The 115,343-nt window shown below is 32.8% G+C and carries 103 protein-coding genes, 2 tRNA genes and 1 pseudogene (1 of these 106 running past the window's edge); 33 read left to right on the forward strand and 73 right to left on the reverse strand.

The features are described from left to right. Positions 1 to 394 precede the first annotated feature (394 nt). Both C8C83_RS18835 and C8C83_RS27420 read right to left on the reverse strand, forming a co-directional pair. Positions 395 to 1,102 carry a response regulator gene (locus C8C83_RS18835; protein ID WP_121331370.1) on the reverse strand — a complete coding sequence of 236 codons (708 nt, stop codon included), beginning with the start codon at positions 1,100 to 1,102 and terminating at the stop codon, positions 395 to 397. Positions 1,103 to 1,382: 280 nt separating this feature from the next. After that, positions 1,383 to 1,577 (reverse strand): hypothetical protein, encoded by a 195-nt coding sequence (locus tag C8C83_RS27420; RefSeq protein WP_233566147.1) that lies wholly within the window; start codon positions 1,575 to 1,577, stop codon positions 1,383 to 1,385. A 1,150-nt stretch (positions 1,578 to 2,727) separates the two neighbouring features. On the opposite strand from C8C83_RS27420, the gene C8C83_RS18850 reads away from it, so the two are divergent. From C8C83_RS18850 to C8C83_RS18860, 3 genes are all read left to right on the forward strand, one after another. After that, complete coding sequence (locus C8C83_RS18850) at positions 2,728 to 5,823, forward strand: SusC/RagA family TonB-linked outer membrane protein (protein WP_121330136.1); 3,096 nt, start codon at positions 2,728 to 2,730, stop codon at positions 5,821 to 5,823. A 17-nt stretch (positions 5,824 to 5,840) separates the two neighbouring features. Further along, the gene (locus C8C83_RS18855) at positions 5,841 to 7,439 is read left to right on the forward strand and encodes a SusD/RagB family nutrient-binding outer membrane lipoprotein (RefSeq protein ID WP_121330137.1); all 1,599 of its coding nucleotides are present in this window, start codon (positions 5,841 to 5,843) and stop codon (positions 7,437 to 7,439) included. Between the two features lie 94 nt (positions 7,440 to 7,533). Beyond that, a complete protein-coding gene (locus C8C83_RS18860; protein ID WP_121330138.1) occupies positions 7,534 to 8,586 on the forward strand; it encodes a sialidase family protein in 1,053 nt (350 codons plus the stop codon). A gap of 104 nt (positions 8,587 to 8,690) precedes the next feature. Here the strand turns inward: C8C83_RS18860 and C8C83_RS18865 are convergent. From C8C83_RS18865 to C8C83_RS18890, 6 genes and pseudogenes are all read right to left on the reverse strand, one after another. Continuing rightward, a tRNA-Tyr gene (locus C8C83_RS18865) sits at positions 8,691 to 8,771 on the reverse strand. 513 nt (positions 8,772 to 9,284) lie between these two features. Continuing rightward, positions 9,285 to 9,365 (reverse strand) — tRNA-Tyr (locus C8C83_RS18870). A 566-nt stretch (positions 9,366 to 9,931) separates the two neighbouring features. Continuing rightward, positions 9,932 to 10,318, reverse strand: a pseudogene (locus C8C83_RS18875) (TlpA disulfide reductase family protein); the annotation flags it as partial. 18 nt (positions 10,319 to 10,336) lie between these two features. Then, positions 10,337 to 11,098 carry a DUF4369 domain-containing protein gene (locus C8C83_RS18880; RefSeq protein ID WP_121330139.1) on the reverse strand — a complete coding sequence of 254 codons (762 nt, stop codon included), beginning with the start codon at positions 11,096 to 11,098 and terminating at the stop codon, positions 10,337 to 10,339. A gap of 258 nt (positions 11,099 to 11,356) precedes the next feature. Then, positions 11,357 to 11,797, reverse strand: coding sequence for a KTSC domain-containing protein (locus C8C83_RS18885; RefSeq protein WP_121330140.1), 441 nt, complete (start codon positions 11,795 to 11,797; stop codon positions 11,357 to 11,359). 378 nt (positions 11,798 to 12,175) lie between these two features. After that, positions 12,176 to 12,427 carry a hypothetical protein gene (locus C8C83_RS18890; RefSeq protein WP_121330141.1) on the reverse strand — a complete coding sequence of 84 codons (252 nt, stop codon included), beginning with the start codon at positions 12,425 to 12,427 and terminating at the stop codon, positions 12,176 to 12,178. Between the two features lie 87 nt (positions 12,428 to 12,514). Between C8C83_RS18890 and C8C83_RS18895 the strand changes: the two genes are divergently transcribed. The 12 genes from C8C83_RS18895 to C8C83_RS18945 all read left to right on the forward strand — a co-directional run bounded on the left by C8C83_RS18895 (position 12,515) and on the right by C8C83_RS18945 (position 24,021). Continuing rightward, positions 12,515 to 13,057, forward strand: a complete 543-nt coding sequence (locus tag C8C83_RS18895; RefSeq protein WP_121330142.1) for a hypothetical protein — start codon at positions 12,515 to 12,517, stop codon at positions 13,055 to 13,057. Continuing rightward, on the forward strand, positions 13,057 to 13,206 hold the full coding sequence (locus C8C83_RS27260) for a hypothetical protein (protein WP_099708336.1): 150 nt from the start codon (positions 13,057 to 13,059) through the stop codon (positions 13,204 to 13,206). The genes C8C83_RS18895 and C8C83_RS27260 overlap by 1 nt, the downstream gene beginning before the upstream one ends. 169 nt (positions 13,207 to 13,375) lie before the next feature. Then, positions 13,376 to 13,603 (forward strand): hypothetical protein, encoded by a 228-nt coding sequence (locus tag C8C83_RS18900; RefSeq protein WP_055091558.1) that lies wholly within the window; start codon positions 13,376 to 13,378, stop codon positions 13,601 to 13,603. Further along, complete coding sequence (locus C8C83_RS18905; protein ID WP_121330143.1) at positions 13,593 to 13,973, forward strand: YchJ family metal-binding protein; 381 nt, start codon at positions 13,593 to 13,595, stop codon at positions 13,971 to 13,973. The genes C8C83_RS18900 and C8C83_RS18905 overlap by 11 nt, the downstream gene beginning before the upstream one ends. Positions 13,974 to 14,079: 106 nt before the next feature. Beyond that, a complete protein-coding gene (locus C8C83_RS18910) occupies positions 14,080 to 15,198 on the forward strand; it encodes a VWA domain-containing protein (RefSeq protein ID WP_121330144.1) in 1,119 nt (372 codons plus the stop codon). Between the two features lie 389 nt (positions 15,199 to 15,587). After that, on the forward strand, positions 15,588 to 17,051 hold the full coding sequence (locus C8C83_RS18915) for an AAA family ATPase (protein WP_132011849.1): 1,464 nt from the start codon (positions 15,588 to 15,590) through the stop codon (positions 17,049 to 17,051). Between the two features lie 321 nt (positions 17,052 to 17,372). Next, positions 17,373 to 17,966, forward strand: coding sequence for a 2OG-Fe(II) oxygenase family protein (locus C8C83_RS18920; RefSeq protein WP_121330145.1), 594 nt, complete (start codon positions 17,373 to 17,375; stop codon positions 17,964 to 17,966). Positions 17,967 to 18,249: 283 nt separating this feature from the next. Beyond that, complete coding sequence (locus C8C83_RS18925; RefSeq protein WP_121330146.1) at positions 18,250 to 18,687, forward strand: MarR family transcriptional regulator; 438 nt, start codon at positions 18,250 to 18,252, stop codon at positions 18,685 to 18,687. Between the two features lie 5 nt (positions 18,688 to 18,692). Next, positions 18,693 to 20,012, forward strand: coding sequence for a serine hydrolase (locus tag C8C83_RS18930; RefSeq protein WP_121331371.1), 1,320 nt, complete (start codon positions 18,693 to 18,695; stop codon positions 20,010 to 20,012). 30 nt (positions 20,013 to 20,042) lie between these two features. Next, positions 20,043 to 20,897 (forward strand): DMT family transporter, encoded by an 855-nt coding sequence (locus C8C83_RS18935; RefSeq protein ID WP_121330147.1) that lies wholly within the window; start codon positions 20,043 to 20,045, stop codon positions 20,895 to 20,897. A gap of 470 nt (positions 20,898 to 21,367) precedes the next feature. Next, positions 21,368 to 22,654 (forward strand): Glu/Leu/Phe/Val dehydrogenase, encoded by a 1,287-nt coding sequence (locus C8C83_RS18940; RefSeq protein WP_233566148.1) that lies wholly within the window; start codon positions 21,368 to 21,370, stop codon positions 22,652 to 22,654. A 143-nt stretch (positions 22,655 to 22,797) separates the two neighbouring features. Next, positions 22,798 to 24,021, forward strand: a complete 1,224-nt coding sequence (locus C8C83_RS18945) for a sterol desaturase family protein (RefSeq protein ID WP_121330148.1) — start codon at positions 22,798 to 22,800, stop codon at positions 24,019 to 24,021. 240 nt (positions 24,022 to 24,261) lie between these two features. Here C8C83_RS18945 and C8C83_RS18950 read toward each other — a convergent pair whose 3' ends face one another. Further along, the gene (locus C8C83_RS18950; RefSeq protein ID WP_121330149.1) at positions 24,262 to 25,860 is read right to left on the reverse strand and encodes a DUF6377 domain-containing protein; all 1,599 of its coding nucleotides are present in this window, start codon (positions 25,858 to 25,860) and stop codon (positions 24,262 to 24,264) included. 472 nt (positions 25,861 to 26,332) lie between these two features. Between C8C83_RS18950 and C8C83_RS18955 the strand changes: the two genes are divergently transcribed. From C8C83_RS18955 to C8C83_RS18980, 6 genes are all read left to right on the forward strand, one after another. Beyond that, a complete protein-coding gene (locus C8C83_RS18955) occupies positions 26,333 to 26,857 on the forward strand; it encodes a DUF5004 domain-containing protein (RefSeq protein ID WP_099708327.1) in 525 nt (174 codons plus the stop codon). Between the two features lie 8 nt (positions 26,858 to 26,865). Next, positions 26,866 to 27,948, forward strand: a complete 1,083-nt coding sequence (locus C8C83_RS18960) for a hypothetical protein (protein ID WP_121330150.1) — start codon at positions 26,866 to 26,868, stop codon at positions 27,946 to 27,948. A 29-nt stretch (positions 27,949 to 27,977) separates the two neighbouring features. Next, positions 27,978 to 30,980: a TonB-dependent receptor gene (locus C8C83_RS18965; RefSeq protein ID WP_132011850.1), complete on the forward strand. Its 3,003-nt coding sequence runs from the start codon at positions 27,978 to 27,980 to the stop codon at positions 30,978 to 30,980. Positions 30,981 to 31,005: 25 nt separating this feature from the next. After that, positions 31,006 to 32,520, forward strand: coding sequence for a RagB/SusD family nutrient uptake outer membrane protein (locus C8C83_RS18970; RefSeq protein WP_132011851.1), 1,515 nt, complete (start codon positions 31,006 to 31,008; stop codon positions 32,518 to 32,520). Positions 32,521 to 32,732: 212 nt separating this feature from the next. After that, positions 32,733 to 33,977, forward strand: a complete 1,245-nt coding sequence (locus C8C83_RS18975) for a glycoside hydrolase family 71/99-like protein (RefSeq protein ID WP_121331373.1) — start codon at positions 32,733 to 32,735, stop codon at positions 33,975 to 33,977. Positions 33,978 to 34,002: 25 nt separating this feature from the next. Then, positions 34,003 to 36,027: a glycoside hydrolase family 97 protein gene (locus C8C83_RS18980; RefSeq protein WP_121330152.1), complete on the forward strand. Its 2,025-nt coding sequence runs from the start codon at positions 34,003 to 34,005 to the stop codon at positions 36,025 to 36,027. A 415-nt stretch (positions 36,028 to 36,442) separates the two neighbouring features. Here C8C83_RS18980 and C8C83_RS18985 read toward each other — a convergent pair whose 3' ends face one another. Beyond that, on the reverse strand, positions 36,443 to 37,360 hold the full coding sequence (locus C8C83_RS18985) for a hypothetical protein (protein ID WP_121331374.1): 918 nt from the start codon (positions 37,358 to 37,360) through the stop codon (positions 36,443 to 36,445). Positions 37,361 to 37,532: 172 nt separating this feature from the next. On the opposite strand from C8C83_RS18985, the gene C8C83_RS18990 reads away from it, so the two are divergent. Both C8C83_RS18990 and C8C83_RS19000 read left to right on the forward strand, forming a co-directional pair. Continuing rightward, complete coding sequence (locus C8C83_RS18990) at positions 37,533 to 37,997, forward strand: MarR family transcriptional regulator (RefSeq protein WP_121330153.1); 465 nt, start codon at positions 37,533 to 37,535, stop codon at positions 37,995 to 37,997. 231 nt (positions 37,998 to 38,228) lie between these two features. Next, on the forward strand, positions 38,229 to 39,647 hold the full coding sequence (locus tag C8C83_RS19000) for an MATE family efflux transporter (RefSeq protein ID WP_121330155.1): 1,419 nt from the start codon (positions 38,229 to 38,231) through the stop codon (positions 39,645 to 39,647). Between the two features lie 231 nt (positions 39,648 to 39,878). On the opposite strand, the gene C8C83_RS19005 is transcribed toward C8C83_RS19000, so the two are convergent. Further along, positions 39,879 to 40,313, reverse strand: coding sequence for a DUF6526 family protein (locus C8C83_RS19005; protein WP_121330156.1), 435 nt, complete (start codon positions 40,311 to 40,313; stop codon positions 39,879 to 39,881). Between the two features lie 314 nt (positions 40,314 to 40,627). After that, on the reverse strand, positions 40,628 to 41,152 hold the full coding sequence (locus tag C8C83_RS19010) for a DNA-deoxyinosine glycosylase (RefSeq protein WP_243653115.1): 525 nt from the start codon (positions 41,150 to 41,152) through the stop codon (positions 40,628 to 40,630). A gap of 152 nt (positions 41,153 to 41,304) precedes the next feature. Here C8C83_RS19010 and C8C83_RS19015 point away from each other — a divergent pair, with 152 nt between their 5' ends. From C8C83_RS19015 to C8C83_RS19025, 3 genes are all read left to right on the forward strand, one after another. After that, on the forward strand, positions 41,305 to 42,330 hold the full coding sequence (locus C8C83_RS19015) for an AraC family transcriptional regulator (RefSeq protein WP_121330157.1): 1,026 nt from the start codon (positions 41,305 to 41,307) through the stop codon (positions 42,328 to 42,330). A 383-nt stretch (positions 42,331 to 42,713) separates the two neighbouring features. Next, positions 42,714 to 43,664 carry a helix-turn-helix domain-containing GNAT family N-acetyltransferase gene (locus C8C83_RS19020; RefSeq protein WP_121330158.1) on the forward strand — a complete coding sequence of 317 codons (951 nt, stop codon included), beginning with the start codon at positions 42,714 to 42,716 and terminating at the stop codon, positions 43,662 to 43,664. A gap of 267 nt (positions 43,665 to 43,931) precedes the next feature. Then, the gene (locus C8C83_RS19025; RefSeq protein WP_121330159.1) at positions 43,932 to 44,255 is read left to right on the forward strand and encodes a cupin domain-containing protein; all 324 of its coding nucleotides are present in this window, start codon (positions 43,932 to 43,934) and stop codon (positions 44,253 to 44,255) included. 82 nt (positions 44,256 to 44,337) lie between these two features. Here C8C83_RS19025 and C8C83_RS19030 read toward each other — a convergent pair whose 3' ends face one another. The 7 genes from C8C83_RS19030 to C8C83_RS19060 all read right to left on the reverse strand — a co-directional run bounded on the left by C8C83_RS19030 (position 44,338) and on the right by C8C83_RS19060 (position 54,022). Further along, the gene (locus C8C83_RS19030) at positions 44,338 to 45,537 is read right to left on the reverse strand and encodes an FAD-dependent oxidoreductase (RefSeq protein WP_121330160.1); all 1,200 of its coding nucleotides are present in this window, start codon (positions 45,535 to 45,537) and stop codon (positions 44,338 to 44,340) included. Beyond that, positions 45,534 to 46,022: a low affinity iron permease family protein gene (locus C8C83_RS19035; RefSeq protein WP_121330161.1), complete on the reverse strand. Its 489-nt coding sequence runs from the start codon at positions 46,020 to 46,022 to the stop codon at positions 45,534 to 45,536. The genes C8C83_RS19030 and C8C83_RS19035 overlap by 4 nt, the downstream gene beginning before the upstream one ends. 6 nt (positions 46,023 to 46,028) lie before the next feature. After that, positions 46,029 to 48,848 carry an AsmA family protein gene (locus tag C8C83_RS19040; protein ID WP_121330162.1) on the reverse strand — a complete coding sequence of 940 codons (2,820 nt, stop codon included), beginning with the start codon at positions 48,846 to 48,848 and terminating at the stop codon, positions 46,029 to 46,031. An 86-nt stretch (positions 48,849 to 48,934) separates the two neighbouring features. Then, complete coding sequence (locus tag C8C83_RS19045; RefSeq protein WP_121330163.1) at positions 48,935 to 49,765, reverse strand: MlaD family protein; 831 nt, start codon at positions 49,763 to 49,765, stop codon at positions 48,935 to 48,937. 31 nt (positions 49,766 to 49,796) lie between these two features. Beyond that, entirely contained in the window at positions 49,797 to 50,576 is a 780-nt protein-coding gene (locus C8C83_RS19050; protein ID WP_121330164.1) for an ATP-binding cassette domain-containing protein, read from the reverse strand. Positions 50,577 to 50,578: 2 nt separating this feature from the next. After that, positions 50,579 to 51,337, reverse strand: a complete 759-nt coding sequence (locus C8C83_RS19055; protein ID WP_121330165.1) for an ABC transporter permease — start codon at positions 51,335 to 51,337, stop codon at positions 50,579 to 50,581. A gap of 408 nt (positions 51,338 to 51,745) precedes the next feature. Further along, complete coding sequence (locus C8C83_RS19060) at positions 51,746 to 54,022, reverse strand: glycosyltransferase (protein ID WP_121330166.1); 2,277 nt, start codon at positions 54,020 to 54,022, stop codon at positions 51,746 to 51,748. 350 nt (positions 54,023 to 54,372) lie between these two features. On the opposite strand from C8C83_RS19060, the gene C8C83_RS19065 reads away from it, so the two are divergent. Then, positions 54,373 to 54,534 (forward strand): DUF1328 family protein, encoded by a 162-nt coding sequence (locus C8C83_RS19065; RefSeq protein WP_099708306.1) that lies wholly within the window; start codon positions 54,373 to 54,375, stop codon positions 54,532 to 54,534. Positions 54,535 to 54,653: 119 nt separating this feature from the next. On the opposite strand, the gene C8C83_RS19070 is transcribed toward C8C83_RS19065, so the two are convergent. The 15 genes from C8C83_RS19070 to C8C83_RS19140 all read right to left on the reverse strand — a co-directional run bounded on the left by C8C83_RS19070 (position 54,654) and on the right by C8C83_RS19140 (position 68,250). Continuing rightward, positions 54,654 to 55,121 carry a DUF1440 domain-containing protein gene (locus C8C83_RS19070; RefSeq protein ID WP_121330167.1) on the reverse strand — a complete coding sequence of 156 codons (468 nt, stop codon included), beginning with the start codon at positions 55,119 to 55,121 and terminating at the stop codon, positions 54,654 to 54,656. 8 nt (positions 55,122 to 55,129) lie between these two features. Next, on the reverse strand, positions 55,130 to 55,639 hold the full coding sequence (locus C8C83_RS19075; RefSeq protein WP_121330168.1) for a DinB family protein: 510 nt from the start codon (positions 55,637 to 55,639) through the stop codon (positions 55,130 to 55,132). Between the two features lie 25 nt (positions 55,640 to 55,664). Continuing rightward, complete coding sequence (locus C8C83_RS19080) at positions 55,665 to 56,042, reverse strand: VOC family protein (RefSeq protein WP_121330169.1); 378 nt, start codon at positions 56,040 to 56,042, stop codon at positions 55,665 to 55,667. Positions 56,043 to 56,129: 87 nt separating this feature from the next. Further along, entirely contained in the window at positions 56,130 to 56,339 is a 210-nt protein-coding gene (locus C8C83_RS19085) for a hypothetical protein (protein WP_121330170.1), read from the reverse strand. A gap of 12 nt (positions 56,340 to 56,351) precedes the next feature. Then, complete coding sequence (locus C8C83_RS19090) at positions 56,352 to 56,732, reverse strand: DoxX family protein (protein WP_121330171.1); 381 nt, start codon at positions 56,730 to 56,732, stop codon at positions 56,352 to 56,354. Positions 56,733 to 57,162: 430 nt separating this feature from the next. Next, positions 57,163 to 57,900 (reverse strand): GNAT family N-acetyltransferase, encoded by a 738-nt coding sequence (locus tag C8C83_RS19095; protein WP_121330172.1) that lies wholly within the window; start codon positions 57,898 to 57,900, stop codon positions 57,163 to 57,165. Positions 57,901 to 57,972: 72 nt separating this feature from the next. Then, on the reverse strand, positions 57,973 to 58,578 hold the full coding sequence (locus tag C8C83_RS19100) for a Crp/Fnr family transcriptional regulator (protein WP_121330173.1): 606 nt from the start codon (positions 58,576 to 58,578) through the stop codon (positions 57,973 to 57,975). 211 nt (positions 58,579 to 58,789) lie between these two features. Then, positions 58,790 to 59,242 carry a hypothetical protein gene (locus tag C8C83_RS19105; RefSeq protein WP_132011852.1) on the reverse strand — a complete coding sequence of 151 codons (453 nt, stop codon included), beginning with the start codon at positions 59,240 to 59,242 and terminating at the stop codon, positions 58,790 to 58,792. Between the two features lie 399 nt (positions 59,243 to 59,641). Beyond that, complete coding sequence (locus C8C83_RS19110; RefSeq protein ID WP_121331375.1) at positions 59,642 to 61,060, reverse strand: TolC family protein; 1,419 nt, start codon at positions 61,058 to 61,060, stop codon at positions 59,642 to 59,644. A gap of 131 nt (positions 61,061 to 61,191) precedes the next feature. After that, positions 61,192 to 64,353, reverse strand: a complete 3,162-nt coding sequence (locus tag C8C83_RS19115; protein WP_121330174.1) for an efflux RND transporter permease subunit — start codon at positions 64,351 to 64,353, stop codon at positions 61,192 to 61,194. A gap of 11 nt (positions 64,354 to 64,364) precedes the next feature. Further along, positions 64,365 to 65,588, reverse strand: coding sequence for an efflux RND transporter periplasmic adaptor subunit (locus tag C8C83_RS19120; protein WP_121330175.1), 1,224 nt, complete (start codon positions 65,586 to 65,588; stop codon positions 64,365 to 64,367). 243 nt (positions 65,589 to 65,831) lie between these two features. Next, entirely contained in the window at positions 65,832 to 66,425 is a 594-nt protein-coding gene (locus C8C83_RS19125; protein WP_121330176.1) for a TetR/AcrR family transcriptional regulator, read from the reverse strand. A gap of 322 nt (positions 66,426 to 66,747) precedes the next feature. Next, positions 66,748 to 67,047 carry a type II toxin-antitoxin system RelE/ParE family toxin gene (locus C8C83_RS19130; RefSeq protein ID WP_121330177.1) on the reverse strand — a complete coding sequence of 100 codons (300 nt, stop codon included), beginning with the start codon at positions 67,045 to 67,047 and terminating at the stop codon, positions 66,748 to 66,750. Further along, a complete protein-coding gene (locus C8C83_RS19135; protein ID WP_121330178.1) occupies positions 67,037 to 67,264 on the reverse strand; it encodes a DUF2683 family protein in 228 nt (75 codons plus the stop codon). Before C8C83_RS19135 ends, C8C83_RS19130 begins: the two co-directional genes overlap by 11 nt. Before the next feature lie 56 nt (positions 67,265 to 67,320). Continuing rightward, complete coding sequence (locus C8C83_RS19140; protein WP_121330179.1) at positions 67,321 to 68,250, reverse strand: 2-dehydropantoate 2-reductase; 930 nt, start codon at positions 68,248 to 68,250, stop codon at positions 67,321 to 67,323. Positions 68,251 to 68,350: 100 nt separating this feature from the next. Between C8C83_RS19140 and C8C83_RS19145 the strand changes: the two genes are divergently transcribed. Continuing rightward, entirely contained in the window at positions 68,351 to 69,187 is an 837-nt protein-coding gene (locus tag C8C83_RS19145; RefSeq protein ID WP_121330180.1) for a helix-turn-helix domain-containing protein, read from the forward strand. Positions 69,188 to 69,349: 162 nt separating this feature from the next. Here the strand turns inward: C8C83_RS19145 and C8C83_RS19150 are convergent, their stop codons facing one another. The 7 genes from C8C83_RS19150 to C8C83_RS19180 form a co-directional block, all read right to left on the reverse strand. Further along, a complete protein-coding gene (locus C8C83_RS19150; RefSeq protein ID WP_121330181.1) occupies positions 69,350 to 69,802 on the reverse strand; it encodes a GNAT family N-acetyltransferase in 453 nt (150 codons plus the stop codon). A gap of 555 nt (positions 69,803 to 70,357) precedes the next feature. After that, complete coding sequence (locus C8C83_RS19155) at positions 70,358 to 70,918, reverse strand: hypothetical protein (protein WP_121330182.1); 561 nt, start codon at positions 70,916 to 70,918, stop codon at positions 70,358 to 70,360. 73 nt (positions 70,919 to 70,991) lie between these two features. Beyond that, positions 70,992 to 74,102 (reverse strand): CusA/CzcA family heavy metal efflux RND transporter, encoded by a 3,111-nt coding sequence (locus tag C8C83_RS19160; RefSeq protein WP_132011853.1) that lies wholly within the window; start codon positions 74,100 to 74,102, stop codon positions 70,992 to 70,994. Between the two features lie 34 nt (positions 74,103 to 74,136). After that, the gene (locus C8C83_RS19165) at positions 74,137 to 75,225 is read right to left on the reverse strand and encodes an efflux RND transporter periplasmic adaptor subunit (protein ID WP_121330183.1); all 1,089 of its coding nucleotides are present in this window, start codon (positions 75,223 to 75,225) and stop codon (positions 74,137 to 74,139) included. Between the two features lie 32 nt (positions 75,226 to 75,257). Then, positions 75,258 to 76,544: a TolC family protein gene (locus C8C83_RS19170; RefSeq protein ID WP_158598173.1), complete on the reverse strand. Its 1,287-nt coding sequence runs from the start codon at positions 76,542 to 76,544 to the stop codon at positions 75,258 to 75,260. Between the two features lie 98 nt (positions 76,545 to 76,642). Further along, complete coding sequence (locus C8C83_RS19175; RefSeq protein ID WP_121330185.1) at positions 76,643 to 78,001, reverse strand: HAMP domain-containing sensor histidine kinase; 1,359 nt, start codon at positions 77,999 to 78,001, stop codon at positions 76,643 to 76,645. Then, positions 77,998 to 78,675 carry a response regulator transcription factor gene (locus C8C83_RS19180; RefSeq protein ID WP_121330186.1) on the reverse strand — a complete coding sequence of 226 codons (678 nt, stop codon included), beginning with the start codon at positions 78,673 to 78,675 and terminating at the stop codon, positions 77,998 to 78,000. The genes C8C83_RS19175 and C8C83_RS19180 overlap by 4 nt, the downstream gene beginning before the upstream one ends. Before the next feature lie 306 nt (positions 78,676 to 78,981). Between C8C83_RS19180 and C8C83_RS19185 the strand changes: the two genes are divergently transcribed. Continuing rightward, positions 78,982 to 79,995, forward strand: a complete 1,014-nt coding sequence (locus tag C8C83_RS19185) for a zinc-binding alcohol dehydrogenase family protein (protein WP_121330187.1) — start codon at positions 78,982 to 78,984, stop codon at positions 79,993 to 79,995. Positions 79,996 to 80,058: 63 nt separating this feature from the next. On the opposite strand, the gene C8C83_RS19190 is transcribed toward C8C83_RS19185, so the two are convergent. The 11 genes from C8C83_RS19190 to C8C83_RS19240 all read right to left on the reverse strand — a co-directional run bounded on the left by C8C83_RS19190 (position 80,059) and on the right by C8C83_RS19240 (position 89,931). Beyond that, positions 80,059 to 80,403 carry a cupin domain-containing protein gene (locus C8C83_RS19190; RefSeq protein WP_121330188.1) on the reverse strand — a complete coding sequence of 115 codons (345 nt, stop codon included), beginning with the start codon at positions 80,401 to 80,403 and terminating at the stop codon, positions 80,059 to 80,061. A gap of 11 nt (positions 80,404 to 80,414) precedes the next feature. Continuing rightward, the gene (locus C8C83_RS19195) at positions 80,415 to 80,846 is read right to left on the reverse strand and encodes a DoxX family protein (protein ID WP_121330189.1); all 432 of its coding nucleotides are present in this window, start codon (positions 80,844 to 80,846) and stop codon (positions 80,415 to 80,417) included. 87 nt (positions 80,847 to 80,933) lie between these two features. Further along, positions 80,934 to 81,728, reverse strand: a complete 795-nt coding sequence (locus C8C83_RS19200; RefSeq protein ID WP_121330190.1) for an AraC family transcriptional regulator — start codon at positions 81,726 to 81,728, stop codon at positions 80,934 to 80,936. A gap of 271 nt (positions 81,729 to 81,999) precedes the next feature. Then, complete coding sequence (locus C8C83_RS19205; RefSeq protein ID WP_121330191.1) at positions 82,000 to 82,500, reverse strand: SRPBCC domain-containing protein; 501 nt, start codon at positions 82,498 to 82,500, stop codon at positions 82,000 to 82,002. Beyond that, the gene (locus tag C8C83_RS19210; RefSeq protein WP_121330192.1) at positions 82,497 to 82,817 is read right to left on the reverse strand and encodes a metalloregulator ArsR/SmtB family transcription factor; all 321 of its coding nucleotides are present in this window, start codon (positions 82,815 to 82,817) and stop codon (positions 82,497 to 82,499) included. The genes C8C83_RS19205 and C8C83_RS19210 overlap by 4 nt, the downstream gene beginning before the upstream one ends. A gap of 626 nt (positions 82,818 to 83,443) precedes the next feature. Continuing rightward, positions 83,444 to 84,559, reverse strand: a complete 1,116-nt coding sequence (locus C8C83_RS19215) for a GNAT family N-acetyltransferase (protein ID WP_121330194.1) — start codon at positions 84,557 to 84,559, stop codon at positions 83,444 to 83,446. Next, the gene (locus tag C8C83_RS19220; RefSeq protein ID WP_121330195.1) at positions 84,556 to 85,551 is read right to left on the reverse strand and encodes a polysaccharide deacetylase family protein; all 996 of its coding nucleotides are present in this window, start codon (positions 85,549 to 85,551) and stop codon (positions 84,556 to 84,558) included. The genes C8C83_RS19215 and C8C83_RS19220 overlap by 4 nt, the downstream gene beginning before the upstream one ends. A gap of 131 nt (positions 85,552 to 85,682) precedes the next feature. Continuing rightward, the gene (locus C8C83_RS19225; protein WP_121330196.1) at positions 85,683 to 86,243 is read right to left on the reverse strand and encodes a T9SS type B sorting domain-containing protein; all 561 of its coding nucleotides are present in this window, start codon (positions 86,241 to 86,243) and stop codon (positions 85,683 to 85,685) included. After that, positions 86,240 to 88,483 (reverse strand): hypothetical protein, encoded by a 2,244-nt coding sequence (locus C8C83_RS19230; RefSeq protein ID WP_121330197.1) that lies wholly within the window; start codon positions 88,481 to 88,483, stop codon positions 86,240 to 86,242. Before C8C83_RS19230 ends, C8C83_RS19225 begins: the two co-directional genes overlap by 4 nt. A 388-nt stretch (positions 88,484 to 88,871) precedes the next feature. After that, positions 88,872 to 89,372, reverse strand: a complete 501-nt coding sequence (locus tag C8C83_RS19235) for a hypothetical protein (RefSeq protein WP_121330198.1) — start codon at positions 89,370 to 89,372, stop codon at positions 88,872 to 88,874. Positions 89,373 to 89,403: 31 nt separating this feature from the next. Further along, complete coding sequence (locus C8C83_RS19240; protein ID WP_121330199.1) at positions 89,404 to 89,931, reverse strand: DUF1877 family protein; 528 nt, start codon at positions 89,929 to 89,931, stop codon at positions 89,404 to 89,406. A 289-nt stretch (positions 89,932 to 90,220) separates the two neighbouring features. Between C8C83_RS19240 and C8C83_RS19245 the strand changes: the two genes are divergently transcribed. Further along, on the forward strand, positions 90,221 to 90,454 hold the full coding sequence (locus tag C8C83_RS19245; protein ID WP_121330200.1) for a hypothetical protein: 234 nt from the start codon (positions 90,221 to 90,223) through the stop codon (positions 90,452 to 90,454). Between the two features lie 49 nt (positions 90,455 to 90,503). On the opposite strand, the gene C8C83_RS27265 is transcribed toward C8C83_RS19245, so the two are convergent. From C8C83_RS27265 to C8C83_RS19310, 14 genes are all read right to left on the reverse strand, one after another. Further along, the gene (locus C8C83_RS27265) at positions 90,504 to 90,650 is read right to left on the reverse strand and encodes a hypothetical protein (protein ID WP_165877248.1); all 147 of its coding nucleotides are present in this window, start codon (positions 90,648 to 90,650) and stop codon (positions 90,504 to 90,506) included. 199 nt (positions 90,651 to 90,849) lie between these two features. Continuing rightward, complete coding sequence (locus tag C8C83_RS19250; RefSeq protein WP_121330201.1) at positions 90,850 to 91,305, reverse strand: hypothetical protein; 456 nt, start codon at positions 91,303 to 91,305, stop codon at positions 90,850 to 90,852. Between the two features lie 42 nt (positions 91,306 to 91,347). Beyond that, positions 91,348 to 91,833, reverse strand: coding sequence for a hypothetical protein (locus C8C83_RS19255; RefSeq protein ID WP_132011854.1), 486 nt, complete (start codon positions 91,831 to 91,833; stop codon positions 91,348 to 91,350). Next, positions 91,808 to 92,098 (reverse strand): hypothetical protein, encoded by a 291-nt coding sequence (locus tag C8C83_RS19260; protein WP_132011855.1) that lies wholly within the window; start codon positions 92,096 to 92,098, stop codon positions 91,808 to 91,810. Before C8C83_RS19260 ends, C8C83_RS19255 begins: the two co-directional genes overlap by 26 nt. Before the next feature lie 261 nt (positions 92,099 to 92,359). Continuing rightward, the gene (locus C8C83_RS19265) at positions 92,360 to 92,830 is read right to left on the reverse strand and encodes a hypothetical protein (RefSeq protein WP_132011856.1); all 471 of its coding nucleotides are present in this window, start codon (positions 92,828 to 92,830) and stop codon (positions 92,360 to 92,362) included. 365 nt (positions 92,831 to 93,195) lie between these two features. Continuing rightward, positions 93,196 to 93,516: a hypothetical protein gene (locus C8C83_RS19270; RefSeq protein ID WP_121330205.1), complete on the reverse strand. Its 321-nt coding sequence runs from the start codon at positions 93,514 to 93,516 to the stop codon at positions 93,196 to 93,198. A 15-nt stretch (positions 93,517 to 93,531) separates the two neighbouring features. Further along, positions 93,532 to 93,789 carry a hypothetical protein gene (locus C8C83_RS19275; RefSeq protein WP_132011857.1) on the reverse strand — a complete coding sequence of 86 codons (258 nt, stop codon included), beginning with the start codon at positions 93,787 to 93,789 and terminating at the stop codon, positions 93,532 to 93,534. Between the two features lie 73 nt (positions 93,790 to 93,862). After that, positions 93,863 to 94,336 (reverse strand): hypothetical protein, encoded by a 474-nt coding sequence (locus C8C83_RS19280; protein WP_121330207.1) that lies wholly within the window; start codon positions 94,334 to 94,336, stop codon positions 93,863 to 93,865. A gap of 16 nt (positions 94,337 to 94,352) precedes the next feature. Continuing rightward, entirely contained in the window at positions 94,353 to 95,204 is an 852-nt protein-coding gene (locus tag C8C83_RS19285) for a hypothetical protein (RefSeq protein WP_121330208.1), read from the reverse strand. 172 nt (positions 95,205 to 95,376) lie between these two features. Then, entirely contained in the window at positions 95,377 to 95,847 is a 471-nt protein-coding gene (locus tag C8C83_RS19290) for a hypothetical protein (protein ID WP_132011858.1), read from the reverse strand. A gap of 4 nt (positions 95,848 to 95,851) precedes the next feature. Next, positions 95,852 to 97,672 carry a hypothetical protein gene (locus tag C8C83_RS19295; RefSeq protein WP_121330210.1) on the reverse strand — a complete coding sequence of 607 codons (1,821 nt, stop codon included), beginning with the start codon at positions 97,670 to 97,672 and terminating at the stop codon, positions 95,852 to 95,854. Positions 97,673 to 98,280: 608 nt separating this feature from the next. Next, positions 98,281 to 99,369, reverse strand: a complete 1,089-nt coding sequence (locus C8C83_RS19300) for an efflux RND transporter periplasmic adaptor subunit (RefSeq protein WP_121330211.1) — start codon at positions 99,367 to 99,369, stop codon at positions 98,281 to 98,283. Beyond that, the gene (locus C8C83_RS19305; protein ID WP_121330212.1) at positions 99,359 to 102,643 is read right to left on the reverse strand and encodes an efflux RND transporter permease subunit; all 3,285 of its coding nucleotides are present in this window, start codon (positions 102,641 to 102,643) and stop codon (positions 99,359 to 99,361) included. Before C8C83_RS19305 ends, C8C83_RS19300 begins: the two co-directional genes overlap by 11 nt. Before the next feature lie 12 nt (positions 102,644 to 102,655). After that, positions 102,656 to 104,041, reverse strand: coding sequence for a TolC family protein (locus tag C8C83_RS19310; protein WP_121330213.1), 1,386 nt, complete (start codon positions 104,039 to 104,041; stop codon positions 102,656 to 102,658). A 163-nt stretch (positions 104,042 to 104,204) separates the two neighbouring features. Between C8C83_RS19310 and C8C83_RS19315 the strand changes: the two genes are divergently transcribed. The 3 genes from C8C83_RS19315 to C8C83_RS19325 all read left to right on the forward strand — a co-directional run bounded on the left by C8C83_RS19315 (position 104,205) and on the right by C8C83_RS19325 (position 106,492). Continuing rightward, positions 104,205 to 105,245: a histidine kinase gene (locus C8C83_RS19315; RefSeq protein WP_121330214.1), complete on the forward strand. Its 1,041-nt coding sequence runs from the start codon at positions 104,205 to 104,207 to the stop codon at positions 105,243 to 105,245. Then, positions 105,242 to 105,940: a response regulator transcription factor gene (locus tag C8C83_RS19320; RefSeq protein ID WP_121330215.1), complete on the forward strand. Its 699-nt coding sequence runs from the start codon at positions 105,242 to 105,244 to the stop codon at positions 105,938 to 105,940. Before C8C83_RS19315 ends, C8C83_RS19320 begins: the two co-directional genes overlap by 4 nt. 78 nt (positions 105,941 to 106,018) lie before the next feature. Continuing rightward, on the forward strand, positions 106,019 to 106,492 hold the full coding sequence (locus tag C8C83_RS19325; protein ID WP_121330216.1) for a PepSY-like domain-containing protein: 474 nt from the start codon (positions 106,019 to 106,021) through the stop codon (positions 106,490 to 106,492). A gap of 497 nt (positions 106,493 to 106,989) precedes the next feature. On the opposite strand, the gene C8C83_RS19330 is transcribed toward C8C83_RS19325, so the two are convergent. The 7 genes from C8C83_RS19330 to C8C83_RS19360 all read right to left on the reverse strand — a co-directional run. Further along, positions 106,990 to 107,754 (reverse strand): SDR family oxidoreductase, encoded by a 765-nt coding sequence (locus C8C83_RS19330; RefSeq protein WP_121330217.1) that lies wholly within the window; start codon positions 107,752 to 107,754, stop codon positions 106,990 to 106,992. Positions 107,755 to 107,851: 97 nt separating this feature from the next. Then, positions 107,852 to 108,580, reverse strand: coding sequence for an SDR family NAD(P)-dependent oxidoreductase (locus C8C83_RS19335; RefSeq protein WP_121330218.1), 729 nt, complete (start codon positions 108,578 to 108,580; stop codon positions 107,852 to 107,854). Positions 108,581 to 108,756: 176 nt separating this feature from the next. Next, on the reverse strand, positions 108,757 to 109,680 hold the full coding sequence (locus C8C83_RS19340; protein ID WP_121330219.1) for an AraC family transcriptional regulator: 924 nt from the start codon (positions 109,678 to 109,680) through the stop codon (positions 108,757 to 108,759). A 344-nt stretch (positions 109,681 to 110,024) separates the two neighbouring features. Then, positions 110,025 to 110,585 carry a 2'-5' RNA ligase family protein gene (locus C8C83_RS19345; protein ID WP_121330220.1) on the reverse strand — a complete coding sequence of 187 codons (561 nt, stop codon included), beginning with the start codon at positions 110,583 to 110,585 and terminating at the stop codon, positions 110,025 to 110,027. Between the two features lie 296 nt (positions 110,586 to 110,881). After that, positions 110,882 to 113,143 (reverse strand): CocE/NonD family hydrolase, encoded by a 2,262-nt coding sequence (locus C8C83_RS19350; protein ID WP_132011859.1) that lies wholly within the window; start codon positions 113,141 to 113,143, stop codon positions 110,882 to 110,884. A 321-nt stretch (positions 113,144 to 113,464) separates the two neighbouring features. Then, the gene (locus tag C8C83_RS19355) at positions 113,465 to 113,779 is read right to left on the reverse strand and encodes a hypothetical protein (RefSeq protein ID WP_121330223.1); all 315 of its coding nucleotides are present in this window, start codon (positions 113,777 to 113,779) and stop codon (positions 113,465 to 113,467) included. Positions 113,780 to 114,993: 1,214 nt separating this feature from the next. Next, positions 114,994 to 115,343, reverse strand: the 3' portion of a protein-coding gene (locus C8C83_RS19360; protein ID WP_233566154.1) for an alpha/beta hydrolase. Its footprint extends 610 nt past the window's final position; 350 of the gene's 960 nt are visible here — the last part of the coding sequence; its start codon lies off the right edge, out of view; it ends in the stop codon at positions 114,994 to 114,996.

Raw genomic sequence — 115,343 nt, forward strand, 5'->3', positions numbered from 1 at the left:
CATGTGGTTTATTTTGGTTAGTTACCAATGTTGAAATGCAGTCATTTATGGCTGCATTTTTTTTGCTTTATGTTGAGATGAATGTGTTTGTCGCTTTTGATTGAGATATGGGACACGGATTTGACTGATTCGCTAAAGCGAAAACGCGGATTTGCACGGATTTTTTTTTAGTAGGTTTTTTTGTTTGTGTGTGTCAGGCTGCGCGTAGTTTTGGATTGCGAAATTGCACGCTGATTTGACGGATTCGCTAAAGCGAAAACGCGGATTTGCACGGATTTTTTCTAGTGCGTTTTGTTGTTTGTGTGCGTCAGGCTGCGCGAAGGCGAAGCTCGCAAAGTAGCTCAATAGAAATTGGCGACTTTCTACTTTATTCAGAGTGGCAAACTTTCTAAATCTAAGAATTCAAAATCCTCTGCTTTACATGATCGATATAAGATCTTCCAATGACATATCTAAGTCCTTCAATTTCAATGCTGTTTCCTTCAACGGCATCAATTTTATCAATTGCTATAGTGTAGGAGCGGTGTATTCTTAAAAAATTTCTTTCGGGTAATAAATCTGTAAAGTCAGATAATGTGCTGTGTATTATGTATTTACCGGTTAGCGTATTTATTTTTAAATAATCTTTAAGGCTTTCAATGACCAAAATTTCATTAAAGAAAATCTTCTTCATTCTTTTTTTATCAATTTTAACAAAGATAAAAGGGCTTTCCGGGCTGCTTTCCTGAGGAATATTATTTTTATTTTCAAGTCTTTTGCTAATCTTACTCAGCGTTTTCATCAACCTTGGGAACTCAATAGGTTTTACCAGGTAATCTAAAACATCTAATTCATAAGTTTCTATAGCAAATTGGCTATAGGCACTTGTAATAATAAGGATTGGAGGATTTTCCAGGCTTTTAATAAAATTGATTCCGTCAAGAACAGGCATATTAATATCAAGAAAAACGACATCAACTTTATTGTTTTTTAAAAAAATTAAACCTTCTATTGGATTGCTAAAAGTATCTATTACTTCAAAATTTTCAATTGGCTCTAAATAATTTTTAATAACATTAATTGCTAATGGCTCATCATCTATAATCAAACAATTTATCTTCATTTCCATTTTGTTTTTTTGCAAATAATTTAACAGGTTAAATTAAGGACTTGATAAGGTTACTATAAGTGACTTTAATCACGTGCTTTACAACAAAAATATTCTTTTTATTTTTAAAAGTTAACTTATGGTCATCTTTATTATAACCTAGTCCTAATCTTTTTTTTACATCCTCTATACCTATACCATTTGACTTGTTAAAATTGTCTTTATGAGGTGTAATTTCTTGTGTTGGGTTTGAAATAGGGAATTCAAAAAATCACCTTTGACCTTAAAATTAATATCAATGATCACTTTTCAAGTGTTTTTTGTTTACGCCATTTTTAAATGCATTTTCAATAAAAGTCAATAAGATTATAAGAGCTAATTCCTTATCATGAATATCGCCGGAAATAGACCTATTTATTTCTAATAGGTTCCCATTTCTGATTTGCTCCAAGTCAGGATAATTTTGAATAAATAGTATTTCGTTTTCCAAAGGTTGTCTTTTATTTTTTGCATCATATAGCACATTAACTCAGAAAGTTTAAGGACAATTTTTGGTGTTTTGTTTATCTATTGTCAGAGAATAAATATTGTTTGGCGTATTAAAGAAAGTATAAGGAGAAATTTGAGATTTCAGGAAAAGCAATTCTGTTTCTAATTACGATTTTTAAAGATGTGTTACTCTTTTTTGTTCTTTTAAAAAAATCGAAAGTTGTCTTAATTGCAGTCACAAAAGTGATTACATAAAGCTCACCCATCATCATGTAATGGTATCCATATGGTTTGTTAGAATTTAAATTAGTAATAATGATGTGTTTTGTGAATTTTTTTGATGTTTATCGTTGTTTGTGTGTTGTTTGTCTAAATTATTTTTAATGAAAAAACTAATTTATTTAAGTTTATACTAAGGTTATGTTGTAGGTGAATAATCTTGTGATATTTTATAAATTAAAATATAGTCATGCTAACGAAAAAACAATATGGGATTATTACCAAGTTTTTTTTGAAGAACCTAAGAGCAAGGTAGAGTTAACGTTATCACAACATAAAATAGAAGTTTAAACGCCAATAGATTTATTAAATACAATTTTCTGTACGCCAATGTTCCACACCCTAGTTGCCCCTGTAACCTATAGTGATAAAAGAGGTCAGTTTAGAAAAGAGGATGATCAAATTGTTACAACAAAAGATTATACCAAATACTTGACCTTATCACTATAGGATACTTTTAGAGCCGAAAATCCATTACAAACTTTATTAGCGCCAGACAAAGTTTCAGACATTATAAATTTCTTCATCAGTTCACTATCGTTCGGGTTTTCTTCGTAGAAATTATTCAGACAACAAAAAGGTAAACCATTGATCTTAAAATAAGGTCAATGGTTTTTTCTTTTAATAAATAATGAGCTTTTATAGATTGTTTATTAGTCTGTATAATTCATTAATAATTATGAGTTAAAAGGTATTGTAGTGCTAAAAAAAACGTATAAAATTAACAAACACCTTTTCAAATTTGTTATTGGTCGAAATAATATTTTGAAAAAGAATTATAGTTATAGATTTAACAAAGTATTAACCTTAGGTTGATGAATTAAAAGAAAAATAATTAACAAAAACCAAATTATTAACACAAAAACCAAATTATGATGCAAAAAGTATTTAAATTACTGTTTGTGTTTTGTTTATGCAGCTTTCAATTTGCAAAAGCACAAACAACAGTAAAAGGAACGATAACAGATGCTGTGAGCGGAATTCCGATTCCAGGAGCAAATGTAGTTGTCAAAGGAACAAGAACGAGTGCATCGTCAGATTTTGATGGTAAGTACAGTATAAAAGTTCCAAATCAGTCAGCTGTTTTAGTTTTCAGTTATGTTAGCTCTGCTCCAAAAGAGGTAGCTGTAGGAACCCAAACTACTGTTAATGTTGCATTAGGTGCAGCGACACAACAGTTAGGCGAAGTAGTAGTTACTGCTCTTGGTATTAAAAGAGAAAAGAAAGCTATTACGTATTCTGCTCAGAACATTTCAGTAGGTGAGCTTTCAGAAGCAAGATCCTTAAACGTTGCCAACTCGCTTTCAGGTAAAGTTGCCGGTCTTAACTACTCGACTACATCAAATGGAGTAGGAAGTTCATCGAGAATTACATTGAGGGGGAATCGATCTCTAACAGGTAACAACCAGCCAATGTATGTGGTAGATGGTGTGCCAATTAGTAATGGAACAACAACAGGAAATCCTGATATTGACACAGGAGGAACTACACAACCAGATGGTATCTCAAACATTAACCCTGAAGATATTGCTTCGATGACCGTTCTTAAAGGACCATCTGCAGCAGCACTTTACGGAACGAGAGCTAGTAATGGTGTTATCGTTATAACTACAAAATCAGGTAAATCAGGAAAAACATCAGTTTCGTTGTCTTCAAATTTTATGGCTTCTTCTGCGTATGATTTGACAAATTTTCAAAATGAATACGGTCAGGGATCGCAAGGAGTTTACAACCCAACTTCAGTTTCGAGCTGGGGAGGTAAATTAGACGGAAGTCAAGTTTCGGCTTGGCAGCTTGTTCGTAATCCTAACTATAAAGGACCTGCAACTACAGATTACAGTCCGCAGCCAAATAACGTTATGGATTTCTATAAAACAGGTTATAATTTAGCCAATACCTTGACTATTACAGCAGGAAATGAAAAAGCACAAGGTTATTTTTCGTATACTAATACAAAAGCTGAAGGTATTGTTGGAGGAAATCAATTAGACAGACACAATCTTAACTTAAGATTGACAAGCAAAGTTTCGGATAAATTATCATTAGATGTAAAAACAAATTATATCATTCAGGACATTGATAATTTATTAAGAACAGGAGAGGAGTCTATTGGTACATCGGCTTATTTATTGCCTCGTAGTATAAAATTCAACGAGTACAAAAACTATGAATATACAGATGCAGCAGGTCAATTGCAACAAAACTATTTTGTTGACGAAGCTGGTTCTCCAGGTGGAAACCCTTACTGGTCTGCATTACGCGATGATTCACGTAAAGACAAAAGAAACAGATTCATAGGTCTTGCGTCTCTTAAATACGACTTTACAAAAACAATAAGTTTACAAGTTAGAACTGGTTTAGACCAAATGACAAACAAGAATGTTAGAAATAGATATGCTACAGTAGCTTTTAATAACAATCTGGGTTCTTACAGTGAATCTTATGAAACAGTAAGTGAATTCAATACAGATGCTTTACTTTCGTATAATGAAAAATTTGGTGATTTCTCTGTAGGAATCAATGCTGGTGCAAATGCATTACAACAAAATAGTTCTTCATTGAGTTCAGGAGGAGTTTTAAGCAAAAGAAACTTTTTTGCCCTATCAAATGTATCTACAATTCAGTCTGTTTCTACAGCTTCAGAAAAAAGAATTAATTCTATTTACGGTTTTTCACAAATTGGTTTTAGAAATTATTTATTCTTAGATTTAACAGCAAGAAATGATTGGTCATCTACTTTACCGGCTGCAAACAGATCTTTCTTTTATCCTTCTGTTGGTCTTTCAGGAGTAATTTCGGATATGGTTACACTTCCTGAAGTTATAAGTTTTGCTAAATTAAGAGCTTCATATGCAAAAGTAGGTAATGATACAGATCCTTATCAAACAAGTTCAAGATTATCTTATATAGGTGGTAACGGTGGTATGTTGTATGCTCAGACTACAGCAGCAAACCCTAATTTACGTCCTGAAATGTCAAGCTCAGTTGAGTTTGGTGGAGAAGTTAGATTTCTTAAAAATCGTTTAGGATTAGATGTTACATATTTCCAGACTAATACTAAAGATCAGATTTTTTACATCAATACACCAGAATCTTCTTCGACTTCAAGAGCTGTAGTTAATGGTGGAGAAATTCAAAATAAAGGTATCGAGGTAGTTCTTACTGCAACTCCGGTTCAATCAGAGTTTTTCTCTTGGGATGTTGGAGTCAACTTTGCAACTTACAGATCTGAAGTAAAATCTATTTATGGAGGAAGAGAAGAATTAGTTCTTGGTGAAGGACGTTTGGTAAGAAGTAAAGTAATTCAGGGTGGAGAATATGGTGATTTATACATTAAAGGTTTCCAAAGATCTCCTGACGGAAAAATTATTGTAAACAGCGCAGGTATTCCATTGGCAACAAATAGTTTTGATGTTCGTGCCGGAAACTTTAACCCGGATTGGACTGCAGGTTTGAAAAATACCTTTAAATACAAAGATTTCTCTTTAAGTTTCCTTGTTGATTTTAGAATTGGTGGAGAAGTTATTTCATACACTCAGGCAAGAGAGGCAGGTTTAGGAGTTAGTGATGTAACTTTGCCAGGAAGAAATGGCGGAATCGTTGTTGATGGTGTTGTAGCTGGTCCAGGTGGAACTTATACTCAAAATACGGTAAGTATTAATGCAGAACAATACTGGACAGCAATTGGACAAAGAACACCTATTGCAGAACCTTTTATTTATGATGCAACAAACATTAGATTAAGAGAACTTGTTTTTGGTTATTCTTTACCAAAACGTGTGTTATACAATTCAGGTTTTACAAGTATTGACTTTTCATTGGTAGGAAGAAATTTATTCTTCTTTGAGAATAAAGCTAAATATTTTGATCCGGAGGCAGGTGCAGGTACAGGAAACTTGCAAGGTATTGAATCTTTCAACATTCCTTCAACGAGAGATTATGGAGTTAATGTTAAATTTGGATTTTAATTAAAAAAAGAGATATCATGAAATATAGTTTTAAAATAAAAACATTAGGAGTTGCTTTAGCACTGGTTTCTGTTTTGTCAGGTTGTACAAACGACTTTGATAAAATAAACACAGATCCTAATTCACTTACAGAAGATCAGTTAGATCCAACTCTTGCAGGACCTTCTTTTGCATCTGCGCTTTATGCAGGTATTCACAATGGTTCTTACTCATCACCAGGTGTAGATGATCAGGGAACATGGGGTATTGCAACCGGAATTTTATCTTCTACATTTATTCAATATTTAGATTGTGGATACGGTACAGAAAGAAATGCATTTGTTAATGGTTACGAAGGACGTGGATGGACAAGATTTTACACCGTTGCTGTTCCGGCTTTAAACAATGCTTTTAAAGCATCTCAAGGAAATCCTGAGGCTTTGGCAATACTTAAAATCTGGAAAGTTTACATGTACAATCAAATGGTAGATGCTTACGGACCAATTCCATATACAGAAGCAGGTAATAAGAAAGAAAAAGTACCGTATGACAGTGTAGAATTTATTTACGAAGACTTTTTTAAATTATTAGATGAAGCTAGCGCTACATTAAATAATTCTTCCGTAACAACAGTGGCATCATTTCAGCCAAACGACCGTTTGTACGCAGGTAATGTTGCCAATTGGAGAGTATTTGGAAACAGTTTAAGATTACGTTTAGCGTTAAGAATTTCTGATATTGAGCCTGCAAAAGCAAAAACACAAGCTGAAGCTGCTGTAGCTGCAGGTGTTATGCAAACGAATGATCAGGGAGCTTTCTTTAAAGCAAGTAATATTACGCCTAACAATTTAAACATGATTGTAAACGGCTGGGGATATACTATGACAGCTTCTATGGAAAGTATCCTTGTTGGATATAATGATCCAAGATTAGCAAAATGGTTTGCCCCACTTGATCCTAAAGCTACTACTCTGGTTTATCGTGGTCAGCCTGTTGGAGGTTTACAAGATCAATTTGGAACAACTAAATTTTCTGCTTTTAATAATGATGTTTTGGGAAGTGGTTCTGCAGGAAATCTTAGTGAATCTAAGAACATTGAAGTATTTATGGCTTCTGAAAACTATTTCAGTAGAGCAGAAGGCGCTTTGAACGGATGGAACATGGGCGGAAGTGCTCAAAGTTTATATGAAGCAGGTATTAGAGCTTCATTAGCACAATGGGGAATTACAGATGCTGCGGCAATAAACGCTTACATTGCCGGAAATACATTGCCAACTTTACCAAACATCTTAACTGTTTATCCAACTTTAGATTTACTAGATGTACCGGTTAAGTTGCCTGTAGCATGGTCTCCTGCAGTTGCTAATCAACGTACACAAATTGCGGTTCAAAAATACTTAGCTATTTTCCCTGAGTCTTGGGAATCTTGGGCAGATTTACGTCGTAGTGATGCAAAAGTGATCTATCCTGTTCTTAATACAGATAATAATGATGCCGGAGTTGGTAAAAGCTTAATGAAAAGAATTATTTATGTAACAAACGAATATTCTTCAAACAAAGACGCTGTTACAGACGGAATCACAAAACTAAAAGGTCCAGATACCGGAGGAACAAAACTTTGGTGGGATACTAAATAATTAATTTGGTGAGTAAAGACCCCACACATTCTTTACTCAAAAAACGCAAAAGGAGAGGTAACTCTCCTTTTGCTATATATAACAAAATCTGATTATGAATTTTAAAAGTTATTGCTCATTTATTGTACTAATGGCGCTCTTTTTTTCGTGCGTTTCATTAAAAAAAGAACCAAAAGCAATTAATAGTACTCAAAATTATATTGCCGAAAATCCGGTTACAGCTGCGAGCCACGCATCGACATTGGTTGAATTAGAACCTAACACGCTTTTAGCAGCCTGGTTTGGCGGAAAACACGAAGGTGCTAATGACGTAAGTATTTATGTTTCATCGTATAAAGAGAAAAAATGGTCTGCGCCAAAAAAGCTTATCGAACCCTTAATAAAAGAAGGTGATACGTTGCCTTGCTGGAATCCGGTTCTGTTTAAAAGTAAAAGCAAAAACTTATATTTATTCTATAAAGTGGGGAAAAATCCGCGAGAATGGTTTGGTGCTATGATTGTTTCAAAAGATAACGGAAACAGCTGGAGTAATCCTAAATATCTTCCAAAAGGAATATTGGGTCCCATTAGAAATAAGCCAATCGAAACCACTCCCGGAATTATTTTATGCGGAAGTAGTACAGAAAGTATTGCGGATAATAAATGGCGCGTATTTATAGAAACTTACACAGAAGCTACAGATAGTTGGGCCATTGCAGATATTCAGGATAAGAAAAATTTTGATATTATTCAGCCAACTTTTCTCGTTCACTCAGACAAAGAAATTCAGATATTATCCAGAAGCAGACATAATAAATTAATCTCAAGCTGGTCTGAAGATAACGGAAAAACATGGCAACGAACAGACAGTATTAATGTTGTAAACTCAAATTCTGGAGTTGATGCCCTAACTTTGTCTAGTAAATCATTTTTGTTGGTGAATAATCCTCTAAAGATGGGGAAAGATTGGTTCAATGGACGGAATGTTTTAGATGTCGAATATTCAAAAGATGGTCTAAACTGGAAGAAGTTGTTTGATTTGGAAAACCAAAAAGAGGGCGAATTCAGTTATCCCGCGATTATTCAAACCTCAGATCATAAAATTCATGTGTTATATACTTACAATAGAAAATATATTAAACACGTCGCATTTGAACTGAATAAGTAAATCAGTAATACATCAGTTTTGTTGGTGGTAAGTTATTTTTGAGGCAAAAAAAAAATCTAACTTTTGCGCATAAAAAAAGTCCTAATCTTCATTAGGACTTTTAGTGGGGAGAGCAGGATTCGAACCTGCGAAGTTTTCACAGCAGATTTACAGTCTGCCCTCGTTGGCCGCTTGAGTATCTCCCCAATCTCAGCGTTAGTGCGCTTTATTGTTCTAAGCGGTTGCAAAGATAGAAAGGTTTTCTATATTTCCAAATAAAAAATGAAAGCTTAGAAGAAATTAATAATTATGTAGACATTCAGGAAAATAAATATAGATTTTTAGGAATAATTTCTACGTTCTGCTGGTTTAAATAAAAGCCGAAAATTTTTAATGATTATCTTTTAAATTTCGATAAGTTAAAAATGGATCAATGCAAAAAAAAACTATGGAGAAACATAAAATAGATTGTATCGGTTAATCATTTTAACTGCAAAGTTTGCAAAGTTTTGTGTTGATACAGCTTTGCGAACTTTGTGTTTTTAAACATACTATTAGATAAGAATCTTAGCGTACTTTGCTGTAAAATCCATCTTTAGTTTTTAAAGCTCCACAAGTTTTTACATTGATCCCAACTTTTGCTTCTGATATGTTTTTTTTGTAAAAAGAATCTAAATTTAGCGCATAAAAAAAGTCCTAATTTTCATTAGGACTTTTAGTGGGGAGAGCAGGATTCGAACCTGCGAAGTTTTCACAGCAGATTTACAGTCTGCCCTCGTTGGCCGCTTGAGTATCTCCCCGATCTCAGCGTTAGTGCGCTTTGTTGTTCTAAGCGGTTGCAAATATAGGAACGTTTTTCATGTTTACAAACAAAAAATCAACTTAATTTTAAGTTATTTTAAAGTTATTTTTTAATTCATTGGAATTGAATAAAATAAAAAATATTAAATTGAAACTTTTTTTAATTTATTTATAAATATAAGATTATTCTTAGCTGTATATTGCTTGTTTTTGACTTTTAATACTAAGAATTTTAATTCGGAATTGCCGTTTTTCCTCATAAAGCAAAAGAAAAAAGATTAAATAAATTCTGGTTTCCTTAGAAATTTAGATTTAGAAGAAAAAAAGAAACAAGCGTTCGATATAAATTCTTTTCTAAGGGATTTTTAAGACCGTCATTGTATCTTTTTAATAAATACAAGTAAATACGAGTTTCGTTTCTTATAATGAATTTAAAAACGTTTACAGCTTACAAATTTAAATCGCACTTGATTTTAAAGTAATTTTTAAATTATTCATTTGGTATAGAATAAAAACAAAAAAATCTCCACTACGGAGATTTTTTTGTTTTATTCTGAAATTGGTATTATTTAGCTAAAAGCTCTAATATTTTTGCTCTTAATTCAGGACCTCTTAAGTCTTGAGCAACTACTTTTCCAGTAGCATCAAGAATAAAAGTTGCTGGAATAGATTGAACACCGTATTGCGCTGCAATTGGTTCTTCCCAAAACTTCAAGTTAGAAACCTGAGTCCATGTCAAACCATCTTTTGCAATAGCTTCTTTCCAGGGTGCTGCTTCTTTATCAAGAGAAACACCAACAATATTTAAACCTTTTGCATGTAGTTCTTTGTAAATAGCTACAACATTAGGATTTTCCTTTCTACATGGTCCACACCATGAAGCCCAGAAATCTACAATAGTCACTTTACCTAAACTTTCTTTAAGTGAGACTACTTTTCCTTCTGTGTTAGGAGCAGAAAAGTCTGATCTTCATTTAGCGCTACCAACAGGAGAAGCTGACGCACCAACCGCAGGCATTTTTGCTTGACCTATTTTAGTTTTGATTTCTTTTCCAGGAGTTGTGCTTTTTAGAGACTCATCTAATCCATTATAGATAGTTTCGATTTTCTTAACATCAGCAGTTGGATCAGCAAGCATACTTTGAAGAATCAAAGCAGTAATGAATGATTTTGGGTGACCTTCAGCGTAAGAAGTATATTTCTTTTTAGAATTTGCTTGTACTTCTGTTTGAAGTTCCATGTATTGTTTCATCAAACCGTTGATAGTTGCAGTATCTTGAGCTTGTTGAGCAGCTTGCATTTTCTGAGTATTTTTTTTCTGAAAATCAACTAAACTTTTTTGAGTTTTGTTAAGGTCTTCATTAAATTTCACATACTCGTCATTGTTGTAAGTTCCAGAAATTTTAGATTTATGGATACTATCTTTATCAATTGCAACAGTGATTTCTCCTGTTTCTAAGATGAAAGGAAGAGGAGCAGGAGAACCTTGAACAATTAATGCGTGAAATGCTGGTTCAGTTACTTTTCCTTTTATTTCGAATTTTCCATTTTCAACTTTAACGGTATCAAGAGCAACTGTCATTTTTGTTGTTGGATCCTGACCTTGAAGAATGATAGTTTTTCCGTTTTCGATTCCTTTTGCTGTTCCGGTAATTAGATATTCTCCGTCTTTAACTTTGCTGCATGACATAATCGCTACAGAAGCGGTAAGTAAAAAAAGTATTTTTTTCATTTATAAAATAATTAGTTAATTGATTTGTGCAACAAAAGTATCTAAAAATCTAAAACTTAAAGAATTTTGGAACCTAAAATTTTGTTATAGTTTTTTTGATCGTAATCCTCCCGTAATCAGCTTGTTTGTTGGCTTGATTCGATTTTAAACTCTCGTTTATATTATTATTATGAATCTAAATTATCATTTTTTTGATTTTTAGACATAAAAAAAGCACTCTGTTGCCAGAATGCTTGTAAGTATATTATAGTATAAAAACTATTCTTGATTTGTTTTCTTTCTCCAGGTAAAAGAGTTCAAAATGTGTCTTTTTGCGAATCTTCCAGGAGAATCAGCATTTACCATTTTTACGTAAGTAGCTTTAGGAACACTAATGTATTCGTAAACACTTCCGTTAGAGAAATCGATAATTAAACGACCTTCAACAAATTTATAATCAGTAATTGTAGAAGTTGCGATAGTCTCAGTATATTCAGGTAAATTTGCTTTAATCGTTTCAGGATTAATACTTACCAAAAAGTGATAAGCTTCAATAATAGCTTTACTTTTTTCTTCTGCAGCTTTCAAACCAGCGTCATCACCTTGAAATTTATCAGGATGAGATTCTTTCATCGCATTACGATAGATGGTTTTTAAATCTTTTAACTCTGCAGTTTTCTCTACGTTTAGTAACTTACGGTATTCAACTATTTTTTTCATAAATAAAAGGTAACTTCTTGTCTATTAGTTTGAAATGAGTGTTTTTTACTTCAAAACGACAATTTTTTTGCAAAGGTACACTTTTTTTTAACTTTTTACTTTTGATAGAAAAAATATTGCGAAAAAGTTATTTGTTAAATGTTAGAAGTTAGATGGTTTATGTGAAACTAGATGTTTTTTACCGCAATCCCGATAGCTATCGGGAGCAAAGTTTTTTTTGCTTGTAAGGTTTTATAAAACACAAAGTTCGCAAAGCTTTGTATTGATCTAGCTTTGCGAACTTTGTATTTTTTAAACGCTCCGTTAGATAAATTCTTAGCGCGCTTTGCGGTAAAATTCTCATTTCAACTTGAAACAAGGAAAACCTGAAACTAAAGACTATTTATCCTCAGGTTTCTGATTTGCTTTATGAAAGTTTTTTGACTTCTTTGGATATTTATCATAACTAATATCGCTTGGATTTTCAATTACTGATTTTATTGTAATTAATTCACCAATAGTATGATTTGCGTGTGCCATTTTATAATCTAAAAGATATTCACCACAAAAATAATTGTTGTTTTCATCTTTCTCCATGATACCAGTATAAACCCCTTTTTGCATCATTTTTTCTTGTGACCCTTTAGACATGAATTCTTTATTTTAAATTTGAAGGTACAAAGTTAATCAATTTATCTTTGTTTTAGGGAGTCTTGGACAATCTCAGTATATTTGCACATGCAAAAAAACTTCAAGCCACATCCTAATTCGTTCAAAAATACCTTTTGCGTGTTTCATGAAGTACTTCCAAATGAAATCGAAGGTTTAAAGAAACAGTTTGAAAGTAAAGCCGGAAGTACCTATTATTATACAGAAGCCGGAATGTATCGCGTTTCAAATCATTGGGGAAGATTAGCCAATAGCAAATGGCGTTTAGTCGCACGTGATCCTGAAACCGAATCAAAAACAAAAATAGGTTTTGCCGCTTGGAATGAATTTTATCCGGATAATGCCGAAGAGAAGCTTTATTATATAGATGCAGATTTTGAAAAAAATATGGTAACCTATCAACATAAAAAGAATCCGGAATATGATGGTAAATCTGTTTTAAGAACTAGTTTTGAAACCACAAAAAGGATTAAACAAGTCAGAAATCTGCAACAATTAACGTCTTGGGCAAAACATTTTGATTATGATGATATAGATGATTTAAGAAAGCAAATTATAACAGAATTGATTTTTACCGAGAAAACATTAGACGAAATTAAAAGAGAAATATAATGGGACGCAACAACGAAAGAAATATCAAAAAGCACAACGACAAATTGCACAAAGCCCAAAACAAAGTGAAACAGGCTGAAATTGCAAGAAAAGAAAAGCTAAAAGAAATCATTAAAAAGTTCAACGAAGACAAAAAGGAAGAAAAATAAAAATCTTTGCCACGAATTTCACGAATTAACACGAAGTATTTTTTAAAAGTTCTTTGCCACAGATTAAAAAGATTAATACAGATTATTGTTTTTAATTTTGTGTTCAATACAAATTAAAATTAGTGCCAATTCGTGAAATTCGTGGCGAAAAAAAACAATATTTATAGATATGAAATTCGAAGATTTAAAAGTAAGTGTACAGGAAATTATTGATTTAATTGCTGCAAAAAATGATAGAGAAGCAAATAATAAATTGCTTGAAGTAAATGAAACTTTAGATGAAATGCTAGATCATGCAGAAGAAGACGAAGATTTGAGAGAAATCAGCAGATATCAGGTTTTATTGAATCAATTGCACGTTAAGATTAACGGCGAAGAGCAAGTTGATGGAGAATAAAAAATGCTTTTGTGACACCGGTTTGTTGTTTGAGAATTGCTGCGGATTATATCTTGAGGACAACCAAAAAGCACCAACAGCATTGGCTTTGATGCGTTCCAGATATTCGGCTTACGCAACTCATAATGCCGATTATCTTCTGGAAACAACTCATGTTTCGGAAAGACAATATTACTCAAAAGCTGAAATTCTAAAATGGGCGACAAGCAATAAATGGCAAAAACTTGAAATTTTAAGTTTTACTGAAAATACTGTTGAGTTCAAAGCTTATTTTTTAGATTCAAATCAAAAGCCACAAACGCATTATGAATTTTCTACTTTTAAATTTGAAAATAATGCATGGTATTATGTTGATGGAAAGTTTGAATAATTGCTAAATTTATAAGGAATTTCAACGTGTTTTGCTCCAATATTTTAACTAAAAATTAATAAACGTTTCTTTTTTCGTAATTCTAAAATAGCGTAATTTTAGAATTATGAAAAACGAATTTAAAAAAGGTTTTTATTTTAAGTCGTACGAAGCCCCATTTCAGTCTCCGTTTGAAAAACTTTTTGGCATATTTAAAGAGTTAATTACCCATACTTCGGGTGATTTTGATGAAGCTATAGACTGGCTTCGGGAGTTAGATAAAGAATATAAACTGACCGACGAAAACTACACAATCGATGATTTTATCGAAGATTTAAAAAAGAAAGGTTACATAAAAGACGAGGTTAAAGAAGATGGAACAGATGGTTTTGGTATTACGGCTAAAACAGAACGTGCAATCAGACAACAAGCCTTAGATCAGATTTTTGGTAATTTAAAGCGTTCCGGAAGCGGAAATCACAAAACCAAACATGCCGGAAATGGCGATGAACACACAGGAGAATTCCGCGAATTTAATTTTGGAGACGGTTTAGAACGAATTTCGTTAACCGAAAGTTTACGAAATGCACAAATCAATAATGGAGTAGAAAGTTTCATGCTGACCGAAAATGATTTGGTTGTCGAAGAAACGCAATACAAAGCTCAAATGAGTACGGTTTTGATGATCGACATCAGTCATAGTATGATTTTGTATGGCGAAGACAGAATTACTCCGGCTAAAAAAGTTGCAATGGCTTTGGCGGAATTAATTACGACGCGTTATCCGAAAGATACACTTGATATTTTGGTTTTTGGAAACGATGCCTGGACAATTCCAATCAAGGATTTGCCTTATTTACAAGTTGGCCCATATCACACAAATACGGTTGCAGGACTTCAGTTGGCAATGGATATTTTACGTAGAAAACGAAATACCAACAAGCAAATTTTCATGATTACCGACGGAAAGCCAAGTTGCGTTCGTGAACGTGACGGTTCCTATTATATGAACAGCAACGGACTCGACGAATATATCGTTGACAAATGTTATACTCAGGCGCAACAAGCCAGAAAATTACACATTCCGATTACGACTTTTATGATTGCAAACGATCCGTATTTACAACGTTTTGTGAATCATTTTACCGAAGCAAATCAAGGAAAAGCATTTTATACCGGATTAAAAGGTTTGGGCGAAATGATTTTTGAAGATTATGAAACAAATAGGAAGAAACGTGTACGCTAATTTTAAGGTTCTAAGGGACTAAGAATCTAAGTTGCTAAGGTTTTTTTAGACAACGTATAGACCAACGCATATTGTAGAGGCGCACAGCAGTGCGTCTTTCGTAAAGATTCGCGAAAGACCTAACAGGTTTTTAAAACCTGTTAGGTCTGATTAAATCTAATAAAGGTAAAATTTGAAAATAAAATTTTATTGAATAATACGGTTGCGTGAGGGATAGGAGTAAGCTACCGAAGTAGCATGGATAGCCCGACAGTATTTAAGAAAGGGCCTCATGAACACAAAGTAGATTAGGCCCTTTTTTAAATGGTGGCACGCCCAAATTAAAGACACAGTTATGCGTCTCAACAGAAAAAATAATAAAAATAAAAAAAACACATATTTCAATAAAAATGGAAATAAATACTATAAAGACATTAGGACAATTAAAAGCCTCGGGATATAAAAGCATAAGTATCAAGGATGAATTACGAAATAATCTCCGTGAGAAAATTAAATCCGGAAAACCTGTTTTTGAAGGCGTTCATGGTTTCGAAAATACGGTAATTCCAGAATTAGAACGCGCTATTTTATCTCGTCATAACATCAATTTATTAGGACTTCGTGGTCAGGCAAAAACACGTTTAGCGCGTAAAATGGTCGAATTATTAGACGAATATATTCCGTTTGTGACGGGTTCAGAAATTAATGACGATCCGTTAAATCCAATTTCGCGTTTTGCAAAAGATATAATTGCAGAAAAAGGTGATGAAACTCCAATTTCGTGGTTGCATAGAAACGAACGTTTCTTTGAAAAATTAGCAACTCCGGATGTGACGGTTGCGGATTTAATTGGTGATGTTGACCCAATAAAAGCGGCAAATCTAAAATTATCTTATGCAGATGATCGCGTAATTCACTTTGGAATGATCCCGAGAGCGAATCGCTGTATTTTTGTAATTAACGAATTACCTGATTTACAGGCCAGAATTCAGGTTGCGTTGTTTAATATTTTGCAGGAAGGCGATATTCAAATTAGAGGATTCAAATTGAGAATGCCGCTTGATATGCAATTTATATTTACTGCAAATCCAGAAGATTATACGAATAGAGGAAGTATTGTAACGCCATTAAAAGATAGAATTGGTTCTCAAATTTTAACACATTATCCTGAAAGTGTTGCAGTTGCAAGAACAATTACTGAACAAGAAGCAAAGCTTGATGAAACGCAACATAAATTGGTTTATGTGCCAAGTTTAGCCAAAGATATATTAGAACAAATAAGTTTTGAAGCTCGTGATAGTGAATACATCGATAATAAAAGCGGAGTAAGTGCGAGAATGAGTATTACGGCTTTTGAGAATTTAATGAGTACGGCAGAACGAAGAGCTTTGAAAGCTGGAGTTGATAAAACGACTTTGCGTTTGTCTGATTTCATTGGAATTATTCCTGCGATTACCGGAAAAGTAGAATTGGTTTATGAAGGAGAGCAGGAGGGAGCCGCAGCAGTTGCACAGAATTTAATTGGTTCGGCAATCAGAACTTTATTCCCAACACTTTTACCTAAGATCGAAAAACTGGAAAAACAAGGTGAAAAAACAGCTTATTCTGATTTGATCGAATGGTTTTTTGCCGAAAGTGGTTTCGAATTATTAGACGATGCTTCGGATAAAGAATATCAGACTATTTTAGACGAAGTAACGCCATTAGATGTTTTACTGAAAAAATATCAGCCTCAATTAGATAAAAAAGACCAATATTTCATGAAAGAATTTATTCTTTGGGGATTGGTTGAATATAAAAAATTAAGCAAAGATCGTTTTGCACAAGGACATCAATTTAAAGATATGTACGGAAGTTATATTAGTAAACTTTAAGTAATTATAAATTGTGAATTATTAATTATTAATTTTGGCTTGCGTCTTAAGCATTCAACCCGACAGGTTTTAAAATCTGTCGGGTTTGTTATTTTTTGTCATTTCGACGGAGGAGAAATCACACTCGTAACTCGACAAAGATTGGCGATTTTAATTGCGGAATTTCTCGTGTGATTTCTCCTCTGTCGAAATGACAAGATTGCGCAAAAAACGACAAGTTTCAAGCCTGTCATTTTTTATTTATTAGAAATAAACCCATTACCAGTTTTATTTCGTCTACCTTGCTCCGTTGGCTGTATTTGCAGTTTTCCCAAAACAAAAATGGAAAATGGTTTCGAAGATTTGATTGCGAGTTATATTGAGAACAAAGTAGGAATATCGGAGCATTTTTTAAGCGCTGAATTAGCAAATCATTTAAAACAAAACTTAGTTGATTTAAATCAAAAGAGTTTACTGAAAGAAGCAGGAATTGGCAATTCAGAGAAAGTTTCTTATGACGGAGCGATTAGAAGCGATTCTATTTATTGGCTGGACAAAAAAAATAATAATGCATTCGAAAATGAATTCTTTGATCAGATCGATGCTTTTATTATTTATCTAAATGAAAGCTGTTACGCAGGAATTACCGGTTACGAATTCCATTATTCTTTATATGAAAGCGGAGATTTTTATCTGAAACATTTGGATCAGTTTAAAAATAATCCAAGCCGAAAATATTCGATGATTAGTTATCTTAATAGCAATTGGCAGGAAAGTGACGGAGGTGAATTGATGATTCATCAGGAAAACAACAATCAGAAAATTGCGCCTACTCAGGGAAAAACCGTTTTCTTTAAAAGTAATGAATTAGTTCATGAAGTTTTGGTTACCCAAAATACCAGAATGAGTATTACAGGTTGGCTTAAAAGTGATTAGTTTTATTAAAAAAAGTTTTACCGCAAAGCGCGCAAAGTTTTTTTAAATTAAGCAGTTTTACAAAAAAAAACAAAGTTCGCAAAGCTGCTTCAACACAAAGCTTTGCGAACTTTGTGTTTGCTAAGCGCAAACCAAAACAAAAAAACTTTGCGCGCTTTGCGGTAAAATTCTCATTTTAATTAAACCATTTCAAATCTAAAAATAGTAAGGTTGTTTAAAAAAATAATCAATCATTAGAATTTATATTGATATATCAATTATATTTGTATCAAATAAAAAGAGTATGAAATTTGAAAACCCAACCAGAACTGCTTTGTATTCAATTGAAAAAGCCATAAAGGAATATCGAAAACTTGCACAAAAAAATATTAGCAAAGTTGTGGAAGACATTACTGTAGATCAGGGTTTGGTATTAATTATACTAAATGACAATCAGAATATTGCTCAAAACGAATTGGCAAATCTTGTCTTTAAAGATAATGCTTCGATTACCAGAATGATCGAATTAATGGTTAAAAAAGAATATATAACCCGAACAATTCATCCGGAAGATCGCAGAAAATTTAATCTTGAAATCACGGAAAAAGGAATAAAAACACTCGAATTAATACAACCGGTTATTAAAATTAACAGAGAAACGGCGCTTGATGGTTTATCGTTGGAAGAAATTGCATTACTTGATAAAACACTCAATAAAATAATCACTAATTGTTCAAAATAAATAACATGAAATCAAGCTTAACTCTAATTGCATTGTTGGTATTTACTTTTGGATATTCACAAAAAGAACTGAGTACGAAATTAGAACAATACATGGACGCGCAGTTTACTATTAATGATTTTAGCGGTACTGTGTTGATTTCTAAAAAGGATTCGATATTGTTTAAAAAAGCATATGGTTTTGCTGATTACGAATGGAAAGTTAAAAACGTAATAGATTCGAAATTCAGCTTAGCTTCGGTTTCAAAGCAATTTACGGCGGTAGCGATTCTGCAATTAGCCGAGAATAAAAAACTTTCGTTAGACGATTCCCTTAATAAATATTTTGCTAATTTTCCAAAAGGAGACAAGATAACTTTGAAGATGATGTTAAGTCATAATTCAGGTTTGCAAATGGATTTTGACGAATTGTATTTGGCTAAAACAGATCTTAATAAAGATTCGGTTTATACGTATCTGGCAAAGAAACCTTTGTTGTTTGAACCCGGAACAAGTACAGCTTATAGTAATATTGGTTATTATTTATTAGCGCGCATCGTTGAGAAAGTTTCAGGAGAATCTTATTCGGCGTATTTGAAGCAGAATTTATTCAATGAGGCAAAAATGTACAATTCGGGAATTTCGTCAAATGATGCAATCGTCGACAAAATGGCTCAATCGTATTATTTTGAGAATAATAAATTAGTAAAAAATCCATACATCAACTGGAATTTTAATTTTGGACATGACGGCGTTTATTCAACCGTAGAAGATTTAAATTTATGGAATAAAGCACTTTTTGAAAGTCAAACTTTATTATCTGAAGAATCAAAGAAAAAGATGTTTACCTCGTATAATGATCAAAATTTTGGTTTTGGAGTGATTATTAATCCTTTCTATAACCAAAATCATCAGCTTATTGCACATGATGGAGGTTTTCTGGGCGCAATGACTTCGTTTAATAAGTATACAGAAGATAATATTTTTATTACTGTTTTGTCTAATAATCAATCAAGATCTTATTATATCGCTTATGGACTTGCAGGAATTTGTTTTGGTAAAGATGTCGAACTTCCATACAAACATATTCAAACAGTGATTGATACTAAGGTTTACGATCAATATATTGGTGATTATGAAAATATCAAAATCTTAGAGAAAGACAATAAACTATATTATGTAGATTATGATATCGAATTATTGCCGGAATCTCCAACAAAGTTTTTTCGCTCGGATAATCACAATACAACTTTAGAATTTGTTAAAAATAAAAAAGGGAAAATTACACAGATCGAAATAAAAAAAGCCGGAATAAAAGAGGTGAAAACTAAAACCAAAGGAGTTTAAGTATTATTTTTGTGGTCAAAATATAATCCTATGTTATTTCTTGTTCTAAGTATTCTTTGTAGTGTAATTGTTGGTGTAATTTTTAAAATAACCCGAAAATACAATAGCAATCCAACTCAAATTATCACCTTCAATTATGTGTTTGCTTTAGCGCTTTGCTATTTTACTTTTAGTCCCGATTTAACCGAAGTTGATGCGAACGCACCTTGGAATATTTACATTGCAATTGGTGTTTTATTACCCGTGGTTTTTCTGTTTTTGGTAGCTTCTATAAAACATATGGGAATCGTAAAAACGGATGCAGCACAACGATTATCGTTATTTATTCCAATTTTAGCAGCTTGGTTTATCTTTAAGGAAGAGTTTAATTCTTATAAAGTCATTGGGCTTATAATTGGTTTTCTGGCGCTTTTATTCATCTTAAGAAAGCAATCCGAAAACTTAGAAAACAAATGGATTTTTCCTGCTGTAGTTTTATTGGGTTTTGGAATTATTGATATCCTTTTTAAGCAAATTGCATTGTATACGACTTTGCCTTATACTACGTCTTTATTTGTAGTTTTTTGTATTGCATTAGGAATTGCACTTCTAATAAGTGTTTATGAAATTGGAATTAAAAATGTAGAATTACAACCAAAAAACATTCTTTTTGGAGGTTTAGTGGGAATCTTTAATTTTGGAAATATTCTGTTTTATTTAAAAGCTCATAAGGCTTTCGCCGAAAATCCTTCTACTGTTTTTGCCGGAATGAATATGGGAGTTATAATTCTAGGAAGTTTGGTTGGTTTGCTTTTTTTCAAAGAAAAATTGTCTAAAATCAACTTTTTAGGAATCTTTTTGGCTCTAATTTCCATTGTTTTGATTGTTATTTCGCAATTTAATTAATTTTTTTGTGCGTCTAAAGCCTTAATTTACAATCTCTTTTAAATTAAGTTTTTATTATTTGAAAATAAACTCGACTAATTCTATAGAATTTATAAATATATTTATAAATTTGCAATAACAATGAAGAACTATAGTCTATATATCATCCCGTTTATGTGCTGCTCAGAGATATGCTGCATGTCAAACGATGCGATGAAATGGCGTTAATAGAGAAAGTACTTGTTAGTTATTTTTTTTTTTAGCCTTTCATGCACCATGAAAGGCTTTTTTTAGAATTATTAAAAAATTAAAAGATTATGAGATCGAATAGAAACACAAATATTATGATGCAATGCTGTCTGATGAAAATTCCATGTTGGCGAATGCAATAATTAAGGAAAAAATAAGTGCTTTTTTGAAAAGAATCAGAAAGTGTTTTTAACGAGAAAAAATCTAAATCACACGAACCCAAATTAAAAAAGATATATATCATGAGTGCAGAAATTATAAAACAGAATCCCTTTCAATCGATGATTGATCGCTTTAATATCGCGGCGAATATTCTTAATCTTGATGAGTCAATCAGGCAAAAGTTGCAACGTCCGGAAAAACAAATTGTCGTTAATTTTTCTATTACATTAGATAACGGAACAATTCAAAACTTTGAAGGATATCGCGTTATTCACAATACGGCATTAGGACCATCAAAAGGAGGAATTCGTTATGATACGGCAGTAAATCTGGATGAAGTAAAAGCTCTTGCAGCTTGGATGACCTGGAAATCTGCGGTTACAGGAATTCCTTTTGGAGGAGCAAAAGGCGGAATCATTTGTGATCCAAGAACGCTTTCTAAAACAGAATTAGAAAAAATTACAAGAGCTTATACAAAAGCTTTAGCAGATATTTTTGGACCTGAAAAAGATGTTCCTGCGCCTGATATGGGAACTGGTCCTGACGAAATGGGTTGGTTAATGGATGAATTTTCGTTAGTGCACGGCAAGACAATTCATGCCGTAGTTACCGGAAAACATTTGCATTCTGGAGGATCTTTAGGTAGAGTAGAAGCAACTGGAAGAGGCGTAAGTATTATCACATTATTGGCACTTCAAAAATTAAAACTAAGACCGGCAAGATCTACAGTTGCTATTCAGGGATTTGGAAATGTTGGTTTACATTCGGCTTTGTTTTTGTTCGAAAAAGGGCTAAAAGTGGTCGCTGTAAGTGATGTTTCTGAAGCTTTCTATAATCCTGAAGGTTTGAATATTCCGGAACTTATCTTGTATTATAATCTAAATAATAAAAGCATAAAAGGATATCCAAATTCGGTTGCTATAAAACACGAAGATTTATTGCTTTTGGATGTTGATGTCTTAATTCCTGCTGCAAAAGAAGATGTAATTACGCAAAAGAACGCTAACGATATTCGTGCAAAAATTATTGTTGAAGGTGCAAACGGTCCCGTTTCATCTGATGCTGATAAAATATTACATGAAAATAATGTTTTGGTAATTCCGGATATTTTGGCAAATGCGGGCGGAGTTACAGTTTCTTATTTTGAGTGGCTTCAAAATTCGCTTTTAGAATCATGGAGAATTCATCAGATTAATACACGTTTGGAGGATATTCTTGAAAAAGGTTTCGAAACCGTTTTTAGAACTGCACTTAAACATGATGTTACGCCGCGTATTGCCGCTTATATTATCGCTTTGAAAAAAGTAGCCGAAACTCAAGCTGTAAAAGAAGTAGCGCTTGAAGCGCCAAAATACAGACAGAATTAAAATTAAGTTTTTAAAATATAAAGATAATTTTCATTGGTTATTATTCTGATAGAGGGTTGATAATCAATGAAAATGTCTTTTTCTTAGTTTTAGAATGAATCGAATAGGAGTTTTTTATGAATCAAAAAAAGTAATTTTTAAAAATGGAACATATTAATTTTCTTGCCTTTGCAATGCCCGCTTTTTTCCTGTTTTTATTTCTGGAATATACATTGGCACAACGAAAAGAAAGACCTGAAATTTTCAATTATGAAAGTTCTGTTTCAAATATTAGTATTGGTATTGCTGAAAGGTTAATTAACTTATTTATCGCTGCCAGTTTTTATCAGCTATATTATTTTATCTATAATAATTATCGAATTTTTGACATTCCAAGTAATGTTTTTGTTTGGATAGGATTAATACTCGCAACAGATTTTGTTTGGTATTGGTACCACAGATTGGGGCATGAAGTCAATTTTTTCTGGGCAGCACATATTGTACATCATCATAGCGAAGAATTTAATTTTACGGCAGCAGCCAGAATCACCACTTTTCAGGCAATTATCAGAACCGGATTTTGGTGTGTTTTGCCTTTTGTTGGTTTTCATCCTGCAATGGTAATTACGATGTTAATTGTTCATGGTGCATATTCCTTTTTTACACATACACAGCTTATTGGAAGAATAAAATGGCTGGAATATGTTTTTGTAACGCCTTCCGTTCATGGAATTCATCACGCTTCTGATGAGAAATATTTAGACAAAAACTACGGCGATATGTTCACTTTTTGGGATCGTATTTTTGGAACTTTCCAGGAAGAAGAAGAAAGACCAAAATATGGATTAACGCATCCGCTAAAGAGTTACAGTTTCTTATGGCAGCATTTTCATTATTACTTTGAAATTTACGAATTATGGAAACGTTCCAGTGGATTCAAAGCCAGATGGAAAGCTGTTTTTGGAAGTCCGGCACATATGGATCAGGATATTCGTCCAATATTAGAAAAGCGCTTTTTGCAGGATAAAGCAAATCCACATCAAAGGCTTAGATTCCGAAATTATCTTTATATACAATTAGGATTATCGACTTTGGTTTTAACCGTTTTTACCTATTATTTTGATCTGTTGAATGTTCTTGATAAGGTTTTTGTGCTTTCGGTTATTTTGATAACACTTGTTAATTGCGGCGCTCTATTAGAACAACGAAAATGGATGTATTATCTTGAATATGGACGCATTTTTATGATTACAACTTTCTTTTTATATCAGGAAAATATGTTCTCGTTTTTCTTTGTTCCGTTGGCGATTATGATTTTTGTAGAGCAATTATTCTCCCTCGGAAAAAGATATCAAAACGTAATCCTTCAATTAGAAACCTCTGAATAATATTTTTGGCCCGCGGATTATGCGGGTTTAGCGGATTGTCGCAGATTTTTTTATCATTTAAGCTGTGACAAAAAAAGTTAGCCCCGAATTCACGAATTATTGTTACATCTGCGTGTATAAAATTCGTGAATTCGGGGCTAACTTTTTTAACTTTTACTCGGTTCCTAATGTCATACAAATTAATAAAATAAAAAAATCTGCGACAATCCGTTTTATCTGTTCAATCCGTGGGCAAAAAAATTAGATAGTTTTTATCGCCATAATCTTCTCTTCAAAAGTATCTTTAAAATCAGATTTGCTTTTAATTCTTGTTTTATATGTATAAATTGTAGCCACAGAAAGTTCGAGAAATTCGGCCATTTGACTGCTGTCCTGAATTCCTAATCTGTACAAAGCAAAAATGCGAAGTTCAGTGTTTAAAAGTTCTCCTTTTTTGACAATACATTTGTGATCATTCGGGAATAAATGATTGAAATCTGTGACAAATGTTGGAAATAACTTTAGGAAGATTTCATCAAATTGATGAAAGAGATTTTCTCGTTCTTCTTTTACATTATAACGTTTTAAACTCGCAATAACTTCATCTGTTTTCTTGGTGATGATTTTGTGTAAAGTACTTTTCTGAATATGATCTATTTTATTGATGAAAGCCGAAGTTGCCTTGATAAAATACGTAATATATTCTTCCTTAATCGCATTTGCTTCACTTAGACTTATGTTCATTTCCTGAAGTTGCGCGTATGACGAAGCCATTATTTTTCGGGCTTTATTTCTTTCTTTTAATTGTTTGAAAATGATAATCGAGAACAAAACGATAATTATAGTAAGTATCGTCAATAGAATAATGATGCGTTCAAGTTTATCGTTTTTTTCTTTTACGTTATTCAATTGCGCTTTTTCGATAATTGGTAATATCGACGAAATTTCAATTTTGCGATGTCTTGCATTATAAAATGTTGCATCATCCATGGCAATGTTAATATACTCATTTGCCTTGTCGAGATAACCCATTTTAAAGAGTTCGTTGGCAAGATTTCTAAGCGCAACGGTTTCTTTAGTTGCATTTTTAACATCGGCAATTGCGGCGAGTGCCAGATATTGAATGGCTTTTTTGGTGTATCCGCGTTCCGAATAGATATAACCTAAACTAGAAGTTGCTATTCCATAATAATCCGGAGGCAAATCATAATTATTAATCCAATAACTAAAAGCAAATTCGGCGCCACGCCAATCTTGTTGTTTGAGGCGTTTTAAACTTTCGGCAGCCCAATATTCGTTTGTATTTGTGCCAATTAATTCCAGCGCTTTTTTCAGAAAGTGATTTCCTTGTTGTACATAATGAATATTAAAGCGTTGATCTTTATTGTAATCGGCAAGATCATAATAAGCGCGGGCTTTTATGGAATAATATTCGAATTTGTGTTTCTGATCGAGTTTTTGATCGTCAATAACGTTCAAAGTATCAATTGCTTCTTTGAACAATCCGGACGAGAGTAAAACGAAACCTTCTTTAATTCGGCTTTTAGCCAAATATTTAGGATCTTTTAAAACGATTGCTTTTATTTTGGCTTCTTCCAGATAGTAATAGGCAGAATCATATTTAAAAGATTTATATTCTTCGAATAAAGACATATAGGTATTGTACAACTGCTCGTTGTTTTGACTTACCGTAAATTTTGAAACATTTCTCTTTAATGCTTCAATTTTATGATACTTCTGTTTTAAGTACACATCTTTTTTGAGTAGTACTTTATCTAATTCTTCTAGAACAGGATTTGTCTCTTTCGCAGTAAGAGAAAAACCCGCAATGAAAAAATATAGAATTAATATTTTTTGCATGTTTTGGTTTGGTTTAAGATAGTTGGTGGTTCTTTTTTGAGTTAATTCGTTTATAAGTCAAATTTAGTCTAAGAGTTGATGATTAACAACTTTTAAAATAGGTAACTTCTTTTTAAAATGCTTCTAAAAAGGGAGTTAGGTTCGTGAAAAAGGTTTTGAAATGTTAAAAGTGGTTTAGTAACTTGCAATTATACAATAAAAAGCTAATAAATATATGTATAGTGAAAAAAATATCTAATATAATTTTCATATTGTCATTTTTACCATTAATTATCTGCTTTTTTTATCTAAACAGTACCTTGATTTTTACATATTTCTTAAAAATTTAAATATTTGATTATTAGGTTTTTATGTTTGTTTTTACCTGAAATACATCTTGATTTTTCGCAGATTCTTTTTTTTAGATTTATTTAACATCTAGTTTCGTGCTGTCCTTTTAAAGGGATAAAAAACTAACAAAAACCACAATTTTATGAGATGTAAAAGTATTTATTGGTTAGCTGTTATTATGTGTCTATTTGCCATTGGCTGCGACAATACAGATGACGGAAGCTACGTTGCTCCAATTACCATTTATGAGAAAGTAAATGGAAACTGGGGATTAACAAATTTGAAGATGGTCGATGAATTTGCGAAGGCAAATAAGATCGAGCCAAGCGAACAAACCTTGAACACCTGGTTTAACTACGAAGATTTTAAAATTAAATTTAGTGTAGACGAAAAAAACAATCCAACGAGTTATGAGGTTACAGGAGATGTTCCGCCATTATTTGCTCCAAAAGGATATTGGCAATTAAGTACAGCTTTTCAACCAACAACCGGAGGCGGACCTACAAAAATCTATTTGTATAGTGACGCTCAAAAAACTCAAAAAACAGATGAACTTGTATTGACTTCTACGCCGGGTAAAAGTGGTGAAATGGAGTTTCAATTGGTGCACTCTTCTGGAGGATCGCCGTTCGTGTCTTATGTATTCAAATTTAATGCTATTAATTAAAAAGTAATATGAAAAAATTTCTATATACAATCTTACTTGCCCTTTTGATGGCCCCAAATTTTATGAAGGCGCAAGAAGCTGCTGGATCTGTGGGTCCAATATCATCGTTTCCTGTCGTTTACAAATATGATGAAAAAGTTACTTGGTATTTTGATCTTTCAGGAACCACATTTGCAGAAACCGAAGATCTTTATATCTGGATTTGGTCACCATCTGAACCAGATGCAGGAAACTGGGAACATTCTTCAGACTTTGCAAAACTACATTATGAAGGTGATAAAATTTGGAGTTTTACTTTGACTCCAACACAATATTTTTCTAAAACCCCAGATGAAATTGCAGCAAGTGCAGGATTTTGGTTTCGTTTAAAAAACAAAAACGGATCTAAACAAAGCGAAGTGGCAAATGTGCCATACACTGATTTTTCATCATTTTACACGGCGAATGAGCTGATCAGAGCTTATCCAACAAAACCAACTATTGATAAAGGTGTAAGTATCTTGTTCAATGCCAACCTGGCTCCGGGATTTGCAGGCGCTACAAGCGTACACATGCATAGCGGATTGAACGATTGGGATATTCAACAAATGTATGAGGCTTCTAAACCGGATATTGCAGAAAAAACAAAACTGAAAGATTTAGGAAACGGTTTTTACAAAATGGATTTAGTTCCAAAAGATTATTACAATGCGCCTGATGGTTACGAGATGAAAAACTTAGTTTTCCTGATGGTAAAAGACAATTGGGCAGGAACGATTCCTGATCAGGTTTTATATGCAGGAGCTTATGTACCGCCACCAGCACCGGTTTTTGGATTTTTCCCTTTACAAATTAGTCAAAAAGATTTTCTTGGAATGTCAAGAAAAAACAATGAGTCGGGTGTGAACAAATTAATCTATACAATAACTGCCGGAAGTAAAGTAATTACTGGAGAATTTGTAGGAGGAACGGCTGAGATAAAAGGATTTGTCAATTTGGTTTCTGAGCTTAATGGTCTTCCAAATCTAACTGAAATTCATGTTTTGGTAAAAGACAACAAAGACAAAACAATTTCGGATACAACGATGCCTCTTAAAACTTTAGACAAATAATTCACTATCAAATTTAAACATCAGATATAATGAATAGTAAAAATAAAAAAATAGTCCTACAGCAAATGTGGACTACTAAATCGCTGGTATTCATGATTTTCATGCTTTTTCTTTCGGCAGGAATGTTTGCTCAGGGAAAAAAACATGTGTCAGGAACCGTTTATGACAATACCGGAAATGTATTGCCGGGAGCTTCTGTTCTGGAAACCGGAACCAGAAATGCTACGACTACAGATTTCGACGGAAAATTTGTGCTGGATGTAGCCGTAGGAGGTTCGATTGAAGTTTCTTTTATTGGATCTACAACTCAAAAAGTTCAAATTACCGAAGCTACAAAACCAAATATAGATGTTCGTTTGCAAAATGATGGATATCAGCTGGCAGAAGTTCAGGTAGTTTCTGTGGGATACGGAACGCAAAAGAAAGCAGATTTAACGGGTGCTATTTCTTCGCTTAAAGCGGATGATTTAGTAAAAGGAACAATCTCTTCTACAGAACAGGTTTTGCAAGGAAAAGTTGCGGGATTAAATATAATTCGTCCTTCGGGAGATCCTGCTGCGGGTTCTACAATTCGTTTACGTGGAGGAACTTCGCTTACAGCAAGCAACAGCCCGTTAATCGTTGTTGATGGTATTGCAGGAGTTGATATTAACGTGGTTCAACCATCAGATATTAAATCTATTGATGTATTAAAAGATGCTTCGGCGACAGCCATATACGGATCAAGAGGAGCAAACGGAGTTATTATCATTACTACAAAATCAGGAACAAAAGGTGTTTCTGTAGTGTATAGTGGTTTATCAAGCATAGGTTATGTGGCTGACAATTTAGATCTTTTATCAGCAAATCAATGGAGAGGATATGTTCGCAACAGCGGAAATAAAGATGCAATTGATTATGGCGGAAATACAAACTGGCAGAAAGCAGTCGAGCAAACGGCAATTTCGCAATCACATACTTTGAGTATTAATTCTGGTAAAACGGATAGCGGTTTCAGAACTTCACTTTCGTATTTAAATAATGAAGGAGTTATCAAATCTACAGGATTAGAAAGATTAAGTGGAAACGTAAGTGCTTATCAATATCTTGGCGATAATAAAGACGTGAAATTTGATATGGGTTTATTTGCTAATGTTGACAAATGGCATCCATTAGATTACAGAATTTTTGAACGTACTTATAATCTAAATCCAACAATTCCGGTTTATGATTCTAACGGGAAATTTACATCTGTAGCGGGAACTATTTATGAGAATCCGGTTGAGATTTTAACAAACAGAACTGTTGATAATGAAAGACACAGATTATTAGGATACTTTAAAACGGAGGTTAAATTTCTGCATGATTTTACTGCTGTAGGTAATATTTCATACGAACATAATGCGGTAAAAGGAAGTACTTACAAACCAAGTTACGCCGTTATGGAAGGTATAACTGAAAATGGTTATGCGCAAAAAACATACGCAGAATATGCAAATGCACAAGGGGAACTTTATGTAAATTATAATAAAGTAATTGACAAACACACGATTGGAGCTCTTGCAGGATATTCGTATTTAGAGAATATTTATGAAGGTTTTGGAGCGCAACGTAGTGGTTTCGTTACAGATGCTTTTAGTTATAACAACTTAGGTGCAGGTTACAATTATCGTTTAGGAGATGTTTATTCTTATAAAGGAAAATCTGATTTAGTTTCGTTTTATGCTCGTGCAAATTATTCTTATGACAGCAAATATTTGTTGACTGCAACTGTAAGACGTGATGGTTCAAGCCGTTTTGGAGATAACAATAAATGGGGAACATTTCCATCTGCATCTGCGGCATGGAAAGTTTCGAGCGAAGAATTTATGAGCGGAACAAAAGGCTGGTTAGACAATTTGAAATTAAGAGTTGGTTATGGTGTTACCGGAAATCAGGACGGAATTGGTGAGTACAAATCACTTTCTATTTTAGGTGTTGGAAACGATAGTTACTACGATCCGAAAACTGGAACATGGAGTTTGGCTTATTCGCCAAAACAAAACCCAAATCCTGATTTGAAATGGGAATCAACAAGACAATTGAATATTGGTGTAGACTTTAGTTTATTTAATAGAATTACAGGATCATTCGAATATTATTCTAAAGACACACACGATTTATTATATACTTACGAAGTGCCACAACCTCCTTATTTAGTTGGAACAATGTTGGCAAACGTTGGACAAATGTCGAATAAAGGAGTTGAACTTACGTTGAATGCAGACATTATCAAAGGAGATAAATTTTCTTGGAATGCTAATTTGACTTTAGGACATAACGTTCAAAAAATCGAAAAACTTTCAAACCCAACTTATAAAACTGATGTTATCTATAGCGGATCATTACACGGATTAGCAGGAATGTCAGGACAATACTCTCAAATTATTGCCGAAGGATATCCTGTTGGAACATTCTGGGGTTATAAAAATGCGGGACTTGATGCAAATGGTAAAATTCAATACTATAATGCAGCGGGAGCTGTAGTTCCTGAAAGTGCTTTAGTAGATGCTGATAAAACAGATTTAGGAAATATTCAGCCTGATTTGACTATGGGTATTGGAATGAATTTTACTTATGGAAATTTTGATCTTGGAGTTTCCGGATACGGAATGTTTGGTCAAAAAGCTTTAAACGCTACAAACATGATGTTGAACGATCCTAACAGATTGCCAAGTTTCAACGTGCCGGATGACTTCTTAAATAGTGGAATTAAATCAGCTCCAAAGTATTCAGATTACTGGATCGAAGATGCTTCATTCTTTAGACTTCAAACACTTTCTGTAGGTTATACAATGCCATTGAGATCAAAATCTTCAAAATTGAGAGTTTACCTTATGGGAGAAAATCTATTTGTAATTACAAGTTATAAAGGTGTAGATCCTGAGATTGGTTTAAATGCACAAGATGGTGCAGATCAAACAGGTTTGGCAGCTCCGGGAATTGACAAGTATAACAATTATCCTAGACCAACGACAATTTCTGTTGGATTAAATTTCACGTTTAATAATTAAGCGAATTAACTCAAAAATATAAAAAATGAAAATCAAAATAACAGCAGCACTATTAATTAGCATGCTTTTTACGATATCATGTACCAATTTAAACGAGGATTTATATGATAAGGTAGAAGATGGAAATTTTGGAAATACTCCAAAAGAGGTCGATGCATTAGTTGGTGGAGCATATTCTTCCTTAAGAGGATTTGCCGATGGAATTTCTAATAATTATCCAACTTCTGAGTACGTATTCTTTCTGGAAGAAACGGTTTCGGACGAAGCTACAATCCCAACAAGAGGTACAAACTGGTACGATGGCGGACAATATCAGGATGCTCAAAAACATACCTGGAAACCTGACAATCGTTTGATTCTTTCGGCTTGGCGTTATAACTACACCGGAATCGCTAAAATCAATGCAATTATCTATCAGGTTAATAAATCATCATTGACAGATGCAGCAAAAGCACCAATTTTTGCTGAGTTGAAAGCTTTAAGAGCATATTACTATTATAATCTTTTAGACTTATTTGGAAATGTGCCAATTGTAACCAATTTTGAAGATACTTCTTTACCATCAAATTCTACTAGAAAACAAGTATATGATTTTGTTGAAAAAGAATTAACAGACGCAATTCCGCATTTAACAGGAAACGTGGTTTATTCTAAAATGACAAAAAATGTGGCGTATTCTATATTGGCTAGATTATATCTAAACTCTGAAGCTTTTATTGGAACAGCGCGTTGGCAAGATTGTATTAATATGTGTCAGAAGATTACAGGTTATACTTTAACGCCGGATTTCTTCGCCAATTTTGCTACAGAAAATCAAAAATCAACAGAGATTATTTTTGCTATTCCTTACGATTCAAAAGCAGGAACAGTTGGTAATTATATGAATTCAATGTCTTGTCATTACTTACACAAATTGACAATCTCGGCATCTGGAAATGATTATCCATGGAGCGCAAACGGAATGTGTGCACAACCTGGAGTTTATTCAGCATTTGCAGATACAGACAAAAGAAAGAAATGTATGGTTGCCGGAGATCAGATTAGTGTAGCAACAGGACAAGTTATTTTGATGGATAACGGAGAACCTTTGACTTATACAGAAGAAGTTACAAGTGTAGCGGATGCTAAAGAAAATCAAGGAGTTCGTTTAGGGAAATACGAAATGAAAGCCGGAGAACAATGGGAACGCGATCATGATTTTGTTCTAATTCGTTATGCCGAAATTTTAATGATGCAAGCCGAATGTTACGTTCGTTTAGGTTCTCCGGATTTGGCAAAACCATTTTTACAACAAATAACAGCACGTGCCGGAGAAGAAATGCCAGCAACGATAGATCTTCATTTTATCGATCAGGAATTGCTAAAAGAATTCACATTTGAAGGAAGAAGAAGAACAGATAATATCCGTTTTGGAACATTCTTCGATTCATGGTGGGAAAAAGGTCCAACTGAAAAATACAGAGCAATATTCCCAATTCCAAGTACAGTTATGACAACAAATAAAAATCTGGTACAGAATCCTGGTTATCCTGTAAATTAGGTTCTAGAGTGTCAGTCTTCCATGTTGGTTAGTCGTGGAAGGCTGACATATTTATAATGCATAGAAACTTATTTAAATTAAAAATTGAGAATTAAAAATTAAAATAAGTCTCTATGTGTTTAAATAATTACACGGTGAAAAAGGACGCATAATAAAAATCATTTTAATCCTTTTAATCTGTGGCAAAAAATAAAATCAAAAATAAAATCAATATGAAAAGATATATCACATTATTGTTTTTTGGAGTCCTGAATACTTTGGTTGTCGCCGGTTGCAGCAGTGATGATAAAGGTTCAGACAAACCTACAGAACCAGAAACATTTGCACCAGTTGCAGTTGAAAAAACAAATAGCACCAAGATTTACGTGCATTATATGCCTTGGTTTGAAACCAATGAAAGTAGTGCAGATAAAAAATGGGGATATCACTGGACAATGGCAAACAAGAATCCAAACAATGTAGGAGCAAACGGCCGTAGAGAAATAGCGTCCTATTATTATCCGCTAATTGGTCCATATCATTCTGGCGATAAAAATGTGATTGAAAATCATTTATTATTGATGAAATATTCTGGAATTGATGGACTTTTAATCGATTGGTACGGAACTTACGATGTCAACGATTACCGAATGGTAAAAGAAAATACAGAGCAATTAATTGCAATGTTAGACAAAGTAGGACTTCAATATGCGATTGTTTACGAAGACAGAACCACAAAAAATGTGGTAGATGCTCAAAAAGCAATTTCTGTAACCGCAGCCGCAAAAACAGATTTGGCATACCTGCAAAACAATTACTTTGACGATGCAAGTTATATCAAAATAGACGGAAAACCATTGTTGCTAAATTTCGGTCCAATAGTATTGCAAACTCCCGCTGAGTGGACAAACGTTTTTAATACCTTAACCACAAAACCTACTTTTTTAACTCTTTGGGATCAATCTGTAGAAGCTGGAGCGAATGCTTCTGGCGAATATGCCTGGGTGTATAAAAACAATACGTATCTGACTAATTTTTATACCAATACAAAACCAAAACTTTCTGTTGCAATGGGAAGTGCTTATCCCGGTTTTAAAGATTTTTATGCCGAAGGTGGTGGTGGGGCGGCAATTGGCTGGACAATAGAACCAAACAATGGAGCCACACTTGATGAAACACTTTCTTTGGCTAAAAATGCAAATTTAAACTACCTGCAATTGATTACCTGGAATGACTTTGGAGAAGGAACAATGTTCGAACCTACAACAGAATTTGGCTACAGTTACATCGAAAAAGTAAAAACATTTGCCGGTGTAAAAAATACCGAAACAGTTTTTCCTGATATCAGTAAACTTTATAATCTGAGAGTAGCAAAAAAGGGTGACGCCGATGCCCAGAAAAAATTAGATCAGGCCTTTAATTACTTTGTTTCAATGCAGCCCGCAAAAGCAAAACAGTTAATAAATGAAATTAAATAAGAGTTGTAATTAATACAATTAAATAATGAAAAACATAAAATATAGATACTGTCTCATTGCTTTAGCGTCAATATTAATTTACGCCTGCAGTGCTGGTACTAAAAAAACATACAGAATAAGTTCTCCGGGAAAAAACGTCGAATTGGTTTTTGAATTAACTGCTTCAGGTCAGCCTGAATATAGTTTTACGTCAGGCGGAAAATCAGTTATAGAACCTTCTTTAATGGGATTTGAATTTCAGGGAATCCAGAAAATGACAGAAGGTTTTGAAGTGGTTTCCACCGAAGAAAAAGCAGCTGATGAAACCTGGGAGCAACCTTGGGGAGAATTCAGAAAAGTGAGAGATCATCATAACGAATTAATCGTTCATCTGAAAGAATCAAAAGGCGAAGAGCGCTTAGTAGATATCATTTTCAGAGTTTTTGATGATGGAGTTGGTTTTAGATACTTTTTCCCAAAACAGCCACATTTGGGCAAAGTAAAAATTGCTAATGAAATCACACAATTCACATTTAAATCAGACAATGATGTTTGGTGGATTCCGGTGCACCGCGAAAATAGTTATTACGAAAGTACGTATCGCAAAACACCAATTAGTAAAACAGATACCATAAATACACCGGCAACTTTTGAAACAAAAGAGAAATTGTATGTGGCAATTCACGAAGCAAATTTGACTGATTTTGCTTCAATGACACTTTTGAAAACAAGTGACAAACAATACAAAAGTGAATTGGTGCCTTGGGCAGATGGCGTAAAAGTATATGCAGAAACACCTTTTAATACACCCTGGAGAACCATTGTTGTAGGTAAAACGGCTGGAGAAGTTGCAACTTCGACTATAATGCTAAATCTGAACGATCCTTCGAAAATTGAAGATCTTTCCTGGATTACACCATCAAAGTATATTGGAATTTGGTGGGGAATGCACTTAGAAAAATATACTTGGGGACAAGGGCCAAAACATGGAGCGACAACTAAGAATACAAAAGAATACATTGATTTTGCTGCGAAAAACAATTTTGACGGCGTTCTGGTAGAAGGCTGGAACGAGGGCTGGGACGGCGACTGGACTGCCGACGGATCTGCATTTAGTTTTGTAAAAGCTTATCCCGATTTTAATTTGGAAGAAATTACAAAATATGCTGCCATGAAAAATGTTCGATTAATAGGACATCATGAAACGGCGGGAGCCACAAAACATTATGAAAGCCAATTGGAAGATGCTTTTAAACTGTATCAGAAAATGGGCGTGAATACAGTAAAAACAGGTTATGTAAATAAATATTTGGATAAAAAAGAATGGCATGACAGCCAATACGGAGCACGTCATTACAGAAAAGTAATGGAAACTGCTGCCAAATATCATATCATGATTGACAATCACGAACCTATAAAAGGAACAGGATTACAGCGTACCTATCCAAACTTTATGTCTCAAGAAGGCGGACGTGGACAGGAATACAATGCTTGGTCTGTTGATGGCGGAAATACTCCGGAACATCTAACGACTTTACCGTTTACACGAATGCTTTCAGGACCATTTGATTACACACCGGGGAATTTCAATTTTGATTATAAAACACCTTCAGGAGCTAGAGTTCAAACGACTTTGGCAAATCAATTGGCATTGTACGTAATCATTTATAGTCCATTGCAAATGGCATCAGACTTACCGGAAAACTATGAAGGAAAACCAGAGTTTGAATTTGTAAAAGAAGTTCCGTGTAATTGGTCAGATACCAAAGTTTTGGATTCTAAAATTGGAGAATACACCACAATTGTGCGTAAAGACTGGGACGGAAAAAACTGGTATTTAGGATCTATTACAAACAGAGATGCCAGAGATCTTAAAGTTGCTTTACCATTTCTGGATGCCGGAAAAGAATACGAAGCCGAAATTTATCAAGATGGAGCAGGAGCAAATTATAAAACAAATCCTTATCCGGTTGCAATTTCAAAACAACAAGTAAATAGTAAAACAATATTGAATATTAAATTGGCAGCTGGTGGAGGAACAGCGATAAAATTCTCTCCAATCGAGAAATAAGTTAGTAAATTTTAAGTTAAGTTAAGTTTGGTTTGAGCAATGAACCCGATATCTTGAGAAAGGTATCGGGTTTGTTATTTTTTTATTAAACCATATAAGTGATGTAAGTTCATTTAAATATAAGAATGCTGATTTTACCGCAAAGTGCGCTAAGTTTTTTTTGTTGATTATGTTTAGAAAACGAAAAGTTCGCAAAGCTTTATGATTAAAGGCAAAGTTAGTTTGCGCAAACTTGTCATTTCGACGGAGGAGAAATCACACCAGAAACTTCGCAAACAAAATCGCCAATCTATGTCGAATCCCGCGTGTGATTTCTCCCTTCGCTCGAAATGACAAAATTGTAGACAATTGTTTAATTAGTTCACAATCATTCACTCACGATTCACAACTAACAATTAATAATTCACAATTATCCTCAGTGTTTATAAAGCTTAACATGATTTCCAAATGCATAAGTAGCAGTAATTGTAGGTCCATTGTAACCCCATTTAAGAAAACCGCTTAATCTTTCTTTTACAGCGTCTACTCTAAAATTAAGGCCGGTATATCCTGCCGTAAGACTAAAGTTTTTAACTACATTATAAGAAAGTGCTAAATTGTAACTAACAATTCGGCCATCGATATCGTTAATTTTTACAGCCAGATAATTGGCATTTACATAAAGACCAAAACGATTAGACAACACAAATTCTCCCCAAACACCAATATCAGGTAATGGAGCGGTGAAATTAAAACTATCGTTATATTCTAAAACAGCTTGATTGGCTTCAACACGCATTCCTAAATCTGCAAACAAAACGTGCGCACCAATCAATAAACCCGCTTCGTATTTAGGTTTAGATAAAAAAGCATAACCGTAAGCAATTCGCCCAATTTGAACATCAAAAGAAGCACTTACTCTTGTATTTATATTATAAGTATGTTCACCAAAATCAATCTCTCTTTGTAGTGTTTTGGATGAACTTCTGTCCAAAGCAAAGAATTCAAAATTTAACCTTGATCTTCTTGAAATACGCCATTCAAATGTTCCCATAAAAGAACTGCTTGATTTTGAGAATCCTAAATCATTTTCAAGATCTATTTCAGTACCATGATTTCCATTAGTGGTTCCAACCTGAATTTGAGTATTGTTTACCGGAAAAAAAGCTCCCGCTGTTACTTTAAATCGTCTTCCGTGCCAAGGCAAATCTTCGGCATTATCATTCTGAAATTCATTTGAATTATTGTCTTGTTTAACAGATAAAGAGTTATCTGTAGGGATTTCAGCAGTGTTTTGAGCTTTAACAGAAAACCAAAAAGCAAAAACTATTAAAAAATAAAGTAATTTTTTCATCGGATTATCTCTAGATTTAGTTAATAAGATTTTAACACTTAAAGTTAACAAAAAAAATCATTCAATTCATTTTTTCGATTTTATTATTTTAATAATTTGTCTGATTTTCAATACAATATGATTTTGTGTTAAAAATTAGTTGACATGTCACTCTTTTTTGTAATTTTGTCTCATGGAAAAATCAACAACAGATTTCGATACTTTTAAGGAAGAAATTTCGGATAGTTTTTTCTTTCAGATTCATCGAATGAAACGAACTATTTTTCGTCGTACAAATGCACTTATGAATGAGGCGGGAATTAATTTGCAACTCGAACAACTTCCGTTAATTATGATTTTGCAGCGAAAGAATCTTTCGCAAAGAGAACTTTCAGATATGACAATGAGAGACAAATCGTCAATTTTAAGAAGTATCAACGCTTTAGAAAAAAAAGCTTTGGTTGAGGTTCAAAAAGATAAAGATGACAAACGGAAGAATGTTGTAAGTCTTACCGAAGAAGGAATCAATTTGGCAAAAAACATTCGCACATTAATGAAAAAATCCGAAGATGAGGTTCTTTCTGTTTTTTCTGCCGAAGAACGAATAGAAGCTTTAGAAACTATTCGAGGTTATGCAGATAAACTAGATACACTTTAAAAATAGCCCACGGATTAAACGGATAAAGCAGATTTTCACGGGTTACATTATTGAAAAAGTTTGCCACGAATTTCACGAATTAGCACGAATTTTTAAGCTTAGTAAGAATGATACATACTAGTAATTCGCGAAAATTCGTGCGATTCGTGGCAAAAAAAAAAGATCCGTAAAAATCTGTTTAATCCGTAAAATCCGAGGGCAAAAAACAAAACAAACATTATAAAATAACAAATGAATAAAAACGAATTATTAGAAGGTCCAATACTTTCTTCATTATTAAAATTGGCGGTTCCTATTATGATTGCCAATTTATTACAAGCCGCTTATCAATTAGTTGATGCTTTTTGGGTTGGGCGTTTGGGCGGAGATGCCGTTGCTGCAGTTTCTGTAAGTACGCCCGTAATCTTTTTAACAATTGCTTTAGGGACAGGTTTAGCCATTGCCGGATCAATTTTGATTGCACAATATTTTGGCGCCGGACAACAAGAAATGGTCAATCATGTCGCGGCTCAAACCTTATTAATGGTAGTTACCGTTTCGATAGGATTATCAATTATTGGGTATTTTTTGAGTCCCTATTTCCTGACGCTTTTAAAAGTCACGCCAGAGGTTTATAAAGATGCTTTGGGTTTTATGCAAATCGCCTTTATCGGATTAGTTTTTAGTTTCAGCTTTATGATATTTCAATCCGTAATGCGAGGAGTTGGGCGCGTTACTTTGCCGGTTTATATTGTGTTAGGAACTGTTATTCTGAATTTTGCTCTAGATCCGTTGTTTATTTTCGGATGGAATTTTATTCCTGCAATGGGCGTAAAAGGAGCGGCTTTAGCAACATTATCAACTCAGAGTTTGGCGATCATTATAGGTTTTGCCATTTTATTCAGAGGAAAACACGGAATCCATTTGCAATTAAAAGATTTCAAACCAGATTATAAACATATCAGGAAAGCATTCAAAATTGGTTTTCCATCTTCGATTGAACAATCCATGCGTGCGGTTGGTTTAACAGCGATTACTTTCTTGATTGTTCATTTTGGAACTACAACAGTGGCTTCATATGGAGCAGGATCAAATTTGATTCAGCTTATTATGATTCCGGCATTGGGACTTTCGATGGCAATCGCAACTTTAGTCGGACAAAATATTGGCGCAGGAAATATGCTTCGCGCTGGAAAAATTGCAAAATTAGGCGCCTATTTAGGTTTCGGATTATTAACCGGAATTGGTGTGATTGCTTATGTTCTTGCACCACATCTAATCGCTTTTTTCGTGCCAAACGAACCAGCAGTTATAGAAGGAGGAACCACTTTTTTAAGAATCACATGTCTTTCGTGGGGATTTCTGGGACTTCAAATGTGTTTGCTTGGTGTTTTTAGAGCGGTTGGGAATACAACACTTCCAATGATTCTGACATTGGTTTCGCAATGGGTTTTACAATTTCCACTTGCTTATATTTTATCTCATAATACTTCACTTGGCAAAATTGGAATTTGGTGGGCTTTTCCTATTTCAACAGTTGTAACGGCTATAATCACAGTAGCAATCTATGCTAAAGGCGATTGGAAAAAGAAAAGGCTTACAGGAAAAACCAATAAATTGATTGATAAAGTGGAGAAGGAGATAACCAAAGAAGGGTTTGAGGTTAAATAGAGGTTCTGAGTCTCTAAGCTGCTGAGGTTCTAAGTTTTTTTATCGTAGAGGCGCACAGCAGTGCGTCTCATCTTTGCAACGTTTTTTATATAACCTGTTTTCCAATCTTTGTCAAGACGCACTGCTGTGCGCCTCTACGATATTCTATGCGTATAATTAATCATGATATTTCCAGGAAAGGCAAAACCTTAGAACCTTAGCACCTCAGAACCTCAGTACCTCAAAAAAAAACTATACTCTACAATAATCTGCTTTCCAGTGTACGATTGCTTTTTTTATGGAATCTCCTGAAAGGTTATTTTTTATGGCATCTTCAAGAAGAGGTAAAAACTCATCGTCTGGTGCAAATCTTAGGGCAAATATTTGATCGTCTGTTAATTTATATTCGATTTCTTCAAATCGTTTTCCCGTTAAGGTAAAATAACGATAACGGATTTCTAATCTAACGATTCGGTTTTGTAAAATGAGTGAGTAATGCTGGCGTAGCATAAACGCTAACCAAAATAAAAATACAAATCCAACACTAATAAACGACCAGATAAGAGTGTCGTTTTTCGTGATTGCAAAATAAATACTGGCGATTAAAAACAACGTCAGCACCGGATAATAAACAAAATGGTGTGGGGGATAAAACCGTATGTGATTGTAATAGGTTTGAATTTTCATAAATATTTTGTTTTTGGTTTGTACTTAAAAAAACAAAGCTACCCTAAAATAGAATAGCTTTTCCCAAAAATAAACTAACATAACCAATGTTTCCTCTATAATTAAACTTTTTACAGTTTTCTTAGTAATATCTATAATTCGAAAAGCCTCATCTTCCTTTGCAGTAATCCATTCTATGGCTTTATTTCGTTATGGTAAAATTATTACAGAAAGGAACGTTTGTTGTTATATTTTAAATGGGAAATGTTACATGATTTCAACTTTCACCTTTTTTTATTAGACGTTTAATACCTTAATTATTATCGACAGAATTATTAATGTTCAGCGATAATCATCCATTCGTCAAGTTTAGACTGGAACGATTTACTTGCATTTGCAGGACTTGTGGACGGAAGCGTAATAAGTTGATATTGTTTCTCTAAATGAACATATTTCTTAAAAAATGCCGCCGCTTTTTGTCCGTTAAAGAAAATGGTTTTTATGTTGGAATGTTGTTTTAAAAACGTCTCAAAATCATTAGCAATTTCGTTTTTGATTGCGCTGTCCAGACTTCCAACGCGATCACAATATTGAAGAATATCCCAAAGCGCAATTTTATTTTTCTGCAAAAGTGCCTTTCTGGTTTCGTAATCCGTAGAGAAATCCTCCTTTAGAATCAAGAACATAAATTTCCAGAAATTATTCTGATTGTGTCCATAATACTGATTAATTTCTAACGATTTTGTTCCGGGCATTGTGCCTAGAATCAAAATGTTAGCGTCATTATTACTTATAGGTTGAAAGGAGAAACTTTTCATGTTTTGAATTAAGAAATATTTTGTTTGAGTTAAAATAATCATTTATAAGTAATTATAAAACAAAAGCAGAAAATTATATAACATTATTCGCACAGGTTAAGGCGAACTTTGAAATATGATTTTACTATACAAGAATACTATTTCTTGAGCACAAATCTATCACAAGACATTATAGAATTTTAAATCGGAACAAAATGAAAACAGTTACTATAAATACAGAGAAAATTCAAGATATATTTAATGAGTTAAATGCAAATTTTAACGGAAAAGTGACTTTCGATTTAGAAGAATATAAACTTGAAGTGGATAATAATTTTGCAAAAGGTTCTATTATTGGCGCGTCTTTCAATGATAATATTTCATATGTACAATTTGATATGACTTTCTCAACAAATGTTCGTTTGGATATTTTAAACGTTAAATCATCGCCGGTTTATTTTGCATATTGTTCAAAGGGAAGTCTTTCTCATAGTTTTGGTTTTTCGGGAGAAGAAAGAAAATTTAAAACTTTTCAAACCGCAATAGTTACTTCAAAAGAAAGCCAGGATAATGTTTTATTTTTCGAAAAAGACAAGAAAACAAAATTTACTTTAATCATCGTAGGTACTGAAAACGAAGAACAAAACGAAATGCATTCTTTGAATCAAAAGGTCAAAGAAACTTTTTTTGAAAATAATGCCGTTCAGGATTTCTTTTATATCGGTTCGTATAACTTGAAAATTTCTGAAAAAATTGAACAATTAAACGCCGTTACACAAACCGGAATCGTTAGAAATTTACTAAAAGAAGGTATTCTAAGAATCATTCTGGCAATGGAAATTCAGCAACACACAGATGATTTAAATGCTTTACCAAAAGATTCAAATTGTTTGACTCTCAAAGAAATGGAAGAAATAAAAGAACTTTCTGAAACTATAAAAGCCAATCCCGAAGAAGCTTTTACAATCAAATCACTGAGCAAAAAATCAGGTTTGTCTCCAAATAAATTGCAGGAAGGTTTTAAAATGATCCACAATAGAACCGTAAACGATTACATCACACATATGCGAGTGATGAAAGCCGAAATTCTAATCAGAACTTCAGACTTAAATATCTCCGAAATAGTGTATTGCATTGGTTTTACAAGTAGAAGTTATTTCTCTAAAATCTTCAAACAAAAATTCAATTGTAGCCCAAAAGAATATAAATTTAATTTAAATCCTTTAGCTATTACAGCTTAGGAAAAGGTTCTAAGGGAGTAAGGTTCTGAGGGGCTAAGCTTTTTTAGAATCAAAGGCAAAATAGGTTTTACCGTAGAGGCGCACAGCAGTGCGTCTCGGCAAAGATTAGACGTAAAGAAAATACGTCTTTTTTTATGTTTATATTTTTTATAAGGAGCTATTTCCTGCTGTTCCTTCCAATCTTTTGTGCCGAAACCCAGCACAAAAGGATTTTCCCTCCCATCAGGGCTAGGATTCTAGTTTCATCCATATAAAATCATTTCAATAATTGCCTTTTCCTCCAAGTAACCCTTTGTCACTTTGCAACTCTGAACCTAAAAAAATATTTGGTCACAAATAATTTTTAATTACATTTGCATAACTAGTTATGTAATTAATTATATATGGAATTTTTCAATAAAGTAGGTAAGGTGGCTTTAGGAAGCCGATTACGTTTAATGACAGCAATGATAACCGACGATGCTGCTAAAATATATGAGTCTTATGGCATGAATTTTATGCCAAAATGGTTTCCGGTTTTTTATACGCTTATAGAAGAACGCGAAATAACCATTACAGAAATCGCCAACGAAATTGGACATTCGCAACCATCGGTGAGTAAGATTGTTCAGGAAATGATTGCGGCAGGTTTAGTCGAAGAAAGCTTGAAAAGCAATGATAAACGCCGAAATATTGTTGGTTTAACCGAAAAAGGCAAAGAATTTTCGAAAGAATTAAAGCAACAACTCAAAGATGTCGAAGCTGCTGTTGACGGTTTAATTACCGAATCAACTCACAATCTTTGGGCAGCACTTGAAGAATGGGAATTTTTACTGGAGCAAAAAAGTTTGTTTAAAAGAGTAAACGAACAAAAAAAGCTGCGCGAAAGCCAGGATGTAAAAATTGTACCATTCGAACCTCAATATCTTGATGCATTCAAACAATTAAACGTAGAATGGATTTCGACGTACTTCGAAATGGAAGAAGCAGATTATAAAGCTTTGGATAATCCACAGGAATATATTTTAGATAAAGGAGGTAAAATTTTCGTGGCTTTATATCACGATGAACCTCTTGGAGTTTGTGCTTTAATAAAAATGAAAGATTCTGATTATGATTTCGAAATGGCAAAAATGGCGGTTTCACCAAAAGCACAAGGCAAAAATATTGGCTTTCTTCTTGGTCAGGAAATTGTAAAAAGCGCTAAAGAAGCTGGAGCAAAAAAGATATATCTGGAAAGTAACACCATCTTAAAACCCGCAATTAATTTGTATTATAAACTCGGTTTCCAAAAAGTATATGGATTGGCAACGCCTTATAAGCGTTGTAATATTCAGATGGAGCTTAAGGTTTAGGTTCTTTTAGAGGTTCTAAGTGACTAAGGTTCTGAGGTTCTAAGTTTTTTCCTAGAACCCTACTAACTCAGGGACTTATTATCTCAAAAAGAGGAAATTTAGGTTCTGCAAACGTCGGACATTTTATAGAACTTCCCGAAGCTGGACGAAATAGTTGATGTGTTTACATCATTAAGAAAGGATTATCCATAATTTAAGTTGCTAAAATACTAAGTAAAAGCTCAAAACCTTAGCAACTCAGGAACTTAGAACCTTAAAAATAAATAAATGAAAAACATTGTAAAAAAAGAAGAAGCTGTTTCAAGACAGTTTTTAGGAGTTGATTTTGTAGTACTTTCAATAGGTACAGATTCTATGGTGACAAAAATGTTGTATAAAGCAACAGATAATGTTCCGTTTCATAAACACCCTAATGAGCAAAGTGGTTACGTAATTTCAGGTAAATACAACTTGAAGTTTGGCGGTAATGAATTTCCGTTATCAGAAGGCGATACGTATTCGATTCCTGCAAATGTCGAGCATTCTATAGAAATTCTCGAAGCAGGTGAAGTTGTTGATGTATTTACACCAATAAGACAGGATTATTTGTAGTATAAGTTGCTAAGGTTCTGAGTTGCTAAGCTACTAAGAAAAAAACTTAGAGCCTCAGAACCTTAGAAACTCAGAACCTTTTCTAACGCCCAAACTTATAATAAACCAAATCCTGATTTTCTTTATCATCAATAGAATCAAGAATCGAATTCATTCCCAGAACGCTGAAAGTGATTCCGTTACCTCCAAATCCGAGGACGTAATGTTCGTTTTTTTTGGGATCTGGTTTTCCGAAATAGGGTAAACCATCTTTTGTTTCGCCAAAAGTTCCTGCCCAGGAATAATCTATTTTGAAATCGATAAGTGGAAATTTTCTTTGAAATTGTTTTTGTAAATACGCTTCTTTTTTCGGCAATAATTTATCACGTTTTTGAGCGTCTTTGAAGTCTTCATCGCCACCGCCAATAATAATCCGATTGTCGGCCGTTGCTCTAAAATATAAATATGGATCTGCTGTATTCCAGAATATTGCATTTTTAAAAGCCACTGGTAAATCAGGTAGATTTTCTGAAGCAATTACAAACGTACTTTTTAGATCAACTACTTTTTCAGTCAATGTTTCAATGCTTTCGTAACCGCTGCAATGTATAATATGATCTGCCGTAATGGTAAATTTGTTTTCAGTACGAGCAATACATTTTTCTTTTTGGTTTTGAATATTAACAATATTTGTACGGTCAAAAATTTGCATTCCGTTTTCCTGGCAATAAAACAATAAATCTTGTGCGAGTTTATAAGGATCCATAACTGCGGCAGTTTTTGATTCGATTGCTGCGAGCGCATTTAATCCCATTTCTTTCAAATTGAATTTGCTTAACCAGGTTACATCAAATCCGGAGTTTTTTCGGGCTTCAAATTCTCGTTTCAAAAACGGAATATCCTTTTTCACGGAAGTAAAATAAATGCTTTTTTTGAATTCAAACTGACAATCACTTTTTATGGTATCGATGATATTTCGCAAATCAAAAATGGCTTTTTTTCCATTCTTATAACTGTCAACGGCACATTCTAAACCTCTTAATTCTATTAGTTTATGTAACGGAACATCAATTTCATATTGAAGTAAAGCGGTACTTGCCGCCGTACTTCCATTACAAACATCGCGACGATCAACGAGAACTATTTTTTTTCCGTCGTTTATTAATTTATAGGCAATTAATGCTCCCGTTATTCCTCCGCCAATGATTAAAATTTCCGTGTCAATATCTTTGGTTATTGAGGGATAACTGTTTAGCATGGCATTTTTTAGAGGCCAGAAAGTTTCGGTGGAACGTAGTTTCATTTTTTGGTAATATTTCGGGTACTTAATTTCGTTCTGTTTTTGTCCTTACGCTCATGTTGTTCGTGCGCTTCGGCAATAGAATGAGAATTTCTGATGCTTTCGTCTTTCTTAGCAAGTTCACTTAATCTGTGATAGTATTTTTGAACAATAATCATTTCGTCCTCCGTCATACTTTCGATATCAACCAGACTATTACTTGAATATTCGTTTGAAGCAACCAATTCATTTAGCTTAAGCTGAATAGCAAGAGAATCTTTGTTTTGCGCTTTCTGAATCAAAAAAACCATCAGAAAAGTAATAATTGTCGTTCCGGTATTGATAACCAATTGCCAGGTTTCTGAATAATCGAAAATAGGACCGGAAACTGCCCATGCAACCACAATCAAAAATGCGCCTATAAAAGCTGGTGTGCTTCCGGCAGCTTTAGAGACATTGGTAGCAAATTTTTCGAAAGCACTGCTTTGTTTTGTTTTTTTAGTTTTCATTTGAATTTAACTTTTTCGTTTGCTTACTTTTTCTTCCCGAATGACTTTATTGTGTTTTTCATCATAAACGGCATCATCAATTTTTTGTCCTGTTTTGCTAAAGATTTTAATTTTTGGATCTTCGTGCGTTCCGGTAATAACAATCGGGAAACCAATGAGTCCAAAAGGAGGCAATCCTAATCGCATTCTTAAATCAAGAAGTCCGTCAAAACTTGTAGTTCCTTTTATTGTTGGTTTAAAACTTGCCACGCTAAACGTGAATGGTTCGATGTGGATTAAATTATTGTCTATAGACGATTTGATTTCGATTCCTTTCAAACCAGGATCGTCAAGTCCTTTTTGTCCGGTTTTAGAACTAATTCCGTCAAATAATTTCAATCCTTTTACTTTTACATCACGCAAGTTTATTGTTCCTCCGCCTTCAAGAGATTCGTAAATTGGTCCCATATTTCCGTTCAGATCACCTTTTACTTTATAATCTACAGAGATAATTCCCTGTGCTTTTTCAGCGACGGTAACCATATCATGAAACATCGGAATTTCTTTGTAAGCTCTTTGTACGCTGAAATCTTTGGCTGTAAAATGAGCATCAAAATGTGCTGCGGTTGGTGATTCATCTTTATAAGTAGCATTTATTCCCAAGAGACAATCGATAATATTGAAAGTGGCATTGTCTAAATAAAAACCTTCTTTTGTAATACCAACTTTTCCGTTGAGTTTGTTTAAAACCAAACCGTTATATTCTACTTTATCGGCATTTGCGGTAAGTGCAACATTTAAGTTTTTCGGAACGATTACAACGCCGCTCATTTTTGGATGATCTTCTTTGGCGTATTCAACTTCAAGATTTCGATCAGTGTTTTCACCTTTTTTGAGCGCCATAAATTCATCGACATTGATGAGTTTAGAATGCATATTAAAATCCCCGCTCAAAGTTCCGTGCGATTCCATAAAATAATTTATGGTGTTGAGTAAATATCCGTTAATCGCAAAATCAGATTTTCCATAAGTAGCATCGAATTTTTCGAACCACATTTTCTCATTCTGAAAACGGAAATTTCCTTGTTGGATAAAAAAGGATTTCGGAAATAATTCTGAAGTTGCTTTTATATTTTTTAATATAATTGTGCCTTTATTATCAAGTTTATTATATTCTCCTTTTGTGGCGTAACTTTGTTTCCCTTTTAGCGAAAGATCTGCTTTTGCATAACCGGTTACATCAAGTCCTTTACGAGAGAAAACCTGATAAATACGTCCAACATTCAGTTCGCCTTTAATTTTTGCATTATAAGCCAAGTCAGTAAAGTCAGATAAAGCGGCGTTGACATACATCGGATTTCCTTCAAAAACAAAAGAAGCCGGAGCAACTGCAACAATCAAATCTTTGAATGTTCCTGCTTTATTTAGCACATTGGCGATAAAAGTAATGTCAGTAATTGGGTTAGGATAAGAGTCCGTTTTTAGCCAGCCGTTGCGCAACGAAATTCCGCCAATAGTTTTCGGAAATAGTTTTTTTGAAGTACTAAAAATACCTTTTGCCTGAATATTTGTTTTCAGGATTCCTTTTAATTCTATGGTATTCAAACCTAATGCGGCGTCTACGGTTGCAAGATCTAATGCGCCTTTTACGCTTGCATCGACCGTCATTTCATTAAAACCTTTACTATACAAATAAGCTGTGAAATAATCTTTTTCGGCAACTTTAAATTTAAAAGTTTTTAGATTTATCAAAAGTTTTTCTACGTCAAGCGAAGGTAAAACCGCATTTAAATCCATATGAAAACCGGTTAATGGAGCAGGGGCATTTTGATAATTTATAGCACCTTTATCAATTTTAAGATCAAAAGCCAAATCTGGTTTCAGCTTTTTGGCAACATTATAATCTCCTTTAAAAGTAAAAAGCAAATCACTATTTCCGGAGATTTCGGTTTCATCCATCCATTTCAAATATTCCGGAGGCATTACAGATAATAAATCTTTTACAGTTGTGTTTTCTGATGCTGCTTTGATATTGATTTTATATCCGTCTCTTAAAATGGTAAATAAACCGGTGAACTTCAGCGGTAATTTGTTAATTCGTAACTCATTTTTTTGAAGAATAAATGAAAGTGCGTGCGTGTTGATTCTTGTAATTAAATCGGCTCGAACTTCTTTTTTTCGCAGATATGCAGTTCTGTCGTAGTAGAAATCAACATTATCGATTCTCGCATCTGTATTTAAGTCAAAAATATCTTCACTAAGATTTCCTTTTCCAATATAGTTAAAGCCTTTTGCATCGACCAAAATTTTGGCAGAACGATCGTTATATTTTACGTGACAATCTTTCAAATCTATTCGTTCTAAGCGAATTGCAGTTCCTTCTTCCGGTTCATTTGGATCGTTTGGTTTTTTATCACGATCTTCGGGAGCGACATAAATATTATAATTGGCTTCTCCTTTTTGGTTGACCATTATATTGATTAAAGCTTTAGAAACATAGAGTTTATTAATTTTTACTTCATTGTCAAAAAGCAATCTTTTCAAATTAATCCCAAAAGCAACTTGTTCTGCTTTTAGCAAAGTATCATTGCGAAATGGAGCTGAACCTGTCAATGATAAATCATCAAGCGAAACTGTAAGCGAAGGAAAATGCGTAAAAAATGACAACCTTGATTTCGTAAAATCCATTTTGGTATCTAAGCGTTCATTAGCAATTTTCTTTACTTCAGACGCAACTGCTCCGGGAAATAACAACGGAATCAAAAATATTAAAAGCAAGATACTCGCAATTGTAATTCCGGTTATTTTTAGAGTTTTAAGGGCTATATTTTTATAAGATACAGGCATATAGAGATATTTTAAACCATTTTTAGAATCACATTTCACAAGTCACATTTTCATAACTCACATTTTCACATTTCACAAATCACATTTTACGATTTAGCTTTTTCAGAATCTTTTTTAGCGTCGTCTTCTTTTTGCTTTTCCTGCTTTTTAGCATCTTCTTTGACTTTGTCTTCCTTAGCTTTTGCTTCTTTTTCCTCTTTGGCCTTTTCTTCTTTTTTCTCTTTCAGTTCTTCTTTTTGTTTTTCCTTTTGTTTCTCTTTTTTCTTGAAATATCCTCTCAACAAAAAGTTACTTTTGGCAGCTTCCATATTATCGCTAAAACCTTTGGTTCCTGATTCTAAATTTGATAAGGTATTCGAAACACTGTTTGCCATTTTATCATCTCGAACTAATCTTGCCAAAGCACCGTTTCCGTTATTCATAGAATGACTAAAAATCGCAAGTTCATCAGAAATAACACCAACATTATCGACACTTTTTTTGACACTTTTCATTATATCATTCATTTCGATTCCGTCAATAGAAGCAATTGCGCCATTGTTTTCGATGATTTTTGTAGATTTTATGCCGGGAGTAATAGTCAAAACTTTATCACCCATTAATCCGTCAGAACCAATACTGGCGCGCGCATCTGTTTTAATAAATTTGCGAACTTCATCTTTTACGACCATCGACACAACGACAGAAGAATCATTAATTAATCTGATTTCTTCAACCGTTCCGATGTTGATTCCTGAAAACCGAACATTATTTCCGACTTCTAAACCACTAACGGTTTTAAATCGGGATGAGATGTGAAATGTTGACCCGAATAGATTTTTTTGTTTTCCAATAAAATATACTGCCAGAATAAAAAGCAGTAAACCTATTGTTACAAACATTCCTAATTTCCAAGTATATCCAGATTGCTTCTCCATGATTTCTAAGATTTCTAATTTTTATTTTGCTTTATTCAAAGAATGAGCGAACCCATTCGTCTTCGTCTTTTTCTAATTCTTCATAAGTTCCTTCGGCGTGAATCACTCCGTCTTTCAAAACCATAATTCGGTCGGCAGTTAATTTGGCGCAAGCCATATCATGCGTAATAATGATCGAAGTTGTTTTGCGTTTGTGTTTGATATCGAGAATCAATTCGCTTATTTCTCTTGAAGTTATCGTGTCTAATCCCGTTGTTGGTTCATCGTATAAAATGATTTCAGGTTTAAGGATTAAAGTTCTGGCTAAGCCAATTCTTTTCTGCATTCCGCCCGATAATTCAGATGGCATTTTGTCAATTGCATCGCTTAATCCTACGTTATCGAGAGCTTCCATGATTTCGCTTTCGACTTCTTCGGCGGATAATTCTTTTTTGTGTTTTTTTAATGTAAATGCCAAATTTTCTCTAACCGACATTGAATCGTACAAAGCGCCACTTTGGAACAAAAATCCAATTCGAACTCTGATTTCGTTCAATTCAGGTTTGGTTAGATGAAGTACATTTTCATCAAAAACTTTTATTTCGCCTTGATCCGGTTCAATCAATCCAACAATGCATTTTATTGTAACTGATTTTCCTGAGCCTGAACGTCCTAGAATTACTAAATCTTCGCCTTTGTTTACGGTAAGATTTACACCTTTCAGGATTTGGTTATTGGCACCAAAAGTTTTGTGCAAATCTTTAATCTCAATGATTGGCGTTTTGCTTTTTACTTTGGTTTTAGGTTCTGTATTTTCTTTTTCCTTGATCATTTTTAAAAGAATAAATCGGTTATTTGAACTGCGACCATATCGAGAATAAAGATGGTTAAAGAAGCGGTTACAACTGCTGAATTTGCTGCTTTACCAACGCTTTCGGTTCCATTTGAGGCATTAAATCCTTTAAAACATCCAATCATTCCAATAAAAAATCCGAAGAAAAATGTTTTAATTGTAGCCGGAATCAAATCCAGAAATTCTAATGATTGCAGAATTTGAGTCAGATAGCGGTAAAAGTTTACATCGCCATGAATATTAATACCAACATATCCGCCAATGATTCCAACAGCATCTGCAAAAATTACTAAAAGCGGAACCATTAATGTACAAGCTAAAATGCGCGTTACAACTAAATAGTTATACGGATTTATGGCTGAAACTTCCATTGCATCAATTTGTTCTGTTACTTTCATAGAACCTAATTCGGCACCAATTCCTGACGAAATCTTTCCGGCGCAGATCAAAGCGGTAATTACCGGCGCAATTTCTCTAATTAAAGAAAGTGCAACCATTCCCGGTAACCATGATTCGGCACCAAATTTTACAAGCGTTGGTCGCGATTGAAGCGTAAGTACCAAACCCATTATAAATCCGGTTATAGCTACTAATGGCAGCGATTTATAACCTATAACATAACATTGTTTCAAGAACTCTTTGGCCTCATAAGGAGGTACAAAAACTTCCTTAAAAAACTGCTTTGCAAACAATGTTGCATTTCCAATTTCTGTGAATGTATTTTTTAAAGTGAAAATCAAAATACTATGTTTTAAGTTAAATCTAATAATTGAAAACCAGTTGTTTAAGTGGTCTTATATCTTCTGATTGTTAAGTATAAAATTACTCTGGAAATACAGAAGAAATCTTACACAACTTTTTAGGAAGTTTATATAATTAACATAGCAGTACACAATAAAGAGATTATTGTATCGTTTGGCGGGAAATGTTAAAATCAGGAAAGTTGTTGAATGGCACGCGGATGACGCGGGTTTAAACAGATTTTTACTGATTTTTTTTCCATTTCTGGGAATAACAAAAAGAGTGTATTGTTAGTATTATTATTATTATTATTGAAATAGAATAGAAGTAAAAACAAAAAATCCCTTCGTTAAAAGGGATTTTCTGGGTTTAATAGAATTTTGGTCAGTCTATTATCGTTTGATTCTTTATGAATTTATAGCAATGCCGCTTCTGTTTTTTATTAACGGAATTACTTTTATTTCTGCTAATTTAAGATTTTCCATGATTAATCTTGCAGTAAGATAACAAACTGTAGATTCTGCACCTTGATTTAAATTGATGTTTTCTTTTTCCAAACCGTCATAACCGCCGCCACTTACAGGATTATACATAATTTGATTGAGATGATTTTTGCCTAAAAACCAGTTAAAAGCGATTTTCATTTTGTTTTTATATTCGGCTGTGCCAAATGCATTATAAAATGAATTTAAAGTTTGAATCGTGTAAGCAACATCAATTGGCTGTTCTCCATATTCGTTTACATCTGCTTCTGAATCTCTGTGTAACCATCCGTTGTTAGAAATTACTTTGAAATTTTTATCGGTAAACATTTTCGACATTAAAAAGTCAAGAGAATCCAAAGCTACTTTTTTATAGATTGGTTTATTGGTTGTTAGATAAGCATAAAGCATAGATTCCGGTAGAATTCCATTTCCGTAAGTCAGATAGTTTTCAAACCATTTCCAATCACTTGAAGCGTGAATTTCATAATTAGAAAGCAATTTGGCATTCAGTTTATTAATAATCGCGGCAACATATAAATTAGGAACAGCTGTGTGATATAAATACAAACCTTTTGTTGCAAAACCAATAGAACGCGGCGATTGAATATTTTCGGCCCATTTCAAGGAATTCAGCAAACATTTTGTTGCTTTTTTCGTGATACCTTCCGGTAAAATGGCTGCGTTTGAAACCACAGTTCCTAAAGCCCAAATCGCTCTGGCATTTGAATCTTCTAAATTTACTTCGGCATTTTGCTCCACATGTTCGCGGTTTTCCTGATCTACATAATTGATAAAATCGCCTTTTGGTTGCTGACAACGTTCGATAAAATCTAAATAAATCAAGATGTAAGCTAAATCGTCTTTGTCTTGCGTCAATTTATAATGCATACAAAGCGCAATCAAAGCGCGCGCATTATCGTCTAGCGTATAACCTGATTCAAGATCCGGAATTGAGATTTTACTAAATTGAATGATACCTAAATCGGTTGTCATTTTTTTGATATGTCTCAATTGAATTGAAGGATAGGTATATTTTATTTCAGAAGGGCTTTCAAAAAGCTCTTTGTAAGTATTCATGTGTGTGATTGCGGCATTTTCCCAAGAAGAAGCGCGCGTTTTTCTAAAAGCATTTTTTCCCATTTCTTCTCTTAGATTTTCATCTGAAAGTAATTTAATAGCTGCTTCAGAAAATTGATCTACGTTTCCAATATCAACAAGAATTCCGGAATCCGGAGTTAGAACTTCTAATGTATGCGGAATTTTTGAAGCTACAATTGGACAAGCACAGCTCATTGCATAAGAAAAAGTGCCGCTTACTGCCTGGTTTGGATCTTTTGAAGTAAACAAGTAAATGTCTGTAGCTTTTAGATAATCCAAAAGTTCGTCTGTATCAAGATATTCATTTATAAAACGAACATTATTTTCTAGTTTTAATTCTTTTACAATACCTTCCAATTTATCGCGATAAGCATCAACTCCATCTTTTATTAGATTTGGATGTGTTTTTCCTATAATTAAATAAAGAACATTTGGAGTGTTTTCGACAATTTTTGGTAATGCCTGTAAACCTGTTTCAATGTTTTTCCCTTCTCCTAAAAGTCCAAAAGTAGATAACACTTTTCTTTCCTGAATATCGAATTTTTCTTTGGCTTGTTGTGGAGTTTCATAAATTACAATATGAGTTCCGTGTGGTACGCAAGTAATAATGTCTTCATTAATACCATAATCTCTCATCAAAATTTCTTTGGATTGATTGGTCATTACAAAAACCGAATTGCTATAAGAAAGCAGCAATTTTACAAAAGTTTTGAGTTCGTCGTTCGGGTTTGGGATTACGCTATGAAAAGTATAAGTAAGTGGTTTTTTGACTTCATTCAAAAAATCTAATAAATAGTCTCCATAATTCCCTCCAAACAAACCAAATTCATGCTGAATATGAACTAATTTAACTGATTTGTCTTTGTTGATTTCATGCGCAACTTTAGTATATTCTTCTTTGTTTCTTGTGTTTAAAGTGTAGGCTTGCGTTGGATTTGCTTTTGGTTTATCTACCAATTCACAAATTTGACAAGTAATTGATTTACCAAATACATCCGTAATTCCTTTTATGGTGTCTTGAGTATAAGTTGCTATTCCACATTGCGTTGGAGGAAATGTAGAAAGAAAAACTATTTTAGATTTATTTGATATCGCTTTCATGGGGATGTTGTTTTAGTTCGTTTAATAAGTCGTTTAGTTTCAATATGACATATAAATAATGTCTATTATTATGGCTAATTCTATACTGCTAAAATTATTATCTAAAATTACTTTATCAATCAAGTGACGATTAATCCAATCGAGCAAAAAGTTAACTCAAAAGCATTTATGTGGGAATTTTGAAACGAAAAGGGGGAATTATAAAATTAACTCAAAAAATTGATTTATAGTTGATTGCGATAAAAAATTAACGTTTTGAGTTAAAGGCTTTGTAAGAAATGAAGGAACTTTGGTTAACAAACAAATCAGACTCTAAGAAAGTCTTTATTATAAATTTAAAATTCATTATTATGTTACGTTGGACAGTCACATTTATAATTTTGGCTATAGTAGCCGGAATTTTTGGTTTTGGTGGAATTGCCGCCGGAGCCGCTAGTATTGCAAAAGTTTTATTCTTTATATTTTTAGTTTTATTCGTTATCTCTTTAGTAACAGGAAGAACAAAAGTGTAGCAATAAGTATTAATTAGCTAAAATAAAAAAAGCGAAACCAGTTGATCTTGGTTTCGCTTTTTTTGTTTCAGGTTTCAAGTTTCAGGTTTTTTTTTGTGACTTAAACTTAAATTTGAAAACTATTTTTGTAAAGAATAATATTTTTTGTTTAGAAAGGCAATCGGTATTCCGATACAGAAAATCAGAATCAGGATGGATAATATTAATGGAAAATCTAAATGTTTCTCTGGCAAAACCGGAAATACAACCGGCAACACAACTAAGTTCATTGCAACCCAGACAAAGATTCCATAAATGATTCCGGATAATAAAGTATTCTTTTTTAAGAATGAAAAGTATGGATATATCGTAAAATAGAACCAGGCAAAAACAAAAGCGATGAAATAGTGCAATAACAATCCATATAACGCCATTTGTGAACCGCCGCTATAAGCTTCTTTTTTGAAAATTCCACTTGCTATAGATTGCAGAATTTTTATGGCAGTTGTTTTTTGAAATAAAATGGCATAGAAAAAAATTGCTGCAAGAATATCCAGCGTTCCCGCAATTAATCCCGCTAAAAATATAGTTCCTGATTTAGACTTCATACAATGATTTAAGATTTGGAAACTTGTTTGTAAATGTCATTTAGTTGTTTTGTATGTCTTTGAATATGAGTCAAAGCAAAACTAATCCATTCAAAAATAGTAAATTTTCCAAAGCCCGGAAGTTCAAAGTCAAGACATGTTTGTGATAAGTCTAAAGTTTCTGTAGCAAGTAATAAATCAGCTTCTGTATTGAGAAATATTGATGTTATTGAATCTTTTTCGTAATCGATAAGTTCTGGTTTTAAAAAATCAGGTGAATCCATTTTTATATCAAAGTTTAAAAATAAAGCTTCGATATCTTTGACTTTTTCATGATAAGGTCTGTCAGTTTCTTCGGTTTTTCCCAGAAATAATTGAGGATAACCGGAGCAGGCAAGTACAAGATGCTGTGCGGTTTGTCCGGCAGTCCAACTATCTTTTGCAGGAACAATATTAAATTCTTTTTGCGAAAACGAAGAAAGTATCGCATTTAAGTTTTTAAATGTTTCAACTGTATCTTTTTGAATTGCTGCTTCCATTTTTATGATTTAGTAGTTGTATTTGTTATTTGATAACAGATGTTATCCACCAAACATTTCCAAAAGGATCTGTTACACCGCAAGTTCTGCCATAATCCTGATTGCTTAAACCCATTAAATTTGTAGCGCCGTGATCTAATGCTTTTTTATAAGTTTCGTCGGCATTAGGAACATAGACAAACAAGTTAGAGTTGTGTTTTGTCCAGTCTTTAGTTTGATCAGCAACCATTATTGTACTTCCGTGAAGGATAATTTCGGCGTGCATAATAGTTCCATCATTGCGTAAAACGTTTGTACTGGATTTTTCTGAATCGAAAACTTTTTCAGTAAAATCAATAAATTCCGAAGCGCCATCTAAGATGAGATATGGCATTATTGTTTGATGATTGATTGGTAAGTTCATTTTTTGAAGTTTGAAGATTGATAGTATTTCAAAAGTACGAAAAAATGTTTAAAATTTTGATAATCAATATTTTGTATTCTTTTTGAATTATAAAAGCACCTCACAATGATAACCGTAAGAATCAAGAAGTTCTATTATTTTATGATTTGAGATAGAAACAGCATTGATACGCAAAATCTTGTCGCAATCTTCTAAATCAAAGTTGATCGCACTATTTGGGAGATGTTCAAGAAGTTTTCCCACAATCATAAGAGATTGCTCAACTTCCTGAACATTTGTTTTGAAAACTTCTATCATCAGTCTAAAAGTTTACAAAGCGATATTTTTATATCGCTCAATTTTATGATAATAATGGTATGAAATCGCCAGAATCACTAAAAATATTAATGGAAAAAACGATTGAAAATTAACGCCGTCAACTGCAGCATGACTTATTGATGCGAATATAAAATCGAAACCAAATCCGGCGTAAGCCCATTCTTTTATGTTTTTAGGAATTGACGGAATCACCAATACCAAAACTCCAAGAATTTTGAAAACTACTAAGGCATTTCCAAAATATTCAGGATATCCTAAATGTTTGATTCCTTCTTTCGCTTCCTGACTTTGGGAAAATAATGCCGGCATAACGCCTTCGAATAAGAAAATAATAATAGTTGTAATCCAAAAAATAATTTTTGCTTTTTTCATAGGTTTGTTTTTAAAAGGTTATCAGTTAATGCATTACAAACTTACAAATCTTATTTTTTTGACAGAATACTTATTTACGACTATTTTAGGGGCATTTTGGACAGATTTTGGATTTTAGATTTTAGAGTGTTGATTTTAGATTTTTTAGAAGAAAGATTATAGAGGAAAGAATAAAGAGGAAAGAATAAAGAGGAAAGATTTTCTGGATTTAGTTTATCACATAGTTTGTCATCCTGAGCGAAGTCGAAGGACGGACAAGTAACTCGATAATCAAAATCGCCAATCTTTGTCGAGCTTCTCGCGTGTCCTTCGACTTCGCTCAGGATGACATAAAATGAGTTTATAAAAAGATATGTAAAAAAAGAAGAAAGAAAAATCCGTTTTAAATCCGCGTTTTCGCGATAGCGAATCCGTGTCATCCGCGTGCCATTTATTCAGCTTTCAAAACATAATTCTTAATCACAAATAAATCTTCAAAACCTAATCTGGTATAAATATCTTTTCCCATTACAGAGGCTTGCAATAAAGCATAATCAGCTTTTAAATCTATAGAAAGATTAATTGCAAATTTCATGATTTCTTCGGCAAAGCCTTTTCTGCGCATTTCCGGGATTACGCCAACGCCGTGAATTCCAATATTGTTTTGCGTTTGAAAAAGCATAAAAGTACCAATTGGCTGTTTTTCTAAGGAAACCAAATAAAAGTGAACGTCTTTATGATTGTGAATTAATATCTCTTTGCTAATCACGTAACCAAAAGCATTTGGATATAAATCTGCCCAAATTTTGGCGTTTTGTTCTGTAGAAACTCTTTTGAAATTTAGCTTGTTTTCAAGTGTAAATTTTTGATCTAATTTCAACGCCATTGCGACTTGCTCTGTTTTTATTTCAAAACCATTGGCTTCAAGAATTTCATAAGATTTTGTTCCGAAGATATTCCAATACGGTAAAACTAAGCCTGAATCTGATTGCATCGTTTTAGTGATATTTGGAATATCTTTTTTAGAAATATCTTTACGAAACCACAGTTTATTTGGCCAGCCAGAATTTTCGATTTTGCAATATTCGAAAGTTTCATTTTTATGAAAGGATAGGAAAGGAGCGCCAACGGTTTTCCATAATCCGGTAAGATTGTTTATGTTGTCTTCAATTAAGTTTAGATCTTTCATTTTGATACTAATTATAAAAATATAAGACAAAGATAAGTTGTGATTTCGGGCGAAACCTTTACATATGTTGATTTACAAATCTTTTTCGAGACTTTTTCTAATTCGGCTTAATTGTGTTGGTGTAATTCCTAAATGTGATGCAATATGAAACAATGGAATTCGCTCTGAAATATCCGGATGTTTGGATAAAAGATGTAAATATCTTTCGGTTGCATTTTCCATTACTAACGAAATTTCTCGCTGTTCTTTTTCGATCACCCAATTTTTTTCTAAATAAGCGATATAGTAGTTTTTCAGATCGTCGTTTTGGTCAATTAATGTTCTGTACTTTTTGTAATTAAGATTTATCAAAATAGAATTTTCAAGTACTTCTATAGTAAATTCAGAAGGATTTTGCTGCAATAATGACGCTTTAGAACCTGCAAAATCACCCTCTAGAAAAATGTTTTTGTTATAAATATTTCCTGCGGAATCAGTAATAAAAGCTCTCAAAGCACCTTTGGCTATAAAATGAATTTCTTTTGCGATTTGACCATTTCTTAAAAGTATTTCTCCTTTTTTTATCGATTGAAATTCAATAATATTTTCAATCAATTGCCAGGATTGGTCAGAAATAGGAGCGTAGCTTTCGAATTTTAGTTTTAAATCGTGGAGATACTTATCTTGATTGAATTTCATTTTATTGAAGTTTGACTTATCTAAAGTAAAGAAATAATACGGAATAATGGCACGCGGATGACGCAGATTCGCTATCGCGAAAACGCGGATTTAAAACGGATTCTTATTGTTTTTTCTTGCAATTTTGTAATCGCACTATTTGTCGAGCTACTAACGGAGGAAGTATTTCCATTAGTAGCTTGATAAATATTAGAGATTTACTTTAAGGAGTTTAATCAGCATAATGATAGATACTTTTTTTAATGGTATCATTTATTTTTTCAAGAGTAACTTCTGTAACACCGCCTTCATAATTCATTGTAATGGCAACTTTTTTACCTGATATGATTTCATAATCAATAGAGATTAATCCATTTTTATTTACATCAACAGATTTACTTTTACTTGGAATTGCACTTAAAAAATATTCTGTTTCTTCTACTTCTTTCTTTTTGATAATATTTTCATACGCTTTTTCAAGATCTGTATTTTTTATAATACACTCTTTTCCGGATCCCATTTCTACTTCGATATCTTTACAATCTTCTTTTTCCTCTTTTTCTTCTTTTGCAGCAATATTGGTTGTTACTGGTTTTTTTTCTGATTTTAATTCTTCATCGGAAGTAGTTTTTTTACAGTTTGTGAATAGTAAAGCTAAGAGAGCAATGCATGTAATTTTTTTCATAGTTGAAATGTATTGATAGTAGGAATTTTATTTAAAAGTATTCCTTTTTTTTATAATATGAAAATTAAAGAAATAAAGTGGAATGATTGCACGCGGATGACGCGGATTTGTATGGATCTACACGGATTTTATTATTGTTGTTGTTGTTTACTTACGTTATGATCTTCGACTTCGCTCAGACTGACAAGATTGAGTGTAATAAAATGAGGATAGATTTAGCAGGTGAGATTGCTTCGTTCCTCGCAAGGACACGCAAGAAAAAAAAATCCGTGTAAATCCGCGCTTTCGCGATAGCGAATCCGTGTCATCCGCGTGCTATATCTCAACAACATAAAAAAAACGCTGCAAAACCTAAGTCTCACAGCGTTTTCATCTCAAAAAATAAATAATTAACGGGTATTATTTCCAACCACCGCCTAATGCACGATACAAATCAGTATTGGCAGATAGTTGCTCTCTTTTTATGTTTGCCAGTTCTAGCTCGCTTTGCAATAAGTTTGCTTGTGCAGAAAGAACTTCTAAATATTCAGCCATACCGTTTTTGAATAACAAATTGGCATTTTTTATGGCTTGTTGTAACGTTTTTACACGCTCTTTTAGAAAGGATTCTTGTTGTTGTAATTTCTCTACTTTTACTAAAGCATCAGAAACTTCGCTAACAGCAACCAAAACTGATTGTCTGAAACTTAAAACTGCTTTTTCTCTTTCGGCAACGGCAATATTATATTGTGTTCTTACCTTTTTATTATTCAATAAAGGTTGTGTTAAACCTCCTGCAACGGTTCCGAATAATGAAGCCGGAATGTTGAACCAATTACTGGTTTCGAACGAGTTTACTCCGCCTTGAGCGGTAATTCTTAATGCTGGATATAAATCAGCTTTTGTGATTCCAACATTTGCATTTGCTGCTTTAAGGGCTAATTCAGCACTTTTTACATCTGGTCTTCTGCTTACTAATGAAGACGGAATTCCGATTGCATTGTTATTTTTAACTTCTAAAGTAGCCAAACGAATGCTTCTTGTTTTTGAATTTGGAAATGCTCCTGTCAAAACGCTTAAAGCATTTTCCTGAATCGCAACATTTTGTTCTAATTGCGGAATCAATTGTGCTGAAACTAATTTTTGTGCTTCAGATTGTTGAATCGCTAATGTAGTTACCTGACCAGCATCGTATTTTAATTTAATGATATTTGTTGTACTATCATTTAATTTAAAGTTTTGTCTGGCGATTTCTAATTGTGCGTCTAACATCAAAAGATTGTAATATCCTTTAGAAACATTGGCTACAATTGTAGTTTGCAATGCTTTTTTTACTTCTTCTGATTGAAGGTAACTTGCGTAAGCTCCTTTTTTCTGATTTTTGATTTTCCCCCAGATATCAGCTTCCCACGAAAGTGTTGCTCCGGCAGAATAATCGTCAATATGGTTTTGGCCTAAAGCCTGACCTAAATTCTTTCCTGTAAAACTATTGTCAGACGGATTGCTTGTACTTGCACTTACATTTAAATTAACCTGAGGAACATTTCCCCATTTTGATTGTGTGAATCTGTATTGTGCAATTTCGATGTTTTTAACAGCAATCTGCAAGTCATTGTTTCTTGCAACGGCGCTATCAATCAATTGAATAATATCTTTTTCGGTATAGAAGTTTTTCCACTCCACGTCTCCAATACTTGTTGTATCTTTTGAAACCGATGCACTCCTGAAATTTTCAGGAAATGCATCTTTTGGAGTTTCAATATCCTTCGAAACCTTACAGGATATTATAGTCGTGATCAAAATGGCGATCATCACGATTTTGGTTATATAATTTTTCATTTTATGTTTTGTCATTAAATTTCTGTACAAGTATCTTTTCTATTATCAAGATCTTTTGAGATTTTATAGGATATGTATCCAATGCCGGCAATTATGGCGATTAGGATTGTCGTTATATAGTTTTCCATTTTTTATTTTTCTTCGTTATGAATTACGGCTACTGGTTTTCCAGAAACCTTTTCTTGAAGGTATTGGAATACGATGAATAAAACCGGAATGATTAACAATCCTAGAATTACTCCGGAAACCATACCTCCGGCGGCACCAATACTGATAGAGTGGTTACCTTGTGCTGACGGTCCTGTGGCGCTCATCATCGGGATTAATCCCACAACAAAAGCTAGTGACGTCATGATAATTGGTCGTAAACGTAGTTTGGCAGCATCGATTGAAGCTTTTACTAATGCCTGACCTGATTTTCGTTTTTGGACGGCAAACTCGACGATCAGAATCGCATTCTTGGCGAGCAATCCAATAAGCATTACTAATGCAACTTGTACATAAATGTTGTTTTCGATTCCTGTTAATCCGATGGCAACAAATACTCCAAAAATACCTGCAGGAATTGATAAGATTACAGCCAATGGCAATATGTAACTTTCATACTGTGCAGCAAGTAGGAAATAGACGAATATCAAACACAGTAAGAAAATTGTTGCCGATTGACCTCCTGATGCAATTTCTTCTCGGGTTTGTCCTGAGAATTCATAGCTATAACCTGCAGGTAATTGTTGTGCTGCAACTTCTTCAATTGCTTTAATGGCATCTCCGGAACTAAATCCAGGTTTCGGGATCGCATTAATCGAAATCGAATTAAACAAGTTGTATCTCGAAGCGGTTTCTGAACCATAAATACGGCTTAGTTTTACTAAAGTATTTATTGGCACCATTTCGCCAGTTTTGTTTTTCACAAATACTCTGTCAATTGATGAAGGATCAGCTCTGTCAGCAATATCGGCTTGAACTACAACTCTGTAATATTTACCAAATCTGTTAAAGTCTGATGCCTGAGCACTACCAAAATAAGTTTGCATGGTTTGTAAAATGTCTTTTACATTCACACCTAATTGATTTGCTTTTTCGTCATTGATATCCAATTGTAATTGAGGATAATCGGCTTTGAAAGAAGTAAATGCTACTGCAATTTCCGGACGTTTCATCAATTCTCCGATGAAAGTTTGAGAGATTCCGCTAAACTTATCCAGTTTTCCTCCGGTTTTATCCTGAAGAACTAAATCTAAAGCTTCTACGTTACTAAATCCAGGAACAGTTGGGAAACTAAATACGAAGAAACTTCCTCCTGTAATTGCTCCTAATTTTCCTTGAACATCAGCCATGATTTTGTTGATGTCTTTGATTTCTCCACGCTCTTCATTTGGCTTAAGCAATACAAAAACTACTGCTGAAGATGGACTTGTAGAGTTGGTCAATAAGTTGAAACCTGAAATAGCGGTTACAAATCGTGATGCGTCTAAACCTCTTAAAGTATTTTCTGCCTGAGTCATTACTTTTTGAGTTCCGTCAAGCGATGTTCCTGAAGGTGTGTTTACTGCAATTGCAATAAATCCTTGATCTTCAGTTGGAATAAATCCTGCAGGAGTTGTTTTAACCATTACGATTGTTGCAAATGTAATTAAAGCTAAACCTCCTAAACTAACCCATTTGTTACGAATTAAGAATTTCAAACCTCCAACATAACGGTTGGTAAGGGAATCAAAACTTTTGTTGAATCCGTTAAAGAATTTTTCTTTAAATCCTTTTTTCTCGTGAGATCCATCACCATTTGTTCCGTGATTGTCTTTTAAGAATAAAGCAGCAAGTGCAGGACTTAAAGTTAAAGCGTTTACTGCTGAGATTACAATTGCAATCGCCATCGTAAAGGCAAACTGACGATAGAAAACTCCCGTAGAGCCTTCCATAAAACCAACCGGCAGGAATACAGCAGCCATTACCAACGTAATCGAGATAATAGCACCCGTTATTTCGTGCATTGCTTCATGAGTTGCTACTTTTGGAGACAAATGTTTGTGCTCCATTTTGGCATGCACGGCTTCGACGACCACAATCGCATCATCTACCACAATACCAATCGCCAGAATTAAAGCGAAAAGCGTAAGAAGGTTGATCGAAAATCCGAATAACTGCATGAAGAAGAACGTTCCTAAAATTGCTACAGGTACAGCAATAGCCGGGATTAATGTTGATCTAAAATCTTGCAGGAATATAAATACTACAATGAATACTAATATAAATGCTTCGATTAAAGTATGTTCAACTTGTTCTATAGATTGATCCAGAGATACTTTTGTACTATAGAAAATGTTGTGTTTAATTCCTTTAGGGAAATCTTTTGAGGCTTTCACCATCAATTTGTTAATTGCAACCTGAATATCATTTGAGTTAGAACCTGCTAACTGAATAATACCAATTACAACTCCTTTTTTACCGTTTAAACGAGTTAAACTGTTGTATGAATAAGCACCAAGTTCTACTCTCGCAACATCTTTTAAGCGAAGTACTGAACCATCTGGATTAGAACGTATAGCAATATTTTCATATTCTTCTGGTTTGGTTAATTTTCCTTTGTATTTAATAACGTATTCAAAAACTTCTTTACTTCTTTCTCCAAATTTACCCGGAGCAGCTTCCAAACTTTTATCCTGAATAGCGCTCATGATTTCGTTTGGCGTCACTTTGTAAGTTGACATTTGTGTTGGATTCAACCAAACACGCATAGAGTAATCTTTTACACCTCCAAAAATACTTGCAGAACCAACACCGGGAATACGTTTGATCTCAGGAATAATATTGATTTGAGCATAATTGGCAACAAAAGTCTGATCGTATTTTGACTCGTCATCGGTATACATACCAATCGCCATGATGAAACTATTTTGTTGTTTTGCAGTTGTTACACCTTGTTGAACAACCTCTGCAGGCAATTGACTCGTTGCCTGAGCAACTCTGTTTTGTACGTTTACCGCTGCCTGATCTGCGTTAGTTCCTAATTTAAAGAAAACTGTAATAGCAAGAGATCCGTCATTACTGGCTGTAGAACTCATATAAGTCATGTTCTCAACACCATTTATAGATTCTTCCAGAGATGGTGCCACAGAACGTAGAACCGTTTCTGCGTTAGCTCCCGGATAAACCGCCGTTACCAAAACCGATGGCGGCGCAATATCAGGAAACTGTTGTAAGGGCAATTTCGTAAGTCCAAGTACACCCAGGATCACCAATAAAATGGAGATTACGGTTGCCAGTACAGGTCTTTGTATAAATATTTTGAACATTTTCGTAAAAATTATTTTTTATTAATTATTTGGGCAACTTTTGCAGTAGACGCTTTATCAGGCTGAATTACTTGTCCTTCCTGAAGTTTATCGATACCGCTTAAAACAATTTGATCACCAGATTTTACACCGTCTTTGATAAGGTAGTTTGTACCGCTTTTACCAATAACTGTAATTGGCATTTTAGCTACTTTGTTTTCTTTTCCTACTGTGAAAACGAAAACTTTATCCTGCATTTCTACTGTAGCCGATTGAGGAACCAAAATCGCATCGTCGTGTTGAAGTCCTAAACGAATTCTTCCTGTGTTTCCTGAACGTAAAGTTCCACCAGCATTAGGGAAAGTTGCTCTAATTGTAATTGCTCCGGTAGTCTTGTCAAATTGACCGTCAACCATATCAATTTTTCCGGTTTGAGGATATGCATTGTTATCTGCTAATATTAAAGTAACTGGAGGTAATTTTTTGATTTTATCACCAAGACTGCTTCCTGCATATTGTGCTTTAAAGTTGATAAAATCTGTTTCTCCTAAAGAAAAGTAAGCAAAAACTTCATGAACATCAGATAAGTTTGTTAGAGGTTCAACATCTGTTGCAGAAACTAAACTTCCTTGTTTTTTAGGCAATCTACCAATGTAACCACTAACAGGGGCTGTTACATTTGTATATCCTAAATTAATTTTGGCAGATCCTACCATTGCTTTTGCTTGTTCGATATTTGCAGCAGCAATTTTTTGAGAAGCTTTAGCTGTTTTTAACTGATAATCAGAAACTACTTTGTTTTGAACTAAAGGAGTTAATTTATCTACTTCTAAGTTTGCGTTAATCAAAGCAGCTTCGGCAGCGTGAAGATTTGCTAAAGCATTGTTTAATTGCTCACGGAAAGGACGTTCGTTTATTTTAAATAAAGTCTGACCTTTATTTACATAAGCACCTTCGTCTACAAAAACTCTTTCAAGGTTTCCGCTTACTTGTGGGCGAATTTCTACGTCAACAGTTCCTTGTATAGAAGCAGGATATTCAGCATCAGTAGTAGTGTTCTCGCTTGAGATAGCTAAAACTGGTAATAATGGGGGAGCCGGTGCTGCTGGAGCTTGTGACTTATCTGCACAACTGCTTAACACAAGTGCCAGAATAAAACTGGTTATAATTACATTTTTCATTTTCATATTGGTTTTAATTTGTTGGACATTCTTATTATTTAAATTTTGTGGTATTCTGAGATTTTCGGCATTCATATTTAAGTGTATTAAATTTTCTAACGGTGTTAAGTGAATTGGTACAGAAATTCATACTATGATGCCTTCCAATTCTATTCTGTAATTGGTATTAAATTATTTATCACTGTTAAGTAAAAAGAGAAAAAAAACGCTCTATATTACTCTATTAAATTATCTAACGTTGTTAAGTAGTATATGCAAAAGTACTTTATATTACTTAATTAAATCATTTATCACTGTTAAGTAATAATGAAATTTTTTTTATTGTATTGATTTTATTATACCACTAATGGCATCTTTTAAGATTTGAGCATTTATAGTTGCCATAATATCACTTTTGTTAATGATATTGATCGCTATTAAACCATGAATTACAGAGAAGAAAGTAAAATACTTTTGTTTAATAATATCTTCGCTTGGATTACTGTTTTTCATTATTTCACCAATAACTGCAGTAAACAGTTTATAAGGGGCTTCTGCAGCAGAACATCTCTCAGAACAGCAGTTCATTTGAACACCAAACATCACCTGATACATTTCGGTATCTGTAAAAGCAAAATCCCAATAAGCCATCCACATAGCTTCTAATTGATCTTCTGGTTTTTCAAATTTATCTCGGGCTTGCTGAAGTTCTTTCGACAGCTTAAGAAAACCTTTTCCGGTTAGTTCATTTAAAATTGCGTCCTTATTCGAAAAGTATTCATAAATAATAGGAGCCGTATATTCAATTTTGTCAGCAATTTTTCTCATGCTCAGACCTTGCCATCCTTCTTCTTTTACGATAGCATAAGCAGCCTCAAGAATGTTACTTCTTGTCTCTTCTTTTTGTCTTAAAATTCGATCTTTACTTGCCATTTTTAATGAGTATTAAATTGTTTAACACCGTTAGGCAAATGTATGGCGGTTTTTCTAATAATGAAATAATTTTGTCATAATATTTTCTTATTGTTGTATAGACAAGTATTAAAAACCGCCGAAAGCCTATAATTATAAGGACTTTTTAAAACATATTTTTTTTAAGGAGCAGATCATTTGTGGCATTTAAAGACCTCTTTTCCTGCTCTACACTATATCTTTTATGGCAAACCCTGCCATAAAAGGATGCCGTTTCGATCGGGGCTAGGCGAGAAGTTATATTTTTTATAAGAGATTTTGGTTTTAAACCTATTAATCTTTTTTATTTTGCGGGATATTTTTCAGGATGTTGAGAAGTATGAAAAATTGCGTTTAGAAAAACAGTTTTTGATAATTCATCAACAATGAAAAAAGCTATATATGGAAATTTTTTAAAAGGTAAAAACCGATAATTATTGTCGTGAAATTGATAGAAAGGATTTACCCTTAAAGTCTTATAAATACTTTTATAGTCATTAAGAAAGTCTAGCGCTACTTTTTTAGTTGCTTTTGAAATATAATATTCAATAGTTTCTTCAATATTTTTTAATGCAATTGGAGAAACAATAATTTTATAATTCATATTTCTTTTTTAAATCAGTATATATTGATTCAGCATCTGTGTATAAACTTTTGTCTGAATCAATTTGACTATTTAAAATTTCCTGTTGTTCAGTGGATAATTCATACGATTTTACATTCGCTATTTCAAATTTTATCTTTAGCGCTTTCATAAAAGCTTTTACAGCTTCTATTTGAGAAGGATCTTCGGTATACGCTGTGATGTTAATTGCCTGCATGATGTTGATTTACTAAAGTTGATAAACAAAGTTAAGATAAAAGTCTTATTGTCATGTTAAGAAACCCCATAAAGAGTATTTATTTTTTCATTCACATCATTATAATATGGAGTTTCAATTCCGTATTCTTTGGCATTTTCAATCACATAATCCACTAAAAATTGTTTCTCAGTTTGATTGTGATTTTCAAAATCCAATTGAAGAGACGATTTAGATTCAAACGGAAATTTAGTCAATAGATCTTTAGAAGTTTGAATATCTTCATTAGTCAAAATGATATTGTCTTTAGCGGCAAGCGACTGAATCTCAATCATCATATTTTCCAAAATTTGCATTAGATTTTGATCTTCAAGAAGTTGACCAAATGTGACTTTATAAGCAGATGTTATTGCTGCAACTGGCGCAACAAACAAATATTTCTTCCATAATATTTCGTTGATACTGGCAACATATGTAATGTCTAAACCTCCGGCAATTAATAAATCTATTAAAGCTTTGTTTTCTTTTCCACCAACGAAAATTTTCCCAGGTCCGCCAAGATGTTGTATATGTCCCGGTTTCTTAACATTCGAAGCTACATAAATACAGCCTTCCATAATCTGACCAACTTCAGGTAAAGTTTTTGGAATTATTTCTCTGGCATTAACCACATTTTGCAAAGTGATTATAATTGTTTCTTCATTTATGCAATCTTTATAGGTTTCTAGTATGTTGCTAATAGAATATGATTTACAAGTTAGAATCAATACATTCAAAATGCCAATTTCCTTTGGATTATCCGATACCAAATCCGGAAATATAGTTTCTGTTGAACCTTTAGATTCAAATAATAAACCATCATTTTGAATCGCTTTTTTAGTTTCGCCACGGCATATAAATATAATTTTTGTTGACGTCTTTTTATACTTCTTAGCTAAAGGTGCGCCAACAAATCCGCCGATTCCACCAATTCCAAGAATTCCTATTTTTATTGTATCTGAGTTCATATTATCGTGTTTTAGATTTTAATTGCTGATGCAAAGTAAATAGGTTCAAGATCATTAATTGATGTAAAAATATAGGTTATATTTGTAAAAATTAAGGATTATGAAAGACACCTTTTTTATATACAAAGATTTCGAAATTTATTCGGTCGAAGAACTTACCTGGAAAAAGGAAGTACATCGCCATAATTTTTTCGAACTATTATATATAGAGTACGGAACCGGAAATCATATCCTGAATTCGATTCCTCATAATTATCAAAAGCATGATATTTATTTGCTTACGCCAAAGGATTATCATTCTTTTAAAACGCTGGAACCAACAAAGTTTCATTGCTTGCGTTTTTTACCTAATTTCTTTTCGAATAAAAAAGAAATTGAAGAAATCGAGAAGTTGTTTTATTATCACAATCAAACCAATGGAAATCTAATTTTTCTCGAAGAAGATAAAACGTTTTGCGAAATCGTTATTCTAAAAATTTTGGATGAAGTAGCCCAACCAAAAGGTCAAAACGAAATCATAATAAAGAGTTTGATGATGTCATTAATTCAAATAATTCGAAGAAGTGCCACCATAAACGAAAGCAATTTAGAGTTTCAAACCACCGAAGTTTTAAAGATTGATACTATTTTAAGTTACATCAGATCGAATATTGCGAATCCGCATTTGCTGAAGAAAAAAGAAATGGCGAATCATTTTAATGTTTCGATTAATTACATTGGCGAATATTTTAAAACTCATTTAAACATTACTTTAAGAGATTATATCGAACAAACAAAACTTAAAGTTGTAACAGAAAAACTGAGCAAAAGCAATCTGACTTTTTCAGAAATCAGCAATGATTTAGGATTTATTGATAGCAGTCATTTTAATAAATTCATTATGCGAAGCACGGGAACATCACCATCAGAATTTAAAAAATCTCTAACAATTTCTTAATCGAAACTATATGTTTATTAGGCTGGACTAAAGTCCAGCCCTACAATATAGGCCGAGCCTTTGGCTCTTAATTGGGAGCGTAACCACATAGATAATAAAATTCCGAAGGAATGATCCATATTGTAGAGCTGGATTTTAATCCAGCTTATTATAAATAATGATTTATTTTATAAAATGCATTTCAACGTGTTCAATTCCGGCATCCAGAAAATAATTATCGGTTTGTCTGAATCCGTTTTTGATATAAAACTGACTTGCATTTACCTGAGCATATAGATATACTTTGTCTTCGTTTTTTAGATCGTCTAATATTTTTAATAAAATTGCTTCACCAATTCGTTTTCCACGAAAGGTATTTAGAACTGCAATTCTTTCAATTTTCGCGCCTTTTTCCATTTTTCGGTATCGTGCGGCTCCGGCTGGTTCTCCGTTTACTGTTGCCAAATAATGAATTGCTTCATCATCATCCATAGATTCGCGTTCTGGCGACACATTTTGTTCTTCTACAAAAACTTGTCTTCTAATGGCAAATGCAGTTTCAATTAGATTTTGATTTTCAACTTTTTCAATCTTAATTGTATTTTCTGAAGTGTTTTGATGTGTATTATTTTCCATTCTTTTTTTGTGTTTCAAACGCTGCTGACTTATATGGTATCAGGCATTAGAGTATTTTTGTACAAATATATGTAGTTAACTACATATATTCAAAACGAAATTTAAATTTTAAGATTTATTTATATAGTTGTTATTTATATGCGGATGTTTTTTTTCTGGAGCAGGGCATTTTTTGTTTCCTAAGACCATTTGTCCCGCTGTTCATTATATCTTTTTTAAAGCAAAGAAAAATTGCCTTAAAAAAAAGATACCTCCCGAAGCGCAATGTTATTAAGTTAAGAGGAATTTACAAAATTACTTAACAGTTTAATCAAGAAAGTAATTAGAAAAATCCGTTTTTATCAGCGTTTTCTCTTTAGCGAATCAGTAAAATCAGCGTCTAATTTTGACGCGGATAAAACAGATTTACTTCGTAAAAACGCAGATAAAAACGGATTTTATTTTTTAAAAAGCTTAACTTAATGACATTGCCCGAAACCTCTGGACCATCGGAACTAGACGAGAAGTTTCATTTTTTTAATTATGCTCGATTGTCATTATAAATATTTGAAGAAATTACCAATCGATTTTTTGACGCAAATAAAAAAAGCTTCCGTCGCCTTTCATAACTCTAAATTTAATAGAGTCATTTATTTTTCTAAAATCATTTATAAGAGCCTTATTTTCTATTTTAAATTTATCATAAGAGTTCAGTTTTATGGTTTCTCCAAGTTTCAGCTTTTCAATAGATTTATTATATTTCTTTAACAATGAAACAGCTTCTTTTATAGCGATTAAATGTTGTCTTTCTTTTTTAATAATCCGAACCCGTTTTTGAGCGAATATTTCATAAATATCCAATTGATTTAGTGGCGATGTTTCACATATTTGATAATCAAAAGCATCTTTCCACAAGGTTTTTCCATCGCCAACATAATGCCAGGTAATGTATCTGACAGATGGACTTATTTTTATTTCAAATTCTGTTGGAATAGCGATAATAACGCTGTCTTTTAATGAACTTGGAATAATTTGGACCATTTCCTGAGATTCAATTTGTTTAATTTCAATAGGAGTTTTTGATTCACAAGAAATGAAAAAGAAAGAAAGTATCGCAAAATAAGAGATATATTTCATGATCGGTAGTTATTGGCTATAATAAAAAAATACACCTTCAAACGTATTGTTTAAAGGTGCATTTGAAATTTGATTAAGATTGTGAATCAATATGATCAGTGTCTTTTTTGCGATAAACCAAGTAGAATACTTGAGGTAATACCGTCAATGATAAAAACATACAGGTTATCAATCCACCAACAATCATTATGGCTAATGGTTTTTGAACCTCAGAACCCATTCCGGTTGATAACGCAGCTGGTAATAATCCTAAAGATCCCATTAGTGCAATCATTACAATAGGACGAATTCTGCTATAGATTCCGTTTGAGATTGCATCTTTTAAATGCATTCCGGCTCGCATATTTTCTCTAATCATTCCGATGAGGACAATACTATCAATCGCACTGACTCCAAACAGAATGATAAAACCAATTCCCGCTGAGATTCCAAATACGGTTCCAGTTACCCAAAGTGACAGGAATCCTCCAATAAAAGCATAAGGCATTGCACTAATCGCAACTAAAGTATCTTTGAAATTTCCAAAGTTGAAATATAACAAGCATAAAATCAATACTAAAACAACTGGAACAATCATTGCTAATTGCTTAGAAGCTCTTTCTTTGCTTTCAAATTCTCCTGCCCATTTCATTTTATTTTCTTTAGGAAGTTTTACTTCATCGGCTACTTTTTTCTGAGCTTCATCAATTGTACTTCCCAGATCTCGTCCTTCAATACTAAAACCTACGGCAATATATCTGCTGTTTCCTTCACGATAAATAAATGTTGGTCCAGTTTTATATTCTACAGTCGCAATTTCTTTTAATGGAACTTTTTTTCCATTCATAGTCGGAATCAGGATGTCTTCGATTTTTTCTTTTGAGTCACGATATTCTTTTTCGAAACGCAAGGTGATATCAAAGATCTTTTCGTCGTCATAGAATTTAGTCGCCGCTTGTCCTCCAATTGTCATTCTAATTACGGCTTGAGCATCTGCCGTTGTAATGGCATAACGCGCCATTTTTTCGTCGTCAAGCTGAATTCTTAATTCAGGTAAACCGATATTTTTATAGACGTTAATATCTTCAATTCCTTTTACATCTTTGATCGATTTAGCCACTTTTGCCGCCATTTCTTCCAATTGAAAAAGATCATTTCCGAAAATCTTTATTACTAACGGACTTTTTACTCCGGCTACATATTCCTCAACGTTATCCTGAATTGGTTGACTAAATCCAAAACCAATTCCGGGATATACATCTAGTTCTTTCTTGATTTCGGCAATCAGTTCTTCTTTGCTAATATCACGTTTCCACTCGTCCTGATGTTTTAATTCGATGTGTAATTCGATATTAAAAAATCCGGTTGGATCTGTTCCGTCATTTGGTCGTCCGGTTTGTGTCAGGACAAATTTTACTTCTTCAAATTTTCTTATTTTGCCTTTCATTTCTTTTGTAAGTCTTACCGCTTCATCCAGATTGATACTATTAGGCAAAGTGGCTCTTACATAAATCGCTCCTTCATTCAATTTCGGAATAAATTCTGAACCATAAAAAGCGAACTTAGCGCAACAAATGGCAAGTAAACCTAAGAAAGCATATATTGTGGTTTTGCGATGTCTAGTACTCCATTGAAACAGTTTATATAAGTTTTCTCTAAAGAAACGCGAAATCATATTTTCTTTCTCCACAATGTTTTTCGTCAGCATGACTTTACACATTGCCGGAACATAAGTCAGTGATAGAATCAACGATCCTAATAACGCATAACTTAAGGTAAAGGCTAGGGGAGAGAACATTTTTCCTTCCACTTTAGTGAAAGAGAAAATAGGCATCAATGCTACAATCAAAATAATCAGGGCAAAGAAAATATAAGTAGCAACACTACCAACACTTTTCTTGATAAGTCCCATTTTACTCATACTATTAAAGCGTTCCATTCCTACTTTATGCGCTTTTTTCTCGAGCGATACAAAGACTTGTTCGACGATAACCAATGTTCCTTCGAGGAGTAATCCAAAATCCAGCGCTCCCATAGAAATTAAGTTTGCTGGTAATCCCTGAATTCTCAACATTACAATCGCAAACAAAAACGAAAGTGGAATCACAGAAGCTACAATCAACGAAGTTCTCCAGTTATAAAGGAAAATAAATACGATTAACGATACTAATAAAATCCCTTCGACAAGGTTTTTAGTAACTGTTTTTACGGTTGTATCTACCAATTTTGTACGGTCAATAAACGGAATTATTTTTACATTATCCGGTAAAACTCTTTCGTTAAGTTCGGCTAAACGATCTTTAAGTCTTTTAATAACTTCACCTGGGTTTTCTCCACGCAACATCACTACAATACCTTCTACAACATCGTCATCACCATCTAAACCTACTTGTCCTAATCTTGGCTTTGCCGATATTGAAACTTCGGCAACGTGTTTTACTAATATTGGAGATGAACCTTTGGTTTCGATCAAAATATTTCCAATATCTTCTACTTTATTGATCAAACCAACTCCACGAACCACATAAGCCTGATCACCACGCTGAATCACATCTCCACCAACATTTACATTGCTTTTAGAAACGGCTTCGTAAACATCAAGTGCCGATAAATTATAATTTTCTAATTGTGTTGGATTAATTTTGATTTCGAAGATTTTTTCTTCACCACCAAAACTAACGACATCGGCAACTCCGGGAACAGCGATTAGTTCTCTTTCGATTACCCAATCCTGAATCGCTTTGATTTCTTTAATTGGTAAATTACTTTTGATAACATATCTAAATATTTCTCCCGTTGCTCCGGATGGCGGTTCAATATCAACATCTGCACCTTCAGGAAGATCTAATCCGTTAAGGCGATTTGAAGCATATTGCTGTGCGTAAAAATCTTCGACATCATCATCAAATAATACCGTTACAACCGATAATCCAAAAAGCGAAATAGAACGTACTTCTGCTTTTTTAGGAATCGTGTTCATTTGTTTCGAAATCGGAAGCGTGATGAATTTCTCTACTTCCTCGGCACTTCTTCCGGGCCATTGTGTAATGATTCTTGCCCTTGTATTCGTTACATCGGGAAACGCTTCGATAGGCGTGTGGATATAGCTAACTATTCCGGCGACTAGTAGTATGGCTGTCAGGAAAAAAACTATAAGGGAGTTTTTTAGCGAGAAAGCAACCAGACCTTGTACAAATTTTTTCATATCTTGTATGGTATTTATCCGTTTTTAGGGATAATTAGTTTTTTAATCGTTCGTGAATTAACAGTTGATTTTTAGTAATCACCATTTCACCTTCATTAACTCCTTTATCAAAATAAACCCAGTTATTATTTTTTATAACAGGATTAATTTCTCTGGTTTCGATCGTACAATCGTCTTTGTATATCAAAATATGGTCACGGTTATTATCAAAAATGACAGCTTTTGCAGGAACAGAAGCTAACATTTCGCCGCCTTTGCTTTTATCGATAATGATATCTGCAGTCATTCCCGGTTTTAGTTTTAAGTTTGTGTTTTCCATTACAATTCTTGCTTTTAGAACATGTTCTTCAGCATCAAAAACTTTGGACATCATTTTTATTTTTCCTTTAAAAACTTCTCCCGGATAAGCTGGAGTTGTTACATCGACCAACATATTCTCACTTACATTTTTCAGATTACTGGTATATACATTTACCAAAACCCAGATTTCCTTAAGATCAGAAATGGTAAAAAGAGGTTCGCTTGAATCTGTAATCTGCATTCCGGGACTAATGTTTTTTGCTACAATATATCCTTCAGTTGGTGCTTTTATCTGAAAAACGGATCTTTCGCTGCTTGCGCTAAACATAGCAAGATTTGCTTTTACGTTTTCAAGAGAAGATTTTAAAACCTCTAATTCGCTTTGTGCCTGCATTAGATCTTTTTGAGAAGCGATTCCGTCATCAAACATTGATTTTGTAGCTTGTAAATTACGTTGTGCTACTGCTATTTGAGATTGAAATGATTTGCTTTCAGATTGCATACTGTTTAATTCCGTACTTTTTATTTCGGCAAGAACTTGTCCTTTTCTCACATAATCTCCCAAAGAGAAAGTTGTTTTGGTAATAATCCCTTCAACAAGACTATTAAACTGAACTACATGATCTCCGTTATAAGTTATATTTCCGGTAAGGTTTATAGATTCTGTAACTGCACGTTTTTGTACCGGTTCGATCGTAATTTTTTCTTTTAAGTTTTTGTCAATACAAAATTTTTCCTCTTTTGTATCTTTGATTTCTTCTTTTTTGCCACATCCGTAAACGAGCATTAACCCAAGTATCGGGAGTAAAATAAGTTTCTTCATTATGTTTGTTATTATTTTTAGATAATTAGATTTTAGTTGATTTCCTGACCAGCGATGTAACGCAGTTCTTCAAGATTTTTATTAAGATCTTTTTTAGAGTTTAATAGAATGGATTTGTTGTCTAAGTAAGCATCAACAAAATCAAGATATTCCAACATACTTGTGTTTCGTTGCAGGAAATTTTTACGATAGCTTTCCAGAAGTTTATCTAAATCTGCTTCATAATTAGCATCGACACTTTCGTAGAGTTTTTTTGTCACAATTAAATCTTCATAAGCTTGCAAAACTTCTGCTTGTACGCTTATTGTTTTTTCTTCTGTGAGTAATTTACCTTGGTCGACTGCTATTTTAGCAGCTTTTATATTTCCCTGATTTCGATTAAAAAACGGAAGATCCAAAGCAAAACCTAATCCCACAAAATCATTCATTGTACTTGCACCACGATCGTAACTAATACCAAGTGTTACATCAGGTGTTCGCATTGCTTTTTCGTATTTATATTTATTGTCGTTGTAATCGTTTCCTAGTTTAATGACTTTTACATCAGGTCGGTTTTCGACAGCCGAAGTCATAAGATTTCCAAGATTGATATTGTCGATATTTTTATTGTCAGGAACAAAACCTTCATCTGTAAGTTTGATAAAGCTTGTGGCAGGAAGATTCATTAAAACCTTAAGTTCTTTTTGTAATGAATTGTTTTCTTTTTTGAGATCGGTAATTTCTTTTACGAATTGTAGTTCAGATGCTTTAAGTCTAATGTATTCGCCTTTGCCAACATTACCTTGTTTTACTTGATTAGCATAAGCTTTCAATAAAGTTTGCATCGACGAAAGTTGTTTTTTATAAATCTCTTCCTGTGCTTGGGTATATTGAAGTTCCGTTAGATTACCTCTAAATTCGATTTTTAGATTGCGCAAGAAAGTTTTAAAATATTCTTTAGCGATATCGGCGCTAACTTTTTCCATAGCAATCAGCTTTTTTCGTTTTCCGGCAGTCTGAACAAGTTGTTCAAGTTCTGCGGTAACCTGAGTGGTTTTACCAAAGTTGCCCCACAAAGCAGGAACTTCTTGAGCTGTTGCGTTGTGCCAAAGATTGATTTCGCCAATTGTAAGTGTCGGATTCGGCCATAATTTTGCCTGAATTACTTGTGCATCAGCAACGTCGATGTTAAGTTTTTCGGAAATAAGAGAAATGTTCTTTTCCAAAAACAAAGCCTCAGCTTGTGTTCGGGAAAGCACAATTGTATCGTTTATTGTAGCATTTTGCGCCACACTTTTGTGCGATACAATAACGAGCAGGGTTAAAAGTATACGTTTCAAATTAAGTTGTTTTTTAATATATTGCAAAGCTACCTGCAGCATATTAAAGCCCAATTTGATGTCCGTTAGAAAGGAGTTGGAACTACATTAGAAAACGATTAGAGTGACGGAAACTTCAGTATTACTGTAGTTCCCACGCCTTTTTTTGAAGTAATAGCAAAATCAATATTATTTTGTTTGAAGATTATGTTTGCCAAAGAAAGTCCAACGCCGCTTCCTTTTATATCATTAACATTTTTACCTCTGTAAAAGGTTTGTCTGATGAATTTTAAGTCGTCTTCACTAATACCGGTTCCGTGGTCTTCAATTACAATTTTAAGCTGATTATTTTCTTGTAACAGACTTATTTTTATAGGATTTCCGTTTGAATATTTTACGGCATTTTCTATAATATTGTACAAAGCAATTTTGATTTCGTTGCTGTTTCCTTTTATCGAAAGTAGTTTGTCGTTTGCAATTTCAATAGCAATTTGTATTTGGGCATCTTTCAGTTTATGAACTGTGGGTAATTGATCGTTGATATCCCAAACGAGTTCATCGACTCTAAAAATTTCGTTCAATTCTGTATTGCCTTTTAATCCTGAAAGTAGCATAAGCGTGTTCATTGTATCTTCGATTTGATACACGTTTTCTAATACTTTTTCAGACATTTCTTTGTATTCTGCGCTCGTTCTGTCTTTCTGAGCAAATACTTCGAGGTTACCGGATATTGCAGTTAAAGGCGTTTTGAATTCGTGCGAAACATAGTTTATAAAATTCTTCTGAATGATAAATGTGTCCGAAAGTCGCTTAAACAAATTGTTATAAGTTTCTATCAATTCCTGAATATCATCTTTGGTATTTGGCGAAACAATATGTCGATCAAGAGACGAAGCTTCAATATCATTTACCTGATTGATAATGTTTTTGATTGGACTATAAGCAAGATTCGAAAGCACACGACTTACAATATAAATTGTGATTAATCCGCTAATTAAAACCAGAATCATAATGATTAATAATCTGTTGGTAATGGTTTTAAATTCGACATCATTTTTCTTTACAAAAACGACAAAATCACCTTGATTATCATGATAAAAACTTCCAAAGTAAAAATGATGATTCGATTTAAAACTTAGTTTTCTATTTTTTCTAATGTAATCTAGTTTTTCTGCATCTATGTTTTGATCTGCTTCTTTATCTCCATATACAATCTGATTTTTTTTGTTATAAACGCGCGTTATAATTTCGAGTGAATTTTCACGGAATTGCTGACCAATTATCAAATGTTGATTTTGTGGTAATTCGTCTTTTTCAAGGTAAAAAATCCCAGTTAACAAACACGTTTTTTGAAGTTCATTATAAACAATTTTTTCAGAATAACTGTAGAATGAAAAGTACGTGATGATTGAAGCAATGACAAATACAATGCTAAAAGTGAAAGAGGATATTAATGTAAACCGATTACGTATTTTCATGATTGTTCTTTAAGCATATATCCGGTTCCTTTTATGGTATGGATAAATTTATGGTTTTGCTCAATTTTGTTTCTTAAATAAGAAATATAAACATCTACAACATTGGTGTTATTGTCATAATTAATTCCCCAAACGGCATTTAAAATTTGCGTTCTGGACATTACTTTATTTCTGTTTTCTAATAAAAACAATAGCAATTTATATTCTCTTGGAGATAAATCTATCAATTCGTCATTTTCGGCAACCCTATGTTCTTCGGGATTTATGGTTAAACTTCCTAAAGTGTATAAAGTTTCTTCTTTATCGTAATTAAATTTAGTTCTTCTTGTTAATGCGTTTACTCTAGAAATCAGCTCTTTAAAATGAAACGGTTTCACCAAATAATCATCGGCACCAGAATCGAGTGCATTTACTTTATCATCAGTATCGCTAAGTGCACTAAGCATTAATATTGGCGTATGAATCTTTTTGAAACGCATCATTTTAGTCAATTGAATGCCATCAATTCCGGGAAGCATAATATCCATTAAGATAATATCCCAAGTATCATTTTGGATAATATCTCTCGCAATCTCGCCGGTTTCTGCCAGATGTACTGTAAAATTATTTTCTTCTAAACCCTTTATAATAAATTCGCTAATGCGTTTATCATCCTCAATGAGTAGAACATTCATACTTAAAAATCTAAGATTACAATAGTTGCTTTATATCGCGATCAAACGCTTAATTTATTTGTTTAAAGCTGAAGTTGCTTCATAAATTGTTTGAAAGGAATATCAAAAATAGGGTTTAATTATGGCAATCGCTGTTAAAATTGAATGTTGTAAGAAAAGAAGATGTTTGAACTTTATTATTTTATTGAAGTTTAGCAAAGCTAATTAACGATAAAGATGTACAAAATCATAGTGTATTTGTACAATTCTAAGAAGTTTGTTTGTCTATATCTTTGTAATATAAGTTTAAATAAAAAGATATATAATATGAAAGCAATAGGATTTAAAACGTCATTATCAATAGAAAAGGAAGATAGTTTTATTGAATTTGAAACTTCAAAACCAATTCCCGGACCACAAGATTTATTAGTAAAAATTGAAGCAGTTTCTGTAAATCCGGTAGATTTTAAAATACGCCAGAATAGCGCTAAAGATACTGTTCTAGAAACGCCAAAAATTATTGGTTGGGATGCTGTGGGAATTGTAGAAGCTATTGGTGATAAAGTAAGTTTGTTTAAAGTTGGTGACGAAGTTTATTACGCCGGAGATCTTAACAAACAGGGAAGTAATGCCGAATATCAAGTTATTGACGAACGAATTGTTGGTCATAAACCAAAATCAATTACTATTGAAGAAGCGGCTGTAATACCATTAACAGGATTAACTGCCTGGGAAATTTTATTTGACAGAATTCGGATCAATCCCGAAAAAGATAAAGGCAAAACTATTCTAATAATTGGTGGAGCAGGAGGAATGGGATCGATCGCAATTCAGCTCGCAAAAAAGATTGCCGGATTAACTGTAATTGCTACAGCTTCTCGCCCAGAATCTATCGATTGGTGCAAAGAACAAGGAGCTGATTTTGTAGTAAATCATAAGAATTTAATAGAAGAAGTCCGTAATGCAGGTTTTCAGCACGTTGATTTTATTTTGGATTTTGTCGATGTAAATCAGTATTGGGATGCATTTGTGGAGTTGATAAAACCGCAAGGACATATTGGTTCAATTAGTGATCCTGTAGAATTAGTAAATCTTCGTCAATTAAAAGGTAAGAGTGCTAGTTTTCATTGGGAATTAATGTTTACGCGATCGTTGTTTCAAACAGAAGATATGATTGAGCAGTATCATATTTTAAATAAACTGACCAATTTATTAGATAACGGAACTATTCGTTCGACACTAAAAACAACTTTGAATGGTTTGACGGTTCCAAACTTCAAAGAAGCGCATCAACTGTTGGAATCCGGCAAAACAATTGGTAAAATTGCAATTCGATTTTAAGTGATTAATAAAACAAAAAGCAAGCTAAATAAGCTTGCTTTTTGTTTCTAATTCCAAATCGTTTTACTTTAAAATAACAACTTCTTCAGGAACTTGAAATAACAAAGTGCATCCATTTTTAGAAAATACCGAATGCGTACTTCCTGGTGGCATATACAAATAATCGCCTGTTTTTAATTCGTCTTTTCCAGAGCGAACTTCGCCTTCGAGAACATAAATTTCTTCGCCCGCAGGATGAATGTGATTTGGATATGAAGCTCCGGCATCAAATTTTAATAAAAATGTAGGAGGTCTTTTTGCTGCAGCGTCAAAACGTAAAAACTTTATATAAATTCCTTCTGTTTTAATTCCTTCCTCAGTAAGTGGTTTCCAATCGATTTCACTACTTTTTGTGATTTGTTTTTCCATTTTAATGATTTTTAATTTGTTTTATTTTTCGAAATAATTTCATCTAAACTCCATTGGTATTTTTCCATAGTCGACAAAAGAAAAGCAGCCATAGAAAACACAAATACCGAATAATCTAAAGGATCTTTTACGCCAAAAGAATACGTCATCGCAAGTGCAAATAAAAAAGTTAGAATTGCAGCGGCAACCGAAACGTATTTTGTTTGGTAACCAATGAATAGAAGTAAACCCAAAACAGATTCGGCAATAGTTGCTGTAATGGCAATTGGCAGAATAAAGTTTTTTGGAACAAAAGAATTTACTTTTTCTGTATAAACTAAAAAGCTTTCCCAACCCGAAGAGTAACTTCCCCAAAAACCTAACCGACTTGAAACGGCGGATAAAAATCCTGTTGCTAAGGCAATTCGCAAAAGCAAAACTGCATAATCCTGATATCTTTTCATATACTATTTTATTAGTAATTATTACTGATACAAAGATGTTACAACTAGATTTGCTAAAGAATAGAGAATCTTAGAAAAAGCATGTAATTAAGAAAGAACTACTTTTTCTTTATAAGATTTTGGAGAGATATTGGTGTGTTTCTTGAAGAAATTTGAAAAATAAAACGGATCATTAAAACCTAAAGCATAAGCGACTTCTTTTACAGAGAGTTTTTCATATGTAAAAAGACGTTTTGCTTCGGAAATAATTAATCCAAAAATTACATTTTGAGCAGTTTTATTGGTGTGTAATTTCGAAAGTTCGTTAAGTTTTGATTCCGTAGTATTGATTAAAGCAGCAATTTCGTTTACAGAAAGATTCTTGTCGAAGTTTTTTAAAACTGCTTCCAGAAAATGAAGAAATAAAGCATCCGGTTTATAGATTTCATCGCCACGATTAATTTTGGTACGGTTGATTTCAATTAAGATTAATTCGATTCGGCTGTGAATTGAAATCTGATATTGGTACGGAGTTTCAATAAGTTCTTTTTTGATTTCTTCCAATTGACTAATAATAACTTTAGGATTCTCAACAGGAATCATTTCGTTCATTGCAAAATGACAAAACAAACCATTATGAAAAATCAATTCCATATCAGTATCATCTTTACAAAAGAAATCATATGTAAATTCCAAAACAAATCCAGTAGCATTTTGTAAATCCCGCAAATAATGAATTTGTCCCGAAGTAATTGTAATGACAGAATTTTCGGTTAATATAAATTCATTTTCATCCACAGAAATAGTAGTAGATCCTGAAGTACAAAAAAGGAGAATGTATTTTAAAACACGTCTCGGATTTTCTAAATCTGTTGCCTGATCAAATGTTTTTATATCAATCATTTATAGAGAAAGTTTGTTTCAAATTTAGGGAAAATTTTGTTTCATGTTTCAAGTTGAAATTCGAATTTCTGCGCAATTACGATTAAAAATAATCGAATTTTATGTCATTCCGAGGAACGAGGAATCTCCACAAGTAGCTCGACAATCTATAGAAAAACTTTGCGTTAGCTTCACGGAGATTCCTCGTTCCTCGGAATGACAAAAATTGAGAATAAAAACTTTGCTCCCGATAACTATCGGGATTGCGAGACTATTTCATCAGTTTATTTCATCACTTCTGAGACAACGTTTCCAACAACTTTTCTAAGTTATCAATACTCATTTTAAAGCCTTCTGAAAAGCCCATTTCAATCATTTTTTCTAAACGCTCCAGGGATTCATTAAAAATAGCAATATGTACTTTTGTGATGCCATTTTCTTCGCTAAAAGTATGATCCCAGTTAGAACCCGGAAGTTCGCGATTCTCCTCTTTATCAGCAAAAGTGTTGAACATTTTAAAATTAGTTTTTGGCGTAATCGAAGTATATTCCTGAATCGCCCAACGCTCCAATCCTTCGGGACTTACCATAGCATAAAATCGTCTTCCGCCAACTTCAAAATTCATATATTTTGTTTTAGACGACCATGGTTTTGGCGCAACCCACTGATCCAGAATTTCCGGTTTGGTAAAAGCATCCCAAACCAACGGAAGTTCTGCATCAAATTCTCTCGTTATGAATACCGTTTTTATGGCTTTGTCAACGGTAAAATCAAATTGCAAATCGTTTTTCATTTTTTCTGTTCTTTAAGTGTTAATAGTATTTTGTCAAGCTGATTAAATTTGGTTTCCCAAATCGCTCTGAATTGGTTAATCCATTTGTCGATCTCTTTCATTTTTTCAATTTCAAGTGAATAATAAATTTCTCTGCCTTGTTGTTCCTGTTTTATCAGGTCGCATTCTACAAGTATCCGCAGGTGTTTAGAAACAGACTGTCGGGTCGTGTTAAAGTTCTCTGCAATGGCATTTGGAGTCATTGCCTGCAGTGCAATTAGGGCAATAATAGATCGCCTTGTTGGATCAGCAATTGCCTGAAAAATGTCTCGTCTCATAATATACTATTTTTAATTACGAAGCCAATCGGTTGCAAATATACGCGCAACTATTTGGTTTCGCAATTTTTTTGACAAGTATTTTTTAAAATAATTTATTAAAGGTATTAAATAACAGTGTTTTATATGAAATAAATGGTCACGCTGAGCGAAGTCAAAGGTTTATGAAACCGAAACTACAACATTAACAAACAAGTGAAAAATTGGAATTTGGAATTTATGAATTGGAATTTTGATTTGAAGCTATTTCCTGCTGTCCTTCCAAATCTTTTACTTTTTAAAGAAAAAAGTAAAAGGATTTTCCCTCCCATCAGGGCTAGGGCAATCCGTTTCTACTTTAGAAGTCATCAGAAAAAATCAAACTCTTCAAAACGAAATGGGCAACATAGAAAATCAGCTTTTATTGACTCAATGATTTAGCTGAGGTTTTGAATCCTTATTTGGATATGGAATAAATTTTTTAGTTGGAATTTGAAGTAAATAAAAAACCTCGACTGTTAGAAAGACGAGGTTTTTTTATATTATAAATTGTTGGTTCTATTTACGGCCGTTCAAAGTTGGTCTATTTTGTAGTCGCTTCAATAAGCTAAATTGTAAATAAGAAGAACTTAGGTGAATGTTGAAAATTAAGCAAAACAACAATCTCCATCTCCAAAATTCATTTTTACATCGCTAAAATCGGTTTTTTCGAATGCTTTTGATATTATGGATTGCTTTAGTTTTTTTGTTTTGTAAATAAACAAATTTGACTTTTTGAAATTAGCACATATAGCTTCATCGTAACAAATTATTTCACGGATATTTTGTCTTACGCATTGTAATTTGATAATATCGGCCATTATATCTGCATGTATTGTATGGTCATAATAAGCAAATAATAATTTACAAACATTATTTCTTCTTTGCAGAACTAAGAAACCGATACACTCGGAATCTTTTATAACTTTTATGTAATAAATATTAAATTGATGATCGTAAATAGAAAACTCGTATTTGTCTTTATTTGTAAATTCTAAAAGAGGAGCTTCCTGAACCCAATAATATGCTTTTAACCATTCAAAGTAATCTTCTTTTTTATGGGCAATATCATTTTTGCCATATCTTTCGATTAAATCTAAGACTTCAGTATCAGCTTTATTTAAATATTCTAACTTTATATTTTTTAATTTTTTAGATAGAGATTTTTGCTGTAAATCTAGTTTTAGATCTATAAACAGATTTAAAAAACTATCTGTAAAATTTAATAATGGGCTAAGGGAACTTAATTTTGGATATAATTTAGGAATAACAAAAATCAAATTGCTTCTTAAAACAGCTTTTACACCATGGTTTTCTTTTAAAGTATTAAAATAACCGGTTTTGTCATATACTCTTTTGGCACTTTTGGTAAATTGAGAAATTCCAACTTTACCATTGTTAATTTGATATGCCGTATCTAATATTTGTCTTCCAACTCCTAGTCGAAATGTCTTTTTTGGATGTACCCACCAAGTCGTAAGCCATCCAATTTTGGTTTCAATATTATCTAGAATTATATGATCGATAAAAACACCCATATAACCCACAATTTCATTATCTAAATAGGCTAGAATTAATACAATATCATCATCATGGCTATTTGGATTTCTATAGTGAGATAGTAATCTGTGTTTACTTATAGATAAAAAATCATGATTCCAAAATGATTTATCTTCAAACAATAAGGGAATATTTTTTTTAGAAATTTGTTTTATCTCAATCATTTTCTAGTGATTTTATATTTGCCAATAATTTTATTGAAATTTTTATACAAATTTTCAGTAACGATAAGTTTTTTAACTTCTTTATTTGGGTTTTCAAGCGAAAAACGTTGAATTATTCGATTATCAAAATCTTTTTTCAAACCTGAATTTCCAAATAACAAAATATTCTCATCATATTGAAACAAGTCGTTTAATAAATTTTTTGATATTTTTTTATCTGAAAAAGGAAATGCGAATAAAGAATATTTGATGCCAAAATTATTTTTAATCCAATCGATTGAATCTATAATTTCTCTTTTTTGTTCCTCAAAAGTTAATTGTTCTAATGGGGGATGAGACATGGTATGACCTCCAAAATAAAAGCCATTATCAACCATTTCTTTAATTTGTTCTTTTGAAATGTAAGGCTTATGAGTTTCTAAATATTTTTGAATATCAATATTTAAAAGGATTAATACATCAGTAATTTTGCTTCTTTGAGAAAACTTAATGCTTTTGAATTTGTTTATAAAATCTTCGTTTGAAATATAACTAAAATCAAGAATAGAAGCGATTTTGTCTAAATGTTCCTTAGGGTAATTTGCTTTTTTTAGATCACTTATAATTATGCTAATGTAATGTTTGTACAAGCCTTCATTATTATCGACAAAAACAGGATTTATAAAAAAAACGGCTTTTAAATTTCTCTCTTTTAAAATAGGAAAAACAACACTGTAAATTTCTTCCAGACCATCATCAAATGAAATTAAAAACGAATTAGTATGTGGTTTTTTTTCAATTAGGTCATTGATAGTAACAGGACTAAAATTTTTAGACAATACATCTAAATCATTTTTAAACTGTGCTACGTTTTTATATTGATACAAATTTTCAATATGAGCAACTTTATTGTCTCTGATGATATGATAGTATGGAAAAACGGACTGTTTTTTAAAAAAACCTAATGCGTTTTTGTTTGAAATTTTATATAGACTATCTTTTATAATTCCCATGTTTTTTTTAAATTAAAAGCTCTGATTCGTCAAAAATCAGAGCTTTATTAGTGGACAAATTTACTTAATTATCGTTTAATTAAAAATATTTTTTTTCAGGTTTTCTGTGAGAAATATGTGGTCTTTATGAATTATCTTTTCAATGAAAAATGGGATTTATATTCTTTGGTATTTCCATTACAATCTACATATTTAAGCTTAAACCAATAATCTGATGAAGATATATCATTTGAATTACTTGTTCCATCCCAAGAATCATTTACATTTTGTAATACTTTAATTAATTTTCCATATCGATCAAAAATAGATACTACAGAAAAACTAGTAGCGTCTAACCAATCTACTTTCCAAAAGTCATTAAAGCCATCACCGTTTGGGGTGAAAAAATTTAAAAAAGTAAAAGTCTGTTCGCAAATTGTACAGGCTTCAATTTTTGCTAAATACAATGGACCTTTTTTTAGATAAGTACCAGGTTTTAGTACAATAACATTTCCGGCCTTCATTTTTATATCATTTGAAGCACTAATTGAATAATTGTCTTGTGTTGTTATTGAATTTTGAGCATTGTAAGTGTAAATCTTATTACTGTCAGTATTTGACAATACAAAATTATCTGTACAATCTGAATTGGTCTTTTGGGCCGACGCAAAATTGAAAACGAATAAAATAAAGATTAAAAAAGTATTTCTCATTGTCTATTTAATTTTTCAATTATAGCATTTTGAGCATCTATTTTTTTATTCATTTCAATCATGTGCAACGTTAGTTCTTCGATTTTAAGAAGTAAAATTTTATTCATTTCACCCAATTCAATGCCATTCTTTTCTACTTCTTTAGCACTTGGAACATCTTTTAAATGTTTGTTTTCGTTTATGAACTTTTCAACATTTTCTAAAGGCTCCAGTTTATAGTTTTTATCAAATACAAAATCCGCCCATTCAGAGTCTAATGCAATTCTAACTTCCTCTGTTAGTATTCCGCCTTTAGCATATAAACTATATGAGCTTACATCAACACTTCCAACTTCACTAGGAAAAACACTAGTGTTGATACCTACTTTTCCATTAGTATAAATGTTATCATTGATCGAAGTTGCAAAACTTCCGTCCGGTCTAAGCCAGTCGTAGTCATGTACTGCTGATCCTGAACCTGTAAGCTCAGCTGGATTATATTCAAAAACATTTCCAGCATTGTCAGTTCCAAGAATCTTAAAAGGACTGGTTGCATCTGCTAAATTCTCCAATTTTACTGTTCCGTTTGTGTTGAAATTTGCAGTAGGATTAACTACATTAATACCCACATTTCCTTTGGTATAAATATTATCAGTAATCGAAGTAGGAAAAGTTCCGTCTGGCTTTAGCCAATCAAAGTCTCCCGTAGCTGGACCAACAAGTGCGGCCGGATTGTATTCAAAAACATTTCCTGCGTTATCAGTTCCAAGAAGTTTAAAAGGATTTGTGGCATCTGCTAAATTTTCAAATTTCAGCGTTCCGTTTGTATTAAGATTTGCAGTAGGATTAATGACATTAATACCAACATTTCCTTGCGTATAGATATTATCAGTAATCGAAGTAGGGAAAGTTCCGTCTGGTTTTAGCCAATCAAAATCTCCCGTACCAGAACCTATTAACGCCGCTGGACTATATTCGAAAACATTTCCTGTATTGTCAGTTCCAAGAATTTTAAAAGGATTTGTTGCATCTGCCAAATTCTCAAATTTCAGCGTTCCGTTTGTGTTGAAATTTGCAGTAGGATTAATGACATTAATACCTACATTTCCTCTGGTATAGATATTATCAGTAATCGAAGTGGGAAAAGTTCCGTCTGGCTTTAGCCAATCAAAATCTCCCGTACCAGAACCTATTAACGCTGCCGGACTATATTCGAAAACATTTCCTGTGTTATCAGTTCCAAGAATTTTAAAAGGATTTGTTGCATCTGCCAAATTCTCAAATTTCAGCGTTCCGTTTGTATTAAGATTTGCAGTAGGATTAATAACATTGATACCAACATTTCCTCTGGTATAAATATTATCAGTAATCGCAGTAGGAAAAGTTCCGTCTGGCTTTAGCCAATCATAGTCTCCTGTACTTGGACTTATTAACGCTGCGGGACTATATTCGAATACATTTCCCAAATTATCAGTTCCAAGAAGTTTAAAAGGATTTGTAGCATCTGCCAAATTCTCAAATTTCAGCGTTCCATTGGTTTGAAATAAAGCAGTAGGATTAATTGTTCCGATACCTACATTAGTGCCATTATCGAAAATTTGTGAACAAGTTAAACCAGATATTCCTTTCTTTAATACAAAATTGGTGGTATTACAACTGTTAGTAAGACTACTTCCAAAAGATGAAGACAACTGTTTGCTTACATTTCCATTTATATCGGTGGTTAATACATATGTATTTGTTGTAGTAGTAGGTAAATTTTCAAAACGAACGGTTCCATTTGTGTGAAGTAATGCAGTTGGGTTAATTGTACCAATCCCTACATAACCATTTGCCAGAATTCTCATTAATTGAGTACTACCATTCTCCCAGGCAAATACAGGTCTTGTTGCTATAGTGCTTGATGTTGTACCCCAGGGAAAAGAATATCCAGTAGGAGCATTTGTAACTAAATCATTTCTAATTTCTGTTCTAAAAATCATTATGGGAATACTTCCATTATCTCTGGCAGAAGTAGTAGTTGCAAAAAGTCTTAAAACATATCTGTCATCACTTTGTTGATGCGCCCAAATAGATGGAATAAATGAATTATCATATACAGTTGAATTTGTTATTTCCAGAAAATCACTTGGTGCATCGATTACTCCAAAACTCGCAACTCTCTCGGCATTAAAAGTAGACGTTGAAATATGAGGAAATGGGGCTTGGGCAAAAATAAAGGTATTGGTTAAAATTATTATTAAACTAATTAATTTCTTCATTTTAATAATTTGTTTGTAATTGTGGTATCGTTAAGGTTAAAAGCAATTTATATGAAACTTCTCTGTGTATAAAAAATGTTAAATATTTTGTAAATATAATAGGATTTTTTTCTATTGGAAGTTATTTGTTAAAAATTAATTAACTTTTTTTTTGGAAAAAATAACGTGCAAAAAAGCCTTGATATTGACCTGTATTTTAAGGCACTTTTTCTAAAAAGATTAGTGATATTAAAAACTAGAAACATTCTAAAACATAAAAAAGGACGATACTTTTAAAGCATCGTCCTTTAAGCAAATTTGATTTATATTCCTGAATTATTTCGGATTCTCAAATGGCGCATTAAACTTTTTTATATCAATACGAGTTGCTTTGTGGTTTAATACGTTTTCACTTTATTACGTCATATTTTCGACCAATAAGCTCGCATTTTTTTGTTACACTCCAAAATCCAAAACCAGGAGTTCCGGTTGGTATTTCCCATTCTATAATTTCACCGTTTTTTAATTTTATGCCGAAAGGACCTAAGTAACCATTTGTTTTTACATTTATATCTCGTCCAATCAATCGCTTTTTAATTATAAATCGATCAAATCCTTTATGTTCTTTAAAATTCGCGTATTCGATTTCTTCTGTTCCCTGATTTGTCAATTTAATAAATCTTTCGGTAGTATTAATGATTGATTTTTCCTCAGAAATTTTAAGGTAAAGTACAGGTAATTCGTTCTCTCTTAATTTTAATAAATTAATTATTTCAGTTTTTTGTTTTTGGCTAATTAAATCAAATAATGTAAAAAGTTCTTTTCCGTTTAACTCTTTTTTTTCTTTACAATAATATTTTAGAAGCCAAAATTCCAATTGTTTTTTTATATTTTCAGCTGTTTTTTCCAATTAATTAGTTTTTATGAAGTTTTGTTTTAAATCAACCGAAAAATAAAATATAGTTTTCGTTTGTACTTGCCTGAGAAATGGTGTGTTTTAGTAATACCAAACCTTCTTCTAAATGTTTTTTATTAAATGCTTTGTCTTCGCTTTCGTCATCATGCCAAACCGAAGGATAAATATTGTGCGTATTAAAAAGATCAGCGCTGTAAAAATCTAAAATTTTATCATTTTCTATATTCTCCAAAACTGAATTAATTTCTTTTATTACTACAGGATTTAAAAAATAGATTGAAGTTGATTCCGGAAAATCTTCGATAGTATCAAAATCAATTTCGCTGAAATCAACATTCTCTCCAATAAAATTCTGCGGATAAAAAAGTTCTTCTAAAGATTTTGGCAATTGATCCAAATAGTAAGATGAAAACAGGAAAATTAATCCTTCGAAATTTTGATCAAATACAGAAGAATTATCGTCGCTAAAATCGAAATTGAAAGATTCGTGATTCTTTGAAAACTCTTCAAAATTGGCTTTACTGATTTGATATAAATTTAGACTTTGGCTCATATTAGATTTGGTTTCTTTATTTTAGCTTACGTAATATAACTTTAATGTTTCTAAGCAATTGGAAATGATTGATAAAGTAAAACGAAAATAAGTATTTTTTAAATTTAAAAACACTTATTTTTTATTGATAGTGAATGCTTATTAATTGAGAGAATTTTCTCTATATTTACCGTTCTTAAATCTTCACATTAAGACGAAATAAAATTAACCCTTGTAGTATAGTTGTATTATTAGAAGAATACTAGTGCATCTTACTATCGCGGGTTTTATATTCATTAAAATGTAAGTTATGAGTACAAACTCCCTTTCGAAAGAAGCCGAAACTAGGCTTATGAATTTTTTCAACAATACAATCGAGCCAGAAACAATGGCAAAAGCAATAAGACAACTAAATTATTTACTCGCTTTAGAAGTCATGAGAAAAAATCAAACTCTTCAAAACGAAATCGACAACATAGAAAATAGCTTTTATTGGCTAAATGAATTAGCTGAGGTTTTGAATCCTTATTTGGATGTGGAGTAGAGTTTTTTAGATAGTATAAAAAAGCCGCTTATTAAAGCGGCTTTAAAAATTAAAGTCTACTACAATGACTACAAAGAGGTTTCCCACCAGTTCCTGGTCGAAGATTAACTTTTTCAATGTTGTTTCCTTCTGTACAACTTGTGTTGTTGTGATACACAGATTGTTTTACACTGTGAAATGCAGCTGTTTTTGCCATAATAAATTATTTTATAATTAATATGGAGAAAGTTAATGCAGTTGAATTTTAGTATTTTATGGAAAACCATAAAGTTTTTTTATTTTTTTATCTCCATTCACAAGAGAGATTTTCACGTCAGTAAGACTAACTTAACCCACTTCATAACTTAATTAATCAATAAACGTATCAAGTTTTAATGATTTAAAAAATTTTCTTATTATTCTCTAGATATGCAAGAATTTATATGTGTGACTCGGTAAATTATATAAGCCCGGTCCTTTTTTTCAGAAAAATCAATTATATAAAATGTTTTTAATCTGGTAAATAAATCACATTGAATATCTTGGTAGTCAAATTTTTCTAAACCTTTTATTTTAATTATATTTTTTTTGTTTTTTCTTAAAAAGGATTTATCTGCTTTTCTTATTTCTAAGATTTTGTTAGGATTCTTTTTTAATTCAAAATCGAAATAATGGGAATCATTTTTCTTATAATTAAAAATGTAGCTCCTATTTTTAAGGCCATCTTTTTCTTCGGGATAATCAATTTTAATATTATATTTTCCTTGTTTAAATGGGATATATATTGTATCCAATTTTTTTAAATATTGAAGATCTTGACTATAAATAGTAGTTGATAAAATGAATATTGCAATATTTATAAAAGTTTTCATAGATTTATTTTTCGCAGATATGTCCCTACACTATACGATTTCTTATTCAATACTTTGAGGAAAAGTCCCTATGACTTTAACTTCTTTTAACTTTATAGTAAACCAACCAATATCATCTTCATCTATTAAATAAACCTTTTTTTTGTGTCCAATTAAATCAGTTGCTTCACCCAAATTATATTTTGTTAAAAAATCATAAGTTATAATCAAATCTTTGTTTTTTCGTAGAAATGATTTTTTTTCTTTTTTTTCTTCTGGACTAATTGAATAATGATGTGTAAAAGTCATTAAAATCTGATACTCATTGAGATAGCCAAAAATGTAATAATAATTATAATATTTTATTTTTGTATTTGAAGTTATTTCTTCATTAACATGCTGATTATCTTTATCTTTTTTGAAATAAATGTAGATAGTATCAGATTTTTTAATTTTTTCTATTTCCTGTGATAACACAGTTATTGGAATCAGTAGTAGGAAAAAGACAAATAATTTTAAATTCTTAAGGGCGTAAATTTTGGCGACCATAGTTATTGTATTGATTATAGCTCTGCATTAGAGCTTGATTAATTGTAATTAAAGGAATTCCTGCACTATTAAAAGTGCCTATTTCATTTTGAAAAAAGGAACAACTTTGTAGTCCTGATAAAGATAAATTATGATAAAAATCTACCCAGTTGAAATCTGTTCGAGGAGAATCATCCTTAGGAATATGCATACCTAAACCTGACAATGTAACACTTTCAGCTGGAGATACTAATTTATCTTTTATACTTTCAAGAATTGTCACCATAGTCGGCAGCATATAATTATATATAAAATGAGTTAGCATATTTTCCATTGCTACCGCACGAAGCCTTTCGTGTGGCAAGTATTATTTGAAGTTCGAAGAACAGAATAAATTATATTATCAACTAATATTTATCCTATATAATAAATTGCATTATAAAATATGGAAAAGTCTATTTTTAACAACTAAACCACACGAAAAGATTCGTGCGGTAGCCTGGGGTTATTTCAATTATAGATTCTTTTAGTAGATCAAAAAATACAATTATTCAAGACCCGAACAATGTCCCATGTAAGCTACTTCATATAATGTGACTTTTCTTTTTTTCTCAATAAAGTCTAGTATATAAAACGCTTTTATTTGTGATAAAATGTCGCAATTTATTTTATCATTATCAAATTGGTTCAATAAATCGGGGGAAATGATTTTATTTTTAATCTTTTTTAAAAATGCTTTTTTTACTTTTTTTGTTTCGGATTCAATATTTGCATTCTTTTTTTTCCAACCAATAAATTGTACATGATCAAATGAAAGATAGATGCTATCTAATTTAAAAGTATATGATCTCTCTTTAAAATTAGTTGGTATTATGCGTGTTTGAATATCATATTTTTTTTCATTTGCTTTTCCATAATATGGGATATATATAGTATCCAATTTTTTAAAATATTCAAGATCTTGACTATAAATAGTAGTTGATATAATGAATATTGCAATATTTATAAAAGTTTTCATAGATTTATTTTTTATCAAACCAAGTACGACCATGTTCAACATATTTATTCAATAAAAATAGCGCATCAGAATTATTGGGAAAATCAGGTTAGAGAATACTCACTTCTTGTCCGGCATTGTATAGCTTTTAATTTAAAAAAAGCTGTAAAATTGTTGTCTTACAGCTTTTCTTACTCTTTTAATTCTTACAAAAAGATTCTAGAATATAAATATTTTTTTAATCACTCGCCAATAGGACAATAATTTAGCAAAAAGACGCGATATACCTTTATATTTCCTTTTTTCTTTTCATCAAAATCAACGATATAAAATATTTGCGATCGTGAAAACAGTTCGCAAACAATATACTCTTCTTTCATTTTTTTTTAAAAATTAATATTAATTATATTGTATTTATGCTTTTTAAGAAAAGATTTATTTTCGATTCTAGTATCAATTACCGGATGATTTAAATCCGTTAAAGAATTTTTACGATCGGGCTTGCTAAATATTAACTGTTCTACTTGATCCCCTTTTTTTGAATCCAAATAGAAAACATATTCTCTAAAATTATCTGTGTAAATATTTTTTTTTGCGTTTTTACTTTTATTAAATGCAATGTAAATTGTGTCTAATTTCTTTATATAATCAACTTCTTGGCAAAATGCAAAATTTGAAATAAAGAGTAGGATGAATATTTTTTTCATTTTCAACTAAATTGTTTAATTTTCTAATTCTTTATGTCCGTATTCTAAATATTTAGTGAATAATTTCCACTGATCTGATTCTTTTGGAAAATCTATTTTATATGAAATAGCTTCATCCAATCCTTTTAAACTTAGATATTTGTAATAGTCATTCCAATTCCAAGGTGTTGAAGTTAATGGTATTATAGTTGGGTGTATTGTTCGTTTCTCTACCTCAATTCTTCCAGCAACAGTAGTTAACAAGTCCTTAATTTCAGAAAGCACTTTCTGCATTATAGGAATCATTTTATGAAATTAAGTGTAATTTAAAAAGCAGTTTTAAAATTTTATAAAACTGTTTTAGTATTTATTCTCCCATATGGTAAGAACTCCATTTTGTCACTTCATATAGATTTATTTTTCCTTTCTTTTTTTCATTCATATCGATGAGATATATTACCTTACATTTTTCAAAAGCTTCATAAGTACTTTTGATGATACCGTATTTTTGGAAAAAATCGATACCAATGATTTCTTCTTTGTGTTTTTTTAGAAATGCTTTTTTTACAATTTTAATTTCTGCTTTTATCCCTTTTTCTCTTTTCTCAGAATTTAAATATTCAGTGAAAAAAAATTTAAAAAATTCTTTTTTCTCATCGTCTGAAAAGTTTATTGTATATCGTCTTTCTTTGAAGCCTTTATAATCATCTGGGAAAACAAATCTAGTTTGTAATTTATCTTCTTTAAATTTTACGTAAATAGTATCTAACGTTTTTATATATGAGATATCTTGGGAATATCCATAATTGAATAATAGTAATAGTATTAAAACTTTTTTCATAAATATCTAATTTAAATTATCGATCTAGTTCGTTTTTTCCGTGTCTTAAATAATCAATAAATAGATCAAGTTGATCAGAAGGATTTGGGAAATCTTTTTTAAAGCTAGTAGCTTCTTCTAATCCTTTTATGCTTAAATACTTGTAGTATTCGCTCCAAATCCAGGATGTGGAGGTTAGTGGATTTTGAGTCGGATGCATAGTTACTTCTTTGTCTAAAACATTTCGACCTCTTTGAGTCGTTACCAAGTCCCTAATTTCAGAAAGCACTTTCTGCATTGTTGGAATCATTTTATCAAACATAAAATTATGTTGTTCATTTGCCGCAGGATACATGGTATTTAAAATTTTTACAAAATCTGTACCAATAGTCGGATTGTTTGCTTTTACAAAAAGATAGGCATGGACACATTCATGTAAAATGGTTTTAGCATTTTCGATGCGAGTTTGGCTTTTACCTATATTACCAGCAAGTAATATTTGCTTGCTTATTTTAATAATAATATTTTTAGTGACAGGATCCTCACTTGTAGTGGCATTTACTTCTTTTTTAGTGGGATTATTATCTTCATAAACATGATCTGCTATTTCAAACTTAACATTAAATCGATTACCATCTTTAAATATTGATGTGAATAGCTTCTGAAATTCGGGTGACATTGCTAATGCATCATAAAGTTCGTTAAATTTTTGCCCTTCAGGAGTTGTATTTATAATAGAAGATCTGTCAATATTCATTGGTGATTTTAATGATGCAGCTACATCAAATTGCAAACTAGGATTTTTAGCAATTGCATTTTTAAGTCCTGTGATAATAGAAATACTATTTAGCGAAAAATAGTTTTTAATAAGAAAATCCATTACTGCCATCTGCGACGATGAGTTTTGGTTTTTTAACCAGCCTAAGTCGGTTTGTAATAGTCCTGTTTTGGCGGGAGTTGTTACTTCAATATCGTATTCTCTTGCTTTTAAATAACTAAAATGTCTTACGACTGCTATGTTATTTCAATTATAGATTCTTTTAGTAGATCAAAAAATACAATTATTCAAGACCCGAACAATGTCCCATGTAAGCTACTTCATATAAAGTGACTTTTCTTTTTTTCTCAATAAAGTCTAGTATATAAAACACTTTTATTTGTGATAAAATGTCGCAATTTATTTTATCATTATCAAATTGGTTCAATAAATCGGGGGAAATGATTTTATTTTTAATCTTTTTTAAAAATGCTTTTTTTACTTTTTTTGTTTCGGATTCAATATTTGCATTCTTTTTTTTCCAACCAATAAATTGTACATGATCAAATGAAAGATAGATGCTATCTAATTTAAAAGTATATGATCTCTCTTTAAAATTAGTTGGTATTATGCGTGTTTGAATATCATATTTTTTTTCATTTGCTTTTCCATAATATGGGATATATATAGTATCCAATTTTTTTAAATATTCAAGATCTTGGCTATAAATAGTAGTTGATATGATGAATATTGCAATATTTATAAAAGTTTTCATAGATTTATTTTTTATCAAGCCAAGTACGACCATGTTCAACATATTTATTCAATAAAAATAGCGCATCAGAATTATTGGGAAAATCGGTTTTATAAAAAATCGCTTCTTTTAATCCTTCTAAGCTTATATATTTTAAATAATGATCCCAATTCCAAATTTCAAAAGTAGTTAGATTGATCTTTGTGTAAACTTTCAATGATTCTACTTCAGTTCTACCTGCAGGGTAAGTTAATAAATCTCTTGATTCAGTTAATATCTTTACTACAGTAGGAGTCATATTATTATACATAAAGTCATGTTGCTCCTTAGGGATAGGATATTTTTTATTAAGTAAACTTGCAATATCCGTTGGGCCAACAATTGGATTATTAGTTATTATAAAAAGGTAAGCATGGATAAATTCATGAATAATAGTTCTGGCATTTTCAATTCTTGTTTGTTTAATACTACTATCATTTAATTTTTTTTTATTAATTTTTATTAAAATATATGGCAATTTGGGATCATAATACGTATTGGCATTAACTTCTTTTGTTGGGTCGGTAGAATCATAAACAGCGTCTGCGATCTCAAACTTCACATTAAATCTATCATTATTTTTAAACATAGAAATAAATAGCTTCTGAAATTCCGGTGACATTGCTAATGCATCATAAAGTTCGTTAAATTTTTGCCCTTCAGGAGTTGTATTTGTAATAGAAGATCTGTCAATATTCATTGGTGATTTTAATGATGCAGCTATATCAAATTGCAAACTAGGATTTTTAGCAATTGCATTTTTAAGTCCTGTGATAATAGAAATACTATTTAGCGAAAAATAGTTTTTAATAAGAAAATCCATTACTGCTATCTGCGACGATGAGTTTTGGTTTTTTAACCAGCCTAAGTCGGTTTGTAATAGTCCTGTTTTGGCGGGAGTTGTTACTTCAATATCGTATTCTCTCGCTTTTAAATAACTAAAAAGTTTTACGGCAGCTATATTGCGAAGTTCGACGAAATAAGCTCCTTGTGTTCCTAAACTTCTCACAAACTGCTGTTCTTTTATAGCATAATTTGGCATTACATATGAACCTCCGCCGCCACTTCCGCCAATTGGGCTTGGATCGCCTGAACCACCCTGATATGTTGGGTCTTGCGGGTTTACTTCTGGAGTTTTCTCACCAGATCCGGAACATTCTGTTGCAATGAGAATATTAAATGTACAATCGTGCGCCTGTCTAAGATCTCCTTTGCAATAACAATCACCCATAACATAACACGCTTTTTCTTTAGGGACTTCTTTCGCAGTAGAACTTCCGCCACTTTTTACAATTTTTCCATTGAGAAGCGTGGCTTTATTTTGCAGGTTGTAATTGATATCAAAACAACTTACAGTACCACTAAAAGTATTTACGGCAAATTGTGCATCCGGATCATCCGGAGTCCATCTTAAGATAAAGGAAGTATAGCCTGCCTTTGTGGAAACTATATGGAGGTTCTCAAAATATATTTTCTCATTGGGACTAATGTAACTGTATATTTTTAGCGAGTAAGTCTTTTCTCCATTTGCTCGTACAAATTCTAAAATTTCGGTATTATTAAGCCCTGTCTCCAGATCAGAGATGTTTTCTTCCTTTTTACCGGAATATTTAGTTTTAGAATTTTCTTTATTAAAATTAGTAATTGATGGTTTTAAAAAAGGAACTGACTCCAGATTTACAATTTTAGTGCCTTCTATCGCCTTTACTTCTGTTTGATATTGAACACGCTCACTCTCACAGCTCATTAAACCAATAATAATAAAAAATAAAATAATTTTGAACGTTTGTTGTATACTCTCTTTCATTTTGTGCTTGTATAAATATATCTTTTAGTCTCAATTTAAAGCAAATGCCTGATTGAAACTTAGGCGCAAACATAATGTTTATTTCTTTATTTGTAGTAAAAATTTTATATTTAAGAAAAAAGACTTCGCAAAGTGGGTAAGTTGCTGAAAGAGAGAAGTTTTTATTTTCTTCTAAAACTAAGCTTCTGATGAAACCAGTTTTTTAGCCCTGATAGAAGGGAAAATCCTTTTGTGCCGGGGTTCGGCATAAAAGATTGGAATGATAGCAGGAAATAGCTCCTAAAAATTCTAAGAGTTTTCATTTAATTAAAAGCTTAAAAGAATATAACCACAAAGTTTGTCATTTCGACGAAGGAGAAATCTTCGCGAGAAGCTCCGCAACGAGAATCCAATCTTTGTCGAGTTACTTGCGAGGATTTCTCCTCCGTCGAAATGACAATAATAGGCTTAATAGTTACTCGAAAATTATAATAAAAACAAAAAGGACGATACTTATCAGGTATCGTCCTAAGGGAAATTTGATTTACATTCTCGAATCATTTCTGATTTTTGAATGTCGCATTAAGCGTACAGTTTTTGGTAAACTACTATCGAAAGCTAAACGCAGGTTATTCGTTTATGATATCGCCTTCTTTAGTTTCTTCGCTGGCAATTTTTACCAGTTTATCTTTCGGGTTTAAATCTCCGAATATTTCAATTTTATCTTCGATTTCTCTTCCTTTTTTTACATCAACACGAGTTGCTTTGTGGTTTACAACTTTGATTACGTACAAACCTTCGGCTGAACTTACTAATCCAGATTTCGGAATTACAAACGTGCTGTCTTTCGCGTTAAGCGGTAACAGAACTTCGGCAACCATTCCTGGTAAAAGATCTTTTTTGGTATTCATAACGTCCATTTCTACACGTTCAGAACGTAACTTTAAATCTAATGCTCCAGACATTCTGGTAATTTTAGCTTTAAAATTTTCAGGCAATGATTTTACATTAAAATTCATTTCATCACCTTCATGCAAATATCCTGTGTACAATTCAGGAACCGAAACCGCCAAACGCAATTTATCTTGTTGCTGAATCGTCAATAAAGGCAAATCTGAACCTTTTCCTGCCGGACCAACAAATGTTCCTAAATTCACGTTTCTAGCTGCTACAACTCCGTCAAAAGGAGCACGAATTTCAAGATAACCTCTCATAATCGACACTTCTTTGTGGGCTGCAACTGCGGCTTGATATTGTGCGTAATCTGAGTTTTTCTTTCCGTTTGCCATTTCTAAATCATTTTTAGAAATCGTTCCTTCAACTTTGCTAGTTTCGTACAAACGGTTGTAAGTGCTTTTGCTTGTTGCATAAATAGCTTCCATCGATTTTAATCTTGATTCGGCTGCAGCCAATTGTGAGCTGATTTCCGGTGCTTCAAGAACGATCAAAAGTTGCCCTTTTTTTACTTTGGTACCAATATCTACTTTTAGCAATTTTACAAAACTACTTACTTTAGCATACAAATCTACTTGTTGAAAACCAGTTAATTCGGCTGGTAAACGCAATTCTGTAGTTAGTTTTTGTTTTTCTAAAAGAAACGTTTCAGTTTTTGGTTCCAATTCTGCGGTCGGAGTTTCTTCTTTCTTAGAATTACAGCTAGTTAGAAAAAATACGGCTACAAAAAATAATGCGGTCGATTGTATAATGTTATTTTTCATTTTTCGGATTTAATGATGATATATAATGGATGCTTTCTTCGTCTTCAGGATCTAAAGAAACAGATTGTGTTGTTGTTTTTTCTTGTGCCCACGCAAAGATAAGTGGCAGGATTAGCAATACGGCAAAAGTCGAAAATAATAATCCACCAATTACGGCTCTTCCTAAAGGAGAAACCTGATCGCCACCTTCGCCATGACCAATTGCCATTGGCAACATTCCCGCAATCATCGCAACAGATGTCATGATAATTGGACGAAGACGCAACGCCGCAGCTTCACGAGCAGATTCTAACGCATTTCCATTTCGTTTTCGAAGCTGTTCTGCATTTGTAACCAGTAAAACGGCATTTGCAATCGAAACTCCAACCGACATAATGATTCCCATATATGATTGTAAGTTAAGCGTTGAACCTGTAATTGTAAGCATTAATAAAGCTCCTAAAACTACCGCAGGAACTGTTGTTAAAATCACCAACGAAACTTTGAACGACTGGAAATTAGCGGCTAACATTAAGAAGATTACAAATATGGCAACCAATAATCCAACTTGCAAACTACTTAATGTTTCTACCAATACTTTACTCATTCCAATTGGAGTGATGAATAACCCTCTAGGTAATTCACCTAATGAATTGATTGTTGCATCCACATCTTTTACTGCCGTTCCTAAATCGGTCTGGCTAATGTTGGCTGTAACGGTAATGTATGGCATAGCCCCTAAATTGTCATTTTCACCACTTACAAATCCGGGTGTAATTTTTGCAACGTCACTTAAAACAGGACGAAGCGAATTCTTTAATACCGGAATTTCTCCAATATCAGTTTTGCTTTTCATTTTGTTCAAAGGCACTTGTACCTGAACGTTGTATGATAATCCGGCTCTTTCGTCAACCCAAGTATTTTTCTCGGTATATCTTGATGATGAAGTCGATGCAACTAATGATCGTGATATGTCGTTCATGTCAACGCCAAGTTCAGCTGCACGAGTTCTGTCAATATCAATATTCATTGCTGGATAATGAATTGGCTGACCAATTTGTACGTCTCTGAAATAAGCGATTTTCTTTAATTTCTCTACAATTTGAGTTGCATATAACTCATTTCGTTTCTTGTCTTTTCCTGCAATACGAACTTCGATTGGAGTAGGAGATCCCTGGCTCAAAACTTTATCCGTCAATTCGATTGGCTCAAAAGAAAGTTTTACATCTGGAAGTACTTTTTTGATTCGGGCTCTAAAGTCATCTTTAAAGTCATCCATATCAACGTGATATTCTTTTAAACTAACCTGAAATACTGCTTCATGAGAACCTGCCATGAATAAATAAATTGGGTTAATCGAGAATAATGACGGGTGTTGTCCCACATAAACAGAAGAAATTCCGATATGTTCTTTCCCAACCATTTTTTGCAATTCTTTCAAAACAATGATTGCTTTTTCTTCGGTACGTTCTAAACGAGTTCCGTCTGGAGCGCGCATTCTCAACTGAAACTGACTTGAATTTACTTTCGGGAATACATCTTTTCCAATGAAATTAATAAAAACAACGGCAAGAACTGTAATTCCGATAAGGTAAACCAAAGCGGTTATTTTTTTATAAGGAAACAAACGATCCAGAGTTCTCATAAAACGGATTCTGAAACGCTCGAAAGCACCAATTTTTCCGTTGTTATTAGTGTCTACTTTTTCAACATATCCTTTTTTCTGCGTAATAAGATCTTTTTCAGATTCCGGAGTTAATCCGCAATCGTTAAATTCTGCTTCATCATCAGTAATTTCCGGACCATGTGCGTGTTTTTCATGACCTTTCATCAACCAGTTTGCCATTACAGGCACAAAAGTTTGCGAAAGTAAAAACGAAATAACCATCGAGAATCCAATCGCTAAAGCCAAAGGCAAGAACAAAGCCCCCGGAATTCCGACCATTGTAAATGCCGGTGCAAAAACCGCCAAAATACAAAGTAAGATCAATAATTTAGGCAATGCAATTTCCTGACAAGCATCCCAAATGGCGAGCGCCTTGGGTTTTCCCATATCGAGATGCTGGTGAATATTTTCGATTGTTACTGTACTTTCATCCACTAGAATACCAATTGCAAGCGCCAACCCGCTTAAAGACATTAAGTTGATCGTTTGTCCGAATAATTTAAGGAATAAAACTCCGGAAATAATCGAAATTGGAATCGTTAAGATTACGATCAAAGCTGCACGTCTGTCACCAAGGAAAAGTAAAACCATCAATCCGGTTAAAACTGCTCCAATAATACCTTCAGTAATCAAACTTTTTACCGAGTTAATTACATAAACCGACTGGTCAAATTCATACGATAATTTTACGTCTTCCGGTAATGTACTTTGAATTTTAGGCAACTCAGCTTTTAATTTCTGAACCACATCCCAAGTCGAAGCGTCTCCGGCTTTTGCAATACTAATATAAACCGAACGTTTTCCGTTTACCAAAGCATAACCTTGTGTAATATCTGCACCATCTTTTACAGTCGCAACATCACCTAATTTTAAGTTTTGAACGCTTCCTTTAAACAACGGAATATTCTCAAAATCCTTAACTTCTTTAATTGTATTATTTGTTGGCGTAATGTAGTTTACATCACCCATTCTCACGTTTCCTGAAGGAGCCGTTTGGTTGTTGATTCGAATCGCTTCTACAATCTGATCCGGCGTCATATTGTGCGAACGCAACAAATCAGGATCTACGTTAACCTCAATAGTTCTTGGGCTTCCGCCAAAGGGAGCCGGCGATAATAAACCGGGAATCGAAGTAAACGAAGCACGAACATAAACGTTGGCTAAATCCTGTAATTCATTATTTGAACGTATTTTACTGCTCAAAACTAATTGACCAATTGGAAGAGAAGAAGCATCAAAACGAATGATAAACGGAGGTTGAGTTCCGGGAGGAAACGCCGCCTGAATCCTGTTCGAAAGTGAACTTAATTCGGCTGCAGCCTGAGCCATATTTGTGTTTTCATAATAGGTTAATTTCATGATCATTAACCCCTGAATATTTTTGGTTTCTACCGATTTTACACCATTGGCAAACGGTAAAATGTTGACATAAGTCTTAGCAAAATAAGCTTCCATCTGGTCTGGCGTGTAACCTCCAAAAGGATGCGCAATGTAGATAACCGGCAAGTTCATTTTTGGCAGAATATCTACCTTAATGTCTTGTATGGCACCAATTCCGAAGAAAAATAGACCCGCAACCAATACTAATATGGAGATGGGTTTGCGGAGTGCAAAACGTATTAAATTCATTAGGATCTATAATTAAAATTCATTTATAAATAAGTCAAAATTGCCTGTTGCAGCTACTTTAAGCAAAAACGATTGCCATACATTATTGTTCACGATATCTCGGTCAATTTCGGCACGATTTAAAGTATATAAAGTCTGAGTAATATCTGTTAAATCAGTTAAGCCGTTTTTGTATAAAGTCGATTTTTGCAAATACGCCTTTTTCGCAGCATCAACCTGAATTGGAGCTTCGGCAAAGTTTTCTAGTGTAATTTGTATTTTATCGTCGGCAAGTTTTAATTGCGATTTCAGTTCTCTGTCTGCTTGATTGTATTCTTCTTGTAAACCTTGCGAAATATACTTTTGAGCACTTACTTGTTTGCTTGCTCTAAACGGAGTCGTCAAATTCCAGCTAATTCCAATTCCAACCAAATAATTGGTACGATCAGGATTTACGCCATCCCAGTAATTTCTGCTGAAAGAGTTTTGATTCGTCACATAATCGCTATTAAATCCGGAAGCACGCGTTTGCAAAACACCAAAAGCGCTCATCGTAGGATAATAAAAACGTTTGTACAATTTAGTTTGCTGATTGCTGTAATCGATCTTCGTTTTGTAGAATTGCAATAAAGGATGCAAACTGTCTGAAGTTGCAGTTCCTCTTAAAACCTCTTTCGGAATATCGTTTACAAACAAAGTATCCGTAACAAAATCCTGAGGCGCAACGCCCATTAAATCGACTAATTTGCTGTTTTGTTCCTTGACAAAATTTCTTGCAAGATTCAGTGCAATTTTAGCTTTCGAAACTTCGGCTGTAGCCAATGTAGAATCAACTCCCGCCAATAATCCGTTTTTAACTCGTGCAACGGCAGTTTTCTTAAAAACTTCGGCACGGCTTAAATTCTTTTGTTGCGAAATCAATAATCTTTGGCTTGCCAACAAATTCAAATAAGCAGCAGAAATTTTGATTTCCTGTTGAAATTGCTCTTGTTTCAAGTCTTTTTCTTTTGCCTGAACATCAACTTTAGCCAAATTAATTTTTTCCTGTATTTTTCCAAAAGTGAAAAAATCCCAGTTCATATTGACTAAATACAAAGCTCCAAAAGCAGAATTCCAGTTTTGGTCCGGCAATGCAGGTCCGGAAGAAGCGGTTCCTAAACCATTAAAACCATACAATGCACCGTTTTGCCCATTGATGGTTCCGTAATCTTGTTGTGCCGATAAATTTAGATTTGGCAAATAATCACGCTTAGATTGTTTGAGACTCTCGCGTGAGGCATTCGTGTAATTGCTTTTTGCCTTGATCGAACCGTAGTTTTCTAAACCTGTTTTTATGGCTTCTTTTAAAGTCAGGTTTTGTGAATAACTACCACTGGCAAAAATCAAGAAAACTAACAAAGTAATTTTTCTGAAGTACATAAAATTAGTGGTATGAAATTATGTAACAAAATTATTTGTCTTTGGCTGATAATTGTCATCTTAAATGATGTACTACGATAATAAATGACCAATTGAATTCGTCATTTTTTGGAAAAATAAATTAAATATTTGTTCGTACTTTGTAAACTATTTAAGTTTTAAAATGAACAAAAAATTTGATAACATATTGGATAACAAATGGTGGCAGGAAATTGCCGTTGTTGCCTTTTCATTTACGATTTATACGTTAAAAAATGACTGGATGTTATTTAGTTCTTTTACATCCATATTAATGGGCGTGTTTTTTTACTGTATTTTATACATGCACGCGCAGTTCAATCGTTTTTTTCTTTTGCCTATATTATTCAAAACACAACGTCCTTTAACTTATATTTTTCTAACGCTTTTTGGAGTTTTTGTATTCTCAGTACTTTTATATGAGATTACTATGCTCGATATGTTTAGTAATTGCCGTTTGTATCAAAACTCGCATCAGCGTAGTTATGTTTACCAATTGGCAAGTGTTTTAGGAACTTTAGTTTGCATTTTGAGTCCGATAATTGTGTTTAAATTCTACAGAATTCACAGAAAACAAACTAATGAAACTTTGTTGTTTAACGAAATGCAATTGAATTCTTTGAAAGGGCAATTGAATCCGCATTTTTTATTTAATACCTTTAATACGCTTTACGGAATAAGTTTAGAATTTCCGGACAGAACGCCGGATTTAATTATGAAAGTTTCGCAGTTAATGCGTTATCAATTAGAAAGTAACAATAAAAAATGTGTTTCACTTGAAGACGAACTGGAGTTTATAAACAGTTATGTACAACTCGAAAAAGAACGTGTTGGTTATCGTTGTGAAATCACTTATGATTCTAAAATCGATAACGAAAACGCTTATAAAGTTTCGCCAATGTTGCTGATTGCTTTTATCGAAAATGCCTTTAAACACGGAACTTGCGCTATCGAAAAATGTTTCGTTAGAATAATTATTACAGTTGAAAACGGATTATTGCATTTGCATGTTGTAAATTCAATTCCGACGAAGAAAACAGATGTTGTTTCGACTAAAATTGGCTTGAAAAATACCATAGAACGCTTGAATTTAATTTACGGAAAAGACTATAAATTAGATATTCAGGATGATAAGAATACATACATTGTAGATTTTAAAGTACAATTGAAAAAGTTTGTAGAATGAGAGAATCCAAAAAATGTATAATTGTAGACGATGAACCAGCGGCGCATTATGTGCTGGCGAATTACATCAAGCAAAATCCGCAATTGGAGTTGGTTTTTCAAGGCTATAATGGTATCGAGGCAATGGATTATCTTCGCGAAAATCCAGTAGATTTGATGTTTTTGGACATTAATATGCCGGAAATTTCAGGAATGGAATTGCTTAAGATTCTGCCAACGCATCCTAAAACTATTCTAACTACAGCTTATTCTGAATTTGCTCTTGAAAGTTATGATTACGGAGTTATTGATTATCTCCTAAAACCTATTTATTTTCCGAGATTTTTAAAAGCTGTAGATCGTTTTTTTGCTGCGGAAACCTCAAAAGTAAAAACAGAAGAAACAGTTGTAAATTCTGTTAGTGTAAAAGTCGACGGTTATTTTATGGATATAGAATTAGATCAGCTTTTGTTTGCGCAGAGTTTTGGTAATTACGTGAAATTGCACACCATAAAAAGAACTTATTTGGCTTCGATTACAACAAGTGAATTTGAGAAATGTCTTCCTGAAAAGAATTTTATGCGCATTCACAAATCATATATTGTGGCATTGGATAAGATTGAAACAACGGATAAAGATCATGTTATTATTAAAAACGAAAAGCTCCCGATAGGAATTACTTATAAGAGAGAGCTTTCTGATAGATTAAAAAAATGAAACATTCATTAAAAGTTCTTTTTTCTTGTTAAAAAAAATGTAATTTTAGTAAATATTATTAATGTAAAAATCGGACTAATGAGAAAAGCATTTTTAATTTTAACTTTTTTGTACAGCTGCTTTCTGGCTGCACAAAACCAAATTGCACCAAGTAGTGCAGTTACACCACCGGAAAAAGTTTTGTTTTCTTTTCAGAAAGAATATCCCGGAAAAATTGCAGCTTGGACCTTAACATATGTTGGCGATGATGATGACGAAATACGTTATGAAGGAAAGTTTAAAACCAATGAAAATACAGAATCGTTAGCAGTTTATGATAATCTGGGAGTTTTAAAAGCATTTGAAACGCAAATTCCATTGAGTAAACTTCCGGCGAAAGCTCAAAGTTATTTAAAGAAAAATTATCCGGCAAAAGCCATTCGCGAAATTGCTGTAGTTGTAGATTATAAAAATAAAACTACTTATGAAGTAGGCATCGAAAAAGATTCAAAATTTTATGATGTTGTCTTTGATCAAAATGGCGGTTTTGACGTCATAATCCAGAAAGACTAAAGAGAAGACTTACTAATTCAATATATTTGAAAATGAGAAACCCGACTTGTTTATTTAAACTTGTCGGGTTTTGATTTGTTTATCATTTTGTGTTTAAGTGAATCGTAATAGTTTTTTACGAGCTAATCCCGCACCCGAGCCTGAAAGTGTGAACTGGCGAGGCAATCCGTTTTATCAGCGTTTTCGCTTTAGCGAATCAGTAAAATCAGTATCTAATTTTGACGCGGATAAAACAGATTTACTTCGTAAAAACGCAGATTTACGCGGATTTTAGGCGCATTTTTGTCATTTCGATGAAGGAGACTCGAGCGATAGCGAACAGACGAAGTAAATCTCCACGAGAAGCTCGACAATGATTGCGGAGTTTCTTGTGGAGATTCCTCGTTCCTCGGAATGACAATGCTTTATGAAATTATAAGTTATCTTACGAACATATAACAAACCCGACAGGTTTTTAAAAACTGCCGGGTTTAATCAGATTGTGGATTAATTCAAAATTACAAATTCATTCCACCGGAAACTTCAATTCTTTGTGCATTTACCCAACGTGCATCTTCGGTACATAAAAAAGCTACAACTCCGCCAATATCATCCGGCAAACCAACTCTTCCTAAAGCAGTTAATGCCGCTAAATTTTTGTTTAATTGCTCATTGTCACGAACAACTCCGCCACCAAAATCGGTTTCGATTGCACCCGGAGCCACAACGTTTGCTCTGATTTTTCTTTCGCCAAGTTCTTTCGCCTGATATTTTGTTAGCGTTTCAATTGCGCCTTTCATACTTGCGTAAGCCGCATAACCAGGGAATGAAAATCTAGCTAAACCAGTTGAAATATTTACAATTCCGCCACCGTCATTCATTACATTAAGCGCTTTTTGCGTTAAGAAAAAAGGTCCTTTAAACTGAATATTTGTCAATTGATCAAACTCAGCTTCGGTTGTTCCTATAAACGAATTATGAATTCCGATTCCGGCATTGTTTACCAAGAAGTCGAATTTATCTGTTTTAAAAGTAGTTTTTAAAATCTCAGATACATTTCCGAAAAAAGCATCAAAAGCACCTGAGTCCGCAACATTCAATTGAAGTGAAGCTGCTTTTTGACCTAAACTTTCGATTTCTTTTACTACTGAATCTGCTTCTTCTTTTTTGCTATTATAAGTAATGATTACGTCGATTCCTTTTTTTGCAATTGCAATTGCCATATTTTTTCCTAAACCTCTGCTACCGCCCGTAACAAGAGCTATTTTTGTATTTACTGCCATCTTTATTTAATTGTTTTTTTGTGTGAAATGTGAAATGTGAAAATTAAAATGTGATATGTTTTACTATAAGCACAGCTTACATCTTACATCTAACATTTTACATATTAGCATGCAATGCGTTGAAAGATGCTTTTAATTCCGGAACACTTGCATTTACTCTTGTAGCGCTGGTTCCAAAAGTAAGTTCTTCGTTTACTTCTTTTAATTGTTCAAAGATTGAAACTATAAAATCACTTACGCTTGGATGTGCGTCGTGTAGACCAATTCCGCCAAGATCTGTATTTAATGCCGGAGGAATAATTTCGATTACTTCAATATTTTTTGCTTTTAATAAATGACGAAGCGAAATCGTAAACGATCTAAAAAACGCTTTTGTAGCCGAATAAACCGGAACTTTTGCAAAAGGAGAAAAAGCGAGTCCAGAAGTTACATTCATTACAGTTGTAAGTGATTTTAACCGAATAAAAAGGGAAGTTAAATGTAGCGGAGCTTCTATGTTGGTTGCGATCTCCGTTTTGGCACTTTCAAAAAAGTCTGAATCTGTAACCGAAACCCATTTTTGAATTCCTGCATTATTAACTAAAACATTCAAATCGCTGTGATTTTCTGCAATCCATTCGTAAAGAGCTACACGTTCTGCTTCGTTTGACAAGTCACATACTTTTGTAATTACAGTTGGAAATTTTGCTTTAACTTCTTCTAAAGCAGATTCGCGTCTGCCGCAAATAATTACAGTATTGTTTTCCTGAATAAATCTTTCGGTAAGTCCAAGTCCAATGCCGCTTGCACCACCAGTTATTAAAATTTTGTTGTTTGATAAATTCATCTTTTCGATCTTTTAAATTGATTAGACAAAGGTAGGAGCGAAGTAGTCTTGGGGAATTGTAAATATCAAACCGATGTTTGCAAAATTCAAATCAGAGAGGAGAATTAAATTCTTAGAGGTTGCGTTAAACTTTGTCAAAGTTTTGAACTTTGACAAAGTTGGAGAAAATCTAAAGTCTACAATCTAAAAGCCAAAGGCGTATAAGAAGTTTGTTTTTTAAAGAAATTAGAAAAGTGCGCTAATTCTTCAAAACCTAATGAAAAAGCAATCTCAGAAATGTTCCAATCGGTTTGTTTCAAAAGGATTTTGGCTTCATTCGTTAATCTCGTACTGATTAATTCAGTTGTGGTTTTTCCTGTGTTTTCTTTTAGAACTTTATTTAAATGATTAACATGAACAGATAGTCTTTCTGCAAAATCTTTTGCAGTTCTCAGTTCTAATCGTTGATTTGGTGATTCAATTGGGAATTGTCTTTCCAGTAATTCCGCAAATAAAGAAGAAACTCTCGCTGCTGAATTATGTTTGGAATACAGCGCAGTTATTGGCTGCAATTTTTGCCCAAAGTGAATTAACTCCGCAACATAATTTCTGATTAAATCATATTTATAGATATAATCTGAGTTGATTTCTTTTTGTATTTTGTTGAAAATCAATTCAACTTCGGCAACTTCTTCATTCGTAAGTTGAAAAATTGGATATCCGTCTGTAGCAAAAATAGGAAGTTCGTCTAAGTCAATTCCGCTTTTGTTTTTGGATAAAAACTCACTTGTAAAAACGCAAAATTGTCCGGATTGATTTGTATCCTGCGGTAAATAGTTATAAGGGATTTTTGGCGTGGCGAATAAAAGTCCTTGTTTTTCGATTTCGATTATTTTATCAGCGTATTCGGCTCTGTTTTTACCTTTTATCAAACTTATTTTGTAATAAGCTCTTCTGTCATAAGGCATGCCAGGCTTTTCTTTCATTCTTTCGTAGAGCTCTTTTATATCAAAAACATTAAAATGCCCAATCTCTTTTTTAATGTCGTTTGGTAATAATGAACTTGGTTCGATTGAAGAGCCTTCCGTAATATCTTCGTAAAATGAATCTAGTGATTTCATGAGAGTGGAATTGTAAAATTCAAATATACGAAAAATTGTGAAGAGTTGTTTTTGTTTAATGTTCCAAGTTTCAGGTTGTTAAACTTTGTGGTGATTTAACCGCAAAGTTCGCAAAGTTATTTCTCGCAAACCTGCGAAGGAAATGCACTTTTACTTTGATATTTTGGATTTTTTTTGTCATTTCGACGAAAGGAGAAATCACACGCGTAACTCGACAAAGATTGGTGATTTTGGTTGCGTCCCGAAGCTTCGGGATAGTGTGGTTGCTTCGTTCCTCGCAATGACTCGCTTTGGTTTTGAATTATTAAAAAACGTTGTGCCTTAGTGTCTTTGTGGCAAAATTATTAAAACAAACTTCCCTGAATAAATTCCGGTTGTGAATTTCCATTAAAAGAAAAAGAATCAATTACAAAAAACTGCTTTTTTATTGGATCAAATTCTCTTAAAATAATATTGTCACACAAAAAATCAATATCGATTGTTGTAAATAAATGATTGGCAATTTTAAGACTTTCAGGTGTTAATCTTCGACCAATTGAAATATGAGGATCATTGCTTTTTATTAAGTTTGAAAGCTGCAATGCATCTTGCGTTTTCTTCATGATAGGTTTTAGAATCATTTTAGAATCTTCATTTGGAGAAATGAAAAAAGCGCCGTTTTCATAAGAATCATAATGATCTAAATAAACCTGAAAAGGCGCAAAAGTATCACATATTTTAAAGAGCTTCTGTTTGTATTTATCAATTTGAGATTCGTCAATTTTAAATTCGCAAATCGTAATGTGAGCAATTGAATTTTTACTGTTAAACCAACCAACTTTATTCGCTAAAAGTTCTTTCATCGTTTTGATCGAATCAATCACATCTTGCGAAGGATGAATAACAACAGAATATTTCTTCTCCATTTTAATTTAGGGTTGTTTACTTAGAAAACTATTTTGCTTAAAACATTGTTTTATGCCTTCTTTAAAACATATTTTCTTAGTAATAAATATATTAAAGCAATGAATAATATAATACCTAAATAAAAAGATATAATAACTGCAAAATATATTATATAAAATACGCAATTCCAAAAATTATTATGATAAAGATCCAATTTATCGATCAAAAGAAATAGAATCCATGAAACAAAAATGATGAAAAGACATCCTAAAAATAATTTGAAAACGCGAGTTATTCTATTATCGTTCAGCATTAATTACTGTTTTAAAATTGGGATTGTGATCGAACTATTTGTGTACCATTTTATTTTAAGAGGTTTAGCTGCATCGGCCATTGTTTCGTCGCTTACATTCTTGCCGGAACCATAGTTAACTTCCCAATTTGGATTTTTATTTGCACCAAGAGCAATGACAATTTTGCTTCCTTTTTGTAATTGTTTTGAGACTATATAATTTTGATTCAGCTCAATTGTTTCTGTTTTATTAGGAGTCAAAAGTTGTCTTTTTGTTCTGTCTTTTGCTAAACTGGCTCTTTGTATGTTATTAGTTAAAGCAAAATAATGTCCATCTGCAGTTTTTTCATAAAGCTGTAATTCTATATCTAAATCTTTTTTATTGATATTTATTTTTAAAGCTGCTTTTATGGAACCGCTTATAATTGTATTTTCTGTTAAAGCATCACTTTCAAAAATTAGTAGTTGTTTTTCAGTTCTTAAAATAGAATCTATGACTCTTGGAAAACCGGAAACAGAATCATCCTGATAAATGCTAATTTCTGAACGATCTTTAAAATCAACAGTTTGATTTATTGCAATTGGTTTTTTAGGAGCCGTTTTTTGTAATGAATATTTTGAGTTTGCATTATCCAGATAAAAAGTGATTTCCTGATTGTGCATTTTGTCTAATGACGGAACACTTTTCCATTCATTTTTGCCCATAATTTCAAAGTTGACTTTGTCTTTTAATATCTCGGGACGTTTGCCATCTTTCAAAGTATAATTAAACCATTCAAAAATGATAGAGTTTATCGGAATAGTAGCTACTTCGTCAAGCGTATATCCGCCTAATTCTTTCTTAGGATATCCTTGTGAACCTCCGTGATCAAAAGGTCCAATAATCAGATAATAGTTATCGCTTTTATTGTATTTATGATATTGGTTGTAATAATACATTGCTCCAATCTGATCGTCATCATAATATCCTGTTGTACTTAAAATTGGAATATTAATATTCGCAAATGCTTCTTTTTGTGGCGTCATATTTTGCCAATAACTGTCATAAGTTGGATGATCGAGCCATCTTTGAAACAGTGGAGACGGATTTCCTTCGATTTTATCTAAGGAACGAAAACTGGAACCATTTTTATAATATTGAGTAAAAACATCATCCCATTTTTTATTATTTTGAAAATCATTTAAATCCGTTAATTTATTATTTGCGACAAAATGAATCCATCTTAATGCATAGCTCATAAAGATTCCATTTTGCATTGGAAAATCAATTCCCGCGCCCACAGACACAAGTGGAACAATTGTTTTTAAGGCTGGATGTACTTTTTTTACAGCGCTCCATTGGCTAAAGCCTAAATAACTTCCGCCATAAATACCAATTTTACCATTGCACCAAGGCTGTTTACTAATCCAGTCTAAGATATAATAAGCGTCATCGCCGTCGTGTTCATAAGGTTCTATAGGATCGTTACTCAGTCGTTTTCCTCTTGTATTTGCTACAAAACCAACATATCCCATATTGGCAATTTCTTTACAATCTGCTATTTCTCTTCCTGCATAAATATTATATTGCATTACAACTGGTTGTGGTTCCGTTATGTTTCGGTTTCTAACCATGGAGCCGGATATTGTGCTTCCGTTTGGTAATGTAATGATGATATTGTTGTCTATAATATACTTTTCGGCTTCAATTTTAGCTATTATTTCTTTGGCAGGAGCAAGGCTTTTACTGTAAACGACATATCTGGAGTATGTTTTACACAATAGAGCTGCATTTTCTAAAGTGATACTATCATTGGCTTGACATTCATTTCGTTTAGTTTCGTATTGTTTCTTGATATCACTTAGTTCAAAGCTATAATAGCTTTCTACCCAATTTTTTCCTTCGTCATTATAACTATCATATAAAGTTTTAAATTCAGAAGTGTAATATTTATCGAATTCAGCTTTTGTTTTTGGGTTTTTAGAAATTGCATTTGCATAAGTTCGATAATGAAAACCAAAAGGTTTATTGGCAATGCTGTCACCCAAAATCTCTTGTGTATACGTTCGCATTGTCTTTTTCATTGTTGTATAATCCTGAGCAATAAAATTAATTCGGGCATAATTATCCAAGTACGTTGCCTTATCAGCATTCGCATAAATTGGGATTATTTTTTTTGCTAATAATGTCAGGTTTTTAGAAAAATTAAGACTGTCACTATAATTACTTTTTGGAAAGTATAATTTTTGCGAATTGCTTATTTGTACCGATAAGCAAAATAGTACTAAGAGGAGACTATTTTTCATAAACAAGAATCTTTAAGTGGTATTATTTTGATTTACTTTATCAAAAATACTATAAATTTCTTATTAATCGGTGTGTCTTTTTTTGAATTTATTTGGAAGCCAAAAATACATTCAGAATCAATTTCTGGAAATATTTTAAGAGGAAATAGATCGCTGATTGTACTGATTTGCTATTGTGAAAAAGTTGATTTGTACAGATTTTTATTTATGATTAATGAATTTTAAATCCGTTTTATATCCGCGTTCAATAATATCACCAATATTCAGGCGGTCTTCGTAAATGTTGTAATTAAAAAGTATTGAAGAGAAAAATTCTAAGATTTAATTTTTTCCTTTAAGGTATAATCTATGTTCTATTTCAGATTTTAGTAAACCGCTTCCGCCGCCAAAATGTTCAATTACTTCTACATCAGGTTGTTGTTCTAAACAAAATTGGGTAAACTCTTTTTCGACATGATCTTCGATTCCGGAACTCAAAAGAACAATATCGATTTTGTGGTTTTGAAAATATTCCTGAGCTAGCTTTTCATCGCTGAAGCCAACTGCATTCCAATTTTCGTATGCATTTACCAATCTAAGTAAGATTTCTAAAATAGGCTGGTTTTTTCCGAGTATTAAGAATTCAAATATTTTCATTTTATTTTTATTTAAGGTTCTGAGTTTCTAAGGGACTAAGTCGCTAAGTCTTTTTAGTTGTAAAAAGAACTTCGTAATTTACTCTACAAATATATTTCAGAAATTATAGTTTCAACTTAATCTAGAATAAGAAATTCCGAAAACGCAGTTCCTAAGTTTCGAGATAGCAATTTAGAAACTTAAAATTTACATTCGATTAAAACCTTAGTAACTTAGATGCTTCGTGACTTAAAGTCTTTTTAAATAAAATTATGTTAAAAAATATTTATAACATATTTTAAAACAATAAATTAAGATTTAATAGAAGAAAAAAAGAAAAATTTTTCTTTGAAATGAGGAAAGCCGTAATGAATTCATAAAAGTACCATGTAGTTTTGTAGAGTAGAAATCAAGAAAATAAGATGCTTTTGCCTTTTTAAACATCTTATTTGATTCTATGGTTAAAACTGTTTTTGGAGAAACAATTTTTTATTACAATGAAAATTGGGCGTATTCATTTGATCGTGGGTAGACTTGTATAAATTTGCAAGAGTACAAATCTGTCTAATTTTTATCGGGTTTTTAGATTTGGTTTTTTAACTGATTCTAAAAACCCTTTTTTTATTTACGTTTTATAGATTTCAGAGAAAAATAGGGTCAATGCGAAAACCTGTGGGGTTATAAATTAGTGTTGAATGTAACCGCAAAGGGCGCAAAGTTTTTTTGTTATAGATTACGCTCATTAAACGCAAAGTTCGCAAAGCTTTATCAATATAGCTTTGCGAACTTTGCGTTTTTATAAAACCTTGCAAATAAAAAACCTTTGCTCCCGATAGCTATCGGGATTGCGGTAAAATACGCAAGGCAAGATTAACGGTAAAGCTTTACGAACTTTGTATTTTTATAAAATCCGATATGTATAAAAAACTTTGCTCCCGATAGCTATCGGGATTGCGGTTAAAATAAGTATTCAATACAAAATATTTTAAATTTCTCCACAGGTTTTTGTGTTGATCTGTTATAAATTAGTGATGAATATGACCGCAAAGGGCGCAAAGTTTTTTTGTTATAGATTACGCTCATTAAACGCAAAGTTCGCAAAGCTTTATCAATATAGCTTTGCGAACTTTGCGTTTTTATAAAACCTTGCAATTAAAAGACCTTTGCGTGCTTTGCGGTAAAATACGCAAGGCAAGATTAACGATAAAACTTTGCGAACTTTGTATTTTTAGATTTTATTGTTTTATTAATCCTTGTGCTTTTAGCCATTCTTCGCAGTCTCGAGTCCAATGTTTACTGGTATCTTCAACGCCTAAGCCAAAACCATGTCCCCCTTTTTCATAAATATGCATTTCAGCTGAAACTCCATTTTTTTTAAGTGCTAAATAGTAGTTGATGCTGTTTTCTGGTAGAACAACAGTATCATCTGTCGCGTGAATCAAAAAAGTTGGCGGAGTTTGTGCAGTTACTCTCTTTTCATTAGAATAAAAATCAATTAATTCGGGAGAAGGATGTTCGCCCAATAAACTAATTTGCGAACCTTTGTGCGTAATATCATTTTGCATTGAAATTACAGGGTAAATCA

It is taken from the genome of Flavobacterium sp. 90 (genome assembly GCF_004339525.1).
GTDB lineage: Bacteria > Bacteroidota > Bacteroidia > Flavobacteriales > Flavobacteriaceae > Flavobacterium.

Coding starts and splice junctions, on each gene's coding strand:
- C8C83_RS19270 (WP_121330205.1), bottom strand. CDS start 93,516: ATGAAAAAAATATTCATCCTACTCTTTATTTCAAATTTTGCATTTTGC.
- C8C83_RS19290 (WP_132011858.1), bottom strand. CDS start 95,847: ATGAAAACTTTTATAAATATTGCAATATTCATCATATCAACTACTATT.
- C8C83_RS19230 (WP_121330197.1), bottom strand. CDS start 88,483: ATGAAGAAATTAATTAGTTTAATAATAATTTTAACCAATACCTTTATT.
- C8C83_RS18980 (WP_121330152.1), top strand. CDS start 34,003: ATGAAAAACATAAAATATAGATACTGTCTCATTGCTTTAGCGTCAATA.
- C8C83_RS19050 (WP_121330164.1), bottom strand. CDS start 50,576: ATGATCAAGGAAAAAGAAAATACAGAACCTAAAACCAAAGTAAAAAGC.
- C8C83_RS19320 (WP_121330215.1), top strand. CDS start 105,242: ATGAGAGAATCCAAAAAATGTATAATTGTAGACGATGAACCAGCGGCG.
- C8C83_RS19110 (WP_121331375.1), bottom strand. CDS start 61,060: ATGAAAAATTATATAACCAAAATCGTGATGATCGCCATTTTGATCACG.
- C8C83_RS19195 (WP_121330189.1), bottom strand. CDS start 80,846: ATGAAAAGATATCAGGATTATGCAGTTTTGCTTTTGCGAATTGCCTTA.
- C8C83_RS18860 (WP_121330138.1), top strand. CDS start 7,534: ATGAATTTTAAAAGTTATTGCTCATTTATTGTACTAATGGCGCTCTTT.
- C8C83_RS19070 (WP_121330167.1), bottom strand. CDS start 55,121: ATGAAGTCTAAATCAGGAACTATATTTTTAGCGGGATTAATTGCGGGA.
- C8C83_RS19345 (WP_121330220.1), bottom strand. CDS start 110,585: ATGGAGAAGAAATATTCTGTTGTTATTCATCCTTCGCAAGATGTGATT.
- C8C83_RS18900 (WP_055091558.1), top strand. CDS start 13,376: ATGAAATTCGAAGATTTAAAAGTAAGTGTACAGGAAATTATTGATTTA.
- C8C83_RS19060 (WP_121330166.1), bottom strand. CDS start 54,022: ATGAAAGCGATATCAAATAAATCTAAAATAGTTTTTCTTTCTACATTT.
- C8C83_RS19225 (WP_121330196.1), bottom strand. CDS start 86,243: ATGAGAAATACTTTTTTAATCTTTATTTTATTCGTTTTCAATTTTGCG.
- C8C83_RS19045 (WP_121330163.1), bottom strand. CDS start 49,765: ATGGAGAAGCAATCTGGATATACTTGGAAATTAGGAATGTTTGTAACA.
- C8C83_RS19120 (WP_121330175.1), bottom strand. CDS start 65,588: ATGAATGCCGAAAATCTCAGAATACCACAAAATTTAAATAATAAGAAT.
- C8C83_RS18935 (WP_121330147.1), top strand. CDS start 20,043: ATGTTATTTCTTGTTCTAAGTATTCTTTGTAGTGTAATTGTTGGTGTA.
- C8C83_RS19330 (WP_121330217.1), bottom strand. CDS start 107,754: ATGGCAGTAAATACAAAAATAGCTCTTGTTACGGGCGGTAGCAGAGGT.
- C8C83_RS19240 (WP_121330199.1), bottom strand. CDS start 89,931: ATGAGCCAAAGTCTAAATTTATATCAAATCAGTAAAGCCAATTTTGAA.
- C8C83_RS19155 (WP_121330182.1), bottom strand. CDS start 70,918: ATGAAATATATCTCTTATTTTGCGATACTTTCTTTCTTTTTCATTTCT.
- C8C83_RS19305 (WP_121330212.1), bottom strand. CDS start 102,643: ATGAATTTAATACGTTTTGCACTCCGCAAACCCATCTCCATATTAGTA.
- C8C83_RS18985 (WP_121331374.1), bottom strand. CDS start 37,360: ATGAAAAAATTACTTTATTTTTTAATAGTTTTTGCTTTTTGGTTTTCT.
- C8C83_RS18880 (WP_121330139.1), bottom strand. CDS start 11,098: ATGAAAAAAATACTTTTTTTACTTACCGCTTCTGTAGCGATTATGTCA.
- C8C83_RS19035 (WP_121330161.1), bottom strand. CDS start 46,022: ATGAAAACTAAAAAAACAAAACAAAGCAGTGCTTTCGAAAAATTTGCT.
- C8C83_RS19065 (WP_099708306.1), top strand. CDS start 54,373: ATGTTACGTTGGACAGTCACATTTATAATTTTGGCTATAGTAGCCGGA.
- C8C83_RS19210 (WP_121330192.1), bottom strand. CDS start 82,817: ATGAGACGAGACATTTTTCAGGCAATTGCTGATCCAACAAGGCGATCT.
- C8C83_RS19030 (WP_121330160.1), bottom strand. CDS start 45,537: ATGAAACTACGTTCCACCGAAACTTTCTGGCCTCTAAAAAATGCCATG.
- C8C83_RS19090 (WP_121330171.1), bottom strand. CDS start 56,732: ATGAAAAAAGCAAAAATTATTTTTTGGATTACAACTATTATTATTTTC.
- C8C83_RS19215 (WP_121330194.1), bottom strand. CDS start 84,559: ATGATTGAGATAAAACAAATTTCTAAAAAAAATATTCCCTTATTGTTT.
- C8C83_RS19340 (WP_121330219.1), bottom strand. CDS start 109,680: ATGAAATCACTAGATTCATTTTACGAAGATATTACGGAAGGCTCTTCA.
- C8C83_RS19075 (WP_121330168.1), bottom strand. CDS start 55,639: ATGGAAGCAGCAATTCAAAAAGATACAGTTGAAACATTTAAAAACTTA.
- C8C83_RS18910 (WP_121330144.1), top strand. CDS start 14,080: ATGAAAAACGAATTTAAAAAAGGTTTTTATTTTAAGTCGTACGAAGCC.
- C8C83_RS19140 (WP_121330179.1), bottom strand. CDS start 68,250: ATGAACTCAGATACAATAAAAATAGGAATTCTTGGAATTGGTGGAATC.
- C8C83_RS19190 (WP_121330188.1), bottom strand. CDS start 80,403: ATGGAAAAACAAATCACAAAAAGTAGTGAAATCGATTGGAAACCACTT.
- C8C83_RS19135 (WP_121330178.1), bottom strand. CDS start 67,264: ATGCAGGCAATTAACATCACAGCGTATACCGAAGATCCTTCTCAAATA.
- C8C83_RS19200 (WP_121330190.1), bottom strand. CDS start 81,728: ATGATTGATATAAAAACATTTGATCAGGCAACAGATTTAGAAAATCCG.
- C8C83_RS18990 (WP_121330153.1), top strand. CDS start 37,533: ATGGAAAAATCAACAACAGATTTCGATACTTTTAAGGAAGAAATTTCG.
- C8C83_RS18915 (WP_132011849.1), top strand. CDS start 15,588: ATGGAAATAAATACTATAAAGACATTAGGACAATTAAAAGCCTCGGGA.
- C8C83_RS19180 (WP_121330186.1), bottom strand. CDS start 78,675: ATGAATGTTCTACTCATTGAGGATGATAAACGCATTAGCGAATTTATT.
- C8C83_RS18885 (WP_121330140.1), bottom strand. CDS start 11,797: ATGAAAAAAATAGTTGAATACCGTAAGTTACTAAACGTAGAGAAAACT.
- C8C83_RS18975 (WP_121331373.1), top strand. CDS start 32,733: ATGAAAAGATATATCACATTATTGTTTTTTGGAGTCCTGAATACTTTG.
- C8C83_RS19020 (WP_121330158.1), top strand. CDS start 42,714: ATGGAATTTTTCAATAAAGTAGGTAAGGTGGCTTTAGGAAGCCGATTA.
- C8C83_RS19315 (WP_121330214.1), top strand. CDS start 104,205: ATGAACAAAAAATTTGATAACATATTGGATAACAAATGGTGGCAGGAA.
- C8C83_RS18905 (WP_121330143.1), top strand. CDS start 13,593: ATGGAGAATAAAAAATGCTTTTGTGACACCGGTTTGTTGTTTGAGAAT.
- C8C83_RS19130 (WP_121330177.1), bottom strand. CDS start 67,047: ATGAATTATAAAATTATTGTTTCTCCAATTGCATTAAAAAATATTGAA.
- C8C83_RS18855 (WP_121330137.1), top strand. CDS start 5,841: ATGAAATATAGTTTTAAAATAAAAACATTAGGAGTTGCTTTAGCACTG.
- C8C83_RS19025 (WP_121330159.1), top strand. CDS start 43,932: ATGAAAAACATTGTAAAAAAAGAAGAAGCTGTTTCAAGACAGTTTTTA.
- C8C83_RS19105 (WP_132011852.1), bottom strand. CDS start 59,242: ATGAAAAAAATTACATGCATTGCTCTCTTAGCTTTACTATTCACAAAC.
- C8C83_RS19245 (WP_121330200.1), top strand. CDS start 90,221: ATGAGTACAAACTCCCTTTCGAAAGAAGCCGAAACTAGGCTTATGAAT.
- C8C83_RS19325 (WP_121330216.1), top strand. CDS start 106,019: ATGAGAAAAGCATTTTTAATTTTAACTTTTTTGTACAGCTGCTTTCTG.
- C8C83_RS19275 (WP_132011857.1), bottom strand. CDS start 93,789: ATGCAGAAAGTGCTTTCTGAAATTAAGGACTTGTTAACTACTGTTGCT.
- C8C83_RS18890 (WP_121330141.1), bottom strand. CDS start 12,427: ATGTCTAAAGGGTCACAAGAAAAAATGATGCAAAAAGGGGTTTATACT.
- C8C83_RS18925 (WP_121330146.1), top strand. CDS start 18,250: ATGAAATTTGAAAACCCAACCAGAACTGCTTTGTATTCAATTGAAAAA.
- C8C83_RS27265 (WP_165877248.1), bottom strand. CDS start 90,650: ATGGCAAAAACAGCTGCATTTCACAGTGTAAAACAATCTGTGTATCAC.
- C8C83_RS18970 (WP_132011851.1), top strand. CDS start 31,006: ATGAAAATCAAAATAACAGCAGCACTATTAATTAGCATGCTTTTTACG.
- C8C83_RS19255 (WP_132011854.1), bottom strand. CDS start 91,833: ATGGTCGCCAAAATTTACGCCCTTAAGAATTTAAAATTATTTGTCTTT.
- C8C83_RS18835 (WP_121331370.1), bottom strand. CDS start 1,102: ATGAAGATAAATTGTTTGATTATAGATGATGAGCCATTAGCAATTAAT.
- C8C83_RS19115 (WP_121330174.1), bottom strand. CDS start 64,353: ATGTTCAAAATATTTATACAAAGACCTGTACTGGCAACCGTAATCTCC.
- C8C83_RS18960 (WP_121330150.1), top strand. CDS start 26,866: ATGAAAAAATTTCTATATACAATCTTACTTGCCCTTTTGATGGCCCCA.
- C8C83_RS19080 (WP_121330169.1), bottom strand. CDS start 56,042: ATGAACTTACCAATCAATCATCAAACAATAATGCCATATCTCATCTTA.
- C8C83_RS18930 (WP_121331371.1), top strand. CDS start 18,693: ATGAAATCAAGCTTAACTCTAATTGCATTGTTGGTATTTACTTTTGGA.
- C8C83_RS19350 (WP_132011859.1), bottom strand. CDS start 113,143: ATGAAAAATAGTCTCCTCTTAGTACTATTTTGCTTATCGGTACAAATA.
- C8C83_RS19335 (WP_121330218.1), bottom strand. CDS start 108,580: ATGAATTTATCAAACAACAAAATTTTAATAACTGGTGGTGCAAGCGGC.
- C8C83_RS19295 (WP_121330210.1), bottom strand. CDS start 97,672: ATGAAAGAGAGTATACAACAAACGTTCAAAATTATTTTATTTTTTATT.
- C8C83_RS18895 (WP_121330142.1), top strand. CDS start 12,515: ATGCAAAAAAACTTCAAGCCACATCCTAATTCGTTCAAAAATACCTTT.
- C8C83_RS19300 (WP_121330211.1), bottom strand. CDS start 99,369: ATGAAAAATAACATTATACAATCGACCGCATTATTTTTTGTAGCCGTA.
- C8C83_RS19165 (WP_121330183.1), bottom strand. CDS start 75,225: ATGAAGAAACTTATTTTACTCCCGATACTTGGGTTAATGCTCGTTTAC.
- C8C83_RS19125 (WP_121330176.1), bottom strand. CDS start 66,425: ATGGCAAGTAAAGATCGAATTTTAAGACAAAAAGAAGAGACAAGAAGT.
- C8C83_RS18920 (WP_121330145.1), top strand. CDS start 17,373: ATGGAAAATGGTTTCGAAGATTTGATTGCGAGTTATATTGAGAACAAA.
- C8C83_RS19095 (WP_121330172.1), bottom strand. CDS start 57,900: ATGAAAGATCTAAACTTAATTGAAGACAACATAAACAATCTTACCGGA.
- C8C83_RS19145 (WP_121330180.1), top strand. CDS start 68,351: ATGAAAGACACCTTTTTTATATACAAAGATTTCGAAATTTATTCGGTC.
- C8C83_RS19265 (WP_132011856.1), bottom strand. CDS start 92,830: ATGAAAACTTTTATAAATATTGCAATATTCATTATATCAACTACTATT.
- C8C83_RS19150 (WP_121330181.1), bottom strand. CDS start 69,802: ATGGAAAATAATACACATCAAAACACTTCAGAAAATACAATTAAGATT.
- C8C83_RS19355 (WP_121330223.1), bottom strand. CDS start 113,779: ATGAAAATATTTGAATTCTTAATACTCGGAAAAAACCAGCCTATTTTA.
- C8C83_RS19250 (WP_121330201.1), bottom strand. CDS start 91,305: ATGAAAACTTTTATAAATATTGCAATATTCATTTTATCAACTACTATT.
- C8C83_RS18940 (WP_233566148.1), top strand. CDS start 21,368: ATGAGTGCAGAAATTATAAAACAGAATCCCTTTCAATCGATGATTGAT.
- C8C83_RS19005 (WP_121330156.1), bottom strand. CDS start 40,313: ATGAAAATTCAAACCTATTACAATCACATACGGTTTTATCCCCCACAC.
- C8C83_RS18955 (WP_099708327.1), top strand. CDS start 26,333: ATGAGATGTAAAAGTATTTATTGGTTAGCTGTTATTATGTGTCTATTT.
- C8C83_RS19000 (WP_121330155.1), top strand. CDS start 38,229: ATGAATAAAAACGAATTATTAGAAGGTCCAATACTTTCTTCATTATTA.
- C8C83_RS19160 (WP_132011853.1), bottom strand. CDS start 74,102: ATGAAAAAATTTGTACAAGGTCTGGTTGCTTTCTCGCTAAAAAACTCC.
- C8C83_RS19015 (WP_121330157.1), top strand. CDS start 41,305: ATGAAAACAGTTACTATAAATACAGAGAAAATTCAAGATATATTTAAT.
- C8C83_RS19010 (WP_243653115.1), bottom strand. CDS start 41,152: ATGATTATTTTAACTCAAACAAAATATTTCTTAATTCAAAACATGAAA.
- C8C83_RS18950 (WP_121330149.1), bottom strand. CDS start 25,860: ATGCAAAAAATATTAATTCTATATTTTTTCATTGCGGGTTTTTCTCTT.
- C8C83_RS19310 (WP_121330213.1), bottom strand. CDS start 104,041: ATGTACTTCAGAAAAATTACTTTGTTAGTTTTCTTGATTTTTGCCAGT.
- C8C83_RS19280 (WP_121330207.1), bottom strand. CDS start 94,336: ATGAAAAAAGTTTTAATACTATTACTATTATTCAATTATGGATATTCC.
- C8C83_RS19185 (WP_121330187.1), top strand. CDS start 78,982: ATGAAAGCAATAGGATTTAAAACGTCATTATCAATAGAAAAGGAAGAT.
- C8C83_RS19220 (WP_121330195.1), bottom strand. CDS start 85,551: ATGGGAATTATAAAAGATAGTCTATATAAAATTTCAAACAAAAACGCA.
- C8C83_RS19285 (WP_121330208.1), bottom strand. CDS start 95,204: ATGGCAGTAATGGATTTTCTTATTAAAAACTATTTTTCGCTAAATAGT.
- C8C83_RS19100 (WP_121330173.1), bottom strand. CDS start 58,578: ATGAAATTCAATCAAGATAAGTATCTCCACGATTTAAAACTAAAATTC.
- C8C83_RS18945 (WP_121330148.1), top strand. CDS start 22,798: ATGGAACATATTAATTTTCTTGCCTTTGCAATGCCCGCTTTTTTCCTG.
- C8C83_RS18850 (WP_121330136.1), top strand. CDS start 2,728: ATGATGCAAAAAGTATTTAAATTACTGTTTGTGTTTTGTTTATGCAGC.
- C8C83_RS19040 (WP_121330162.1), bottom strand. CDS start 48,848: ATGCCTGTATCTTATAAAAATATAGCCCTTAAAACTCTAAAAATAACC.
- C8C83_RS27260 (WP_099708336.1), top strand. CDS start 13,057: ATGGGACGCAACAACGAAAGAAATATCAAAAAGCACAACGACAAATTG.
- C8C83_RS19205 (WP_121330191.1), bottom strand. CDS start 82,500: ATGAAAAACGATTTGCAATTTGATTTTACCGTTGACAAAGCCATAAAA.
- C8C83_RS19260 (WP_132011855.1), bottom strand. CDS start 92,098: ATGGTGACAATTCTTGAAAGTATAAAAGATAAATTAGTATCTCCAGCT.
- C8C83_RS19175 (WP_121330185.1), bottom strand. CDS start 78,001: ATGAAAATACGTAATCGGTTTACATTAATATCCTCTTTCACTTTTAGC.
- C8C83_RS19085 (WP_121330170.1), bottom strand. CDS start 56,339: ATGATAGAAGTTTTCAAAACAAATGTTCAGGAAGTTGAGCAATCTCTT.
- C8C83_RS18965 (WP_132011850.1), top strand. CDS start 27,978: ATGAATAGTAAAAATAAAAAAATAGTCCTACAGCAAATGTGGACTACT.